This is a genomic window from Corynebacterium sp. MC3, from assembly GCF_900099485.1.
Taxonomy (GTDB): domain Bacteria; phylum Actinomycetota; class Actinomycetes; order Mycobacteriales; family Mycobacteriaceae; genus Corynebacterium; species Corynebacterium pseudogenitalium.
Window position 1 is genome coordinate 230,209 of sequence record NZ_LT622816.1, and the last position, 115,343, is coordinate 345,551.

Annotated in this window: 112 protein-coding genes and 7 tRNA genes (2 of these 119 only partly in view); 80 read left to right on the forward strand and 39 right to left on the reverse strand. The window is 55.5% G+C overall.

Translation table 11 applies throughout. The annotated features are described in order from the left end of the window. Both miaB and BQ4436_RS10000 read left to right on the forward strand, forming a co-directional pair. Positions 1-1,040, forward strand: the 3' portion of a protein-coding gene (gene miaB, locus BQ4436_RS09995) for a tRNA (N6-isopentenyl adenosine(37)-C2)-methylthiotransferase MiaB (RefSeq protein ID WP_070362327.1). 487 nt of this gene lie to the left of the window's left edge; only the last 1,040 of its 1,527 coding nucleotides appear in the window; its start codon lies beyond the left edge, outside the window; the stop codon is at positions 1,038-1,040. A 29-nt stretch (positions 1,041-1,069) separates the two neighbouring features. After that, a complete protein-coding gene (locus tag BQ4436_RS10000; RefSeq protein WP_070362328.1) occupies positions 1,070-1,648 on the forward strand; it encodes an Rv2732c family membrane protein in 579 nt (192 codons plus the stop codon). On the opposite strand, the gene BQ4436_RS10005 is transcribed toward BQ4436_RS10000, so the two are convergent. Then, complete coding sequence (locus tag BQ4436_RS10005; protein ID WP_240492804.1) at positions 1,645-2,697, reverse strand: GNAT family N-acetyltransferase; 1,053 nt, start codon at positions 2,695-2,697, stop codon at positions 1,645-1,647. The two genes, BQ4436_RS10000 and BQ4436_RS10005, sit on opposite strands and share 4 nt — an antisense overlap. Positions 2,698-2,708: 11 nt before the next feature. Beyond that, positions 2,709-4,088 (reverse strand): DUF349 domain-containing protein, encoded by a 1,380-nt coding sequence (locus tag BQ4436_RS10010; RefSeq protein WP_369822077.1) that lies wholly within the window; start codon positions 4,086-4,088, stop codon positions 2,709-2,711. 434 nt (positions 4,089-4,522) lie between these two features. On the opposite strand from BQ4436_RS10010, the gene BQ4436_RS12700 reads away from it, so the two are divergent. Continuing rightward, a complete protein-coding gene (locus tag BQ4436_RS12700; protein WP_320072698.1) occupies positions 4,523-4,846 on the forward strand; it encodes a hypothetical protein in 324 nt (107 codons plus the stop codon). Next, complete coding sequence (gene miaA, locus BQ4436_RS10020) at positions 4,843-5,757, forward strand: tRNA (adenosine(37)-N6)-dimethylallyltransferase MiaA (protein ID WP_240492805.1); 915 nt, start codon at positions 4,843-4,845, stop codon at positions 5,755-5,757. The genes BQ4436_RS12700 and miaA overlap by 4 nt, the downstream gene beginning before the upstream one ends. Here miaA and BQ4436_RS10025 read toward each other — a convergent pair whose 3' ends face one another. Continuing rightward, a complete protein-coding gene (locus tag BQ4436_RS10025) occupies positions 5,758-6,261 on the reverse strand; it encodes a hypothetical protein (protein ID WP_070976743.1) in 504 nt (167 codons plus the stop codon). 16 nt (positions 6,262-6,277) lie between these two features. Then, positions 6,278-7,042 (reverse strand): hypothetical protein, encoded by a 765-nt coding sequence (locus tag BQ4436_RS10030; protein WP_070976745.1) that lies wholly within the window; start codon positions 7,040-7,042, stop codon positions 6,278-6,280. A gap of 127 nt (positions 7,043-7,169) precedes the next feature. Here BQ4436_RS10030 and hflX point away from each other — a divergent pair, with 127 nt between their 5' ends. Further along, positions 7,170-8,687, forward strand: a complete 1,518-nt coding sequence (gene hflX, locus BQ4436_RS10035) for a GTPase HflX (RefSeq protein ID WP_070362333.1) — start codon at positions 7,170-7,172, stop codon at positions 8,685-8,687. A 19-nt stretch (positions 8,688-8,706) separates the two neighbouring features. On the opposite strand, the gene nagB is transcribed toward hflX, so the two are convergent. Continuing rightward, the gene (gene nagB, locus BQ4436_RS10040) at positions 8,707-9,468 is read right to left on the reverse strand and encodes a glucosamine-6-phosphate deaminase (RefSeq protein ID WP_070362334.1); all 762 of its coding nucleotides are present in this window, start codon (positions 9,466-9,468) and stop codon (positions 8,707-8,709) included. A 62-nt stretch (positions 9,469-9,530) separates the two neighbouring features. On the opposite strand from nagB, the gene BQ4436_RS10045 reads away from it, so the two are divergent. After that, positions 9,531-10,823 carry a uracil-xanthine permease family protein gene (locus tag BQ4436_RS10045; RefSeq protein WP_070976748.1) on the forward strand — a complete coding sequence of 431 codons (1,293 nt, stop codon included), beginning with the start codon at positions 9,531-9,533 and terminating at the stop codon, positions 10,821-10,823. A 58-nt stretch (positions 10,824-10,881) separates the two neighbouring features. Here BQ4436_RS10045 and BQ4436_RS10050 read toward each other — a convergent pair whose 3' ends face one another. The 5 genes from BQ4436_RS10050 to lexA all read right to left on the reverse strand — a co-directional run bounded on the left by BQ4436_RS10050 (position 10,882) and on the right by lexA (position 16,029). Continuing rightward, positions 10,882-11,151, reverse strand: a complete 270-nt coding sequence (locus BQ4436_RS10050) for an HPr family phosphocarrier protein (RefSeq protein ID WP_070363496.1) — start codon at positions 11,149-11,151, stop codon at positions 10,882-10,884. Positions 11,152-11,218: 67 nt separating this feature from the next. Continuing rightward, positions 11,219-13,273 (reverse strand): PTS fructose transporter subunit IIABC, encoded by a 2,055-nt coding sequence (locus BQ4436_RS10055; RefSeq protein ID WP_070976750.1) that lies wholly within the window; start codon positions 13,271-13,273, stop codon positions 11,219-11,221. A 22-nt stretch (positions 13,274-13,295) separates the two neighbouring features. Then, the gene (locus BQ4436_RS10060) at positions 13,296-14,264 is read right to left on the reverse strand and encodes a 1-phosphofructokinase family hexose kinase (RefSeq protein WP_070976753.1); all 969 of its coding nucleotides are present in this window, start codon (positions 14,262-14,264) and stop codon (positions 13,296-13,298) included. Positions 14,265-14,423: 159 nt separating this feature from the next. Continuing rightward, on the reverse strand, positions 14,424-15,209 hold the full coding sequence (locus BQ4436_RS10065; RefSeq protein ID WP_070976756.1) for a DeoR/GlpR family DNA-binding transcription regulator: 786 nt from the start codon (positions 15,207-15,209) through the stop codon (positions 14,424-14,426). 136 nt (positions 15,210-15,345) lie between these two features. After that, a complete protein-coding gene (gene lexA / locus BQ4436_RS10070; protein WP_070976759.1) occupies positions 15,346-16,029 on the reverse strand; it encodes a transcriptional repressor LexA in 684 nt (227 codons plus the stop codon). A gap of 203 nt (positions 16,030-16,232) precedes the next feature. Between lexA and BQ4436_RS12065 the strand changes: the two genes are divergently transcribed. After that, positions 16,233-16,625 carry a hypothetical protein gene (locus tag BQ4436_RS12065; RefSeq protein WP_143000867.1) on the forward strand — a complete coding sequence of 131 codons (393 nt, stop codon included), beginning with the start codon at positions 16,233-16,235 and terminating at the stop codon, positions 16,623-16,625. A 49-nt stretch (positions 16,626-16,674) separates the two neighbouring features. After that, positions 16,675-17,136 (forward strand): transcriptional regulator NrdR, encoded by a 462-nt coding sequence (gene nrdR, locus BQ4436_RS10080; RefSeq protein ID WP_070362341.1) that lies wholly within the window; start codon positions 16,675-16,677, stop codon positions 17,134-17,136. A 13-nt stretch (positions 17,137-17,149) separates the two neighbouring features. Here nrdR and hrpA read toward each other — a convergent pair whose 3' ends face one another. Next, positions 17,150-21,061 (reverse strand): ATP-dependent RNA helicase HrpA, encoded by a 3,912-nt coding sequence (gene hrpA, locus BQ4436_RS10085; protein WP_070976762.1) that lies wholly within the window; start codon positions 21,059-21,061, stop codon positions 17,150-17,152. Between the two features lie 15 nt (positions 21,062-21,076). Continuing rightward, positions 21,077-22,033: a hydrogen peroxide-inducible genes activator gene (locus BQ4436_RS10090; protein WP_070479000.1), complete on the reverse strand. Its 957-nt coding sequence runs from the start codon at positions 22,031-22,033 to the stop codon at positions 21,077-21,079. 136 nt (positions 22,034-22,169) lie between these two features. On the opposite strand from BQ4436_RS10090, the gene BQ4436_RS10095 reads away from it, so the two are divergent. Further along, on the forward strand, positions 22,170-22,766 hold the full coding sequence (locus BQ4436_RS10095; protein WP_070362343.1) for a peroxiredoxin: 597 nt from the start codon (positions 22,170-22,172) through the stop codon (positions 22,764-22,766). Positions 22,767-22,850: 84 nt separating this feature from the next. Then, positions 22,851-23,375 (forward strand): alkylhydroperoxidase, AhpD family, encoded by a 525-nt coding sequence (locus BQ4436_RS10100; RefSeq protein ID WP_070976764.1) that lies wholly within the window; start codon positions 22,851-22,853, stop codon positions 23,373-23,375. 35 nt (positions 23,376-23,410) lie between these two features. Here the strand turns inward: BQ4436_RS10100 and BQ4436_RS10105 are convergent, their stop codons facing one another. Then, positions 23,411-25,954: a DEAD/DEAH box helicase gene (locus BQ4436_RS10105; protein ID WP_070362345.1), complete on the reverse strand. Its 2,544-nt coding sequence runs from the start codon at positions 25,952-25,954 to the stop codon at positions 23,411-23,413. 36 nt (positions 25,955-25,990) lie between these two features. Then, positions 25,991-27,031, reverse strand: coding sequence for a PAC2 family protein (locus tag BQ4436_RS10110; RefSeq protein ID WP_083290923.1), 1,041 nt, complete (start codon positions 27,029-27,031; stop codon positions 25,991-25,993). Positions 27,032-27,167: 136 nt separating this feature from the next. On the opposite strand from BQ4436_RS10110, the gene BQ4436_RS10115 reads away from it, so the two are divergent. After that, positions 27,168-28,325 (forward strand): DUF4192 domain-containing protein, encoded by a 1,158-nt coding sequence (locus BQ4436_RS10115; protein ID WP_168156179.1) that lies wholly within the window; start codon positions 27,168-27,170, stop codon positions 28,323-28,325. A 13-nt stretch (positions 28,326-28,338) separates the two neighbouring features. On the opposite strand, the gene BQ4436_RS10120 is transcribed toward BQ4436_RS10115, so the two are convergent. The 5 genes from BQ4436_RS10120 to BQ4436_RS10140 form a co-directional block, all read right to left on the reverse strand. Beyond that, on the reverse strand, positions 28,339-29,025 hold the full coding sequence (locus tag BQ4436_RS10120; protein ID WP_070362348.1) for a metal-dependent transcriptional regulator: 687 nt from the start codon (positions 29,023-29,025) through the stop codon (positions 28,339-28,341). A 139-nt stretch (positions 29,026-29,164) separates the two neighbouring features. Continuing rightward, on the reverse strand, positions 29,165-30,160 hold the full coding sequence (locus tag BQ4436_RS10125; RefSeq protein ID WP_070478945.1) for a sigma-70 family RNA polymerase sigma factor: 996 nt from the start codon (positions 30,158-30,160) through the stop codon (positions 29,165-29,167). 92 nt (positions 30,161-30,252) lie between these two features. Then, the gene (gene dtd, locus BQ4436_RS10130) at positions 30,253-30,687 is read right to left on the reverse strand and encodes a D-aminoacyl-tRNA deacylase (RefSeq protein WP_070976766.1); all 435 of its coding nucleotides are present in this window, start codon (positions 30,685-30,687) and stop codon (positions 30,253-30,255) included. Positions 30,688-30,689: 2 nt separating this feature from the next. Continuing rightward, positions 30,690-32,243, reverse strand: a complete 1,554-nt coding sequence (locus BQ4436_RS10135) for a DUF7782 domain-containing protein (RefSeq protein WP_070478949.1) — start codon at positions 32,241-32,243, stop codon at positions 30,690-30,692. A gap of 4 nt (positions 32,244-32,247) precedes the next feature. Beyond that, positions 32,248-32,724, reverse strand: a complete 477-nt coding sequence (locus tag BQ4436_RS10140) for a DUF3099 domain-containing protein (RefSeq protein WP_070478951.1) — start codon at positions 32,722-32,724, stop codon at positions 32,248-32,250. Positions 32,725-32,775: 51 nt separating this feature from the next. Here BQ4436_RS10140 and BQ4436_RS10145 point away from each other — a divergent pair, with 51 nt between their 5' ends. Next, positions 32,776-33,030: a DUF3039 domain-containing protein gene (locus BQ4436_RS10145; protein ID WP_070363499.1), complete on the forward strand. Its 255-nt coding sequence runs from the start codon at positions 32,776-32,778 to the stop codon at positions 33,028-33,030. A gap of 65 nt (positions 33,031-33,095) precedes the next feature. Next, the gene (locus BQ4436_RS10150; RefSeq protein WP_070977174.1) at positions 33,096-34,808 is read left to right on the forward strand and encodes a DEAD/DEAH box helicase; all 1,713 of its coding nucleotides are present in this window, start codon (positions 33,096-33,098) and stop codon (positions 34,806-34,808) included. Between the two features lie 62 nt (positions 34,809-34,870). Here BQ4436_RS10150 and BQ4436_RS10155 read toward each other — a convergent pair whose 3' ends face one another. Both BQ4436_RS10155 and ppgK read right to left on the reverse strand, forming a co-directional pair. Further along, entirely contained in the window at positions 34,871-36,310 is a 1,440-nt protein-coding gene (locus BQ4436_RS10155; RefSeq protein WP_070976768.1) for an RNA polymerase sigma factor, read from the reverse strand. A gap of 210 nt (positions 36,311-36,520) precedes the next feature. Further along, positions 36,521-37,303, reverse strand: a complete 783-nt coding sequence (ppgK, locus tag BQ4436_RS10160; protein ID WP_070977177.1) for a polyphosphate--glucose phosphotransferase — start codon at positions 37,301-37,303, stop codon at positions 36,521-36,523. A gap of 292 nt (positions 37,304-37,595) precedes the next feature. Between ppgK and BQ4436_RS10165 the strand changes: the two genes are divergently transcribed. Further along, positions 37,596-37,889 (forward strand): DUF4193 domain-containing protein, encoded by a 294-nt coding sequence (locus tag BQ4436_RS10165; protein WP_070363501.1) that lies wholly within the window; start codon positions 37,596-37,598, stop codon positions 37,887-37,889. Positions 37,890-37,915: 26 nt separating this feature from the next. Here the strand turns inward: BQ4436_RS10165 and BQ4436_RS10170 are convergent, their stop codons facing one another. Next, a complete protein-coding gene (locus BQ4436_RS10170; RefSeq protein ID WP_070362354.1) occupies positions 37,916-38,422 on the reverse strand; it encodes a DUF3093 domain-containing protein in 507 nt (168 codons plus the stop codon). Positions 38,423-38,507: 85 nt separating this feature from the next. Between BQ4436_RS10170 and dut the strand changes: the two genes are divergently transcribed. The 4 genes from dut to dxs all read left to right on the forward strand — a co-directional run bounded on the left by dut (position 38,508) and on the right by dxs (position 43,189). After that, positions 38,508-38,978 (forward strand): dUTP diphosphatase, encoded by a 471-nt coding sequence (gene dut, locus BQ4436_RS10175; protein ID WP_070362355.1) that lies wholly within the window; start codon positions 38,508-38,510, stop codon positions 38,976-38,978. An 83-nt stretch (positions 38,979-39,061) separates the two neighbouring features. Continuing rightward, positions 39,062-39,925, forward strand: a complete 864-nt coding sequence (locus tag BQ4436_RS10180; RefSeq protein WP_070976771.1) for a DUF3710 domain-containing protein — start codon at positions 39,062-39,064, stop codon at positions 39,923-39,925. After that, positions 39,925-41,178 carry a class I SAM-dependent RNA methyltransferase gene (locus tag BQ4436_RS11765; RefSeq protein WP_083329540.1) on the forward strand — a complete coding sequence of 418 codons (1,254 nt, stop codon included), beginning with the start codon at positions 39,925-39,927 and terminating at the stop codon, positions 41,176-41,178. Before BQ4436_RS10180 ends, BQ4436_RS11765 begins: the two co-directional genes overlap by 1 nt. A gap of 73 nt (positions 41,179-41,251) precedes the next feature. Then, positions 41,252-43,189 (forward strand): 1-deoxy-D-xylulose-5-phosphate synthase, encoded by a 1,938-nt coding sequence (dxs, locus tag BQ4436_RS10185; protein WP_070976774.1) that lies wholly within the window; start codon positions 41,252-41,254, stop codon positions 43,187-43,189. 12 nt (positions 43,190-43,201) lie between these two features. Here dxs and BQ4436_RS10190 read toward each other — a convergent pair whose 3' ends face one another. Both BQ4436_RS10190 and BQ4436_RS10195 read right to left on the reverse strand, forming a co-directional pair. Beyond that, positions 43,202-44,398 (reverse strand): HRDC domain-containing protein, encoded by a 1,197-nt coding sequence (locus BQ4436_RS10190; protein ID WP_070478958.1) that lies wholly within the window; start codon positions 44,396-44,398, stop codon positions 43,202-43,204. 17 nt (positions 44,399-44,415) lie between these two features. Beyond that, positions 44,416-44,991 (reverse strand): DUF3000 domain-containing protein, encoded by a 576-nt coding sequence (locus BQ4436_RS10195; protein ID WP_070362359.1) that lies wholly within the window; start codon positions 44,989-44,991, stop codon positions 44,416-44,418. Positions 44,992-45,180: 189 nt separating this feature from the next. On the opposite strand from BQ4436_RS10195, the gene hemQ reads away from it, so the two are divergent. Next, positions 45,181-45,882 carry a hydrogen peroxide-dependent heme synthase gene (gene hemQ, locus BQ4436_RS10200; protein ID WP_070976777.1) on the forward strand — a complete coding sequence of 234 codons (702 nt, stop codon included), beginning with the start codon at positions 45,181-45,183 and terminating at the stop codon, positions 45,880-45,882. A gap of 55 nt (positions 45,883-45,937) precedes the next feature. On the opposite strand, the gene msrB is transcribed toward hemQ, so the two are convergent. The 3 genes from msrB to BQ4436_RS10215 are packed head-to-tail and all read right to left on the reverse strand — an operon-like array spanning position 45,938 to position 48,391. Next, on the reverse strand, positions 45,938-46,357 hold the full coding sequence (gene msrB / locus BQ4436_RS10205; RefSeq protein ID WP_070976779.1) for a peptide-methionine (R)-S-oxide reductase MsrB: 420 nt from the start codon (positions 46,355-46,357) through the stop codon (positions 45,938-45,940). Continuing rightward, the gene (locus BQ4436_RS10210) at positions 46,296-47,612 is read right to left on the reverse strand and encodes a glycosyltransferase family 87 protein (RefSeq protein WP_255366190.1); all 1,317 of its coding nucleotides are present in this window, start codon (positions 47,610-47,612) and stop codon (positions 46,296-46,298) included. Before BQ4436_RS10210 ends, msrB begins: the two co-directional genes overlap by 62 nt. A 23-nt stretch (positions 47,613-47,635) precedes the next feature. Then, complete coding sequence (locus tag BQ4436_RS10215; RefSeq protein WP_070479004.1) at positions 47,636-48,391, reverse strand: pyrimidine reductase family protein; 756 nt, start codon at positions 48,389-48,391, stop codon at positions 47,636-47,638. A 50-nt stretch (positions 48,392-48,441) separates the two neighbouring features. On the opposite strand from BQ4436_RS10215, the gene BQ4436_RS12070 reads away from it, so the two are divergent. The 3 genes from BQ4436_RS12070 to BQ4436_RS10230 are packed head-to-tail and all read left to right on the forward strand — an operon-like array spanning position 48,442 to position 50,702. Further along, a complete protein-coding gene (locus BQ4436_RS12070) occupies positions 48,442-49,431 on the forward strand; it encodes a hypothetical protein (RefSeq protein WP_143000868.1) in 990 nt (329 codons plus the stop codon). Then, a complete protein-coding gene (locus tag BQ4436_RS10225; protein WP_143000869.1) occupies positions 49,415-49,738 on the forward strand; it encodes a hypothetical protein in 324 nt (107 codons plus the stop codon). Before BQ4436_RS12070 ends, BQ4436_RS10225 begins: the two co-directional genes overlap by 17 nt. Beyond that, entirely contained in the window at positions 49,728-50,702 is a 975-nt protein-coding gene (locus BQ4436_RS10230) for an asparagine synthase-related protein (protein WP_070976789.1), read from the forward strand. Before BQ4436_RS10225 ends, BQ4436_RS10230 begins: the two co-directional genes overlap by 11 nt. Before the next feature lie 108 nt (positions 50,703-50,810). Here BQ4436_RS10230 and BQ4436_RS10235 read toward each other — a convergent pair. The 6 genes from BQ4436_RS10235 to BQ4436_RS10260 form a co-directional block, all read right to left on the reverse strand. Next, positions 50,811-50,886 (reverse strand) — tRNA-Gly (locus BQ4436_RS10235). A 32-nt stretch (positions 50,887-50,918) separates the two neighbouring features. Further along, positions 50,919-50,990, reverse strand: a tRNA-Val gene (locus tag BQ4436_RS10240). A 5-nt stretch (positions 50,991-50,995) separates the two neighbouring features. Further along, positions 50,996-51,069 (reverse strand) — tRNA-Cys (locus tag BQ4436_RS10245). Between the two features lie 29 nt (positions 51,070-51,098). Further along, a tRNA-Gly gene (locus tag BQ4436_RS10250) sits at positions 51,099-51,174 on the reverse strand. Between the two features lie 32 nt (positions 51,175-51,206). Then, a tRNA-Val gene (locus tag BQ4436_RS10255) sits at positions 51,207-51,278 on the reverse strand. Positions 51,279-51,296: 18 nt separating this feature from the next. Beyond that, positions 51,297-51,372, reverse strand: a tRNA-Gly gene (locus BQ4436_RS10260). Positions 51,373-51,583: 211 nt separating this feature from the next. On the opposite strand from BQ4436_RS10260, the gene BQ4436_RS10265 reads away from it, so the two are divergent. From BQ4436_RS10265 to BQ4436_RS10360, 20 genes are all read left to right on the forward strand, one after another. Further along, positions 51,584-51,655, forward strand: a tRNA-Val gene (locus tag BQ4436_RS10265). A 132-nt stretch (positions 51,656-51,787) separates the two neighbouring features. After that, positions 51,788-52,360, forward strand: coding sequence for a copper resistance CopC family protein (locus BQ4436_RS10270; RefSeq protein ID WP_070362364.1), 573 nt, complete (start codon positions 51,788-51,790; stop codon positions 52,358-52,360). A 42-nt stretch (positions 52,361-52,402) separates the two neighbouring features. Further along, on the forward strand, positions 52,403-53,032 hold the full coding sequence (locus BQ4436_RS10275) for a copper chaperone PCu(A)C (RefSeq protein WP_070362365.1): 630 nt from the start codon (positions 52,403-52,405) through the stop codon (positions 53,030-53,032). A 15-nt stretch (positions 53,033-53,047) separates the two neighbouring features. After that, positions 53,048-54,262 (forward strand): Dyp-type peroxidase, encoded by a 1,215-nt coding sequence (locus BQ4436_RS10280; protein WP_070477010.1) that lies wholly within the window; start codon positions 53,048-53,050, stop codon positions 54,260-54,262. A gap of 128 nt (positions 54,263-54,390) precedes the next feature. Beyond that, the gene (thrS, locus tag BQ4436_RS10285; protein ID WP_070362367.1) at positions 54,391-56,460 is read left to right on the forward strand and encodes a threonine--tRNA ligase; all 2,070 of its coding nucleotides are present in this window, start codon (positions 54,391-54,393) and stop codon (positions 56,458-56,460) included. 20 nt (positions 56,461-56,480) lie between these two features. Next, entirely contained in the window at positions 56,481-57,032 is a 552-nt protein-coding gene (locus BQ4436_RS10290; RefSeq protein ID WP_070362368.1) for an ATP adenylyltransferase, read from the forward strand. A 4-nt stretch (positions 57,033-57,036) separates the two neighbouring features. Continuing rightward, positions 57,037-57,690: a phosphatidylinositol phosphate synthase gene (pgsA, locus tag BQ4436_RS10295; protein ID WP_070362369.1), complete on the forward strand. Its 654-nt coding sequence runs from the start codon at positions 57,037-57,039 to the stop codon at positions 57,688-57,690. Positions 57,691-57,703: 13 nt separating this feature from the next. Then, entirely contained in the window at positions 57,704-58,594 is an 891-nt protein-coding gene (locus tag BQ4436_RS10300; RefSeq protein ID WP_070976791.1) for a phosphatidylinositol mannoside acyltransferase, read from the forward strand. A 7-nt stretch (positions 58,595-58,601) separates the two neighbouring features. After that, complete coding sequence (locus BQ4436_RS10305) at positions 58,602-59,699, forward strand: glycosyltransferase family 4 protein (protein WP_070976794.1); 1,098 nt, start codon at positions 58,602-58,604, stop codon at positions 59,697-59,699. Beyond that, on the forward strand, positions 59,696-60,148 hold the full coding sequence (locus BQ4436_RS10310; protein ID WP_070976797.1) for a hypothetical protein: 453 nt from the start codon (positions 59,696-59,698) through the stop codon (positions 60,146-60,148). The genes BQ4436_RS10305 and BQ4436_RS10310 overlap by 4 nt, the downstream gene beginning before the upstream one ends. 103 nt (positions 60,149-60,251) lie before the next feature. Further along, the gene (locus BQ4436_RS10315; protein WP_070362373.1) at positions 60,252-61,004 is read left to right on the forward strand and encodes a YebC/PmpR family DNA-binding transcriptional regulator; all 753 of its coding nucleotides are present in this window, start codon (positions 60,252-60,254) and stop codon (positions 61,002-61,004) included. A gap of 106 nt (positions 61,005-61,110) precedes the next feature. Beyond that, positions 61,111-61,641 carry a crossover junction endodeoxyribonuclease RuvC gene (gene ruvC / locus BQ4436_RS10320; RefSeq protein ID WP_070362374.1) on the forward strand — a complete coding sequence of 177 codons (531 nt, stop codon included), beginning with the start codon at positions 61,111-61,113 and terminating at the stop codon, positions 61,639-61,641. A 3-nt stretch (positions 61,642-61,644) separates the two neighbouring features. Further along, positions 61,645-62,256, forward strand: a complete 612-nt coding sequence (gene ruvA, locus BQ4436_RS10325) for a Holliday junction branch migration protein RuvA (protein ID WP_070477015.1) — start codon at positions 61,645-61,647, stop codon at positions 62,254-62,256. A 9-nt stretch (positions 62,257-62,265) separates the two neighbouring features. Then, a complete protein-coding gene (gene ruvB, locus BQ4436_RS10330; RefSeq protein ID WP_070977183.1) occupies positions 62,266-63,345 on the forward strand; it encodes a Holliday junction branch migration DNA helicase RuvB in 1,080 nt (359 codons plus the stop codon). A 24-nt stretch (positions 63,346-63,369) separates the two neighbouring features. Further along, on the forward strand, positions 63,370-63,678 hold the full coding sequence (gene yajC, locus BQ4436_RS10335; RefSeq protein WP_070362376.1) for a preprotein translocase subunit YajC: 309 nt from the start codon (positions 63,370-63,372) through the stop codon (positions 63,676-63,678). A 160-nt stretch (positions 63,679-63,838) separates the two neighbouring features. Further along, on the forward strand, positions 63,839-65,665 hold the full coding sequence (secD, locus tag BQ4436_RS10340; protein ID WP_083329542.1) for a protein translocase subunit SecD: 1,827 nt from the start codon (positions 63,839-63,841) through the stop codon (positions 65,663-65,665). Positions 65,666-65,667: 2 nt separating this feature from the next. Further along, complete coding sequence (secF, locus tag BQ4436_RS10345; RefSeq protein WP_070976801.1) at positions 65,668-66,840, forward strand: protein translocase subunit SecF; 1,173 nt, start codon at positions 65,668-65,670, stop codon at positions 66,838-66,840. A gap of 11 nt (positions 66,841-66,851) precedes the next feature. After that, complete coding sequence (locus BQ4436_RS10350) at positions 66,852-68,441, forward strand: ABC transporter substrate-binding protein (RefSeq protein ID WP_071572671.1); 1,590 nt, start codon at positions 66,852-66,854, stop codon at positions 68,439-68,441. 28 nt (positions 68,442-68,469) lie between these two features. After that, a complete protein-coding gene (locus BQ4436_RS10355; RefSeq protein ID WP_070477021.1) occupies positions 68,470-69,018 on the forward strand; it encodes an adenine phosphoribosyltransferase in 549 nt (182 codons plus the stop codon). 19 nt (positions 69,019-69,037) lie between these two features. After that, the gene (locus tag BQ4436_RS10360; protein ID WP_070976804.1) at positions 69,038-71,317 is read left to right on the forward strand and encodes a RelA/SpoT family protein; all 2,280 of its coding nucleotides are present in this window, start codon (positions 69,038-69,040) and stop codon (positions 71,315-71,317) included. 80 nt (positions 71,318-71,397) lie between these two features. On the opposite strand, the gene BQ4436_RS10365 is transcribed toward BQ4436_RS10360, so the two are convergent. Next, a complete protein-coding gene (locus BQ4436_RS10365; RefSeq protein ID WP_070976807.1) occupies positions 71,398-71,730 on the reverse strand; it encodes a hypothetical protein in 333 nt (110 codons plus the stop codon). A gap of 124 nt (positions 71,731-71,854) precedes the next feature. Next, positions 71,855-72,787: a peptidylprolyl isomerase gene (locus BQ4436_RS10370; protein ID WP_070976809.1), complete on the reverse strand. Its 933-nt coding sequence runs from the start codon at positions 72,785-72,787 to the stop codon at positions 71,855-71,857. 120 nt (positions 72,788-72,907) lie between these two features. Here BQ4436_RS10370 and tpx point away from each other — a divergent pair, with 120 nt between their 5' ends. Genes tpx through hisS form a run of 3 tightly spaced genes read left to right on the forward strand, consistent with a single transcriptional unit; the run spans position 72,908 to position 75,410 of the window. Next, entirely contained in the window at positions 72,908-73,405 is a 498-nt protein-coding gene (gene tpx, locus BQ4436_RS10375) for a thiol peroxidase (protein ID WP_070976812.1), read from the forward strand. 33 nt (positions 73,406-73,438) lie between these two features. Further along, on the forward strand, positions 73,439-74,077 hold the full coding sequence (locus tag BQ4436_RS10380; protein ID WP_070976814.1) for an MBL fold metallo-hydrolase: 639 nt from the start codon (positions 73,439-73,441) through the stop codon (positions 74,075-74,077). A gap of 43 nt (positions 74,078-74,120) precedes the next feature. Beyond that, positions 74,121-75,410 carry a histidine--tRNA ligase gene (hisS, locus tag BQ4436_RS10385; protein ID WP_070976817.1) on the forward strand — a complete coding sequence of 430 codons (1,290 nt, stop codon included), beginning with the start codon at positions 74,121-74,123 and terminating at the stop codon, positions 75,408-75,410. 6 nt (positions 75,411-75,416) lie between these two features. Here the strand turns inward: hisS and BQ4436_RS10390 are convergent, their stop codons facing one another. Next, positions 75,417-76,811, reverse strand: a complete 1,395-nt coding sequence (locus tag BQ4436_RS10390; protein ID WP_070976820.1) for an L-serine ammonia-lyase — start codon at positions 76,809-76,811, stop codon at positions 75,417-75,419. Positions 76,812-76,839: 28 nt separating this feature from the next. Further along, positions 76,840-77,742, reverse strand: a complete 903-nt coding sequence (locus BQ4436_RS10395) for a KPN_02809 family neutral zinc metallopeptidase (RefSeq protein WP_255366198.1) — start codon at positions 77,740-77,742, stop codon at positions 76,840-76,842. Positions 77,743-77,856: 114 nt separating this feature from the next. Here BQ4436_RS10395 and aspS point away from each other — a divergent pair, with 114 nt between their 5' ends. The 14 genes from aspS (at position 77,857) to nusB (ending at position 92,444) form a co-directional block, all read left to right on the forward strand. After that, positions 77,857-79,632 (forward strand): aspartate--tRNA ligase, encoded by a 1,776-nt coding sequence (gene aspS, locus BQ4436_RS10400; RefSeq protein WP_070977190.1) that lies wholly within the window; start codon positions 77,857-77,859, stop codon positions 79,630-79,632. A gap of 145 nt (positions 79,633-79,777) precedes the next feature. Beyond that, positions 79,778-81,148, forward strand: coding sequence for a replication-associated recombination protein A (locus tag BQ4436_RS10405; protein ID WP_070976822.1), 1,371 nt, complete (start codon positions 79,778-79,780; stop codon positions 81,146-81,148). 48 nt (positions 81,149-81,196) lie between these two features. Beyond that, entirely contained in the window at positions 81,197-83,863 is a 2,667-nt protein-coding gene (alaS, locus tag BQ4436_RS10410) for an alanine--tRNA ligase (protein ID WP_070976825.1), read from the forward strand. Between the two features lie 110 nt (positions 83,864-83,973). Next, the gene (gene ruvX, locus BQ4436_RS10415; protein WP_070976827.1) at positions 83,974-84,468 is read left to right on the forward strand and encodes a Holliday junction resolvase RuvX; all 495 of its coding nucleotides are present in this window, start codon (positions 83,974-83,976) and stop codon (positions 84,466-84,468) included. Further along, positions 84,465-85,631: an endolytic transglycosylase MltG gene (gene mltG, locus BQ4436_RS10420; RefSeq protein ID WP_070477037.1), complete on the forward strand. Its 1,167-nt coding sequence runs from the start codon at positions 84,465-84,467 to the stop codon at positions 85,629-85,631. The genes ruvX and mltG overlap by 4 nt, the downstream gene beginning before the upstream one ends. Continuing rightward, positions 85,631-86,452, forward strand: coding sequence for a shikimate dehydrogenase (locus BQ4436_RS10425; protein WP_070976829.1), 822 nt, complete (start codon positions 85,631-85,633; stop codon positions 86,450-86,452). Before mltG ends, BQ4436_RS10425 begins: the two co-directional genes overlap by 1 nt. Positions 86,453-86,455: 3 nt before the next feature. Next, positions 86,456-86,878 carry a prepilin peptidase gene (locus tag BQ4436_RS10430; RefSeq protein ID WP_083329543.1) on the forward strand — a complete coding sequence of 141 codons (423 nt, stop codon included), beginning with the start codon at positions 86,456-86,458 and terminating at the stop codon, positions 86,876-86,878. A gap of 22 nt (positions 86,879-86,900) precedes the next feature. Next, positions 86,901-88,112 (forward strand): chorismate synthase, encoded by a 1,212-nt coding sequence (gene aroC / locus BQ4436_RS10435; RefSeq protein WP_070976832.1) that lies wholly within the window; start codon positions 86,901-86,903, stop codon positions 88,110-88,112. 50 nt (positions 88,113-88,162) lie between these two features. Beyond that, positions 88,163-88,699 carry a shikimate kinase gene (locus BQ4436_RS10440; protein ID WP_070977196.1) on the forward strand — a complete coding sequence of 179 codons (537 nt, stop codon included), beginning with the start codon at positions 88,163-88,165 and terminating at the stop codon, positions 88,697-88,699. Positions 88,700-88,729: 30 nt separating this feature from the next. Further along, on the forward strand, positions 88,730-89,785 hold the full coding sequence (gene aroB / locus BQ4436_RS10445) for a 3-dehydroquinate synthase (protein WP_070976834.1): 1,056 nt from the start codon (positions 88,730-88,732) through the stop codon (positions 89,783-89,785). Positions 89,786-89,789: 4 nt separating this feature from the next. Then, positions 89,790-90,242 carry a type II 3-dehydroquinate dehydratase gene (gene aroQ / locus BQ4436_RS10450; protein WP_070976837.1) on the forward strand — a complete coding sequence of 151 codons (453 nt, stop codon included), beginning with the start codon at positions 89,790-89,792 and terminating at the stop codon, positions 90,240-90,242. After that, a complete protein-coding gene (locus BQ4436_RS10455) occupies positions 90,233-91,324 on the forward strand; it encodes an aminopeptidase P family protein (protein ID WP_070976839.1) in 1,092 nt (363 codons plus the stop codon). The genes aroQ and BQ4436_RS10455 overlap by 10 nt, the downstream gene beginning before the upstream one ends. A gap of 53 nt (positions 91,325-91,377) precedes the next feature. Further along, positions 91,378-91,941 (forward strand): elongation factor P, encoded by a 564-nt coding sequence (efp, locus tag BQ4436_RS10460; RefSeq protein WP_070362395.1) that lies wholly within the window; start codon positions 91,378-91,380, stop codon positions 91,939-91,941. Then, complete coding sequence (gene nusB, locus BQ4436_RS10465) at positions 91,941-92,444, forward strand: transcription antitermination factor NusB (protein WP_070362396.1); 504 nt, start codon at positions 91,941-91,943, stop codon at positions 92,442-92,444. The genes efp and nusB overlap by 1 nt, the downstream gene beginning before the upstream one ends. 58 nt (positions 92,445-92,502) lie before the next feature. Here the strand turns inward: nusB and BQ4436_RS10470 are convergent, their stop codons facing one another. After that, the gene (locus tag BQ4436_RS10470) at positions 92,503-92,952 is read right to left on the reverse strand and encodes a YbjN domain-containing protein (RefSeq protein WP_070362397.1); all 450 of its coding nucleotides are present in this window, start codon (positions 92,950-92,952) and stop codon (positions 92,503-92,505) included. Next, the gene (locus tag BQ4436_RS10475; RefSeq protein ID WP_070976844.1) at positions 92,942-93,412 is read right to left on the reverse strand and encodes a type III secretion system chaperone family protein; all 471 of its coding nucleotides are present in this window, start codon (positions 93,410-93,412) and stop codon (positions 92,942-92,944) included. The genes BQ4436_RS10470 and BQ4436_RS10475 overlap by 11 nt, the downstream gene beginning before the upstream one ends. Positions 93,413-93,641: 229 nt before the next feature. On the opposite strand from BQ4436_RS10475, the gene pyrR reads away from it, so the two are divergent. The 21 genes from pyrR to BQ4436_RS10580 all read left to right on the forward strand — a co-directional run. Continuing rightward, positions 93,642-94,211, forward strand: coding sequence for a bifunctional pyr operon transcriptional regulator/uracil phosphoribosyltransferase PyrR (pyrR, locus tag BQ4436_RS10480; protein ID WP_070362399.1), 570 nt, complete (start codon positions 93,642-93,644; stop codon positions 94,209-94,211). Further along, entirely contained in the window at positions 94,208-95,128 is a 921-nt protein-coding gene (locus BQ4436_RS10485; RefSeq protein ID WP_070362400.1) for an aspartate carbamoyltransferase catalytic subunit, read from the forward strand. The genes pyrR and BQ4436_RS10485 overlap by 4 nt, the downstream gene beginning before the upstream one ends. Positions 95,129-95,130: 2 nt before the next feature. Continuing rightward, on the forward strand, positions 95,131-96,411 hold the full coding sequence (locus tag BQ4436_RS10490; protein WP_070362401.1) for a dihydroorotase: 1,281 nt from the start codon (positions 95,131-95,133) through the stop codon (positions 96,409-96,411). Between the two features lie 14 nt (positions 96,412-96,425). Beyond that, on the forward strand, positions 96,426-97,571 hold the full coding sequence (carA, locus tag BQ4436_RS10495) for a glutamine-hydrolyzing carbamoyl-phosphate synthase small subunit (RefSeq protein ID WP_070477051.1): 1,146 nt from the start codon (positions 96,426-96,428) through the stop codon (positions 97,569-97,571). A 24-nt stretch (positions 97,572-97,595) separates the two neighbouring features. Continuing rightward, positions 97,596-100,946, forward strand: coding sequence for a carbamoyl-phosphate synthase large subunit (carB, locus tag BQ4436_RS10500; RefSeq protein WP_070976847.1), 3,351 nt, complete (start codon positions 97,596-97,598; stop codon positions 100,944-100,946). A 2-nt stretch (positions 100,947-100,948) separates the two neighbouring features. After that, positions 100,949-101,749, forward strand: coding sequence for an orotidine-5'-phosphate decarboxylase (gene pyrF, locus BQ4436_RS10505; protein WP_070976850.1), 801 nt, complete (start codon positions 100,949-100,951; stop codon positions 101,747-101,749). Positions 101,750-101,966: 217 nt separating this feature from the next. Beyond that, complete coding sequence (gene mihF / locus BQ4436_RS10510; protein WP_070363511.1) at positions 101,967-102,290, forward strand: integration host factor, actinobacterial type; 324 nt, start codon at positions 101,967-101,969, stop codon at positions 102,288-102,290. Positions 102,291-102,294: 4 nt separating this feature from the next. Continuing rightward, positions 102,295-102,888: a guanylate kinase gene (gene gmk / locus BQ4436_RS10515; RefSeq protein WP_070362405.1), complete on the forward strand. Its 594-nt coding sequence runs from the start codon at positions 102,295-102,297 to the stop codon at positions 102,886-102,888. 36 nt (positions 102,889-102,924) lie between these two features. Beyond that, entirely contained in the window at positions 102,925-103,227 is a 303-nt protein-coding gene (gene rpoZ, locus BQ4436_RS10520; protein ID WP_240492815.1) for a DNA-directed RNA polymerase subunit omega, read from the forward strand. Between the two features lie 85 nt (positions 103,228-103,312). Further along, positions 103,313-104,530 (forward strand): bifunctional phosphopantothenoylcysteine decarboxylase/phosphopantothenate--cysteine ligase CoaBC, encoded by a 1,218-nt coding sequence (gene coaBC, locus BQ4436_RS10525; protein WP_083329546.1) that lies wholly within the window; start codon positions 103,313-103,315, stop codon positions 104,528-104,530. A 122-nt stretch (positions 104,531-104,652) separates the two neighbouring features. Continuing rightward, positions 104,653-105,879: a methionine adenosyltransferase gene (metK, locus tag BQ4436_RS10530; protein ID WP_070362408.1), complete on the forward strand. Its 1,227-nt coding sequence runs from the start codon at positions 104,653-104,655 to the stop codon at positions 105,877-105,879. Positions 105,880-105,890: 11 nt separating this feature from the next. Continuing rightward, the gene (locus BQ4436_RS10535; RefSeq protein ID WP_070976855.1) at positions 105,891-107,900 is read left to right on the forward strand and encodes a primosomal protein N'; all 2,010 of its coding nucleotides are present in this window, start codon (positions 105,891-105,893) and stop codon (positions 107,898-107,900) included. Positions 107,901-107,942: 42 nt separating this feature from the next. After that, complete coding sequence (gene def, locus BQ4436_RS10540; RefSeq protein ID WP_070976858.1) at positions 107,943-108,443, forward strand: peptide deformylase; 501 nt, start codon at positions 107,943-107,945, stop codon at positions 108,441-108,443. Then, on the forward strand, positions 108,443-109,375 hold the full coding sequence (gene fmt, locus BQ4436_RS10545; protein WP_070362411.1) for a methionyl-tRNA formyltransferase: 933 nt from the start codon (positions 108,443-108,445) through the stop codon (positions 109,373-109,375). The genes def and fmt overlap by 1 nt, the downstream gene beginning before the upstream one ends. Then, positions 109,372-110,826, forward strand: coding sequence for an RsmB/NOP family class I SAM-dependent RNA methyltransferase (locus tag BQ4436_RS10550; protein ID WP_070362412.1), 1,455 nt, complete (start codon positions 109,372-109,374; stop codon positions 110,824-110,826). The genes fmt and BQ4436_RS10550 overlap by 4 nt, the downstream gene beginning before the upstream one ends. Positions 110,827-110,830: 4 nt before the next feature. Further along, the gene (gene rpe / locus BQ4436_RS10555) at positions 110,831-111,496 is read left to right on the forward strand and encodes a ribulose-phosphate 3-epimerase (RefSeq protein ID WP_070362413.1); all 666 of its coding nucleotides are present in this window, start codon (positions 110,831-110,833) and stop codon (positions 111,494-111,496) included. Then, on the forward strand, positions 111,496-112,458 hold the full coding sequence (gene ribD / locus BQ4436_RS10560) for a bifunctional diaminohydroxyphosphoribosylaminopyrimidine deaminase/5-amino-6-(5-phosphoribosylamino)uracil reductase RibD (RefSeq protein ID WP_143000882.1): 963 nt from the start codon (positions 111,496-111,498) through the stop codon (positions 112,456-112,458). The genes rpe and ribD overlap by 1 nt, the downstream gene beginning before the upstream one ends. Beyond that, positions 112,458-113,045, forward strand: coding sequence for a riboflavin synthase (locus BQ4436_RS10565; protein WP_070362415.1), 588 nt, complete (start codon positions 112,458-112,460; stop codon positions 113,043-113,045). Before ribD ends, BQ4436_RS10565 begins: the two co-directional genes overlap by 1 nt. An 11-nt stretch (positions 113,046-113,056) precedes the next feature. Next, positions 113,057-114,325, forward strand: a complete 1,269-nt coding sequence (locus BQ4436_RS10570; RefSeq protein WP_070977199.1) for a bifunctional 3,4-dihydroxy-2-butanone-4-phosphate synthase/GTP cyclohydrolase II — start codon at positions 113,057-113,059, stop codon at positions 114,323-114,325. Further along, positions 114,326-114,814, forward strand: a complete 489-nt coding sequence (gene ribH / locus BQ4436_RS10575; RefSeq protein WP_070362416.1) for a 6,7-dimethyl-8-ribityllumazine synthase — start codon at positions 114,326-114,328, stop codon at positions 114,812-114,814. A 45-nt stretch (positions 114,815-114,859) separates the two neighbouring features. Further along, a protein-coding gene (locus tag BQ4436_RS10580) for a PH domain-containing protein (RefSeq protein WP_070362417.1) crosses the window boundary here: on the forward strand, positions 114,860-115,343 show its 5' portion. The gene runs 50 nt beyond the window's last position; only the first 484 of its 534 coding nucleotides appear in the window; it begins with the start codon at positions 114,860-114,862; its stop codon lies off the right edge, out of view.

A 115,343-nucleotide genomic window follows, 5' to 3' on the forward strand; every position in this document is an offset into this window, starting at 1 on the left:
CATTCTGTATCGTTCCGAGTCTGCGTGGCAAAGAAGTTGATCGCCGTCCGGGCGATATCCTCGCCGAGGTACAGGCGCTCGTGGATCAAGGCGTCTTAGAAGTCACTTTGCTTGGCCAAAACGTCAATGCTTACGGTGTGCATTTCGTTGACGAGGAAATGGAGCGAGATAGGTCCGCGTTTTCAAAACTGCTACGAGCGTGTGGCGAGATCGAAGGCCTCGAGCGTGTTCGCTTCACCTCCCCGCACCCCGCAGAGTTTACATCTGACGTCATCGACGCAATGGCAGAAACCCCGAACGTTTGCCCGCAGCTACATATGCCGTTGCAGTCGGGGTCTGACAAAGTACTCAAGGACATGCGCCGTTCGTACCGATCCAAGAAGTTTTTAGGCATTTTGGATGAGGTCCGTGAGAAGCTTCCTGAGGCTTCGATCACCACCGATATCATTGTCGGATTCCCAGGCGAGACGGAAGAAGACTTCCAGGCAACGCTTGATGTAGTTGAGAAGGCACGATTCACGTCCGCCTATACATTCCAGTACTCACCGCGCCCTGGGACCCCGGCGGCTGAAATGGAAAACCAGGTTCCGAAAGCTGTGGTGCAGGAGCGGTTCGAACGACTGCTTGAACTCCAGGAACGAATCAGCCTGGAAGAGAATGAAAAGCTCATTGGATCTGTGCAAGAACTCCTTGTTCAGCAGGACGAAGGTCGAAAGCACGAGACGACTCACAGAATGTCAGGACGCGCTCGCGACGGCAGGCTCGTGCACTTTGCTGTCGATGAGGCCAATCGATCTGCCATCCGTCCGGGTGACATTGTTACCGCTCGTATCACCGAAGCAAAGTCATATTTTCTGATCGCGGATTCTGGTGTGCTTTCACACCGACGCACACTCGCGGGTGATCACGCTGAGGCAGGCGAGGTACCAACGACTGCACCTGTTGGGGTGGGACTTGGAATTCCTACGGTTGCACGTCCAGACATCGTTCCAGTGACTAACGTAAGCAACACTGGCTGCTGCACGACTCCTGAAGCGTAAACCACGCGACTACTGGAAGGGAGACTTCAATGAAAATGGAATTAGGATCCGCGCGCTGGGTACTCGGTATTGCAAGTATTGGGTGGCTTGTTGCGCTGTTTTTGCCCTTCGTTGGTGACATTCCCGGATGGCAGGTGCTCGCGGTGGGCGAAGGCGCCCGCAGTGCAGATACCAAGATCACGGAGTACGTATTTGTATGGCTAGGCTTCTTAGGCGTAGGCGTTTGCACGTCGCTAGTGACGGTTTCGCGACGTTTCGGAATGGCCACAGCCGCGTGGATGATTTCAACAGTTGCCCTGGTTAGCTCGTTGCTGGCAGTGTGGCTGCGGAAGTCGAGTACCGGTGTTGCAGGAACGTTTCAGCACGGGCCCGGGTTTTACCTAGAAGTTGTCGCGGTACTCCTGGTCGTGTTGACGTACATTCCGCTGTTCGTGCGAAAGACAGCGGTTGCCCCGGAACTGCTCCGGAATCAGCCAAGCGAAATCGACGCGGATATCGCGGATGCGCAATTGAATGCGACGCGGACTCATCAGGAGCAAGAAACGAACCCACTGCTTGTCGATGACCGACGAGCGAACGCGGCACGACGCCACAAAAGAAGCAACTAGCTATCGAGCTTTGGTACGCCCTTCTGCCAGGCCGTCGCCTGGCTTATCCCGGTTGGGGCATAGTGGTCGAGAATGTGGCTCGCACCCGGCTGCGGGTTGGGATAAGAAGCGTAGATCTGCTTCGTTTGTGGCCAAATCGAGAGCGCGGCTGATATCGCAGAAGCCAAGGCGCGCTTGCCTAAACCGAGTCCCCGGCTTGCCTCCCGTACGTACACCAGCCCGATTTCTGCAACAGAATCTGCGTCATTCTCGAATTTTGCTACCTCTGCAAGCCCGACCGGTTTCCCTGAGACATCACGGGCAATGGCGGTGATCTGGGAACCGCCGCGGTCCTTGAGACGTGCAGCAGCGTCCTGAAGACGGGACGCAGACCACTGGACAGGCTCGAGCGATAGTGAACCACGAGGGTATTTCGCTGCGGACTCCTGGAGAGTAGCTAAGAAGGAGGGCAGATCAGTAGGGTCGAATGCCATGTCTTCAATCACGTCGCACCTATCATTCTGGTCAGGCGCCACGATAGCGTCCGCGTTGATAATTGCCTGTCGCTCACAGTGCGCCGGCGTGTAGCCGTCAGCGCGAAGGAATGGGTGCTCCGGTGCCCCCAATGGCTCCGTGATCCAAATCTGACGGATGGGACGGTGCAACTCTGCAGAAAGCGCGTCAATCAGCGCGAGCGCACTTCGCCACACGTGCGCCGGCTGCTCCTCCCCGGGAAGAGGAGCGATGGAGGCGTCGATAGTGACGTTCGCTTCTAACACATCGACGTCCTCAAGTAGAGGAAGCGATATGAGCACCCAGCCTTCGACGTCGTACAGATCATCCTCAGTCAGCACTGGGTAACCGAACGCTCCAAGGGACCGTGGCGCTGGTTTGCTACACAGCGCGAAGAGAAGCGCTAACGATTCTTCGGATCCCTCCAGGCGTTTCGCGAGATGGGCTGCACTCACTCCGGAGTGCGCTTCTCCCGTAATGTCCTGGATAGCAAGCGTGACTGAGAATGCGTAGGAGGAGACTGCGGCGTGTGACGGGTCGGCACTCCCTACGATCAAGGGATATAGCACTACTGCTCGTCGACGGCCTTCGCTGCGACGTTGGCAAACTCCTGCCACTGCTCAGCCTGTTCACGGAGCTTCGCCGCCTTGGAGGAATTCCCGGCTGCCTCAGCTTCCTGAGCCTGCTGCAGGAAGTGATCAGCTTTCTCCTGGAACTGATTCACCCGCGCTTGTGCCTCAGGGTCTGCTTTGCGCCATCGTGATTCCTCTGCATCCGCTACGCGCTGTTCCAGCCGAGCAATCTTGTCTTCGTACGTACGGACCTTGTTGCGAGGCACAAATCCAATTTCGTCCCACTTCTCCTGGAGCTCACGCAGCTTGGCACGTGCCGCACCTAGACCCTTCTCTGGAGTGATGAGCGCATCGTACTCATCTATAAGTGCGTCCTTAGCTGCAGCATTTGCTTCAAATTCGCGGTCGCGCTCCGCGTTTACGGCGTTGCGGGCGGCGAAGAAGTGATCCTGAGCAGCGCGGAACTGTGCCCACAGCTCATCGTCGACGCCACGTGGGGCGCGTCCGGCTGCTTTCCACTCATCCATCAGAGAGCGGTAGGCACGGGCGGTGGCGTTCCAATCCGTTGAGTCCTGGATTGCCTGCGCGCGGGCGATGATATCCTCCTTGATACGACGAGCCGTTGCGCGATTCCTATCGAGCTCAGCGAAGTGAGCCCCACGACGGCGATTGAAGGCATCGCGTGCACGCGAGTAGCGCTTCCAGAGCGCGTCGTCGGTTGTGCGATCGATACCGCGGATCGTCTTCCATTCTTCGAGGATCGCTCGAATCCTGTCCCCGGCAGCCTTCCAGTCCGTAGACTTCTCGGCGATCTCCTCAGCCTCGGCCGCTAGACTTTCCTTTTTGGCAATTGCGTTAGCCCGTCGGGTCTGCTTGAGTTCCTTTGCTTCGTGTTCCGCAACCTCTGTTTTGCGCAGTAATTCTTCTAGGCGTGCCTCGAGCGCTGCGAAGTCGCCAATTGCGGCGACGTCTTTCAGCGAGTCTTTCAGCTCAGTCACGCTGCGATGCAGAGTGTGTGCGTCCTCTGGGTGTGCAGTGAGTCGCGCCTCCAGGACTTCAGTTTCGACGATGAGGTCGTCGAAACGCTGCCCGTAGTGGCGAAGTCCTTCCTCGGGAGACCCGGCCTGCCAAGATGCGATCTGACGCTCAACGCCGTCACGGGTGACAAAAACATTGCCGGCATCATCGACGCGCCCGAACTTCGACGGATCAGTGTTCGCTGATGACGACTGAGCATGCGCGAGTGGAACAACCCGCTGTGAAGGAACAGACTGTGCCGCACCTGGACGAGGTCCGGGCTTCGGCGTTTGCTTCGGCATGGCAGCCGGGTTCGGACGTCCAGCTGGTGGCTGTGGCTTTGGAGTCGAGGAAGTCATGAAACAGTCCTTTCACAAATAGCTGTGCCGCGCGTCACGGCGCCGAGATACATAATCGACGGCATTCTCGTCTTCATAACTCTAGCGTGTTGCAGACGAACATGCGTCATGTGTCATGGTTTCAACTCCGAGAAAACCCCACTATGGTGGGCGAGGTGAATGAAGCCCGTGCCTGCCTACTTGTCATGCCTGGTTCGCCAGCTCTCGTGCGAGAACTCGCACCTGCTGACGAACCGTCGCAGCGTTTGCTGAACTCAATTAGAGAGACAGCCGGAAAACTGACGAAAACTATTGACATTGTGTGCAGCCACGACAGGAGATGGGCAACGCACCTTGCTGGCTCGTTTGCTGCCTGGGGAGCACCACACGTCGAAGTAGGAGGTGGGCACGTATTAGGCGAACTTGTCGCCAGATACTGCCTTCACGGGGCTACGGTGCGTGAGAGTCGTGAGCACCTGTTGCCGTTAGATCCTTCAGTGCTCACAGTGTTGGTAGTCGATGGACCTGCAGGGCTGACAACTCGCGCCCCGCTAGCGTTAATCCCTGCGGCTGCTGATACGAACGACAAACTCCAGGCTTTGTTGTCAGGAAAGCAAAGCTCCCTGATCCGTGAGCAGGAAATGCGAGACGCAGGAGTACTGGAACCAGATATTTGGCTTGAGCTACAAACACTGCAGCCAACGAAGGCCACACTCGTAGACGTAGACGACACGTTGGGCGTTGGTCGGTATGTTGCTTACTGGGAGGTAGAGCAGTGAACAAGGAGATCGGACACCAACCAGTAGCAATCGTCGGCCCGACGGCTTCAGGTAAGTCCTCGCTGAGTCTCGCGCTTGCGCACGAACTCGATGGTGAGATTGTCAACGTTGACTCGATGCAGCTTTACCGCGGGATGGATATCGGCACTGCCAAATTACCTCTCGCGGAGCGACAAGGAATACCGCACCACCTGCTTGATATCTGGGAGGTTACGAAAACCGCCAGTGTCGCAGAGTATCAGCAACGAGCGGTGGAGACCGTTGAGGAGATCTCCAATCGAGGAAAGCTGCCGATTCTCGTTGGTGGGTCCATGCTGTACATGCAGTCACTTGTCGACGCTTGGCAGTTCCCGCCAACCGACCCCGAAGTCCGCGGGCGCTACGAGTCTCTATTGAAGGAAATCGGAATAGATCGCCTTCATGCGCAGCTAGCTGCAGTTGACCCTGTGGCGGCGTCGATAATTGAAGACCGTGACCCCCGGCGCACAGTGCGTGCACTCGAAGTCATTGAGCTTACTGGTAAGCCTTTTCAGGCATCTCAACCCCCCAAAAACGCCCCTACACGCTGGGGTACGCGCATGATTGGGCTGGAGACAACCCCAGAGTGGCTCAACCCGCGGATTGCGCAGCGTACTGATGCGATGTTCGAGCAGGGGCTCATCGATGAGATTCATCGGTTGGTGGGCCAGGGATTAGCGAAGGATTCGACTGCTGGCAGGGCTATCGGATACGCCCAAGGACTTGGAGTTATCGACGGCCACCTCACCATCGACGAAGCCTGCGAGGACACCAAACTGCGAACGCGGCGCTATGTGCGGCGTCAGAAATCCTGGTTTAGGCGCGACAAACGAATCACTTGGATTGACGCGGCGAACTATGACGTTGCGGAACTAGTAGCACAGCTTGGTTGATTACGACGGACCAATTTCTCGAGCAGCGTTACGGGCAGCCACCCAGGCGTCCTCAAGCTCGAGGGCGCGCTCGTCCGCAATTCGAATGAGTTTTTCAAGGTGGACGCGTTCCAAGTCCGGTGACTGCAAGTAGGTGTCAACGCGCGCGAGAAAGCGCTGTGCCGCACTGTACTTGAGATGAAATTCGCTGATTTCTGGTACAGAAAGATCGGTGTTCGCAAGCGCGGGAAAATGAAGCGTGCGGTCGGCCAACGCCTGCGTCGAGCTACCATGTTGCAAGTTATCAAATGCTTCAACGATGTCGCGGATGTCATCGCACGCAATCAGAAGCGACTCTACTTCCGGGTTAGGAATAAAACGCCTGCGGGTCAAAAGCGCCGTGACACCAATCAGCCCGGCGATGATGGCGCCAGGAGTCTTGAGGAGCAGCACAAGCAGCACCATGACGGCGAAGATCAGGGCGCCCCACAGTGCTATGGAAAGATCACGACGTGCTGGATCCATGAGTAGTGCCTAGTTCCTAGCAGCCGCCACCGCAACCGCAGGAGCCACCACAACCACCACATCCGCCACCTGTAGGCACCGGGATGGTACCGACCATGACGGCGTTGCCTGCGATGACTTGGTCGCGTTGGGGGAGATCGCCATCAGGTAAGCAAACGTCGAATGGAAACGCCCCGTCGACTGAAACATGAATGAAGCGGTCACCCGTCAACTCCGACGTGCGGTATTCAGCTTCCAGCACGCGTGCGGAAAAAGTGGCTTTTGCATCGGGGGAGGAGGCTGCCCCAGTTGCAATCGCTTCGGCTCCTGCAGAAATGACTGTGCCAACCGTGCTACCAGGGTGCTCCTCAAGATAAGCAGAGGTGGATTCGTACGTGCTCACATCGAGTGCAAGGGCGGTCACGCTGAGCTCTTGCCACTGGATTGTGGGCTCATCGACGATCAATGGCTCCTGCGCCAGGTTTAGCGTCAGAGATCCGATTGGATTCCCATGTGGATCCACAACCTCAGCAAGCGCAACCACATCGGTTGCCGGGGTGATGTGCGCGTTTGTGCGTGTGATGCCCTCAAAGCCGGCAAAGGTGGCGAAAGGCTCAACTGCCAAGATATTCAGCTGCGCACCAGAGTGGTCCTGGTATTGGACCATTTGGCCGCCACGTACCTCACCGATAACACCGAGGCGACCGGATGCGATTGCAGCTTCTACCGCGTCTTGCCACTTAGGAAAGCTCAGGCCGATCGCTGCCAGATCCTTGTTTTCAGTCAGAGGTTGTTGGTTCATAAATGTGAAGCCTAGTCGAATGCGCTCTGAGGTGAAGAAATGTGGTGGAAGAAAAATGGGTGGGCTACCGTTGAGCAAGGAAGAAAGCGAAAAAAGTTACGTATACCCACTATTTTTGAAAGCTTGCATGAATTCGAAATCAACCACTCCTGATTCGCATGAGGCGTTGCTGGATGAAGCGTTTCGCCATAACGCACAGACGCGCACCGAAACCTCGGGAACAGACCTATCGACGCCAACACAGGGCGCACTCGACCTAGAGGAACGAAACTCGTTTCGTCGCGTAAACACCACGACAGAGCTGCGCAACGAAGACCGGGAAGACATCTACGAAGTCGAGTACCGTAAACTGCGGCTCGAGCGCGTCATCCTTGTTGGAGCATGGACTGAAGGTTCCACTGCCGAAATGGAAGCAAACATGCGGGAATTGGCAGCACTGACCGAAACCGCAGGCGCTGAAGTTATTGACATGCTCTATCAAAAACGAGATAAGCCGGATCCAGGGACATACATTGGTTCCGGAAAGGTGAAAGAGCTGCGCGAGATTGTCGACGCCAGTGGAGTGGACACCGTCGTATTCGACGGTGAGCTATCCCCTGGTCAAATGGTGGCGCTAGAGGAAGCCCTCAACTCTAAAGTGATCGACCGAACGATGCTCATTCTGGATATCTTTGCTCAACACGCAAAGAGCAAGGAGGGCAAAGCACAAGTTAGCCTCGCGCAGATGGAGTATCTCTACACCCGTACCCGTGGTTGGGGCGGCAACCTTTCGCGCCAGGCCGGTGGTCGTGCGGGTTCGAATGGCGGCGTTGGTTTGCGCGGTCCTGGTGAAACCAGAATTGAGGCAGACCGGCGAAGGTTGCGCTCAGAGATGGCAAAGCTGCGTCATCAATTAGCAGACATGGAGACTGTTCGTCAGATTAAGCGCGCGAAGAGGCAGAGCTCGACGACACCCAAGATTGCGATTGCCGGATACACGAACGCAGGGAAGTCCTCACTCATTAACGCAATGACGGACGCCGGCGTGCTTGTGGAAGACGCATTGTTTGCAACGCTTGACCCATCCACGAGACGCGCAACGCTGGCCGATGGGCGAAACGTCGTTTTGACGGACACAGTTGGTTTCGTTCGGCACCTGCCGACCCAGTTGGTCGAGGCGTTTAAGTCGACGCTGGAGGAAGTGAGCAATGCAGACCTTTTGCTACACGTCGTTGATGGAGCAGACGAGTTCCCACTCAAGCAGATTGCTGCCGTGAGCGAGGTGCTGGCAGAGATCACGCGAGATAAAGATTCCGAATTGCCTCCGGAGATTGTGGTCGTCAACAAGATTGACTCCGCTGACCCTGTGGTTTTGGCAGAGTTACGCCACGTGTTTGACGCGACCGGTCGGGAAGCGGTGTTTGTCTCAGCGCTCACGGGTGAGGGTATTGCTGAACTCGAGGGAAAAATCGAGATGTTCCTGAACACGCTCGATGAGCATGTAGTCATGCTGATCCCCTACACCCGAGGAGATGTTGTCTCACTCGTCCATGAACACGGGACGATTCGCTCCGAAGAATATGAAACCGACGGCACCAGGATCGATGTCCGCTTGCCACGAGTTCTGGCGCGCCAGTATGACGAGTTTGTCCAGCAGGTCTACTAGAGACTGCTGGAGTGGTGAATTAACGCCAGTAGGCGTCGATCTCCTTGTAGAACTCCACATCGCCGAGGCCGGATGCTGCGGCTTCGTCGAGTAATATGCACACATCGTTGTGCATTTGCAGCGATGAGGCAGGGCAGAAAGAGCTCAAGGGCCCTTCGATCATTGCTTGGACAGCCTCGGCCTTCGCTGCACCGGTAGCGATGAGGAGGATCTTCTTCGCTTCCAAGATGGTGCCGATGCCCTGTGTCATTGCCTGGCGAGGCACTTCATCTTCTGACTCGAAGAAGCGTGCGTTGTCAGCAATGGTCCGCGGGCGTAGATCAATCAGTCGGGTCCGGGAACTCAGCGAGCTGGTCGGCTCGTTGAAAGCGATATGGCCGTTCGCGCCGATGCCGAGCAGCTGAATGTCGACACCACCGGCGTCTTTCATCATGGACTCATACGTCGCAGCCTCTTGCTCCGGATCGGCCGCTGAGCTGCTAAGCGAGTGCACGGCCGCGTCATCGATATCGATTGATGCCGTCAGCTCGCGTCGGATTGTGGACCAGTATGACTGCTCGTGGTGTTGATCGATTCCGTAGTATTCGTCGAGCAAGAATGCGTCACAGTCGGCGAAGCTGAGGCCTTCCTCGCGGTGCTTTCGGATTAGTGCCTGATACGTTGGACTCGGTGTCGAGCCAGTAGCAAGACCAAGCGTTGCACCTTGCTTGACGAATGGTTCAATCATGTTTGCAGCGAAATCGCCAATTTCGTCTGCCGTGCGGCGAATGAAAATCTCCATGCGTATTACGCTACTTTGCCCAATTCGCTTTCGGCAATTATCTAGCGACATAATATGAGCCTGTGAGTAAAACTATTGGATGGACCTTGCATGGCGACGGGCGCCGCGTTCTGCCCGGCGCGGTGGTCGCCCCTGATGAACGCCTTTCTTGGCCTCGAACAATTGGCATCGGCATGCAGCATGTCGTAGCAATGTTCGGAGCCACACTTCTCGTTCCAACGTTGACGGGATTCCCTGTAAACACAACGCTGCTGTTTTCAGGACTGGGAACCATCATCTTTTTGCTGATTACCCGTAATAAACTGCCTAGCTACCTTGGCTCGTCATTCGCTTTCATCGCGCCGCTGTCTGCGTCGTCCCAGTACGGAATCGGCTCTCAGTTGGGCGGGGTACTCATCACGGGTCTGACGTTGATTGCAGTTGGCTTTGTTGTTCAACTTGCAGGCAAGAAAGTTATCGACGCCGTCATGCCTCCCACGGTCACTGGTGCCATCGTCGCGTTGATCGGTTTCAATCTTGCGCCGACTGCCGTTTCTAATGTGGAAACTCAGCCCGGGGTCGCGTTTGTCACGCTCGGCACGATTGCTCTGCTGACTGTCGCTGCGAGGGGAATGCTGTCTCGTCTGAGCATTCTGATCGGCGTCATCGTCGGCTGGGTGTTTGCGGCGCTCACTGGCGGGTTATCGGATGATGCACTGGACACAATTGGCGCTAGTCCTTGGATCGGCTTGCCGCAGTTCCATACGCCAGAGTTCCACCTCTCAGCGGTTTTGGTGACGCTTCCTGTCATCGTCGTGCTGATCGCGGAGAATATTGGTCATGTCAAGGCAGTTTCTGAGATGACGCAACGCGACCTGGACCCATACCAAGGCAGGGCGTTGATCGGTGACGGTATCGCGACGACATTGGCTGGTGGCTTTGGCGGCTCTGGTACAACGACTTATGCGGAGAACATTGGCGTGATGGCTGCTACCAAGGTTTACTCGACGGCTGCGTATTGGGTCGCATCGTGTTTCGCGATCGTTTTGGCGTTCATCCCGAAGTTCGGCGCAGTCATCTTCACAATCCCAGCCGGTGTGCTGGGCGGAGCGTGCCTGGTTCTTTACGGCCTGATTGGAATGCTTGGTGTACGTATTTGGCAGGATAACAAGGTAGATTTCACGAACCCGGTGAACCTAACAGTTGCGGCTGTGGCACTCATTGTTGGTATCGGCAACCTGTCGTTCACTGTCGGTCAGGTGACGCTTGAGGGCATTGCCCTGGGGTCGGTCGGCATCATCGTGTTCTATCCTCTGTTGAAGTGGATTTACAACACAGTGGGTGAGGGGCAGTTCAACGCTGCATCTCGAAAATAGCTCGAACAAGCAAAAGCCCGAGCGCTCAGATGTAGCGCCCGGGCTTTTGTTGTGGGATTTACTCTTCGTCGAGGTTCTTCTCGATCAATGCGGCAATCTTTTCAACTGCCTCACTGTTGTCAGAGGTAACGGTGACCTCATCACCGAACTCGGCGCCCATTGCCATGATCATCAACGAGGAAGCAGCATCCGTCTCTTCCTCGTCCTCGTCACCGACAAGGGTCAGGATGACCTCGTCATCGTATTCACCGGCGGCGTCAGAAATAATGGTTGCTGGACGTGCGTGCAGTCCAACGGTGGATCCGACTTTAACTGTCTTTGAAGCCATGTGCTTCATCCTTTCTGCTTTGAAAGTATCTATCGAGTTTCTGTATTCAGTTTAGGGGCCTGTGTCCTTAGTTCGCCACCGCTGCAGGTTCTGCTTGGGCAGCGACCTTCTGGATCTCCTCGTTTGGCCAGAACTGCTTAGCGACGATGACCGCTACAGTTGCGACCGCCACGCCTGCAATGAGCGCGACGAACAGTCCCCACCAAGGCTCGTAGGCAAAGAGCACGAAGAGACCACCGTGTGGAGCCTGCACACCAACATTGAGTGCCATGCTGACCGCGCCAGCAGTGGCGCCACCGAGCATCATCGAAGGGATAACGCGGAACGGGTCAGCTGCAGCAAACGGGATTGCGCCCTCGCTGACAAACGACAGTCCGAGGAGCCATGCGGATTTGCCGTTCTCTTGCTCCGCCGGGGTAAACAATCCTTTGCGGAGGAACGTCGCGATTGACAGTGCGATCGGGGGAACCATGCCAGCAATCATTACAGCCGCCATAATTTGGAAGCTTGCCTCCGTTCCCGCAGACAGACCAGCGGTTCCGAAGAGGTACGCCGCCTTGTTGACTGGGCCACCTAGGTCAAAGCACATCATGAGCCCGATGATGACGCCGAGCAGGACCGCAGAGGATCCGCTCATCGACTCAAGCCAGCCCTGCAGTCCCAGCATGAGAGACTCAAGCGGACGCCCCAACAGTAAGAACATGATGAGGCCGATAGCAAGGGAAGTCAGCAGCGGGATGATGACCACTGGCATCAGGGACCCGAGCCAGCGCGGAACCTTCCATGTCTGGATCCAGTATGCGATCAAACCAGCCAGCAGACCTGTGACAAGGCCGCCGATAAAACCTGCGCCAACCATGACGGAGATAGCACCGCCGATAAATCCTGGCGCGATACCTGGACGTCCTGCAAGGCCATACCCGATGTAGCCGGAGAGCGCCGCAACAACGAAGCCCATGCCCATCTGGCCTGTCGCGAACATGACAGCACCGAGATACAGAAGCCAGCCGGAACGGCGGAACGTCATCATTTCACCGTCGACATCGATTGTATGTCCAGGCAGGTGGGTCGGGGAGAAGTTCGTGACGAGGGACTGCCAGCCATTCGCCATGTCGTATCCGCCGAAGAGGAAACCAAGCGCGAGGAGCAGGCCGCCTGCTGCAACGAAAGGCACCATGTACGACACACCGGTCATTACAGCTTGCTGGATCTTCTTTGGCCAGCTTTCACCAGAGGAAGCGGAGTCTTCTCGCTGCTCCGATCCCGCCGTGGTGACTCTTGGTGCATTCGGATCGTTTGCAGCGGCAATGGCCTCGTCGATCATCTTGTTTGGCTCGTTGATGCCACGCTTTACTGGACTATCAACGACCGGCTTGCCTGCAAAACGTGCTTTGTTACGCACAGCAACATCATGGGCGAAGATTACGGCGTCAGCACTGTCGATGTAGGCCTGATCCAGAGGATCGCCGCCGGAAGAACCTTGCGGCTCCACCTGAAACTCGACATCATCGCGAGCCTGCGCAGCTTGTGTCAGAGCGTCGGCTGCCATGTATGTGTGGGCAATGCCGGTCGCGCACGATGTAACAGCTGCAATCCTAAACTTTTTCACGCCATCGGTCTTGCCCGTCGCAGCGGGAGTAGGTGCTGCGGCAGTTTTCTTCTTAGGAGCAGCGTTGACGACGTCCAGCACCGCGTTGACGACCGTTTGCTCATCCTTTGCCTCGCGGAGCTGAGTTACGAAGTCGCCGCGTACCAAGGCACGTGCGAGCTTGGAAAGGATCTTCAAATGCGCCTTACCGCCGCCTTCAGGAGCAGCGATCAAAAATACAAGCTCTGCGTCTCCATCTGGCCCCGAGAAGTCAACGGGCCGCTGTAACCTGGCAAAAACCAACGTTGGGGTTTCGACTGCTTCGGTGCGGCAGTGGGGGATTGCAACACGGCCATTCACACCGGTGCCAGCTTTCTGCTCACGGGCGTAAGCTGCGTCGGCTAGCTTCAAGCTGTCGCTTGCTCGGCTTGCGTCCTGGGCTTGCTGCGCGAGGTGTTCGATGACCTCTCTTGGCGTCGACCCGTAGTCCACATCGAGACTAACGAGTTGTGGAGTGATGATGTTGTCACTCATGGTGGACTCCTGTTCTCTTAAATTATGAATCGATTTCTACGACTTGGGTTTGTTCCAAGTTGATGTCGTCAGGGCTTGGAATCCCGGTACCTGGTAGGCCTGCTGCAGCAGAGCCATAGGCGACCGCGGTTTGGAGGCACTGGTCCAACGGCAGGCGTTGAGTGCGAGCCATAACATATCCAGCAAGTGAGCTGTCGCCTGCTCCAACGGTAGATTTCACAACAGTCGGTGGGGGCGTTGCTGCCCAGGCAGAGTCTGCGGTGACCAGGCAAGCACCTGCGCCACCGAGGGTGACGAGAATTTCTTTAGCCCCTCGCTGAATCAAGCGTTTCGCTGCCTGAACAACCTCGGAGTAGTCTCCGGCTGAAGCGCTAGTCTCTAGTACATGCCCATCGGCTCCCACCAATTGCGCTAATTCAAAAGCGTTGGGTTTCAGGATATCGGGGGCTGCAGATTCAAGCTGATCTCCCAGCTTTACCAGGGGTTCGTCTGATGTGTCGACGGCCACCAGTACGTCTTCGGCGAGCCTCAATCGGATTTCTCGGGTCAACGTTGCGTAGAGATCCGCCGGGGCTCCACTTGGCAGCGACCCTGCCATGACGACGGCCTTACATTCGCTGCTATGCGAATCAAGCGCGTCGAGGAACCCCTGCTGGACATCAATGGTGTATTGAGGGCCAGGCTCATTGGTTTTGGTAGTCGTACCGTCGGATTCAGTAATCGCAGTATTGGTACGGATATTGCCCTCAACCGGGATGAAAACAAAAGGAAAACCGAGTCGGTTAGCAGCGAACTTGAAAGGGTCGCTTTCCCCGCAGGGAACTACAGCGAGTGCCGCTCTTCCAGCCTTCGCTACGGCGTGGGCCACGTTGACGCCTTTTCCGCCAGCTTCTCGCGTAGCGGTAATGGCACGGGCGACTTCGCCGCGACGCAACGTTGCTACAGAAAGCGTTGCATCTGTACTTGGATTCGGAGTGAACGTCAGAATCATGTGGCGCATCCTTAGAGTAATTGGTGCTCTGTGGGGTAGCGCCTACCGAAAGTCTGTTGTGCAGCTGCAGTATCGAAAAGCGCTACTAAAGCCATAATGCCCGATTATGTCCGTTAATGCAATAGAACGGGCACAATCGGGCATTTGATTCCTTTTGTTTCACTCTTCGGCAAGGACGACCTTGATTCCACGCTCCCGCAATTCGCTGACAAAGCTCTCTGGTGCGTCTGTGTCGGTAACAACGACGTCAATTGCGTCTAGCGGCGCAAAGCTAACTAGATAATCATTGCCGAGCTTCGTGGAGTCGCAGAGCACAACTACCTTGCGTGCATTGGTGACCATTGAAGATTTGACCGCAGCCTCTTGGGCGTCGGCGGTAGAGAGGCCGTGGTCAATAGTCAAGGCATTCGTGCCAATAAAAGCAACATCTGCACGCATAAGCGCGAGAGTGCGTAATGCCGTATCGCCTACAACAGCTTGGGTGATTGCACGGACTGTCCCCCCGAGGAGCTGAACGTCTGTAAGCCCGCAGGATGATAGGTCTAGCGCGATCGGGAGGGAGTTCGTAACTATAGACCAATGTTGTGTTTTTCCTGCTGCGGCAATAAGATCGGCCAGTCCATTGATGGTGGTGCCGGTGTCGAGAAAGATGCCAGCGCCAGGATCCTCTGGGAGAAACTGTGTCGCAGCGCGCGCGATCGCCGATTTGGCGGTCGGTGCCGACCGGAACCGGGCATCAAGAGAAAACTCTGTGGTGAGAAATGATTGGCTAGCGACGGCTCCGCCGTGAACGCGGTGGACAATTCCTTCATTATGGAGAATTGCCAAGTCCCGCCTGATGGTCTCGGCTGTTACATCAAACCGTTCGGCCAGCTCCGTAACATTCACGCGTCCTTCGACTGCGGTAAGTGACGCGATCTGCCTTCTTCTCTCTTCGGCGTACATACAACTCCTCCGTGGGGCAACCACGAATCAGCAGGGTTCAAAAATTAGGTTGCCCCTATTGTTGCAAAACCGTGCGCCCGAATGCTTTTACATGTGTTTGATAGCCCCCGGTTGGGGGCGAAATGGCGAAAAATGGCTACAGGGTCCGGAAAACAGAGACCACTTTGCCCATAATCTCGGCGTCGTTGCCTTGTATCGGAGAAAAGGCATCGTTATGAGGAATGAGCCATACTCCGGAAGAGTCCTTATGAAACTCCTTGACAGTTGCCTCCCCGTCAATTAGCGCTGCTACGAACTCGCCCTCTTCGGCAACATGTTGTGAGCGGATGACTACCCAGTCACCATTGAGAATGCCTGCATCGCGCATTGATTCTCCAACCACCTGAAGCATGAAGAGGTCGCCGCTATCGAGTAGTTCTTCCGGCAGGGGGTAGTAGTGTTCAATGTTTTCCTCTGCCAGGATCGGAGTTCCAGCGGCGATTTGGCCGAGGACAGGGATCATCCGTGCTGGAGAAGTTCCATCAATGTCCGCATCGTCTTTCGGTGTAACCGAACCTCCCATAGATTCTGGCAGGTGGCGGAGGTCTACGGCTCGTGGCTTGTTTGGGTCACGGCGAAGGAACCCTTTCTTTTCGAGCTCCTTCAGCTGGTAGGCGACAGAAGAAGTTGATTGGAGTCCTGCGGCGTCGCCGATCTCTCGAATGCTTGGTGGATAGCCACGTAATACGACGGCGTCGCGAATGACTTGAAGGATTCGCTTTTGTCTGTCTGAAAGTACGCTCATATCGAACTTTTCACTGGTTGTGTTCTTGCGTGCCATGGGTCCTCACATTGAGTCTCGATAGTGTCTTCTGTACAGAATATATCAAAGAGGGCAAATATGTTCGATAGTTGGGGGGTTGTGGGGATCTGATATGAGATGGTATAAATCGAACATAGAAGTTAAATCGAACAAATACGCTAAAAATGTTTCGCGTGAGATGAGAAACCTTCGAATTCGCGAAATGAAGTAAGGGGCATTTTATGAGCATCATTGACCAGGCGAAAATAATTTCTACTCGTGCTGATATGGCGGGAGCTCCACTTGCACCACGGTCTTCAATGCCAGCTGAAGTGTGGGATTTTGTACCCATGCGGGGTGATCGAGGGGGTGAGCCGTCACGCCACGAGCAGGTTATCAACCAGAACTTTCGTTGCCGCTGGGCGGCTGCAGATGCTCCCGAGCCAACCGTTTATTCTTCCGCCGAGCCTCAAGAGCAGCGAGCAAACGTTCTAATGGGAGCCCTTCTTGGGGTAACTATGTTCGTCGCTGTACTTATCTCGGGCGATTTCGGTAATAGCGAGTGGGACTCGGTGTCGCGGGACGATTCGAACGTTGCTCATAGCTATGAAGTCGCTTCTGCAGCGCAACGTTAACCCGCTAATGTAGGGGGTGATAACTGTTCTCCGAGAAAGTGGGGTGTAGATGTACTGTCCGTTTTGTCATCACGAACAATCGCGAGTTACAGATTCTCGTGTTGTAGACGGGGGCTCTGCTATCCGGCGGCGGCGAGAGTGCACATCGTGCGGGGGCCGATTCACAACGATCGAGAAGGCCGTGCTGACCGTTGTGAAGCGCAATGGAGTAACTGAACCGTTCGACAAGGAAAAGTTGATCGTTGGTGTTCGGCGTGCTTGTCAAGGCAGGAACGTTAGCGACGACGCATTGAAGCGGCTAGCGCAGCAAGTAGAGGAGACGGTTCGGGCCCAAGGAAGTTCTCAAGTTGCGGCAAATGACATTGGACTGGCGGTATTGGAACCGCTTCGCACACTGGACGAAGTTGCGTACCTGCGATTTGCCTCGGTGTACAAGTCTTTTGAAAGCGCCGAAGATTTTCAGTCGGAAATCCGCTTGATGAAACGACGCGAGCGAGAGGGACTGGAATAAAGTCCGAGGCTCACTAGCGAAGTTTATCGACCATTTTTTCAATACGACGCACGCTCACAGGCTTTTGGGTGCCAAGGTGTTGTGCAAACAAACTCACTCGCAGCTCCTGAATTCGCCACATCACGTCCTTGTATGCGCGTGTCTTCCTGCGTTGGGCAGGGAGCTGTTCCAATCGTCGCTCTAGGTAAGCCTTAGCATTTGCTACTTCAGCCTGCCGCTCTTCGTCACGTTCCGGTTCCGCTTCTAGATGCTCAAGCCGTATCTGGATTGCCTCTATGTAACGGGGGAGGTGCTGTAGGTGTTGCATGCCATGAACCGTGATAGCGTTCGCGGGCAGCATGAATGCTAGTTGCTCCCGAATATCGTCAATCGCAGGACCAGACCAATTCTTGAGCTCTTGCATCAAATCTGAGTATGCAGCGAGACCTGGCGCGATCGATACAATTGATCGTCGGACAGCTCCCGGAATAGTCGGTTTAATTTTCGCACATAGTGCGTCGAAATCAGCAGGTGACCTCACAGGGCCGCCGGCTTGAATCATCGCGTCGCGGATTGCTGCAACGCGAGCGTCTTCGACAAGGCCGGAAGCCCCGCCATGTGGATACCTATCAACAGCGACACGTTGCTGTAGTGGCAGTCCCTTCGTCATCTGAGTATCGGAAACCTCGATTGCCCGCAGCAGCAACGTGAGCGTTGCCGTCATCATTGATGCATCAGCACTCGCCCGGGTTGGATGCACAGCAACGCGAACGCCTTTGGGAGTCACCTCGAGCGCAGGATAGGCCTCGACTTTGTTGCCATCAATGGTTGTGGTCGTACTTTCGGGAATATCGCCGAGTGTGTCTTCGGTCCATACAGGAACTTCGGCAGTTTCAGAGTGGCGGCTTGCTTTCGCGACTGAAGAACGAATCTGTGTGGCCCGACGCTTCTTCAAAGCAAGGAGACTCTTGTCTGAGTCGACAATCTTCCCACGTTTATCAATGACTGCAAACGTTATGAGCAAGTGCGGTGGCAGCAGGTGCGTGCGGAAATCATGCCCGCTAATGCCGCTGGCACCCAATTCAGTGAGGGCCTGAGCCAGTGCTTCGGTAACCGACGTGCGTGGATCGAACGTCATACGCTCAAGTGCACGGTCAGCGAAGTCTGGAGCGGGGACGACGCCCTTGCGTAGTGGTTTCGGCAGTGAACGAATGAGTTCAGTCAGCAACTCTTTACGTAGCCCAGGTACAAGCCAGTCAAATCCGACTGATTCAACGCTGGCCAGTAGAGGCAGGGGAATTGCGATGGTAACGCCGTCGTAGGCGGTTCCAGGCTCGAATTTGTACGACACATCGAACCGCATCGACCCTTGTGACCATGACATTGGAAAGTCTTCTGCAGAGATAGTCTGGGCAGAATCGTCAACGAGTTTACTTGGATCAAAGTGAAGATATCCGGGATCGAGCTGCTGTTGCTTCTTCCACCAACTGTCAAAATTGTTCGCTGTTGTGACTGAATCCGGCAGTTTCACGTCGTAGAAATCGAATAGAGTGTCTTCGTCAACGACGATGCCCCTACGCCGTAGCTTTTCTTCAACTTCTGCGGCTTCGCTTAGCAACAAGCTGTTGTGTTCGAGAAACCTATGAGTCCTCGTCCAATCGCCGTCAATGAGTGCGTGACGAATAAACATCTCGCGCGCAGCCGTAGGATCAACGCGGTGGTAGGGGATAAGTCGGTCTCGCACGATAGGGATGCCGTACAATAACGATTTTTGATGGACCATTGCGCATGCGCGTTTCCGTGACCAGAACGGTTCTGAATAGACATGTTTCAGGAGTGATCCTGCCGCGTGCTCGATCCATGAGGATTCTACTTTTGCCACGTCTCTGGCCCAAAGCCGCGAGGTTTCTACAAGCTCGCTTGCCATCAAAAACTCTGGTGGGGTCTTGGCCAGCGATGACCCTGGGAAAATCAGGAAACGGGTACCACGAGCACCTTGGTATTCCTTGCTGTTTCCGTCGCGAGCACCGATATTCGAAAGTAAGCCAGTGAGCAATGCTCGATGAATCGAGTCAGCGTCACGTTTCGTTGTCATTGTCATTGCTTTGTCGACGTCCCAGCCCAGTCGACGTTCGACGTCGCGGAGCTGACGAACGAGGTCGTGCCATTCACGAATTCGCATATAGTGCAAATACTCACGCTTCATGCGCTTTCTGAACTGATTGCCTGAAAGCTCTTCACGGAGACCTCCGACGTAATCCCAGAGCTTGAGCGCTGAAAGAAAGTCGGATGTCTTGTCTTTGAAGCGTGCATGGGCTTGGTCTGCTTGTGCCTGAAATTCCAGGGGGCGTTCGCGCACGTCTTGAATCGACATATGGGCGACAACTGCGGTGACATCCTCCAACACCCGGTAGCGTTCGGCCTCGACGAGCATGCGAGCCATCTTGGGGTCGACTGGGATTTTCGCAAGCGTATGGCCAATTTTCGTGAGTTTTGGAAGTTCACCCTTTGGTATTGCTTTGATTGCACCGAGCTCGTACAAGAGCGTAAGGCCATCGCGAATAGCTTTGTCGTCTGGGGATTCCACGAATGGAAAGTGCCGCATGTCGCCGAGATTGAGAGAAATCATTTGCAGGATCACACTTGCCAAGTTGGTCCGCAATATTTCAGGGTCAGTAAATTCCGGGCGTGAATTAAAGTTCTCTTCCGAGTACAAGCGGATAGCGATACCGTCAGCAACACGTCCACAACGGCCCGAGCGCTGGTTTGCTGAGGCTTGGGATATTTCCTCAATCGGAAGACGCTGTACTTTAGTCCGCGTTGAATACCGTGAAATGCGAGCGAGGCCAGTGTCCACAACGTAGTGAATTCCCGGCACTGTGAGCGAAGTTTCGGCGATGTTCGTAGAGAGGACGATCCTACGCCCGCTATGTGGGGAGAAGACGCGGTGCTGTTCTGCGTTCGAAAGGCGTCCGAAAAGTGGCGCGACTTCAACATTCTTCCAATGCTGCTTTTCAATTGCTTCCATGCAGTCACGGATGTCACGTTCTGAGGCGAAAAAGCAGAGGATGTCACCGTCGCCTTCTGCCATCAACTCCTTGATGGCGTTGATAACACCGTCAATCATGTCAATATCAATTTCACGATCGCCGGCATTTTCGACGAGCGGACGGTAGCGCACCTCAACCGGGTAGGTACGACCTGAAACCTCAATAATCGGGGCGGGGTTGCCTTCTTCGTCACAGAAGTGCTGCGCGAAGCGTTCGACGTCAATGGTGGCGGACGTGATGATGACCTTCAGGTCGGGGCGTTTGGGGAGAAGCTCCTTGACGTATCCAAGCAAAAAGTCGATGTTCAGGGAACGCTCGTGCGCCTCATCGATAATGATGGTGTCGTACGCGTTGAGGAACCGATCACGCTGAATCTCCGTAAGGAGAATTCCGTCTGTCATGAGCTTCACTGAGGTAGTGGTGCTGACCTTGTCGTCGAAGCGAATGGCGTAGCCGACCGATTCTCCAATGCTCTGACCTAATTCGTCTGCTATGCGTTCAGCGACAGTTCTAGCAGCGAGACGGCGCGGCTGAGTATGCGCTATACGTCCTCGTCGACCGCGGCCGAGCTCGAGCAGCATCTTAGGAATCTGGGTGGTCTTGCCGGATCCAGTTTCACCAGCAATAACAGTCACTTGGTGGTTCGCGACAGCTTCTAAGATGTCATTCTTGCGTTGAGAAACCGGGAGTGCATCTGGGTACTCGATGTTCGGAATGAGTTCATCCCGCGCCCGAACTACGTGCAAGCTTCGGGCAATTGCCTCTTCAACTTTGTTAAGTTCCTTGCCGTTCTTGGCCTGTCGAATGCGACGGCGAAGACGTCGGACGTCGCGTAGTTCCACGTTGTCTAGTTGGCGGAAGAGTTCTTTCTTAGGTGTTTGTTCCTGGTTCTTCATAACTAGCGTCCCAGTTTAGCGGGACAGAATCGCATCACTGGTTTTCGCTACCTCTTTGTACGCCTTTCTACACAACGCTCCAAGTTCCTCAAACTCATGGATGCGGGAAGAAGAAGAGCGGTAGGCCAGTCCAATTGTACGCTTCGCGTCGACACTCTTCTGGAAGGTAGAAAGCCCCAAACCAGGACGTGTGCACTCAGCTGCAATAGCTGACTTGGGAACGAGGGTTGATCCAAGGCCAGCAACAACCAGCTGCATGATGGTAGTCAGTGACGCAGCCCGTGTATCTGATTGGCTTGAATTTGAGGGCGTGGTTTGAACGTTCTTGCAAAGATCAACTATTTGGTCGCGCAGGCAGTGGCCGTCGTCGAGAAGAAGCAAATCGAGTTCTTCCAGGACATCGAGGGTAAGGTTTTGGAGCCCAGACAACTTGTGTTTCTCATTCGTTACGACGATGAAGTCTTCGTCATAGAGTTCCAGTTCACTGACTCCAGGCGCGTGCGTAGGAAGGGCTAGCAGCGCCACATCGACGTTGCCGTCGCGCAATTTAGCGAGTAGGTGTTTGGTGGGCTCTTCGATGATTCGAGGAGTTAAATCGGGGAACTCGCTCTGAATCAGTTGTAAAAGGGTGGGCAGGATATACGGTGCGATGGTGGGGATGATGCCGATATTGAGAGGCCCGGAAAGGACCCCATGTGCACCGCGGGCATGTGCAACAAAAGCATCGGCTGCTTCAAGCGTTGCTTTCGCATAGGGGAGGAGCGCCTCCCCAGTTGGAGTGACGATGACCTTTCGGGTGGATCGCTCGATAAGTTGAATCCCTAAACCGGTCTCTAGCGCGACCAATGCCTGGGATAATGACGGTTGAGAAATGTTGAGCTTGCTCGCAGCAGTGCCGAAGTGCCTATTCTCGGCGATGGTCACAAACGTACGAAGTTGGGCCAAGGTTGGTTTATATTCTTTATTGTTCATTCTTATAACCATACGGCATTGCAATAGGTTTTGCTGTTGAAATTGCGCGACGTTTCTGGCACAATGTTTGTCAGAGTGCGAGCGATTGCATTCCAAGACCGTATATATACGACATCTCACATTCGGAGGTTAAGCTATGGCAATTCTGACTGTAGGCGAGCGTTTCCCTGAGTTCGATCTGGTAGCGCTGAAGGGTGGCGACCTTCATGAGGTCGACGCAACAAGCCCAGAGGACTACTTCGAGAATGTATCCCTGGAAAAGTACGAGGGTAAGTGGAAGGTCGTTTTCTTCTACCCGAAGGACTTTACGTTCGTCTGCCCAACCGAGATCGCAGCGTTCGGCAAGCTGAACGAAGAGTTCGAAGATCGCGATACGCAGGTCCTTGGTGGCTCCACTGACAATGAGTACTCCCACTTCAACTGGCGTGCAACGCACCCAGATCTGAAGACCGTTCCGTTCCCAATGTTTGCTGATGTCCGCCACGACTTGATCCGTGCACTGGGCGTTGAAAATGAGGCAGGCGTCGCTGATCGTGCAACGTTCATCATCGACCCAGACGGCGTCATCCAGTTCGTGTCTGTCACCCCGGATGCTGTTGGCCGTAACGTCGAAGAGGTCCTTCGCGTTTTGGATGCTCTCCAGTCCGAAGAGGTCTGCGCCTGTGACTGGCAGAAGAACGACCCAACGAAGAATATCGACAAGTTGGCTGTCGTTCAGGAATCCCTGAAGTAAATGAACTCCGAGTCCCCGTCACTAGTTCAATACTCAGTGACGGGGATTTATTAATAAACAATAGAGAGGAAAGAGAAAAGAGATATGTCGATCGATAACCTGCGCAGCGCTTTGCCTGAATATGCAAAAGACCAGAAGCTGAACCTTGGCTCCTTGACACGCTCTACAGAGCTGAACGAGCAGCAGCTGTGGGGCACTCTCGTTGCCTCCGCTGCAGCGACAAAGAACCCCACCGTGATCTCTGAGATTACGGACGAGGCCAAGGAGCACCTGTCCGAAGAGGCTCTCGATGCCGCTTTCGGCGCAGCAACTGTTATGGCAATGAACAACGTTGCCTACCGCGCAAAGGGCTGGCTCGGCGATGACTTTGCACAGGTAAAGTTTGGCCTTCGCATGAACATCATCTCGAAGCCTGGCGTCGAGAAGGCAGACTTTGAGCTGTGGTCGCTCGCAGTATCTGCTGTCAATGGCTGCGAGCATTGCGCTGTAGCACACTCCAACGTCGTGCGCGAAGAGGGCCTGACCAAGGAGCAGGTCTGGGAGGCAGTAAAGATTGCTGCTGTTATCCAGGCCATTGCGCAGACCGTAGTGGCAGAAGACGCACGCTAACTGTTACGTCTTCTGCACGATAGTCGGCTGAGGGACTACATCTGGACAACGTCCAAGTCCCTCAGCCGAACTTCTCCCGCCTCATCAGAGGCATCGAGATCGACGACGCCGTGGAATTGGAAGCTGCGGTCCCCGTCTGGATCTTTCACGATCTGTACGACTTCCCAGAGCCGCGAGCTTTCATCCTTAACTCGGAAATACTCTGGCCCGCGAGCATCTGCGTCTATCATGACATCGTCGTACTCGTCGAAGTAGTCGTCGAGAAGCGAGGGCCAGTCGGGCCGAACATCGGGGTCGAGATATTCAAGCATCGACTCCAGGGCTTCTTCCTTTTCGAACGCAAACAGTTCGACAAGCCTAAAGAAGTAGTTGCGAACCATGATTTTGAACGCCCTGCGGTTCGCTGTGAGCGCCGTAGGATCCTCAACACCGAATGCAAGCTCGCGGTCGAGAACGTCCTGGGAGATTGGGGCGTCGTCATCAGCTAGCGTCGCCCATTCGTCAATGAGCGACGAGTCCACCTGACGGATCAGTTCGCCTAGCCATACGATGATATCTTCGAGCTCTTCAGTCATGTATGCCTCGGGCACAGAGTGGGAGAGGGTGCGCCACGCATCGGTAAGGTAGCGGAGCACCACACCCTCAGAGCGGGATAGCCCGTAGGTTGCGATGAGATCCGAAAACGTCATCGCATGCTCGATCATGTCGCGTACCACCGACTTTGGCGAAAGCTGCCACTCTTTCGCCCACGGGTTACTGGAGCAGTAGGTTTCAAATGCATCTTCCAGTTCCTCCGCGAGCGGCTGAGGGTACGTCACATCTTCGATGAGTGCCATGCGCTCCGTGTAGTCGACGCCCTCTGCCTTGAGAGCTGCGATCTCCTCGCCGCGAGCTGCTGACTGCTGAGCTTGCAGCACCTGACGGGGGTCATCCAAGATTGCCTCAAACGCTGAGATTACATCCAACGAATACGTTGAAGACTCGGGGTCAAGCACCGTGAGAAATGCCAGCGCGAACGGGGAAAGCGGTTGGTTGAGCGCAAAGTCCCTGTCCAGCTCTCGCGTGAGAGTATAGGGGCGATACGCTGGAGAATCAGGAGTGCGTTCTACAATGTCAGCCTGGATGAGCCCGCGAAACAGATCGACTGCCGTAAGAATGTCACGGTTCTGCTTAGCGCGTGTGTCATGGTTGCTCCGAATCAAGTGCTTCATGTGCTCGTAGCCGTCACCCGGGCGAGCAATAACATTGAGCAACATGGAATTCGATACTTGGAACTGGCTAGTGAGTTCCTCCGGTTCTGCCGTTGTGAGGCGCTGGAAAGTTTTTTCGGACCAGGTAACTTCGCCATCACGAGCTGACTTCTTGTTGAGCTTCTTAAGCCGCTTCGGATCGTCGCCGACGCGACGCCGAAGCTTTGCATTCTCAATCTCGTGTTCTGGCGCTTCGACGACGACCGTGCCCTCGGTGTCGTACCCAGCTCGCCCCGCGCGGCCGGCGATTTGGTGAAACTCCCTCGATTTAAGGATGCGTTGTTTCGTCCCGTCATACTTTGCCAGGCCGGTAATCAGCACAGTACGAATTGGCACATTGATACCGACGCCGAGGGTGTCCGTTCCGCAGATCACCTTTAAAAGCCCTGTTTGAGATAGTTTTTCGACGAGCCGTCGATACTTCGGCAGCATTCCGGCATGGTGAATGCCAATGCCTTTTCGAAGTAACCTCGACAACGTTTTACCGAAGGTAGTCGTGAACCTAAAATTCCCGATCTCCTCGGCGATACGTTGCTTCTCCTCTGCGGTGATGATTTTCATACTGGTCAGTGCCTGCGCGCGCTCTGCTGCCTCGCGTTGTGAGAAGTGCACAACGTAGATCGGCGCTTTGTTATCCGCCAGTAGTTCTTCGATCGTCTCATGGACGGGGGAGAACACGTAACTGAAATCGAGTGGCACGGGACGCTCCGACCCACCAACATACGTGGTTGGGCGGCCAGTGCGCTCGGTGAGATCCTTTTCTATCCAGGCAGTTTCTCCAAGCGTGGCAGACATCAAAAGGAACTGGGCCTGGGGGAGTTCCAGTAGCGGCACCTGCCATGCCCATCCGCGGTCCGGCTCCGAATAGTAGTGAAACTCATCCATGATGACCTGCTGAATCTTCGCGTGCTCACCTTCTCGCAGCGCAATATTCGCGACGATTTCAGCGGTGGCTGCGATAATAGGGGCGCCGCTGTTCACTGTGGCATCACCGGTCATCATCCCTACGTTTTCTGCTCCGAAGATCTCACACAGTGCAAAGAACTTTTCGCTCACAAGCGCCTTAATTGGGGCAGTATAAAACGAGCGCTGCCCTCGAGCCATGGCAATGAAGTGCGCAGCGTTTGCCACCATCGACTTTCCCGAACCGGTTGGCGTCGCCAGGATCACATTATCCCCAGCAAGCAACGCAAGCGAAGCTTCTTCCTGAGCTTCATAAAGCGAGATTCCACGACTCTGTGTCCACGCAGTGAAAGAGTCCCAGACGGCCTCTTCAAAAAGGTCTGCTGGAACGTCGTCAAGGTCTGCCAAATACGTCGAAAGAGTCACGCCAACTACCGTAGCCGAGTTCGTCGCGAAAAGCCGCTACTCGTCTTCCTCATCGGTTGGCTGAGCTGGGTCAATATAGTAAAAATCCTGCAAAGCCTGACTGAGATCATCGCCAAAAGGCAGTCCCCGTTGTCCGTCGACAAGCGGACGACTCTGCTGGTCCTCGATCGCCGTGAGATAGTTCTCGAAGGCTTCGCTGATCTCATCGCCGGAAGGAACCTGTGCCTCACCGGGCATCTTTGCGTTGGGATTGTTCCTGCGGTACTCCTCAACTTCACGGTCGTAATGCTGTTCGAGAGCCGAGACGACTTGCGCGATCTCCTTTGACGCAGCCGTTTGCTCTGCTAATTGACGCTGAACACTTGTTATCTCTTGCTCGAGCGCGCGGAGTGGCAACTGAAGATTTGCTGTATCCTCGAGCGCCTGCATGAGCTGGAACGCCGCCATCGGGTAAGGAGAGTTTGCAATGTAATGAGGTACATGCGCAGTAAAACCAGCGACCTTTTCGCCTCGCTTATCTAGCTCTCGCTCGATCATGATGGAGGCAGCCCCGGGCACAGTAATAATTCCGTCGAAGAGATACTTGTCTTTCACCAAGCTCTCATCATTTCCGTGTGTGGAAACCACTACTGGGCGGGTATGGGGAGCGGCAACAGGGGCAGCGTAGAGGCACAGCGTTTGCTGAACTCCAAACTGCACTGCAAGGTCAGCCACAGACTTGCTAAATGCCTCCCAACGCAGATCAGGCTCTGGCCCGCTCAGCAGCAGAAACGGCATATCCTTTGTGTCGCGGACAACACGCAGCTCAATGCCGATCTCTTCGACGTCGGCCACCGTGTGATTCGCCAGGGTTACAGCAGGCCTGCGAGAGCGGTAGTCAATGAGTTCATCGTTATTGAAGGTGGCTAAAGTGCGGGTTTCCAACGCCGCGTTGAGATGATTCGATACCCCTTCAACCGCATGGCCCGCATCTGCGTAACCCTGTAACGCAACGACGAGCGTTGGCCCCTCAGGAGATTCGCCAAGACTCGAGGGAGACGGGTACTCAAGTTCATACATGCGATTATTCGTTGGCATGACCGCTCCTAGGATAATTTGAAAGGATCTAACTTTGTACTTACCCACAACGTCTGGGGTGAAGAAACATTCCTGCTGAAAATAAGGAATTCTAGCAAAGCGGGAACCGATGCTGTGTTGGCTACGTCTAAACTGTATGAAAATAAATGCAGCTAATTCATCACTTTTTGGACCATCAGATATCATCGCAGCCCTGCCCGGGGTTCTAGGGTTTTATCCTCAAGAATCGGTCGTGGTGCTCGGCATCATTCCGGACAGCGAAGGAACACGTGGGCTTCAACTTGGACCTGTAGTTCGCGTTGACCTCACGCGCCTTGAAGCATTCATAGAAAGCCTCAAGACCGACGTGACGCAATACCTACTGGGGGATGACGTCATCGCGTACCTTGCAGTCATTGTGAGCCGTATTCCGAACTCAGAGCTCGTCAAAGACGCAGTTGATCGCTTGCAGTTCCTCGAAGAAGAAACCGGTTTCAAAGTCGACCTGTGCTGGCATGTTTCCGAAATTGCGCAGGGTACCCCATATACATTGCTTTTTGGACCGCCATTGAATGCGGCCGAAGAATGCGATCGCGCGTCCTCCCTCATTGGTGGCTGTGTATCGTCAGTGATTTCCTCTCCATCGATGCGCCCATACGTTGAGCAGGGGATACTCCCAGAACTCGATAGACAAGACACGTTTAGCTATTTTGAGCCGGTCGATTCGGAGTCCGTCCAACTGGCGCAACAAATCCAGGCACAGACACGCAAAGACGGGTTGCAGCTACTGAAAGACTTGTGGGGCGGTAGCCACGCTGGGGAGGAGGAACACCCGGCAAAACTGGCGAAAGAAGAAATTGAAAGCATTATCGAGGTTCTGCTTTGCTTGCCCGAGACTTGCCTCATCGGCCAGCGCGATGCTAATCCAATCGGCGAAATCTCGAATGAAATGAGAATCGCGCTCGAAGGCTTGACGGCTCTGCTCACCCATGCTCTACTGCGGGATACACTTATCCCCACGATTATGCAGAACCCAAAGCGACTTGCTGCTCCACTACTATTCTTGTCGCGCCATGCTGTGGGGACAGTGCGGGCAAACGCGTTAGCGTTGTGGGCTGTGATCGCTGTGCGGTGCGAGATCGGGTCTTGGGCAGGGGTCGCACTACAGTGCGCGCTGCAAGAAATGCCGGACCACTCATTAAGCGACGTGCTCCTGCAGTTACTCGCGATCGGTCAATATGAGGGTCTCCTGCACGCAGTTGAAGAAGGCGGGGAAGCAGTCTGGATGGAGCTAGAGATGCTTGCAGGTTCCTAACAGCAGATCGGCTCTACTGAAGCTCAATGCGCACGGCATGCGCGAGGTCATCAGGAATGACGAAATCTTTTTGGCCAGGAAGTGATAGCTGTAGCCCCCCATCATCCGGAAGGCTCACTATGACTTTTTGGCCGACGATATCGCCTAGGCCTGCCAGCTCCGGCAAGCGCTCTGCTTCGAGCTGCAGAATCTCACTGATTTGGACCACTACAGCTTCGCGGCCCTCGGAGAGATCTAAGTCTGTTGCGCGAGTGCCAAGCTCAGGCTTAGCAACATTTGAACCGCCAATTTCATCCAACGCAGGGATGGGGTTGCCAAACGGAGATACCTGAGGGTGGTTGAGTACCTCGTATACGCGCTTTTCCACGGCTTCACTCATCACGTGTTCCCAGCGACATGCTTCGTCGTGCACTTGTTCAATATCCAACTTGAGGATGCTGGTGAGAAGGCACTCTGCGAGGCGGTGCTTACGCATCACCGCAGTCGCACGGGCGCGTCCCTCGTCGGTAAGGGAGAGCGAGCGATCTGTTTCAACAACAATCAGGCCGTCGCGCTCCATGCGGGCGACGGTCTGGGAAACTGTCGGGCCAGACTGCTCGAGCCGCTCTGCGATTCGTGCGCGGAGCGGCACAATGCCTTCCTCCTCAAGTTCGTAAACTGTACGTAAATACATTTCTGTTGTGTCTACGAGATCACGCACGTGGAACTCCCTTGCCTAAAAGTCGCTCTGAAGCGTTGAGGCTGCATCAACATTCAACGCAGTCCAAGAATCGACGCCTATTAACGATTGCTATGGTAACCCAAAAAACTATTAGTTGCGGAACGCTTCGTCGCGGTTGTTACATTGCGTAATCCCTAAGGCGCTCTGCCCGGTCACCTACGCGAAGCTTCGCCATGACCTCTCGTTCGATTTGGCGAACGCGCTCACGAGACAAGCCGAATTTACGCCCAATCTGGTCCAATGTGCGGGGAACACCGTCGGTCAGCCCATAGCGCATACGGATGACGTCCTGCTCGCGCTGCTCCAAACCGTTGATGACATCTTGGATGTCATCGTGACGGAGCACGGATACCACCGCGTCTTCGGCGTCTGTAGCTTCTGCATCTTCAATGAAGTCCCCCAGGGGGGCCTCTTCATCCGCTCCGACCGGCATGTCAAGACTCACGGGGTCTCGGGATTGACGCAGGAGGAGCTCAATCTTGTCCTCTTCGATGCCAGACTCCTCTGCCAACTCCTCATTCGTTGGTTCGCGGCCAAACGACTGGTACATCTCGCGGCGAATTCGGGAGAGTTTATTGACTTGTTCTACAAGATGCACAGGGAGACGGATAGTACGAGACTGGTCTGCCATGCCGCGAGTAATGGCCTGGCGAATCCACCACGTCGCGTACGTTGAGAATTTAAAGCCCTTGGCATAGTCAAATTTCTCCATCGCGCGGATCAGTCCGAGGTTGCCCTCTTGGATCAGATCGAGCAGTGGCATCCCGCGTCCTGTGTAGCGCTTTGCCAACGACACAACCAGACGAAGATTTGCCTCGAGGAGGTGGGCGCGAGCTTTCCGTCCTTGCTTCGCCAGAATTTTATAGTCACGTTTCTGGGCTCGGGTGAGCTTGCAGTCTGGATCATCAAGAAGCTGCTGGGCATAGAGTCCAACTTCGATCTGCTGGGCTAGTTCGACCTCTTCTTCTGCATCGAGCAGGGCAGTCTTGCCAATGCCATTGAGATACACGCGAACAAGGTCAGCCGATGGATTGTCGTTCGTTTGATTGCGACGACTACCGCGGTCAACTTTTTCTTCGTTGTCCGCTGTTAAGGTCTGACTCTTCGACGTCATTGAGCACTGCCTCCTTGGACGAGTGGAACAGGTAATCTTCTACACCCTCAACGATCTTGGACACATTTTTGTTCCCAATGATCAAAAGAGTGCTAGGCCTCGACAATCACCGTGAATGGGCCGTCGTTGATGCTCTGCACCTTCATATGGGCACCAAACTTTCCTTCAGCGACCGTGATGCCCCGGTCCCGGAGGTAGGCTGCGATTTTTTCAATGATGGGTGCTGCTTCATCTGCGGGGGCTGCGTCACTCCATGATGGCCTCCGTCCTTTTGCCGTGCGACCCATCAACGTGAACTGACTCACAAGCAAAACAGGGGCTTGTGCGTCCACTACAGACTTTTCGCCCTCCAGGATTCGCAGTTCCGCGATTTTGCGAGCAACCGTTTCCCAAGCGTCGTCGCTATCCTTACGTCCTGCTCCGACAAGGGCCAGAATTCCACCAGTCGCCTCGCAGTCGATTGCTCCGACGACTTCACCGTCGACGGTGACGCTCGCGTTCGTAACTCTTGTCAATACAGCCTTCATTCCTACTCCACCTCTGCAATTTCCGCCGGCAGCACGATGCCGTGGCGGATAAGATCCACAACAGCTGCAACCGTTTGGTTTTCCAATTCTTCAAGGGCCTGCTGGTCGTCGACACCTCGAGATGCTGCTAGGATGCCCACCACGTCACGCAGTGGCAAGCCGGCGGGATGCAATCCTGCAAGGACGGTTTTCAACGCCTCATCCAATGAATGAGAGAATCGTGGGCCATCCATTCGAGTAATGCGCAGCTCTTCGCGCGTGAAACCCAGCCCCTCTTCAGTATTTGGCACAGCGATGTCTTCGATCGCGACTGTGGGCCGGACCAGGAACGAACTATCTAAGAGTTCCTGGACGGATTTTTGCCGTAGCCACGCCTGCCGCAGATAGTATTCTTCGACCTCAGGCCCAAGCGGGTCCGTGAACGGGTGTGATAATTCTTCCGCAGTAATCTCGGAGGGCTGGTCGCCGATGTGTTGCATGAAAATCCAACCGAAACCAATAGCGTGAACACCCGCGGCTTGGAAGTAATCGAGCCACTGTTGTGTGCGGGCTATGCCGCTTTCAGTCCTGAGGTCGACTGATTCATCTTTCAGCCACGTGGCGACGTAGGTCTCGGGGTCAACCACTTCTCGTTGAAGCACCCATGCGCTGACTCCCTGCGAAGGGACCCAACTCGCAACTCGCGACTGCCACGCCTCACCATCAATATGGGCCCATGAGCCCAGCATGCACAGCATCCCACCTTCTGCGAGATATTCAGGTGCGTGCTCTGCCACGAGGTGACTTGCTTCATCCAGTGGCATGCCGGAGTCGCGGTAAACATGCCCTACCTCCGGAATGCCGACTACAAACGGCGGGTTGGCAACGATCCTGTCAAACTGCTCGCCCGCGACAGGCTCAAACCAAGATCCTTCGCGGAGCTGAACGTTAGTGATGCCATTCATCTCGAGCGTGGCCTGAGCCAACTCGATCGCTCGATGATGAATGTCAGTACCGACGATCTGATCGGCAAGGCCAGATTGTGCTACCGACAGCACCCCTGAACCGGTTCCAAGGTCCAAAACCGTTCCAGTCGGTGACTGCGGGATCGCGTGCAACAGGGATTTCGACGCCGCTCCGACTCCAAGTACGTGATCTTTGCCGGGAACGATTGCAGACGTAGAGGCGTCGAGATCTGCAACTATGAAGTGATGCTGTTGAGACAACAAATGAGGCCGGATGTCGTAAGCAACCTCGTAGCGTTGCTCTTTGGTCTGGTGAAAAACACCTGCACTGATGAGTTTCTCAGCAAGTGACGAGCCAAATAACGCCTCGAGCTCGTTTTTGGAAGTCGGGCGCCGCAACAACAAAGTGGATATGGCCGATCCGATAACGTCTTCTGAATGGCAGCGACGCAGGACGGATCCCACCTCGCCCCGGTAGAGAGCCTGGTATGCATTTGGTCCAAGATAACTTCCAATCGAAGATGTGGTGTAGGGGAGCGCGCGCAATCGTTCACCGAGCTCCCGCGCAAGTCCAGGGTGTAATCCAAATGCCGTAGATGATAAATCTGTCATGCTGCTACTCCGATTGGGATTCGTGATCGATAACGGTCGGCGTCGTATCTGTTGAAGCCTGGTTCGAGGATAGTTGTTGCCTCGACTGCTCCTCCAACGCGGCATAGGCACGACTCAGCGCAGGCTTGTAGACATTCTTTTCACGCGGATCACGCGACTCTCCTTTCGCGTTGCCCAACATCACTGCGACCCAGGGGAGCGGTACGGAAACAATAAAGAGCAACGTCGCAATCCACCAGTTACCGAGCCACCACGCAGATGCGATCGAAAGCAAAATGAAAGGGATCCGAAGTGCCTGCAACCAAAGGTATTGAGCCTCTCGGCTCTGCAGGTTTTGCTCCGGCGTCTGCTTCGCATCCGTAATGAGTGCACGGTGTCGTTTTGAGCGGAAATGACGAAAAAGGAAATGCTTATCGTCGTGGACTTCGACTTCCGCATCAATCGAGACGTACTCTTGTGCCTCGCCCTCTCTCTCATTCATAAATACACAGGTTAGCGCCTCGGCTTAAAAACTTTGCCAAAGTGGGGCATGATGGGAGTCGTGAATACGACGACGAAGACTCTTGAGCGCACAGACCTTCGGGAAGACACATCGTCAACAAATGATGATGGAACCCCCAAGTTTTTCCACTATGTGAAGAAGGATCAGATTTTCGATTCTGCGATTTCTGGAAAAGTCGTAGTCGCACTCTGTGGCAAGACATTTCCGGTGAAGAAGCAGGCGAAGCCTGGGTCGCCAGTATGTCCTGACTGCGAACGCATCTATAAGGGGTTGCGTCGGAAGTGACGGCTCCAGGTACGTCGGCCGGGCCTCAGCTGCGCGCATGGCAGCAAGAGGCCCTCGATTCGTTTATGCGCACCAAACCTCGAGACTTTCTCGCTGTAGCAACTCCTGGTGCGGGTAAGACGACGTTTGCACTGACACTAGCCAGCAAACTGCACGCATCGAAGGCAGTGCAGCGCATCATCGTCGTCGTACCAACAGAACACCTAAAACACCAGTGGTCCCAATCAGCAGCGAGGTTCGGCCTTTCGCTAGACCCAAACTTCACAAACTCATCTGCGGTAAACCCTGCCTATGACGGCATTGTCGTGACGTATGCGCAAATCGGTATGCACCCGTTCAAGCATCATGCGGTGGCCACTGCGAAGCGCAGTTTGGTGATTCTTGATGAGATTCACCATGCTGGTGACGCCAAAAGTTGGGGGGATGGAGTCTACGAGGCTTACAACGATGTCGAACACCGCTTAGCGTTGACAGGTACGCCGTTTCGCTCTGATGATTCCCAGATTCCGTTCGTCCGATACGTCGAAAACGGCGATGGGCACCTCGTTTCACAAGCGGACTACACCTATGGGTACTCCCACGCCTTGGCCGATGGCGTCGTCCGCCCAGTTGTATTCCTGGCATATTCCGGCGAGGCACAGTGGAAAGACTCCGCCGGGGAAGAGTATTCCGCAAGGCTTGGTGAGCCACTGAATGCCGAGCAGACCGCGCGTGCCTGGAAAACTGCCCTAGATCCGAAAGGGGACTGGATCAAGGCAGTCCTCCAGGCGGCACATACACGGCTGAAAAAACTTCGTACGAATATGCCGGATGCCGGAGGCCTCGTCATCGCTACGAACAAGACGACAGCACGCGCCTACGCCAAGATCCTCTCCAGCATTTCGAGCACGCCCGTCACGGTCGTGCTCTCAGACGAAGCCGGGGCATCCGACCGCATCGACGAATTCTCCGAGTCCACCGACGAATGGATGGTCGCAGTCAGAATGGTCTCTGAGGGAGTCGACGTTCCTCGCCTCGCTGTCGGCGTATATGCAACATCAGCATCGACACCACTGTTTTTCGCGCAGGCAATCGGACGATTCGTGCGCTCACGCATGCCAGGCGAATCCGCCTCCGTTTTTCTCCCGTCGGTCCCGGTTCTGCTCCGCCTCGCGGAAGAAATGGAGGTGTCACGCGACCACGTTTTGGGCAAACCACACCGAGAACCAGGGTGGTCCGACGAACTACTAGCCCAAGCAAACCAAGTTCAAAACGAACCAGACGACAACCCTTCGTACGAAGCCATCGGCGCATCAGCCGAGCTAGACTCTTTAATTTTCGACGGCTCCACCTACGGCACACCCACCGTCGCAGGATCCGCAGAGGAACAAGACTTCCTAGGCCTTCCAGGGCTGCTTGACGAAGAACAGGTCAAGACTCTGCTCCGCAAACGCCAAAGCGACCAACTAGATGCCCGAGAAGCAGAAGAAAAAGCGCGAAAGGCTGCCGAGCGCCAAGCACGCGAGCGTGCTGAAGTACTAGGAGAGCACTTGGCTCCCACTCAGCCGTCCAAGCAAACCTCCGTGCCGGGTAGCAGGGAGGAGGCATCAGTGGCGGCTGATGAGATTCCCCAGTTGAGAAAGGAACTCAACGCTCGTGTTTCAATCGTCGCTGGAAAGACGGGTCGCCCGCATGGTGCGATCCATACGGAAGCGCGTAAAGCGTGTGGTGGTCCACCGACCGCGCTGTGCAATGCGGAACAGCTGCGGGCGCGTATTGCGTACTTACGAGATTGGTAATACACGAAACCGGTAGGAGAGTGGACCTCCTACCGGTTATTGCTTACTACGTAGAAACGCATTTAATCGAGGTAATCGCGCAGCACCTGTGAACGCGACGGGTGGCGAAGCTTCGACATCGTCTTGGACTCGATCTGCCGGATGCGTTCGCGTGTCACACCGTACACCTGGCCGATTTCATCTAGCGTGCGAGGCATGCCATCGGTCAGGCCGAAGCGGAGCCGCACTACGCCGGCCTCACGCTCGGAAAGTGTGTGGAGGACATCCTGAAGTTGGTCCTGAAGAAGCGTAAAGGAAACAGCGTCGACTGCCACAACGGCTTCGGAGTCTTCGATGAAATCACCGAGTTGGCTGTCGCCTTCATCGCCGATCGTCTGATCCAATGAGATCGGCTCACGGGCGTACTGCTGGATCTCCAACACCTTCTCTTCGGTGATGTCCATCTCTTTTGCGAGTTCAAGCGGTGTAGGTTCGCGTCCAAGATCTTGTAGAAGCTCACGCTGGATACGGCCAAGCTTGTTGATGACCTCGACCATGTGTACCGGGATGCGAATGGTTCGAGCTTGGTCTGCCATGGCACGTGTAATTGCCTGGCGGATCCACCACGTTGCATAGGTGGAGAACTTGTAGCCCTTGGAATAGTCGAACTTTTCAACTGCACGGATGAGACCGAGGTTGCCCTCCTGGATGAGGTCCAAGAAGGCCATACCGCGACCGGTGTAGCGCTTTGCCAGCGAAACCACGAGTCGAAGGTTAGCTTCGAGCAGATGGTTCTTCGCCTTGCGACCGTCTCGGGCGACGGCGCGGAAGTCGCGCTTAACCGCAGGGGTAAGGCGTGCTTCCTTGTCTCCCTCCTCAGCTGCACGGGCCATCTCGTCGAGTCGGTGTTGCGCGTAGAGGCCAGCTTCAATGCGCTTCGCGAGAGAAACCTCCTGCTCAGCATCGAGCAGAGCAACCTTACCGATTTGCTTCAAATACGCACGGACAGAGTCCGCGGATGCGGTGAGCTGAGCGTCCTTGCGGGCTTGGCGAAGTGCAGCAGATTCTTCGATATCCCAGACAGAAGATCCGTCGTCTTCCTTGTCTTCTTTTTCCTCGTCGTCATCACCAAGATGCTCGTCGAATTCTTCGTCATCTTCTTCAGCCGTTAGCGGGTCGAAGTCCTGCTCCTGGTCAGAATCGTCGAGCGATTCGTCCGTTTCTTCCAGCGCGGAGTCGTCGCTGGTGACCTCATCAGTTGCGGGTGAAGCAGCCTTCTTTGCGGCGGTTTTCTTTACTGTCTTCTTCGCTTTCTTAGCTACCTTTGACGCCTTTTTCGCGGTTTTGCGTGCTGTTTTCTTCGCAGTCTTCTTGGCGGTCTTTTGGGCAGCCTTTTTGGCGGTTTTCTTGGCTGCTTTTTTGGTGGCTTTCTTGGCGGTCGTTGTGCCGTCGGTTACGCCGCCGGAAGTGCTCTCTGCCGCATCGTTGACGGAGTTTTTGCCTGAAGCTTCGCTGGCTACCACGTACGCCCTTTCGCCTTTGTGAACTGATTGATGCTTTTGCGGACACCGAGACTTCCTCCAACAATGGATGGAAAGGAAGTCACTCTGGTGAAAGCAGACCAGCAAACGCCGGTCTGCCTTCCTAGCGTACGCAAACTGTGCTGATTTTTCAGAACGCCTATCTTAACAGCATTGTCAAGCTGCTTTGTGTTAGACGCCGAGTCTCGCTAGTTACGGTGCGAGGTGCTCATTGGCCGCCATCGCTGCTCCGACAATGCCTGCTCGGTTGCGAAGAGTGGCCACGACGACAGGAGTGTCGACAGTCAATAGAGGGACCCATTTGTCAGATTTCCGCGAGATGCCACCACCGACGACGAAACACTCTGGATTAAACAGTCGCGCGTATTCGTGCAGCACCTTATCAACTCGCTTCGCCCACTTCTTGAAGCTCAGGTCTTCCCTCTGCTTTACAGCTGAGGAGGCGACGTGCTCTGCTTCCTTTTTATTGACGATTAAATGGCCAATTTCTGTGTTAGGGAAGAGGTGCCCATTAACCAGGAACGCTGATCCAATACCAGTGCCAAACGTGAGGAATATGACAGAACCGGTTCGGGCTCGTTCATTGCCAAAGGCAACTTCAGCAAGTCCCGCGGCGTCTGCGTCGTTTAATACAGTGACAGAGCGCTCAGGGAGATGCTGCTCAAAGAGCTCATGCACATCGGTGTCGATCCACGACGGGTCGATGTTGGCTGCGCTCTTTGCGATCTGATGCTGAATCACCGACGGCAGTGTTACTCCCACAGGGCCGTCCCATTCGTGGAGACGGACGATCTCTGCGACTGTTGATGCAACAGCTTCAGGTGTAGCTGGCTGAGGAGTTGCGATCTTGATCCTGTCGCCGACGAATTCTCCGGTTTTGAGGTTGACGATGGCGCCCTTGATTCCAGAACCGCCGACATCGACGCCCATACCATAGTGCTCTTGGGCACCATCAATTCCACTTGTTGTAGTCATAACATTGAGCATACAAAAGGTGTGCTCATTGCGCATGTAGGAAAATATTTAGGAGCGCGGTACCTAGAACGAGCGGGTTGACGTCGCTGTACTTTAATTAGCTATAAAGCCTTTGATGTGTAGGGAACCCGTGGGTATTGGCCTGCTGACCTTGTAATATGACATATAGCTTTGTGTGCTTTATTATTCGGCTCCAAACCAATAAAAAGGCTGAGGCTCATCTATAGGAAGCGTATCTCCTCAACGGGCCTAGGCATTGCTGAACTTGACTACTCCTGGAGGCACCACCACCATGGCGACCGATTACGATGCACCGCGTAAGCGCGCAGAAGACGAGCTTGAGACTGACTCCCTCGAGGGCTTGAAGGCTGCGGAGGTTGCGGGCAGCAGCATGGATGATGACGGTGAAATCGTTGAACCGTTTGAACCGCCACTTCAAGATCTGTCTGGTGAGGAACTGAACGTTGAGGTAAAGCCTCGCCAAGATAACGAATTCACTTGTGCGTCTTGCTATTTGGTTCAGAAAAAGAATCGGCTGGCTTACGAAACCGAAGACGGCCAGAAGATTTGCCTCGACTGCGAGTAGTAGCGAGCAACGCAGTCGCGCGATCCCTAGGCGGTCCGCTGCTCAGGCAAAAACATTCCGAGGATTTTCTCCGGTTCTTTCGCAGCAATTAGCCAGTAGGGGGTTGGGTCCTGAGGATCGTCCAAGACAAGCAGAATATGTTCTTTCACCCAACCATGCGATACCAAGAAAGCAGCTGGGTCTAATTGTCGTCCGAGAGCATTTCGCTTCGCTGATGCAGGGACAACCATAGATCTGCTGACAACGGTGTTGGGTAAGTTGGCGTCGTCAACGACGAGCCAACGAGTGCCGTCGCTGTCTTGCTCGACCGCAATTGTAGTTTTCGAAAGCCATGTCAAGAACCAAAAAACTAAACTTCCGATAACGAGCACGGGGATAATAAACCACCAAATATTGCGGTTGAGCGTAAGTTGTGCCCCGATGAGCAGCGTTAATGCTGCACCGATGATCCACCAGTACCAAGGCACCCATTGACGCTCCGTATATAAGACTTTGGAACCACTGGATGCCGGTGCGTTTTGGTTGCTATTCATACCCTCATCAACTCGTCAATTCGATGTACTCCCGAATACGTTACCCAATAACACTAGGCGAAATTATCTTAAGAATGCACACGCAATGGAATCCCGTAAGGTGTATGAAGTGACCTCTCTTGAACCAATTTCAGTAAAACGTCTTGATCCAGACATGCCGCTTCCTAAACGAGCGCATGAAGGTGACGCCGGGGCGGACCTTTACTCCTCGGAAACACGGACATTGGCTCCCGGCGAACGGGCGCTCATCGGCACCGGAATTGCTGTCGCGTTGCCCATGGGAACTGTCGGGCTCATTCATCCTCGTTCGGGACTCGCTGCCAAACACGGGATTTCTATTGTGAACACGCCAGGCACCATTGATGCCCAGTATCGAGGGGAGTTGAAGATTTGCCTTCTTAATACCGACCGTGAATGTTCGTTTACAGTTGAACGAGGAATGCGGATTGCTCAACTAGTGGTGCAAAAAGTCGAGTTGGTTGACTTCGTCGAAGTTTCCGAGCTTGACGATACCCAGCGTGGTGCCCAAGGATACGGATCAACGGGGCTCGCCTGAGGCCACATTGGGCCCGTACTAGAGTAATTCTCACCCGAAGAAACTTTTTGAAATACACAACTTCACTCGAAAGGTGATCACCCATGGCATGGTGGCCATTTGGCAAAAAAAAGAAAGACCAGCAGAAGGAAGACGCTGCCCCAGCTCAGACGGAGGCAGAGACCAACGACGATCTAGAGGTCGCAGCACCGGAGTCTCAGGCCACGCGGGTTGCAGCGGATACTGATCCATCCCAGACTCCATCAGCCACTGGTACTCTTGCCGATTACGATCCGATCAGTGGCTCTACCGGTCCGTTCGACGGCGATAATGTCGACATTGAGGACTTCGATTTTTCTGACTTCTCCCAGGTGAATCTCAACCTCGGATCAATGCAGATTCCGCTGCCAAAGGATTCGCAGGTGCAGGTTGAAATGGGCGCGAACGGCCCGAAGATGGTGCACATCGTCACCAGGTACGGTCGCATCACTCCGGTTGCTTTCGCTGCACCGCGTAACGGCGGCCTATGGGCCGAATCGGCAGAAGAAATTGCCGAGGGCATGAAGAACGAGGACATGCCTGTCGAGTTTGAAGAGGGCCCCTGGGGAACCGAAATCGTTGGTACTGGCGCTAACGGCGTGATCCGCATCATCGGTGTTGAGGCGCCTCGATGGCTGTACCGTGTCACGTTGGCCGCTCCGGCGGGAATGGAAGAACAGCTTGCTGAGCTCGGGCGGGAAGTCGTAGCACGCAGCTTTGTTTACCGCGGTCCGGACCCAATTTTGGCGGGTAACTCTTTGCCAGTCGTCCTGCCTGCGCAGTTGGCTCGGCAGGTGCAGCAGGCTGTACAGGAGCGGGCTGCGCAGGAGTCGCAGCAGCAGAGCCCACAGGCTGGAAACCCGAACGCCCTGAGTGACGCGCTGAAACAGATCATCGCACAAAACAACGAAGCGAATAAGAATAATTAATGAGTGCCCAACCATCGCTGACACCAGGCGACAGCATTCAAGTCACATTCCACGCCTTTGCTCACGGCGGTGAGGCTATTGCCCTTGCCAATGACGGACGAGTTGTCTTCGTGCAAGGCGCTCTAACTGGAGAAACAGCGACCGTCAAACTGCTGAAAGTGAAAAAGCGGTGGGCTCGCGGTGAACTGCTCGAGATACAACAAACTTCACCAGATCGAGTGAAGGTAGGATGTCCTGCTGCTGCGGCAGGTGCGGGCTGCTGCGACTTTGCGCATATGAGTGAATCTCTGCAGCGGGCCGCCAAAACAGAGGTACTTGTTGGACAGCTTGAAAAAATGGCACGTCCATCTGGTGTGCTTGATGGCATTGATCTCACCGCCATTTCGGTTCAGGCTTTAGCGCCTACGACCGGATGGCGGACGCGTATCCGACTCGGCACTGATGCGCAGGGGCGTGCCGGTTTCAGGAAAGCACGTTCCAATGACGTCGTCGCCGAGCGTTGTACTCAGGCGATGCCGGAACTGTTTGACGGGATTGTTGGCGATGGGGCACGACGATTTACTCCTGGGTCTGAGATAGTCGTCGTCATCGATTCTCTCGGGAACCGGCATGTCGTTGAAACGAGCAAAGTCCAACGCGGACGGCGCGTGGAACGAATAGACCGTACGGTTGAAGGCTCCGGCAACATCGTAGAAATGGTCGGAAACGATAGGTTTCAGTTTCCGGCGACTGCGTTTTGGCAGGCGCACCGTAGTGCACCGTCGGCATATGCAGATCTGGTGCGTGAGTGGTCCCTTGCGGGGAGGCCTTATCAGAACAATTCCGGTTGGGACCTCTATGGCGGAGTAGGGCTCTTTGTTCCATCCATGTCCGCGGCACTCGGTGGTGATCCGGTTGCAACCGTCGACTATTCGAAGTCCGCGATGGCGCATTCTCAGCCTGCACTTGCAAGCCTCGACGTCAACAAAGTCAACTCCCGGGTAGAAACAGGAATTCGATCCTTGCCCCCCGCGGGCCTGGTTGTGCTCGACCCTCCTCGAACTGGTGCTGGAGACAAAGTGATTCATGATATCGCAGCGGCGAGTCCGCAGCGAGTGATTCACATTGGGTGCGATCCGGCAACATTTGCTAGAGATTTAGCAAGTTGGGGAGCATGCGGATATCACGTAACTGAGATAAAAGTCATCGATGCATTTCCAGGAACGCATCACTTTGAAACGCTTGCATGCCTGGAGCCTCTGCGTCCTCATTAGGAATGGGGCGTGCGCCCCGCAAGGTGTAAACTAGCGTCAACTATTGCTTGTTCTAAAGGAGAAGTAGAGGACCGTGGGACTGATAGGTAAACTCAATTCGCCAGCGGATTTGAAGTCGTTGGCGCCTGGGGAATTATCAGATCTCGCTGATGAAGTACGCCAGTTTTTAATTGAGAAGGTGTCAGCAACGGGAGGTCACCTGGGGCCGAACCTCGGCGTTGTCGAGTTGACAATTGCACTGCATTACGTATTCGACTCGCCAACGGAACCGGTCGTTTTTGATACCTCTCACCAGTCGTACGTGCATAAAATTCTGACCGGGCGTGCTGGTCAGTTTGATTCCTTGCGTCAGAAAGACGGTCTTTCTGGCTATACCTCGCGCTCGGAGTCGGAACATGATTGGACTGAGTCATCGCACGCGAGTGCTTCGCTTTCAATTGCAGATGGCTTAGCGAAAGCCAAGTACATTCAGGGCAAGGGTGACGAAAATGTTGTCGCCGTCGTCGGTGACGGTGCACTGACAGGTGGGATGTGCTGGGAAGCGCTGAACAACATTGCAGCCGCAGAACGCAACGTAGTCATAGTCGTAAATGACAATGGTCGCTCGTATTCGCCAACTATTGGTGGTTTTGCGAACAACCTGACTCGCCTTCGTGATCAGCTCGCAGCTTTGCGCATGAAACCCGGCTACGACGACGTAATGGAATCCGGTAAGAAGACCCTCAAGTCGATGGGTTGGGTCGGAGAACGGACGTTTGAAGCGCTTCATGCGCTGAAAGAAGGAGTGAAGGCCCAGGTTATCCCAACAGAGATGTTCCCGGAGCTGGGGATGAAGTACGTTGGGCCAGTAGAAGGTCACGACCTCACGGCGTTGCTAAGCGCTTTCGAGTACGCGAAGACCTACGAGGGGCCCTTGATTGTGCATGTTGTGACTGAGAAAGGCCACGGCTTCGCCCCCGCAGTTAACAACATCGCCGACCAAATGCACTCCACTGGTGCGATTGACCCTGTTACAGGAGAAACTCTGAAGAAGTCCAAGCCAGGGTGGACATCAATTTTCACCGAGGAACTTCTCGACGCCGCTAGGACTCGACGTGACATTGTCGCAATCACGGCCGCTATGGCTGGGCCGACAGGCCTTGTACCGTTCGCAGAGGAATTTCCTGATAGATTTTTTGATGTCGGTATTGCGGAGCAGCATGCGATTGCCTCTGCCAGCGGGCTTGCTCTCGGGGGACTGCACCCCGTTGTCGCGGTCTACTCCACATTTTTGAACCGAGCTTTCGATCAGCTCCTGATGGACGCAGCACTTATCAAGCAGCCGTTGACTGTAGTGCTCGATAGAGCGGGCGTCACTGGTACGGACGGCGCAAGCCACAACGGCGTGTGGGATATGGCGCTGACGTCGATCGTCCCAAATATTCGTGTCGCGGCGCCTCGCGATCCGCAGCAGCTAAGGGAACTGTTTAGGGAAGCTTTGACTGTTAAGGACGGGCCAACTGTCGTCCGCTTCCCTAAGGGGAACGTCGGCGAGAACCGAGCAGCTATTAAGCGGCTGCCAGGTGGCGTCGATATTCTTCGAGAGCCATCATCGACTGCGCAAGATGATGAAAGTGACCAGACAGTTGATGTGTTGATTGTTGCAGTGGGAGTTTTTGCGGATTCGGCACTACGGGTCGCTGAACGATTGGAATCGGACAATGTTCGAGTTACCCTGGTAGATCCTCGTTGGGTTGTGCCTGTTTCCCCTGATATTCTCGAGCTTGCGGTTGGGTCCGACCTTGTCGTGGTGTATGAAGACGGGATCGTGCATGGAGGCGTTGGTTCAGCAATTGCAGAAGCGTTGTCCTACGCTGAAATCGACACACCGCTGCGGCATATTGCATTTCCTCAGGTGTTCCCAGAGCACGCTTCCCGGGAACAGATCTTTGAAGAATTCGGTATGGACGAGTCAGCTGCGACGAAAAAGATTCGCGAGTGGGTACGCGGCCTTGAGGACCGCGATCAATAAGGCACTCGCTGCCTAGCGGCGAGGTTCCGGCTGTTCCGCCACGAAAATAGGTGCTAGGAAGTCTATTTGCCATTCGCGCAGTCCCATCTGCTTGAGCAGGGGACGGGTGTATTCCATTGGCCAATCTAGACGTTCGTGGAAGGCGGTCCATATGGTCCGTTCGAGGACCTTGTTCGTCAAAATCAGCTCTTTGCGGATCTTAAGAGTCTCGGCGATTTCGGCGACCCGATTGTTTATGTTTTGTCGCGTACGTAGCGCCACTTTGTTGTGCCTTGTCCACTCCCAAATGCTTTTCCTAGTAGGTAAGCGAAGTTGTTCCCTCAGTGCGGTTTCAAATGGGGATAACAGCGCATCATGGATTGTCTCGAGCCAGAAGTATGGATAGGTGGTGAGCGCATGGGTTGCACCGTCAAACGCCAGCAATTCGTCAACGGTCGTTGGGCGGGACTGAGCCAGTGGTACCAGCATCTTGTTCGGAAGTACTAATCCCGGAGCTATGTCTTGGTCGTAGGCAAAACAATCGCGAGCATCCCAAAGCCACTTCGTCAAAGTGAGCTCGAGATCCGACAATTTGTCCGAAACCTGGGGTATATCGAGCCAAGAATGTTTCTTTACCCCCGGGTTTGAACGCGTAGCTACCAAATGAGCAAATTCTTGATTCGCGTATTCAAGTTTGCCTTGCATATCGAGGAGGTGTACTAAGGCCTGTTCAAGGTGGGGCAGGTAAATAACGTCCTGCGCTGCGTACTCGAGCATTGAGTCGGTCAGTGGTGTCTGTGACCAATCGGCATCGCCGTGCTGCTTGGGAAGTGAGACTTGGCAAAACTCCTTTACCAACACGCCAAGTTTGGTTGCTGGGTAGCCTGCAAATCGTGCTGCAAGTTCGGTATCGAAAATAGTGGACGGGCGTAATCCTAATTGCGCGAGACACGGTAGATCCTCTCTCGCCGCGTGTATTACCCACTCCTGATCATTGCAGACTGGTGCAAAGTACTGTTCGAACTCGTCTCGATAGTGCTCAGGGGCAATGAGGAACGTTCCCGCGTCTTTGCGGTAGATCTGTACGAGGAATGCTCGGTCATCGTAGCGGTACGCGCCGGCTCGTTCGGTATCGATACAAAAAGGACCAAGTCCTTCGGCTAATCGATCAGCTACCTCGGCAAACTGCGATGGATGATCGACAAAGGTGTAGGACAAATTCACTTCCATGCGTACACATACTAATGCTACGAAATGGTTCGCACACCTTCGGGTGGCAGACCCGCCACTAAACTGAGGACATTTGCAAACGCTTCCACATGTGATGACAGATCAATTCCTTCAGCTGTCCAAGATGCGCGCATCTCCAATTGGTACGCCCGCGGAGGGCCGCCAATCTCCCCGTAGCGGACGGAAGCTGTGGAGGTTACCGTACCTCCAAGGTTGGTAAACCCGGCCCCATTGCCATCGAGCGACTCGTTAAGCCACTGCCATGCCACATCGGGGAGAAGTGGATCCGCCGCGACAGCATCGTCCATATCTGCCTGGATATAGGCGACTAGTCGCATTGAACCCTCCCAGGCCTCTTCGGCGTCGGGGGAATGAAGCAGGATGAGGCGACCGAACGCGTCACCTTGGTCTGGCTTGGTCTGGATAACCTCAAGCCCAACGGCGTGGCTAAACGGTGCAGGCCGCTGAGGAGGCCGAATGGTACCGATGGAGATTTCTGGGCGCACTTGAGCCTTATGCATCGATTCGACCGCTGCGGTGAACTCCGCAGGAGTCGACGCGCTCTCGCTTGGGGAGGTGGTATCCGAGTTCATCACGCCAACCAAGCTAATGAGGATGCGGCTTTGAGGGGGCGAGGCGCGCCGTATATTGGTTGGCAAGATTCAGCGTTTGCAGCGAAGTGTACACTGAACTAGTACTTTCGTTTGATGTATGTTTTTATAGCGACGGTTGGTCGCCTTGGCATCCAACGTGTTTCCGTGAATCTCAGAAGGAGAGTTTAAATGGCGAAGCTTGAATACGAAAAGCTGAACGCAACCCAGCGCTACCTGCAGTACGCGGTATTTCGTGCGATCCCAGGTGCACTTGGTACCGAGCGCGACGAAGTTATCGCAGAAGCGGAAAAGTTCTTTGAGCAGCTCAAAGAGGAAGGGAAAGTTGTCGTACGTGGTATCTATGACAACACTGGTATTCGGGCTGACGCGGACTTCATGATCTGGTGGCATGCGGAGGAATTCGAGTACATCCAGGATGCACTCGCGCGATTCCGCCGTGACACCGCGTTCGGTCAGCTGTTGGAGGTTTCGTGGCTCGGTAATGGAATTCACCGCCCTGCGGAGTTCAACAAGTCGCATCTTCCGAGCTTCATCATGGGGGAGGATCCGAAGGACTGGATTACGGTGTACCCATTCGTTCGTTCATACGACTGGTACGTAATGGAGCCTGAGAAGCGTCGCAAGATCCTAATGGAGCATGGCATGGCAGCACGCGACTATGCAGACGTTCGTGCCAACACCGTCGAGGCCTTTGTCCTTGGCGACTATGAGTGGATGCTTTCGTTCGAGGCGGACACGCTGGAGCGTATTGAGTCACTTATGAAGACGATGCGCTACACAGAAGCGCGCCTTCACGTCCGAGAAGAAATCCCGTTCCAGACCGGTCGCCGCGTCGCAAGCATTGCTGACGTCATAAAGGTTCTGCCGTAGCTGGCATTGCGAAATCAAAAACTCCCTCAGCGCATCTCGGCGCTGGGGGAGTTCTTTAATCGTCCTTTCTTGGGGCATCAAACTTCAGAGAAATTGAATTGATGCAGTATCTCTGATCGGTTGGTGTGTTGAAACCCTCACCCTCGAATACATGCCCCAGGTGGGAATGGCATTGAGCGCAAAGCACCTCAGTTCTTACCATTCCGAGAGAGTAATCGGCTCGCTTGATGACGGCGGCTTCGCTATCAGGAGCGTAGAACGCTGGCCACCCGCAGTGGGCGTCGAACTTCGTTGTAGAGCGGAACAACTCTGCGCCGCATGCACGGCACACGTAGATGCCTTCTTCGAAATGGTCGGTGTACTCACCAACTCCAGGTGCTTCGGTGCCGGCTTGCCGAAGTACACGGAATTCCTCAGGGGCGAGGTGAGCTTTCCACTCTGCTTCCGTCATCTGCTGAAAACGATTCTCTGTCATGAGGGTCTCTTTCGCCTTTCTTTGTTGTGAACACTGTTGTGAGTACCCAGGTGGCCGTCGATACGATGAACACAGCCCAACCCAATGTGGGGAGGAATGTAGTAATCCAGTTCCCGATGAGAGGGTTTCGAAGTGTCGTCCATTGTAACGGTGCAAGGCAGAAAAATAGTCCGATCCAGGGGCCGCTGGTGTGCATTGGGCTTCGTGCTGAAAGTACAGTGAAAGCCGCCGGGAAGAGCATCATCGAGTAGTAAGCCTGGCCGAGGGACGAGAGCAAACATACACCCGCGAGTAACACCGTGGAGCTAAACGTGAGCCATAGGAGCTCGTCTGACCAGCGCCAGCGGGCAAGCCCTAGGACCGCTATAGCGACAGTGATGCCGAAAAAGACGAATAGTGCGTCGTAGAACTGCGCTGGAAGTCCAAAGTAAGTCGTGAAGCCGGCAAGCGATGAATTGGCATAGTCGCGGGTGATCTTTAGGTAGGGGACGACGACATCGATGTAATCGCGGGCGCCCGGTGTCATTGGCCATGCGACAACGTTGAAGAGCACGGGAACTAGGACACTCGGTACGACGCAACGCCAGCGGAGTTGCATGAGTGGCAACACCACCAAGGGGGCAAACATCGGCTTGACCAGTATGGCGAGGCCTAGGCAGACGCCGGCTAACACAAAGCGCCTGTGAGTATAGCTATAGAGGAATACGGTAAAGAGGAGCAGCAATACACCATTGATGTTCGAAAAGACGAGTGTGTTTACAACTGACTCGGTGCAGAAACTGAGCACGATGCTGATAGGTAGCAGCGGGTGGCTCAGCGGTTTTCCACTGAGCTTCGTGAGGATTCCAAGTGCCGCAAGAATGGCGGCGGTGTTTACTAAAACAAAGAGTGGACGGATCAGCGAGGCGTCGTCAAACAGGCCCAAAGGTGAGAGCAGTAGCGTAGCTCCAGGATTGTAAAGATAGTGCGGATCGACGTGGTGATACACCTCGTTGTAGACGGGGACGCGCTCGACAAAGCGACGGGTGGCAGCCCACACGGTGGTGAAGTCGTCGGTCTGGGAGCCGTGCCTTGCAAGAACGGCAACTCGGTGGATGGTGAGCAGAAGTGCCAGTGGCCAGGCAGCTGCGTTAGCGGCGGTTTGTAGCGTGCGCGTTGCCGCTGTGGTGTGCGAGCCATTCTGTGGGGCAGGAGCGGTCCAGATGTTGTTCAGGCGCTGCGCCCAGGCGGGGGGAGTGTCTTGTGCGTACGTCACTTGCATAACAGTACCGAATGCAGTTACCCCTCGTGGGAAGCAGCAGTGCCCCACAGACGGTAGCGCACGAACATCGTCGAGTCCTCGCTCACCCGCACGTCTTCGAGCTCGAGCGGGGTGGCATAGTCTCCACCTCCGCCGAAGAGGGGCTTTTCTACCTTGCCTTGCAACGTAGGGTCGATGGTCAGGTGCAAAATGTCACCGAGCCCAGCAGTCAGGAGCATGTCGTAGAGTCCAGGTCCGCCCTCGCAAACGATGCGGTTAAAGCCCTGGGCGTGCAGGGCATCGATAATTGAGCGTGCAGTGCCATCGCCAGTGGACAGAATGCGGCCGCCCGCGTGCAGGAGTGCTTCTCGACGCTCGGCGAGCTCCGGATCGTCGACGTGGTGCTCCGGAGCGAGGAAAAGCGGAGGCACCTCCGTGTCGTAAAACAACTGTGTGTCCACGTCAAACTCGAAGCTTTCGGTGATGATCGCAAGCGGTGGGACCTCCGCCTGCCCGCGGGACCGACGTTCGGCCTTGTCCTCGTCGGTGCACTTGACTCCGAAGTAGTTTTCCGCCCGCGCGGTGCCTCCACCGACTAAGACAGCGTCGGACCACACACGCAGCAGGTTGAGCAGCGCGGCATCGATGGCGTTGCCAAGGGAGCGGGAGGTGCCATCGAGAGAGGCCGCGCCGGAAAGTGTCATGACCGCAAGCAGACGCAGTTCCGGGACTGAAGCGGGCAGCACAGTGCCCAGCAATTCAGCTGGTTCGAAAGTGCGGCTCGCGTCTATCATGGCGTCAAGCGTACACATCTGACTGCCAGGATTTTAAAAGGAGACAGCACGTGCTCGATCGTTTTCCGCTCGTGGAAGAGGCGCAGCGGGTATGGATAGGTGGCGAGAACCCTGACCGGCTCTTCGCAGCGCTCTTTGACCCAGACGTGGCAGATGCCGATTGGAAACAGCAGGTCTGCGTACTTGCAGACGCGGTGTTCGGTGAGACCGTCTACCGTGAAATCGATGCGTTTGAAGCGATGTTCAACGCCGTGACCGACGCAACATGGAAGGCACGTGAGCGCTGCCTCGGTGAGCACAACGAGGAATGGCTTCGGCTGTTGCCGGAATGGGCAAGGCAGTCTCGCACTGCAGAGTTCGCGCTCATCCTTATCGAGCTGCAACTCCATCGCTTCAACTTCGACCACGATGGCATCCGGCGCGTACTCGATATGGCGAACGATGCGCCCCTGCGCTTCCACAACCTGTCGGTGACCGTCAACCTCAACCAGGTTTTTCTCACCTTCGCCAGGCTGCTCTCGGGTCGTAGGATTGACCCGCAGCACGTCTTCGACGCCGTGGGAGCCCCACCCAGCGACGGGAACGAGCATGCCGTTTCTCAGCTGGAACAAGTGCCACTGAAGCTCAAACATCTCATGCTCCACGGGTTGTGGCTCTACCCAGACACCGAGTATGGGGAGCAAATACTCGCCTTCTCTGAGGCAATCTTGCGCTATCACTCGCCAAACGACTACATCGCGCACTACCGGCGTGCCGAGGGATACCGCCGCATGGCAGCCATCGAAGCAGCACCACGCTCCGACGTGTTCTCGGGACACACGGTTCGTTCCCGGGACGACTTTTACGCCGAGGCACTTCACTCTGTGCAGATGGCCATTAAGAACCTACCCCGCGGATGCCACAGCGCTGCACGGGGAGTTCGTCTCCTACCGGATGATGATTGCCACCGAACGGCAGGTACAAAACTCCATTCAAGGACGTGTAGATGCAGAGCTTGCGTACGTCGGCGCCGAAGTAGAGCGGATGTCGGAGAGGATTGAAGCAGAGTCACGCAACAGTCTCTTACGGAGCATAGAGATTCTGTCTGTCTTCCTCGCTGTCATTGGGGTGCTGTCTTTCAACATCTCGCTCGCAGGGCTAGAACAGATTGGAACCTTTGAACGCTTCGGCCTGATCCTTACCGCCGGGGTCATCCTGGGCGCATTCTCCTGGATGGTGCACGTGGCGGTCTACCGCCATACGCACGCCGAACCGGTGGTGATGAAAACGCGACGGAAACAAATACGAGAGCTGCAGCAGCGAATTGCAGCGCTTGAGGAAAGGACGAAAATTGGCTGTGACGGATAAAGGCTGCGAATACGTCGCCGACGAGCGCAGCATCGAGCCAGGTACATACGAGATCACCGAATATGCGCCAGCTAAACACGCTGTCGTCGACTACCTGCGTGCACGCCTCACAGCGGTGCTCGGGCGCTGGCCGGGGCGCCCCACTCTCATGCTCTCCGGCGGCGTCGACTCGATCCTCATCGCCGCGGTGCTCGCCCAACTGCGTACCGACGTCCTCGCGGTGACGTTCAGCCAAGACTCCTCGCAACAGGCAGCGGAGGAGACCAAGGTGGCGAGTGAGGTGGCCCGCGCACTCGGCTTCGAGCATCACGTCGTCGCCCCACGCGGGGAAGCGCTGGAGACGCTGCTCAAGGAAACCATCGAGCGCCTCGACACCGTGGAACCTTGGGAAGTGCTCTCTGGGGCCATTTTGGTAGCCATCGACACGTACAGGCAGGAGTATCATGCCGACGGCGCACTCATCACAGGGGCAGGTGCGGACGCACTGTTTCTCGGCGGAAAAACCATCGATACAGCAGCCAACAATTACCTCCAACTTTGGGATGACCAGGTACGCCGAGGGATCAAGGCAAACTTCACCAGGCAACGTTTCATCCCGGACTTCTACGAGCGCCTCATCGCAGACCCCGAGCGCCACATTCAGGTTTGGCAGACACACGAGGCAGTCGACCTCGCACTGCGCATCCACCCACGAGTCATCCGTGGGGCCGACATCGCACAAGACAAGGCGCTCTTCCGTCGCATCGCTGCAGACATGGGAATCAGTCCGGAACTCGTGCAGACCACGAAAAACCCGATGCAAGTCTCATCAGGAGGCGTAGACGCCATTGTCACGCTCGTACGGGAACAGCTGACGCGCCGGGCGGGGGAGAAGACGTACTCCGACCCGATGAGGGAACCGTTGGAGTTTACGGTGGCTCGCATGTTCCTCGAACAGCTGAAAACCCAGGCGCGCGGTGAGTAGGAGGCCCCCGTCCCTAGATATATGTGGGCCAAGGCACACTGAAACCGCGGCGTCCAACCGATATGAGAAAACTCACGCCCTCGGGAATCCCGAGGGCGTGAGCCTATGTGGAGCGGATGACGAGACTCGAACTCGCGACCCTCACCTTGGCAAGGTGATGCGCTACCAACTGCGCTACATCCGCATGCACATTTTGAAAAGAGCTGTGCGGCTCTGTGCGCGATACTGGGATCGAACCAGTGACCCCTACCGTGTCGAGGTAGTGCTCTACCGCTGAGCTAATCGCGCGAGGTTGGAGGTGGATACGGGAATCGAACCCGTGTACACGGTTTTGCAGACCGTTGCCTAACCACTCGACCAATCCACCGTGAGTACCTCCGAAGTACTGAAAGTACTTGGAGCGGATGACGAGACTCGAACTCGCGACCCTCACCTTGGCAAGGTGATGCGCTACCAACTGCGCTACATCCGCATGCACATTTTGAAAAGAGCTGTGCGACTCTGTGCGCGATACTGGGATCGAACCAGTGACCCCTACCGTGTCGAGGTAGTGCTCTACCGCTGAGCTAATCGCGCAGAGTGTCTAAAGACACTTGGAGCGGATGACGAGACTCGAACTCGCGACCCTCACCTTGGCAAGGTGATGCGCTACCAACTGCGCTACATCCGCATGCTCTCCGGAAGTGGTACCTCCGTTGTGCGTGAACAAACATTATCTGTTAGCTCTTAGTTTTCCAAATCGCCAGCACAGGGCCAGTCTTGGCAGGTGCGTACGATGGTGAGGCGCTGGGTTGGCAGGGAAATTGCTGTTACTCGGTGAAAGTGTTGCTGTACTGCGGATTCGTTGAAGGAGTGGAGGGGGTGTAAAGTAGTTCGCGTTCGGTCCTATGGCTCAGTGGAAGAGCGTTCCGTTCACACCGGAAAGGTCGCTGGTTCGATCCCAGCTAGGACCACTGAATGCCCGCCTTGCGGGCATTTTCGCTTTCTATGGTCCGGCACTGGGCATGCTGGGGAACTAATCCGCCATTCGTTACGACTAATGTTGTACTGGTTTAAAGTCAGTTCATTTTGTAGGAGGGATCCGAATGTCCAAAGCAGGACAAAGGGTACAGCGAACGGCATGGGCTATATTGAGTGCCGTATGTGTAGCTTCTGCGTTGGCCGGATCAGCGGAGGCACATGATGCCGTTATTGGGGGAGATCCATCAAACGGGTCCGTGGTAGCCGAGTTTCCGAAAGAGCTGTCGTTGGAGTTCTCGGGTCAACCCCAGGAAGGCTTCAACACGTTCGCGCTGTCGCGGGTATCGGACAACGAGATCCTCTTTACTGGAGAGCCAGTGCTCGACGGACGATTTGTGTCCCTTGAACTTCCAGAGAAAGTTCGCGAATCTGGTGACAAAGTGCCAGGAGAGTACCGGATCGGATTTCAGATTGTCTCTTCAGACGGGCACGCCACTAAAGGGATGACAACGTTTACATATGCGCCGGAAGGTTCACAAGTTGTCGATGAAACTATGGAAGATTCCGTGCCAACCGGAGAAGTGAGCGGTTCTTCATCCAGTTCCTTTAGCTGGCTTTTTGTCGGCGGACTAATCCTGCTTCTTTTCGGTGCTGTAACGGCACTTTTACTGCGTCGCGGCTCCTTGAGCAAAGATTGAGCCAGTACATACACAAGTTTTTAGCAACGACTAAGGAGAAATATGAAAAACATTTGCACTGCAGCTATTTCGGCACTTGGTGTCGCCGCTCTTGCCCTGACGGCTTGCTCGCCATCGCAGGAAAACCCGTCGACATCTGCGCCAACCGCTGCAGAGACAACAACCGTGGAGTCCACTACGACTGCTGCTCCAGACAATGACAAGCTTCAGGGCGAAGGTGATATCCGCGTTGAGTCCGCGGCTATTCGTGCGAAAGCAGAAGCCGGTGCGGAAGGCGGAAAGTCCATGACCGGGTTCTTCGGTACGCTGCACAACACCTCTGACAAGGACATTCACATCGTTGGCTTCACTACGTCACTTGGCGACGCCACCTACGAGATCCACGAGGTGGTAGATGGAGTCATGCGCGAGAAAGAAGGCGGCATCGAGATCCCCGCCGGTGGGACATATGAGCTCAAGCCTGGCGGTGACCACTTCATGATCATGGGCTTCGACCCTGCAATTCCGGCAGGCGACGTGGTCGATGTAACGCTTGAGTTCGCCGACGGAACCGAGGAGCAGATTCCAGACGTAGCCGTTCGCTCTATGCTTCCGGGTGACGAAGACTATGGTGAGCACGGGGAGCTCCAGGGGCACCAACATGGGTCCATGGGTGAAGGCCACAACCACTAATTGAAGGAAAGTCGAATGCCTGTCAACCGTCGTCATTTTCTCGCCGGGACTCTGAGTGTTGCTGCCGCCGGGGCAGCCACAGCTTGCGCGGAAAGCCGCGATGCTGTGGTGAATGCTCAGCAAGAGCCTGCGATAGACCTTGCCACAGCAACGGTTCCGTTTGACGGCATACACCAGGCAGGCATTTCGACGCCTCAACAGTCCTCACTAAATCTGATTGGTTTCAATTTTAAAGATGGCGTCGATAAGCCTGCGATTGTTCGATTGATGCGACTGTGGACTGAGGATGCCCGTGCGTTGACAGCCGGCGAAAACCCGTTGGCAAGCCTGGAACCAGAGATGACGGAACACCCCGCAAACCTCACCATTACCGTGGGGTTGGGAGAGAAGTTTTTTGATATCGCCGCGCCTGAGAGCAAACCGTCGTGGCTCCACGACATTCCGGCGCTCTCGCGAGACGAGCTTTCACGGAACTGGGGCCAGACTGACGTGGTGTTGCAGATTTGCTCAGATGACCCACTGATGTGCGCATGGGCGATGCGTCATATGGTGCGAGCTGGCGTCGATTATGTAGCTACCGCGTGGGTGCAGCAAGGGTTCATGAATAACCCTGCTGTACACCGCGAAGGAACCACGCCACGGAATCTCTTTGGACAGATTGATGGCACGGTAAACCCTCACACTGATGAGGAATACGACGCCCAGGTGTGGGCAAAAGGCGCTGCAGAGTTTGAAGGTGGAACGTCGATGGTGGTTCGTCGAATAGCGATGAACCTTGACACCTGGGAAATGCTCGACCGGACATCCCGTGAAGAGGCCGTCGGGCGCAGGCTAGACAACGGAGCACCCCTTTCGGGCGGCGAAGAGTTCACTCCGGTAGATCTGGAAGCGCGGGACGAATATGGCCTGCCAAAGGTCGATAGAAACTCGCACGTTGCCAGGTCAATGGCGCCTGAAGGGCACCCAGAGCAGAAATTTAAACGGCGCCCTTATAACTACAATTTGCCGCCTGAGCCTGGGCAGGAACAGCTGTCCAACGCTGGCTTAGTGTTCATTGCATTTCAGGAAAACCCAGATACGCAATTCACTCCGGTCCTCAAAAGGCTCGATGAGGCTGACCGACTGAATGAATGGATCACGCACATTGGTTCGGCGGTGTACTGGATACCACCGGGCACGCAGGCGCAAGATGGTGCTCCGAGTTTCTGGGCCGAGTCACTACTCGCGTAGTGAACGCGGTATGATTTTTGCCATGTTTGCCGACCTCAATATTTAAAGGTTCCGGCGAGCTTGTACGAATCCAGCTGGGTGCGTCCAGGTATGACGTACCTCATTGAAGCGCAAAGGAGCGCACGAACATGACGAATAACGACCAAACCCACCTTGCAGCCCAGGCTTTCACGGTCCCGGCGAACACTCCTGCCGGGGTTGCGATGCGCGAATTGTCGCTGCCGAATAAGGGCCCGGAGGCGGTTGTCTGCGTGCAGTCTGAAGACGGGTCGTTGAAGGACCTGTCATTTACGCCGGATGTAGACACCACAGTAACTCCAGTCACCGCGAACACTGAGCTGGGTCGGTCCGTGATTCGCCACTCGTGTGCTCACGTGTTGGCGCAAGCAGTGCAGATTGAGTTTCCGGGGACGAAGTTAGGAATTGGGCCAGCCATTGAGGGTGGCTTCTACTACGACTTCGACGCGGCTGAACCGTTCACACCAGAAGACTTGAAGCTGCTCGAGCGCCGCATGAAGAAGATCATCAAGCAGGGCCAGAAGTTTGTTCGTGGAGTCTATCCGTCGGCTGAAGCGGCAGCAGAGGACCTAGCTGATGAGCCGTACAAGCTTGAACTCGTGCAGGACAAGGGAAACGTGGACCCTGACTCGGACGAAGCTACTGAAGTCGGTCACGGAGAGCTCACCCACTACGACAATGTGAATCCACGGACGAATGAAGTCGAGTGGCGCGATCTGTGCCGCGGGCCTCACGTGCCAACTACTAAGTACATTCCGGCGTTCGCACTGACACGTTCGTCAGCTGCGTACTGGCGTGGCAACCAGAATAACGCCGGGTTGCAGCGTATTTACGGCACCGCCTGGGAGTCGAAAGAAAAGCTCGATGAGCACATGTTGATGCTTGCAGAAGCAGAGAAGCGTGACCACCGTCGTCTTGGCAATGAGCTCGATCTTTTCTCCTTCCCGGAGGAAGTTGGGTCTGGTTTGCCAGTATTCCACCCGGATGGAGGAATTATCCGGATGGTGATGGAGGAACACTCCCGCCAGCGTCACCTCGAGGCAGGCTATTCATTCGTCAACACCCCACACTTGACGAAGGGTGAGCTTTTCGAAAAATCTGGCCACCTGGACTGGTACGCCGACGGCATGTACCCACCGATGCAGCTCGACGGCGAGACCGACGACGAAGGCAATGTGACCAAACAGGCAGTCGATTACTACGTCAAGCCTATGAACTGCCCTATGCACAACCTCATCTTCGATTCACGTGGACGCTCGTACCGTGAATTGCCGCTGCGACTATTCGAGTTTGGTACCGTGTACCGCTACGAGAAGTCCGGCGTGGTGCATGGCCTGACTCGTGCACGCGGTTTTACTCAGGACGATGCCCATATCTACTGCACCGAGGAACAGCTTGAAGACGAGCTGACGAGTGTGTTGGAGTTCATTATTTCTCTGCTCAGAGACTATGGGCTTGATGATTTCTACCTGGAGTTGTCCACCAAGGATCCCGAGAAGTACATCGGTGATGATGATATCTGGGAGCGTTCAACGAGCATCCTAGAATCAGTTGCTACCAAGTCTGGGCTCGAGCTTGTTCCGGACCCAGCAGGTGCAGCGTTCTACGGTCCAAAGATTTCCGTACAGGCTCGCGACGCCATCGGTCGTACCTGGCAGATGTCCACGGTTCAGCTCGACTTCAACCTGCCTGAGCGTTTCGATCTTGAGTACACATCCTCAGACGGAAGCAAGAAGCGACCAGTCATGATTCACCGTGCACTCTTTGGATCAATTGAGCGATTCTTCGGCGTGCTGCTTGAGCACTACGCCGGTGCATTCCCGGCTTGGCTGGCACCGCACCAGGTTGTAGGTATCCCCGTTGCTGACGATTTCGCTGGACACCTTGACGGCATCATCCAGCAGCTGCGGGCGCGCGGCATCCGAGCTGAGGTCGACCATTCCGATGACAGGATGCAGAAGAAGATTCGGACGCACACCACTCACAAGGTTCCGTTCATGCTGCTCGCTGGCGCGCGTGATGTAGAGGCAAACGCTGTAAGCTTCCGCTTCCTCGACGGCACCCAAATTAATGGAGTCGGCGTCGACGAGGCTGTCGAACTTATCACCAACTGGGTGGACGAAAAGTTCAACGAACAACCAACGAAAGAGCTGGTTGAACAGCGCCAGGCTGACCAGTAGAAGTAGAGAGGCGCTCAGAAATGTATGAGGACATTGGAGTTGGTACTCCAGACAGACTTCAGCGTCTTTGGGCGCCGTACCGTTCGAAGTACATCGCGTCAACGCCACGCGATGAGAAGGGGTCAAGTGATCCTTTCGTGCAGATTCCTTCGATGAGCGATGAAGAGGGGCTCATCGTGGCTCGAGGGGAGACCGTCTACGCGGTGCTGAACCTTTATCCGTATAACGCTGGGCATATTTTGGTCGTGCCGTACCGTAAGGTGGCGGAGATTGAAGCCCTGACTGCGGGGGAATCAGCCGAGCTTATGAGGTTCGTAACGCTCGCAGTGAAAACTCTCAAGGCGGTATCAGACCCCGAAGCGATAAACGTTGGCATGAATTTAGGCAGGGCCTCCGGAGGCTCTATCGGAGATCACCTACACGTGCATGTGGTCCCGAGGTGGGCAGGGGACTCAAATTTTATGACAGTCATCACTGGCACCAAGGTGCTTCCGCAGCTGCTGCGTGAAACGCGCCAACTATTAGCAGAGAGCTGGAAAGAAGTGGCGGCTCAACAGACTGGAGGGGAGTAGGCAGATGCTCAGTGTTCATGGACGAAAGCCTGCTGCTGTTGTCGTAGAACCGGTCGCCACTGCATTGCTTAAAGCTGGTCTAACACCGAATTGGACAACGCTTGGTGGAACAGCGCTCACTGTGTTGGTAGCCGTCGTGCTCATTCCAACTGACCATCTTGTTTTGGCAGCTATTCTGAGTGGTCTTTTCGCGGCTTTTGACATGGTGGATGGCACGATGGCCCGTCTCCGCGGGGGAGGGACTGCTTTCGGAGCTACGCTTGACGCAAGTTGTGACAGGATTACTGACGGAGCGCTCTTCGGTGCCATCGTGTTCTGGCTGGTGTACGTAGATCAAGCTTCTCCGGCGCATGTCGCAGTTTGCCTTGCGGTACTAGTACTCTCCCAGGTGATTAGTTACGTTAAGGCGCGCGCGGAGGCCGGGGGTATCAAGATTGTCGGCGGGCTGGTTGAGCGGCCTGAGCGTCTTCTCATCGCGCTTGTCGCGCTGGGATTGGAAGGCTTCGGTGTGCCGTACGCCATTGAATGCGGGCTTTGGCTGCTGTTTTTCGGCTCGATATATACGGTTGCGCAGCGACTCGTTATTGCAGCGAAGGATCCTGCATCAAAGCGGCAGATTGCCGCGCCAGCAGGAGCTAAAACGTTTGGGTCGCGCTAGGACCGAAGCGCGCATGCAAACGTTCAAGGATGAGTGCGTATATCGCAGCTACTGGATGGGGTGGAAGCTGCTATCAATGCTGCCTTACAGTATCGCCTACTGTCTGATGATGTTCGTTGCCGACATTTACTCTCGCAATGGCAAGTTACCGGAGCAACTTCGTAAGAATCTCTCGCGTGTGGTTGGACCTGAGAACGTCACGCGTTCGCTTGTGAAGAACTCGATGCGGTCATACATGCGGTATTGGCTCGAGGTCTTTTGCCTGCAGAAAGTAATCTCGAATGAACGGTTTCATGAGCAATTCTCTGCATCGATACAAGGGATTGAGCATCTGGAGTATGCGATTCAACAAGGCAAGGGCGTAGTGCTTGCGTTGCCGCACTCGGGGAACTGGGATCTTGCGGGTGCATGGCTTGCTCACCGATACGGGAGCTTTTCGACGGTCGCGGAGCGGGTAGAGCCCGAAGAGCTCTACGATGCGTTTTTGGAATTTCGACGTGGGTTAGGAATCCAGGTGATTCCTTCGCGTGGTGCGTCGAGACCTCCAATGCAACTCCTCGAGGAAGCTCTGTACAAACAAGGGATTGTCTGTTTGTTGGCAGATCGTGATCTCGGTGGGCACGGGGTGCCGGTAGCTTTTTTTGGAGAGCAGACGACAATGCCCGCCGGTCCGGCAGTATTAGCGGAGAAAACCGGTGCGACACTGCTCGCAGTACACAATGCCTTTGAGAGTTCAGGCAGCATGGATGGGTGGGTGACTAGCGTATCGCCGCCGATTGTTGCAGATTCCGTAGAAGGTAAAGTGGAAAAGCTTGCGGGCTGGTTTGAGCGCGGAATCAAAAAGCACCCACAAGACTGGCATGTGCTTCAGCCGTTTTGGATCGCAGACCGGAAGAAAAGGTAGCGAAGGGATGAAAATTGGTATCGTGTGCCCGTATTCTTTCGACGAACCAGGCGGGGTTCAAGCGCACATCCTTGACTTAGCTGCATCACTTTTGCGCCAAGGGCATGAAGTGAAAGTGCTCGGGCCTGCGCGTGATGACACGCCTCTTCCCGAGTTTGTAAAGAAAGGCGGGCGTTCGTTACCTATTCCGTATAACGGCTCTGTCGCGCGCCTGGCGTTCGGCCCTAAAGTTTTTACGACTACTCGCGAATTCCTGTGTGATGGCGACTTTGATGTATTGCACATCCATGAGCCCAATTCTCCTAGCTATTCGCTCGCAGCGCTTATGTTGGCTTCGGGGCCGATCGTCGCTACATACCACACGTCTACAACTGGGTCTCGCATTTTGCAGCTTGCACTGCCGTTCTTGCGGAAATATTTGGAAAAGATCCGCGGGGGTATCGCGGTAAGCGAGCTTGCTCGGAGGTGGCAGGTTGAACAGATCGGGGCCGATCCAATCGTTATCCCGAACGGAGTGGACACTCGGAAGTTCGTAGCCGCCCGGAAGCTAGCGCCGTTGAGCTCCGTCGGGCCTGTTCGAATCGCATTCTTGGGGCGTATCGACGAGCCAAGAAAGGGGCTAACGCTGCTTCTTGAAGCGTTCGATCACCTTGAAGGACGAGTCGAACTCACGGTGATCGGAAGCGGGGAGCCTCGGCAGATTCCAGGAGTGAACTTCGTCGGTCGCGTAAGCGAGGAGGAAAAGGCGAGATTGCTGGGGGCGTCGGATATATTTGTCGCTCCGAACACTGGGGGCGAATCGTTTGGCATCATTCTCGTGGAAGCGATGGCTGCGGGCTGCGCTGTTGTGGCCAGTGATCTAGAGGCCTTTTCGCTGGTATGTGATGCAGAATCACCTGACCCTGCCGGGATTCTTTTTCCTGTAGGTGATGTTGCCGAGTTGACAAAGGCGTTACAGGCTTTGATTGACGACGCTGCTTTGCGCCTGGAGATGGGCAGAAGAGGGCAACTGCGAGCCGCGCAGTATGACTGGTCGACAGTGACTGCTCAGATTATGGCTGTATACGAAGCAGTAAGTGTTGGTGAGAAGGTGACACTCGCATGACAACTATTGCCCTAGTGGTGTTCGCAGCGGTAATCACGTTGCTGTTTGCCTGGGCATATTTCACTGCGCAACGGCTACACCGCCTCCATATCCGTCTTGACCGTTCACGCGACGCACTTCAAGCTGCGCTCGACCAACGCTGTGCTGTCATTGCCGCACTGTATCCGGAAATGCGCGAGGAGTGCCGGATCATCGAATCATTGCGTTTGACTCCAGTTGACGTAGAGGAACGACTTCAGTCCGAACAAGAAATGCGGAAACACATCGAGAGGCAAGGGACGATGCTTCCCGCTGATATTGACGCTGCAGATACTCGTGTGGCAATTGCACTGCGGTTTTATAACGACGCTGTCAGGGATGTTCGTTCGCTACGGCTACGGCCCGCCGTAAGGCTTCTTCGATTGGGTGGGACCGCAGCCCTGCCAGCTTTCGCTTCGCTTTCCCTTTAGCGGCTGAACCTTGCTCGCGGTTCTGCAGCTCAACCTGTTCGGGCGTATAGTAGGTTGACGTTCAATTACCAATAGTCAACCGTTTTAAGCGAAGGGATACCGGATGTCTGGCCACTCAAAGTGGGCTACTACTAAACATAAGAAGGCCGCGAACGACGCAAAGCGTTCCAAGCTCTGGGCGAAACTGATCAAAGATATCGAGGTTGCAGCTCGCACTGGTGGCGGCGATCCAGCAGGCAACCCGACGCTTGATGACATGATCAAGAAGGCGAAGAAGGCGTCGGTCCCGAACGACAACATCGAACGTGCGCGTAAGCGTGGATCGGGCGAGGAAGCCGGCGGCTCTGACTGGGAGTCGGTGATGTACGAGGGGTACGGCCCGAACGGTGTCGCTCTGTTGATCGAGTGCCTGACGGATAACCGTAATCGAGCAGCGACTGAGGTTCGTACGGCAATGACCAGGAACGGCGGTAATCTTGGTGAAACCGGCTCTGTGGGCTACATGTTCAATCGCGTCGGTGTCGTCACGGTGGCGAAAGGGGAGCTCACCGAGGACGATGTGTTGATGGCGGTACTTGACGCTGGTGCAGAAGAAGTTAACGATCTTGGCGAAGAGTTTGAAGTTACCTGTCAGCCGACCGACCTTGCCGCAGTCCGCGAGGCGTTAGTGGAGGCCGGTATCGAGGTTGAGGGCTCTGAGCAGGACTTCCGTGCTGACGTGGAAGTTGAACTGGATGCATCTGCTGCTGAAAAGAATCTGAAGCTGATTGATGCCCTCGAAGACTCTGATGATGTACAGAATGTGTACTCGAACATGTCTATTCCTGACGAGATCGCAGCCGAGCTCGACTTGTAAGGCGTAGTCTGTTTTTCAACCACCATTCGTTGCGGCGAGTGGTGGTTCTTTTTCAGACTATGGTAGAACATATGTGCCAGTACAATATTCGGCGGAAGGAAGCGCGGTGAACCTCCAAGGTCTGAGGGTAATGGGCATAGATCCTGGTTTGACCCGATGCGGCCTTTCGGTAGTTCAAGCGGGGAGAGGGCGTCAGGTCATACCGATTGCCGTCGGTGTAGCGCGCACTCCTTCCGATGTGGAACTATCGGAGCGTTTATTGCGGATCTCGAAGTCGGTAAGCGACTGGATGGATGAGTATAAGCCCGACGTGGTTGCGATGGAGCGAATTTTCGAACGCAGTAACGTTTCCACCGTGATGCATACTGCCCACGCCGTCGGGGTAATGGTCCTCGCCGCTGCAGAGCGCGATATACCAGTGCACATGTATACGCCCTCAGAGGTAAAAAAGTCGGTTTCTGGTAATGGGCGTGCTGATAAGAAACAGATGACTACGATGATTACACGTATTCTTGGTCTGAGCGAGCCACCAAAGCCAGCAGATGCTGCAGACGCGTTGGCCATCGCTGTTTGCCATTGCTGGCGAGCCCCGTTGCTTGCCCGAGCTTCCGCTATTGAAAAACTGAGAAAGAACTAGTTCATGATTGATTCCCTCCACGGTGACGTCCTTTCGATTGGCCTCGATCATGCTGTTATTGGCTGCGGGGGCGTTGGGTATCGCTTTTTAGCGACGCCACCAACGCTCAGTCGCCTAACTCGTGGTGAGCATGCGGATGTAGTCACCAGTCTGGTGGTCCGCGATGACGGTATGACCTTGTATGGGTTCGCGGATGAGGACTCGCGGTCTATGTTTCACAAGCTTCAAACCGTGAGTGGGCTAGGGCCAAAGCTGGCGATGGCAGCACTGGCAGTCTTTGGGCCTGGGGAACTGGCCGAATTGATTTCCAGCGGTGATGCGAAGAAGATTCAAACAATTCCTGGCGTCGGTAAGAAGATGGCAGAACGAATCGTGTTGGAGCTGAAAGATAAGGTTGTCGGCTTGTTTGAAACGGGCAGCGAAGCGAGCCACGGAGCAACGGCTCCGGCTGCTTCAGACTCAGGCATCAGTGAGCAGATTGTAGAAGCACTGGTTGGGCTTGGATTCACCGAGCGTAGTGCACGGACTGTCGTCGAACCTCTCGTTGCGGAACAACCGGATACTGATCCATCGAATCTGTTGCGCGAAGCGCTGAAGACGCTATCGAAAAAGTAGGTGGGGTTCATGTCAGATGTTGAAAAAACCGTATTCCAGTTGCCGGATGATCTTTCACGTCCCGATGGGGCTCCCGTCAGCGTCAATGCGCATAGTGATGAACACGATATTGAGAGGTCTCTTCGTCCGAAGTCGCTTGATGAGTTCATCGGACAGCCGAAAGTGCGTGAGCAGCTCAGTCTTGTACTCGCGGGTGCTAGTCAACGCAGCGTCACACCGGACCACATCTTGCTTTCCGGTCCGCCAGGGCTAGGAAAGACAACGATGGCGATGATCATCGCGCAGGAACTCGGAACTTCCTTGCGGATGACCTCTGGCCCTGCGCTTGAACGTGCTGGTGACCTCGCTGCGATGCTTTCGAATCTTATGGAAGGCGATGTCCTCTTTATCGATGAGATTCACCGTATTGCACGGCCTGCGGAGGAAATGCTGTATATGGCAATGGAGGACTTCCGTATTGACGTCATTGTTGGAAAGGGGCCCGGGGCGACGTCAATTCCACTTGAGATTCCACCGTTCACCCTGGTCGGTGCAACGACTCGCGCTGGTATGCTCACTGGTCCGTTGCGGGATCGTTTCGGTTTTACGGCACAGATGGAGTTTTACGAGGTTACTGACTTGAGGCACGTGGTCGAACGTGCTGCGAAGATCTTGCAAGTTGAGATCGACAAGGACGCAGCAGTCGAAATCGCTTCACGTTCACGGGGAACTCCGCGTATTGCGAATAGATTGCTGCGACGTGTTCGTGATTGGGCAGATGTGCATGGCAGCGGACGAATCGATATTCAGGCGGCGCGTGCTGCGCTGGAGGTGTTTGACGTTGACGACCTCGGGCTTGATCGGCTCGACAGAGCGGTCCTGAATTCGCTCATTCGTGGCCACGGTGGGGGACCTGTTGGCGTCAATACACTGGCAATTGCTGTAGGGGAGGAACCGTCTACAGTCGAAGAAGTATGCGAGCCTTACCTGGTGCGAGCAGGATTGATGGCACGAACTGGTCGTGGCCGCGTTGCTACGGCGGCTGCCTGGCAGCACCTTGGAATTGATCCGCCACCGGATGCTCCAGGACAGGCACTCGTTTCAACATAATTGGGAGTATGTCAATATAGAGCTATGGAAATCATCCTTATTTTGCTCGTCCTATTGGTGTTCATGCTTCCGTCAATCTTGATGATGCGAAGCCAGAAGAAGCGTCAGCAACAGGTACAGGAGATGCAGTCCTCTATTCAGCCCGGTGACCATGTTGTGACGGTTTCTGGCCTTCATGGAGACGTTGTTGACGCAGATAACGCTACGCTTCGAATTGAAATTGCCCCTGGTGTTGTCGTCAAGATGGAGACCGCCGGAATTATGAAGCGAGAGGCGGTCGAGTCCGCGGTTCAGGAACCTACAGTAGACGATTCGGAACAACGTCCGGAATAGTCCATCTCAGCGTTACGGCAAATGCTGTCTAGCTGTCTTTACCGATATGACAGTTGATGACGTACGATAAATCGATGTGCACCACACCCCGCTTTACCCAAAGTTTCGGGCAAAGCGGGGTGTGGCAGTGAAATAACGTAGAAATAGAGGAGTTAGCTCGGTGTCCAAGAACACTCAGCGTTCCGGCGAGTTGAGATCAAAGCGGAAGTGGCCTGCGCGCGCGCTGGCGCTTTTTGCGCTCATCGTCATTGGCGTGTACTCATTAGTATTTTTCACGGGCGATAAGTCCGCAACCCCGAAGCTTGGTATCGACCTGCAGGGCGGTACTCGCGTGACCCTCGTTCCGCAGGGAGACGAGCCAACTCGCGATCAGCTCGACGAAGCGCGAAACATTCTTGAGAAGCGTGTGAACGGCATGGGTGTTTCCGGCGCGACTGTCGTCGTTGACGGCAATACCCTAGTGATCACTGCCGCGGGCGACGACACATCGGAAGTACGTAATATTGGGCAGACCTCGCAGCTGCTGTTCCGTCCGGTTATGCAACCGCCTGCACCTTCCGCGGATTCGATTGGTGAGGTCTTCGCAAAAACCGCGAACGATTGGATCCGGTATGGGGTTTTGACCGCGGATCAAGCCAAGGCGATTGGCGATCAGGTGAAGAAGCAGGTTGCCGAACAGGGGCAAACCGTTGAGATTCCTGCTATTGATGCGAAACCGTTGCCTGAGCCGAATGGCCCTGTGGAGTCCTCGGAGCGCAGGGCTGACCAAGCTGAGATGCTCAAGGCTACTCGTCAGTCTGAAGACCCTACCCAGCAATTCGTTGCTATGTCGATGCTGAGCGCGTTGTGTGCCGTGCAACCTACTGATCCATTGGCCGGGACCGATGACGAAGCAGCACCACTTGTAGCCTGTGACCCTTCATCTGGCCAGGTACTGCTCCTCGGCGAGGTGCCATTGCTCGCAGGCGTTACTGATACGGACGGCCCGCGTCTCACCGGTGAACAGATCGACACTGGTCGCTCGATCACTGGTGGATTCAACCCGCAGTCGAGCCAGATGGAGATCAACTTCGCTTTCAGCCAGGCAGGCGAGTTTAATGGCTCGTCTACCTGGGCGCAGCTGACGAGTGAGATGATCGGGCAGCAGATCGCGATCACACTGGACTCACAAATTATCTCCGCACCTGTCATTCAGGGCGCAACCCCAGTCGGTTCCGCAACCTCTATTACAGGCAACTTCACTCAGGAGGAAGCTGAGAGCCTCGCAAACAACCTGCGTTACGGTGCGCTGCCGCTTTCTTTCGCGGGTGAGAATGGCGAACCTGGTGGAACTGCGATGACAGTGCCGCCGTCACTTGGTCTGGCATCCTTGCAGGCTGGCTTCTATGCAGGCATTGTCGGTCTGATTTTGGTCGCAATTTTCGTGTTCTTCTACTACCGGCTCTATGGTCTTATTTCCCTGGCTACGCTTTTCTTTGCGGGTCTTCTCGTTTACGGCTCGCTAGTTCTGCTGGGGCGCTGGATCGGCTACTCGCTGGACCTCTCCGGCGTCGCCGGTTTGATCATTGGTATTGGTACTACTGCGGACTCCTTCGTTGTCATCTACGAACGCATCAAGGACGAAGTTCGTAAGGGCAAGACTTTCCGCTCTGCATCTGCCTCCGGCTGGGATCGAGCGAAAGATACAATTATTACCGGTAACATGGTGACCCTGATCGGCGCGGTCATTATTTACTTCCTTGCGGTTGGCGATGTGAAGGGCTTCGCATTCACGATGGGCCTTACGACCGTATTTGACCTGCTAGTGACGTTCTTGGTCACTGCTCCGCTCATGGTGTTCGCTTCCCGGTCCCGGTTCTGGTCGAAGCCAGCTGTCAACGGTATGACCAAAGTGTTTGCTGCAGCGCAGCATGACAAGGAAGTGAGCGAGGAAGCTCATCAAGGCGTGGCTGCAGAAGCCGCGTCGGAAAGTATTGAGGTGAAGTAGCAATGTCGTCATCGCAAATTGAAACCGTTGCTTCCGTCGTACCAACAGTCAAGGAGCCCGGCCGTTGGGAGCGTCTGTATACCGGCGATGCGGCGATCGATTTCGTCGGTCGCCGTAAGCTCTGGTACGGGATCACCATGGCACTGGTAGTTATCTCGCTGCTTGCGATGCTGGTCCGTGGATTCAACCTTGGTATCGACTTCGAAGGCGGTACCAAACTCTCGATGCCGGCCGACGATCTCGTTGCCGAAGAAGTCGAGGAGACATTTATCGACGCGACTGGCGTCACTCCTGAACTGACTCAGATTATTGGTGCCGGTGATGCCCGGACACTTGAGATTAATGCTGAGCATCTGAGCCAGGAACAAATCGACCAAGCGCGGCAGGCGATCTTTGAGAAGCATCACACCAAGAATGCTGAAGGGGAAGTGTCTGCCGACGCAATTGGTGATTCGACTGTTTCCGAATCGTGGGGTGACACCATCACGAAGCGGATGTTGATGGCGATGCTGGTCTTCCTCGTCGCTGCAGCCGTGTACGTGGCTGTCCGCCTGCAACGAGAGATGGCCATCGCGGCGATGGGTGCATTGATCATTGACGGCATACTGATCGTAGGGTTCTATGCCCTCTTCGGGCTGGAAATTACCCCAGCCATGATTATCGGTCTGCTTACCGTTTTGACCTTCTCCATTTATGACACCGTGATCGTCTTCGACAAGGTGAAGGAGAACACTAGTGGTGTATTGGACTCGCGTCGTTCTACCTATGCTGAAGAAGCGAACCTGGCAGTGAATCAAACGGTCATGCGCTCGATTTCTACTTCCGTCATTTCTGCACTCCCGATCGTCGCGCTGATGATTGTGGCAGTTTGGATGCTCGGTGTGGGTACACTCCGGGATCTCGCCTTGATCCAGCTGATCGGCGTCATCGAAGGTATCTTCTCCTCGCTATTCCTCGCGACTCCGCTGCTGGTAACGCTTATGGAGCGCAAGCGCGCTTACAAGGAACACAACGTTGAAGTAGAGAAATACCGCGCCGGTGAGATCGTCGACCACGACGATGAAGCCACTGTAAAGCCAAAGCGCACCGTTGATACACCGGTTCGTAGTGCTGTGGAAGGCAGCGATGGAGACGAATCGCCGGCAATGAGCACTTGGCGGCCGTCGACACGCTAGGTAAACCAAGTATGAGTAGCGTATTTTCACGCGCCGTTGCTGCTTTTTCTGTAGTGTTGCTCGCAACGGCGTGTTCCGACGGTGGTGCAGCGTCGAACTCTAATAGCGAAGAGTTTGGCTATCAGGTACAAGCACCACTGGTCACAGTGAACGCGGGTAGCGCTGAGGGGCACTCGACGCTGGCGCAAGAACTATCTGGTCGTTTGTACCCCGGAGTTTACGTTCCGGGGCCCAACGGACAAATGATCCCCAATACCGACTTGGTAGAGACGCAAGTGCTGCCCGGCGACAGGCGTCAGGTGATTTACACCATCTCCGATGCGGCAGTGTTCTCCGACAATACCCCAGTAACGTGTAATGACTACCTGTTGACGTTCACAGCTGGGAAGCTACCAGAGCTCTTCGATTCTTGGATGCCTCTTTTCGACGACGCTGATACATTGGCATGTCAACCCGGATCAAAAACTTTCACTCTCACAATGAAGGAGAACCGTGGCGCCCGTTGGCGCGATCTTTTTGAACCCGGAACAGTTTTGCCGTCACACGCAGTTGCAGCGCGTGTCGGAATGTCGGCGGAAGAGCTCGTCGATGCGCTTACTGCACGTGACCCAATGAGCCTTCGAAGCATCGCAGATATTTGGCGTTACGGTTTTGATCTGAAGCAGTACGATCCTGAACTTCAAGTATCGTTCGGACCGTACAAGATTGAGAGTGTTGGCAAAGAAGGCGAAGTAGTCCTCGTCGCTAATGATTCCTATTACGGTGATGCTCCAGCGCTGCAGAAGATCGTGGTCTGGCCGGGGAATGCAGATTCCGGTGAACTAGTTGCCTCCGGCGGATTGAAAATTGGCAACCTCGAAGAACCATCACCAGACTGGTACGACGTAAACGCAGAGAGAGAACCAGTTGATGTGACCAGCGTTGTTGGGGAACTCACTGACGCGTTGGTCATGGCCAAGTCAGGTCCCTGGGCAGAACCAGAACGGCGCAGGGCGCTTGCTCACTGTGTGAATCCGTCTGAAGTCGCACAAACTTCCTCGAAGATGTCGGGCCTAGAGGTTGCAGCTGCTCCAGTACAAGTAGTTGCGCATAGTGACCCGCTGGCGTCGAAAATTGAAAGTGTCGGTGAGACGGCAACTGAGTATGACGTCGAAAAGGCACGTGCAGCAAGTGGCAGTGTTCTACGGATCTCGACGCCGATGCGGTCGGCACGGATCTCCGCAATGATTCAGACGATCCGAGCACAGTGCGAACCGGCGGGTATTGAAGTTCTCGACCAGTCGGAGAATCTAGCGACGTTGGCCGAGTTGCCGGGCTATGCCATGGACGAACAAGGCCAGATCGTAGAGAAAGAGGGCACCGTCGATGCGCTTTTGATGCCAATCGATTCTCAAGTTGAGTACCCAGCTGCGAACAATCGGGTGCAGGAACTCGACGCATTGCGGAGTCAAGAGAATTGGCTTTGGCGGGAGATTCCGATTCTGCCACTTTCAGCACAGCCTCGCTCGTTCGCGATTGATCAGCGAGTTGAAAACGTTGTTATGTACACAGGCTTGTCGGGAATTGGCTGGAATATGGATCGATGGTCCGTTGATGAGTAAAGAAATAAAGCTATCCAAGGAGAAACCCATGGGCGATTCGAAGGACACGTTTGAAAGCGCAAAGGAAGCGCTTCGAGAAAAGATCCGTAAAGTACCAGATTTTCCCGAAAAGGGCGTGTTGTTTGAAGACCTCACACCGGTGCTTGCAGATGCGCATGCCTTGCGGGTTGTTATCAAAGAAATGGCGCGTGTATCTGAGAATCTTGGAGCAGACCTTGTTGGTGGCCTGGATGCCCGTGGTTTTCTCCTGGGCTCAGCTGTTGCATACGAAATGGGCGTAGGCATCCTCGCTATCCGTAAGAAGGGGAAGCTCCCTCCGCCGGTGATTACACAGGAATACAAAACCGAGTACAGCACTGCAGCTTTGGAAATCCCGGCGTCGGGAATTGACCTGGACGGGAAGAAGGTCGTTCTCGTTGACGATGTGCTTGCTACTGGCGGAACTCTTTCCGCAGCAACCGATTTAATCCAACGCGCAGGTGGTAGCGTTGTTGGTTACGTAGTAATGCTCGAGGTACAAGGACTGGACGGTAGAAGCCGCTTAGGAGATGTTCCCGTGGTAGTGCTCGACCAATAGGAGAGTTTGGAGGCGGACTGTGACTCAAGAGAAAGCACCGAAGAGGAATACACCCTCGATGCGAAGTGTGTCCGCAATACTTGCTCGTTCGCTCACTGGCGGTGCGCGGGTCCGTAGCAATCCGGTCCTGGACCCGCTGTTATCGATTCATCGACGGCACCATCCGAAGTGCGACGTCGCATTATTGAATCGTGCCTATGAGACGGCTGAGCAGCTTCACGATGGCGTGTTCCGGAAATCAGGCGACCCATATATTACGCACCCGCTTGCCGTAGCCACGATCTGTGGTGAAATTGGTATGGACACCACAACGTTGGTGGCAGCACTGTTGCATGACACCGTTGAGGACACTGACTACACCCTGGATGAACTTACGGCCGACTTCGGGCCTGAGGTGGCACGAATCGTCGATGGCGTAACGAAGTTAGACAAGGTTGCGCTTGGGGCGTCGGCAGAGGCAGAAACGATCCGGAAAATGATCGTTGCCATGGCGGAGGATCCCCGGGTACTTGTGATTAAAGTTGCGGATAGGCTCCACAACATGCGCACGATGCGCTTTCTTCCTCCTGAGAAGCAAGCGAAGAAGGCGCGCGAAACCCTTGATGTGATTGCACCGCTTGCACACCGCCTCGGGATGGCGACAGTGAAATGGGAGCTTGAAGATCTCGCGTTCGCGATCCTCTACCCGAAGAAATACGAAGAAATCGTGCGGTTAGTTGCTGACCGAGCGCCCTCGCGGGACAGAGCTCTTGCAGAGATTATTCGTGAGCTGCAAACCGAACTGAAGAAAAACGGGATCGACGCAGAGGTGATGGGGAGGCCGAAGCACTATTGGTCCATCTACCAAAAAATGGTTGTTCGAGGCCACGAGTTCGACGAAATCTTCGACCTCGTTGGCGTTCGCGTGCTCGTCGATAATCTCCACGACTGTTACGCAGCGGTCGGCGTCGTCCATGCTATGTATTCTGCAATGCCGGGCCGATTTAAGGACTATATTTCGAATCCGCGATTCGGTGTGTATCAGTCGCTGCACACGACGGTGATGACGAACAGCGGGCGAGCTCTCGAAGTACAGGTACGTACGCACGAGATGCACTACAACGCCGAGTTCGGTGTTGCAGCTCACTGGCGGTACAAAGAGACGAAAGGATCGCATAAGGGAGATCAGGCTGAAGTAGATCAGATGGCGTGGATGCGCCAACTGCTTGACTGGCAAAAGGAAGCTTCAGACCCAAATGAGTTTCTTGATTCACTGCGCTACGACCTGACAAGCAAGCAGATTTTCGTCTTCACGCCACACGGCGATGTTATCAACCTTCCTGCCGGTTCGACGCCTGTGGACTTTGCCTACGCGGTGCACACTGAGGTAGGCCACCGATGCGTGGGGGCAAAAGTTAACGGCAAACTGGTTGCTCTGGAGTCACAGCTGCAAAATGGTGACCGCGTCGAGGTTTTTACCTCGAAGGACCCAAATGCCGGGCCTTCTCGTGACTGGCAAGACTTTATTGTTTCACCGCGTGCGAAAACAAAGGTGCGTCAGTGGTTCGCGAAAGAACGGCGCGAGGAACACCTCGAAGTCGGACGCGATGCGCTGGCAGCGGAAGTACAGCGGAGCGGACTTCCACTTCACCGGCTATTTACGCCTGAGTCAATGCGTGATATTGCACGCAGACTGCGTTACTCCGATGTAGATGCCCTGTACACGGCTATCGGCGCTGGGAATGTTTCGTCCCGGCATGTTGCAAAAATGCTGGTCGACCAGTTTGGTGACGTCGAAGACGCCGCAGATCTTCTGGCGGATCGGACGCCCCATTCAAAGATCATCCGACCAGAACCCTCGGGCGATGGCCCTGTAGTCTTGGTGCAGGGCAGCCCGGATGTAATGGCCAAATTTGCCAACTGCTGCCAGCCGGTTCCTGGCGACGATATCTTCGGGTTCGTAACCCGCGGTGGAGGGGTTTCGGTGCACCGCACAGATTGCACCAACGCGAACAAGCTCAGGCAAGAGCCAGAGCGGTTGATCGAGGTTTCGTGGTCCGGCGCTGGCGGCTCTGCGGGTACCTCTATCGTGACCGTTCAGGTGGAAGCTCTTGACCGGCACGGCCTCCTCGCGGAACTCACGGGGGTAATGTCTGAACAAAAATTGGCGATTCTATCGCTTTCCTCACAAGCGAAGGAAGACCGTATTGCCACGATTCGATTCAGCTTCCAGGTTTCGGATACGAAGCAGCTCGCTTCTGTGATGAATCTGATCCGGAATGTTGAAGGGGTATTCGACGTCTACCGCGTCGGTGTATAGAAAAGTGGGGTAACCCGATCACGGGTTACCCCACTTGGGTGCGCTAGTGGGAGATGCCAGTGTGGCACCTAGCCAGCGGTCTACTTGCGCAGGTACTTGTCCAGGAATGCGAACAGGGTACCGAGCGCACCGATGACGGCGGTGAACACTGCGATCCAGTCACGGATTTCAGATGGGGACATGTCCTTGACGGAGGAGCCCTCGTCGCTCGACTGATCCTTAGGAGCCTGCTTCGTGGTGGACTTCTTGGAGGTGGTGTTCTTCACCGTCGGGGCCTTCTCAGTCTTGGTGTTCGAAGCTGGCTTGGCCGTGGTGGTTGGGGTGGTGCTTTCTGCAGCCTCAGCAGCAGCAACGCCAGAAGTTGCGACAGCTACAGCAGTGGCTGCTGCAAGAATACTTTTACGGAAGTTCATGAATTTTCCAATCTGACGGGATTGACAAATGTACGAGTGCAAACTCTAGTTGGCTATCAGACGTTTTGCAAGACTTTGAATAGACTGAAAACTGCTCCTGTGCAGCTGAGAGGCAACTGTGTAGTTACTTTACGGTTGCCGATTTGATGCGTACCTCTTCGGCTGGTGCGCCGTCTTGGCCGCCGCCTTCGACGCCCTTTTCAGCAATCTTGTCAAGGGTGTTCAAACCTTCTTCAGAGATTTGACCGAAGTAGGTGTACAGCGGAGGCAGCACTGAATCACCGTAGTTCAGGAAGAACTGGGACCCATTGGTATCCAAACCGGCGTTCGCCATAGCGATGGTGCCGCGCGCGTACTTCTGAGGGTTCTGCTGGAGCTCCATTTGTTTCATCTGCTCTGCTTCTTCTGGAGATATGCCTTCCGGGGCAGGCGTGTCCGAGAGAGCCTTGAGCGCTTCGTCAGTCGGGAACTCATTTGCGAACTGGAAGCCAGGACCACCGCTGCCTACGCCGGTTGGGTCACCGCACTGCAGTACTTTAAGGCCGTCGCCATCGGTGAGCCGGTGACAGACGGTATCGTTGAAGTAGCCAGCAGAGGCGAGGTGTTCGATCGCATTCACAGTGCACGGCGAGACAGAGCGGTCGAGCTCCATGCCAATCGGCCCTGCACTGGTGTCGAGCTCGACGTTGACGGTCCCTGTCGTAGAGACGTTGTCGGTCTTCGGCAGGTCTGCTTTCTTGTCACCCTGTGCTGTATCGGGGGTGTATTCACACGAGACTGAGGCGGGGAGTGCTTCGGCACGCTTCGTCGCGATTGCCTCGTAGTTGTTGGCGTCGAATTCGCTTGGGGCGGTGGTTTCTTCAGCCGAGCTTTGAGCTTCGTTGGTGCTGTCGCCGTCCTGGTTCGCTAGGAAGTAGATGCCGCCGCCTAGCGCCACGATTACAACTGCGGAAAGCGCCGCGATCGACCAGGGCTTTGAGTTCTGCTTTCGATCGCGTGAATTCAATTCACGCTCCAGATGTTTAAGGGCTTCTTGACCGCGCTCTTTATTGCTCACCGTAGTACCTCTATTCTGACTAGTTGACTGGGAAATATTAGCAGGTGTAACTGTACCTGTCGTATTTTGCTGTGTTTTTTGCGACTGCTCGCTTCCGATAGTTCATGTAGGGTCGTGGACATGGCAAAGGTATTTTTTCAAGGTAATGAATCGCAAACATCTGGATCTCTTCCTAAGGTAGGCGACGCCCTTCCTGACGCCGTGCTAGTCGCGGGCGATCTTTCTGAAAAGAAGTTGTCCGAGTACGAGGGGAAGCGCCTGGTCCTTAACGTTTTTCCATCACTAGACACTGACGTGTGTGCAAAGTCTGTGCGAGCGTTTAATGAGCTCGCGGGATCTGCAGAAAACACTGCAGTGCTTTGTATCTCCAAGGACTTGCCATTTGCTCAGCAGCGTTTCTGCGCGGCAGAGGGCATCGAGAATGTGGAGGCGCTCTCTGCATTCCGCTCTGATTTCGGCACGGCGTTCGGCCTCACGCTTGACGGAACGCCGCTCAAGGAATTGCTTGCACGCGCGGTCATTGTGACCGACGCCGATCATCGCGTGGTGCACGTCGAGCTGGTCGAGGAGATCACCAACGAGCCCGACTACTCGGCTGCTGAACAGGCCCTTTCCTAATCGGAGAGGTTTAGGTAGACAGCGAGGTAGGCATTGCGAATCTTAGGTTTTACGTCGGGACCGTTTCAGACGAACTGCTACGTCATCATCGATGATTCTGCGAAGCTAGCCTGCCTCGTCGATGCCGGCATGGGAACGCATCAGGTCGTTTCTGCGTTTCTCAAGGAAGAGGGGCTGCAACTTGTGGCCATCTTTCTTACCCACGGCCATATTGACCATACGAGAGATGTTGCGAGGTACCAGGTTCCCGTATTTATCCACGCAGCGGACGCGTTCATGCTTGATCATGGACGCGGCCTTCCTACCTCAACACTCGAGCTTTTCGACGCCGCTTCGATGGAGACCGTATCGGACCTCCGCACGTTTGACGCAGATGGGCCACTTGAAATCGCCAGTTTTAGGGTTGATGTAACTCATACTCCAGGCCATTCTCCCGGCAGTGTCCTCTATCAGATGGGCGACGTCATGTTTTCAGGCGACGTGCTGTTCGCGGGGTCCGTCGGCCGGACTGACTTGCCACACTCCGATCCAGGGGCAATGAAAACCTCTTTGTGTGGACCGGTTTGGGCGATTCCTGACGAGACAACGTTGTTGCCTGGACACGGACCCGGTACAACCATGGCGCACGAACGAACCACGAACCCGTTTCTCCTTGAGGCTCGTAATCAGTAGCCATGGCTGCGGTAGCGACTGAGAACAGCTAGACTCAGTCCCCGTGAGTGATACGAAGAAACCCCAAAAAGAAAAGTTCAAGGCACTGAGCGTTCCAAAGGGAGTGCAGGAGTACGTGCCCCCGGCGTCGTCGAAGTTCCTTTATGTCCGCGATGAGTTCGTGCGACAGGCGCATGTTGCGGGTTTCCAACACATCGAGCTTCCGGTTTTCGAAGACACAACTCTTTTCGCCCGTGGTGTCGGTGAATCTACCGATGTTGTGTCGAAGGAAATGTACACGTTTGCCGACCGTGGCGGGCGTTCTGTGACCTTGCGTCCAGAGGGGACTGCAGGCGTCATGCGTGCAGTGATCCAACACAACCTTGACAGGGGTTATCTGCCGGTGAAACTGAACTACGCCGGTCCGTTTTTCAGATACGAGCGTCCGCAAGCTGGCAGGTACCGCCAGCTGCAGCAAGTTGGTGTCGAGGCAATTGGCGTCGACGACCCCTTGCTTGATGCGGAGATTATCGCACTTGCAGATCGTTGCTACCGGAGCGTTGGGTTGAAAGGCTTTCGCCTCGAGCTGACAAGCCTTGGCGATCACACCTGCAGGCCCGCATACCGGGAAAAGCTCCAAGCTTTCCTCAAGAAGCTCCCGTTAGACGAGGAGACGCAGCACCGCGTGGAAATCAATCCGCTTCGTGTTCTGGACGACAAGCGTCCGGAGGTACAGGAGCTTCTAGCCGATGCGCCGTTGATGCTGGACCACCTCTCAGATGCGTCTCGCGAGCACTTCGAGACTGTTACCGGGACGCTGAAGGATATGGGGGTTCCGTTTGTGATTAACCCGCGGATGGTGCGAGGCCTTGACTACTACACAAAGACTACTTTCGAGTTTGTGCACGATGGTCTTGGGGCTCAGTCGGGAATTGGCGGAGGTGGACGTTACGATGGCTTGATGGCGCAGATCGGTGGCCAAGATCTGTCAGGCATCGGATTCGGGCTTGGCGTTGATAGGACAGTGCTCGCGTTGGAGGCTGAGGAGGTGGCGCTCCCGAATCTGGATCGTCGCGTCGAGGTGTTCGGCGTAGCAATCGGTGAGGAGGCTCGCCGCAAGATGAGCTCGCTTATCGACGAGCTCCGTGCCGCAGGAATTTCAGCTGACATGGCGTACGGTGGTCGCGGTTTGAAAGGCGCAATGAAAGGCGCTGACCGGGCGGGTGCGCGCTTTGCTCTCGTGCTCGGGGACCAGGAGCTGGCGAACGGGGAAGTGGCGGTCAAGAATCTGGAGAGCCACGAACAAGTTGCCGTTCCGCTTCAGGCTACGGCCATTATTCAGGCAGTGAGCTAGCCTGATTTAGCACTCAGTGATGTTGACCGGGAGGCCAAGCTGTACAGCGAGGCCTCCCATTGACGTCTCTTTGTACTTGCTCATCATGTCGTGGCCTGTCGCTGCCATCGTTTCTACTACATCATCGAGCGTGACTTTATTGGTTCCATCACCAAGCTTGGCTAGGCGGGCCGCGTTGATTGATTTCACCGCTCCGATGGCATTTCGTTCTATGCAAGGAATCTGCACAAGGCCAGCCACTGGATCACATGTGAGTCCGAGGTTGTGCTCGAGGCCAATCTCGGCAGCGTTCTCTATCTGCTGCGGAGTGCCGCCCAGAATTGCGCACATACCGGCTGCGGCCATGGACGATGCGGACCCTACCTCGCCCTGACACCCAACTTCGGCACCGGAAATGGAGGCGTTCGTCTTAATGATGGCGCCGATCGCTCCAGCGGTCAGCAGGAACTGATGCGCAGCATCCCGGTCGAAGTCGTCGGTAAAATCCCGGCAGTAGTGCATGACGGCCGGGATAATCCCCGCCGCACCATTCGTCGGGGCGGTCACGATGCGCCCGTGCGCGGCGTTTTCCTCATTGACAGCGAGAGCGTACAAGTTGACCCATTCCATCGCGTCAAGGCCGCGAGATGCGGAGGCCTCGTATTCGGCCGTCAATAAGCGATGTAGCCGAGGAGCGCGGCGACGAACTGATAGTCCACCTGGAAGCTCACCTTCCGTTTTTAGGCCGTGGGCGACGCACTCTTGCATGGTGTCCCAGACCGCGTCGAGGTGAGCATCCAGGACGTCCTTGCCGTGTATCGCTTCTTCGTTCGCACGCATGAGTTCTGCGATAGATAGCTGATGAGTTTCGCACTGGCGCATTAGGGACGCACCATCGGAAAATGGGTAGGGGACGTTAACCGCATCGCGTACGGTGGCGACGCCCGCCTGGTCGCGGTTTGCTTCCATCTGCGTGCGGTCGAGGATAAAACCACCGCCAACGGAGTAGTACTCTTTACGGGAAGCGATGCGCACGCCCTCGGTGTTCCACGCATCGAAAATCAGGCAGTTTGGGTGCTTAGCGACGGGCACCGGGTTCATCGCGACTTCATAGTCGAGTTCACGCTCTGGACCTTGGATGTGCCCTCGTTCTGGAATGAGCTCACCAGGAAGCGGCCGGGTGTCCGCAGAAGTAGTAAGTGGGGTATAACCGACAAGTCCCAGTAGCACAGCTCGGTCGGTTCCGTGGCCCACACCCGTTGCCGCCAAGGAGCCTCGCAGCTCAACCTTGACTGCGGCGGGCGCTTCACTCAAATCCTCGATAAATGCAAGCGCGGCACGCATAGGGCCCACCGTATGAGAAGACGATGGGCCGATTCCGATGCTGAACAAATCAACGACGCTGACTGCATTGTGTGACATGCGCGCGATGTTACATCACCAGAAAGATTTAGCTGTTGTAGACGCCACGGTTGAGAGTGTCGCAGGCGGACATTTTGCCGGTCCTGTACCCGGACATAAACGCAGTCTTTCGCTGCTCAGAAGAACCATGTGTCCAGGTATCAGGGTTGACGTCGCCGCCCGAGCGGCGTTGGATGTTGTCGTCTCCGATAGCCTGTGCGGTCTCAATTGCAGCCAGGACGTCGTCTTCAGTAAGCGGCTCAAGCAACGCGTTGTCACCCTTGTCCGCGTAATGTGCCCAGATACCCGCGTAGCAGTCGGCCTGCATTTCGATGGCTACGGCAGCAGAATGCTCACCAGGATCGTTATAGTTGCTGAGACCGAGGGTGCCCTCAATCTGCTGCACGTGGTGTCCAAACTCGTGAGCCGTCACATACATTTGCGTGAACGGGGCGTCGTTCCCGCCGAGTGCATTGAGCTGCTCAAAAAACGTGGTGTCAAAGTACGCTGTTTGGTCGGCGGGGCAATAGAAAGGACCGGTAGCTGAGGAAGCGTACCCGCAGCCAGTCTGCGTCGCGTCCCGGAACAAGGTGAGGCCTGGTTCGGTGTAGTCAAGGCCAGCTTGCTCTGGCAAAAGCGTTTTCCAAACACCGTTGACGGATACGCCGGCTGCCTCGACCCGGCAGTCGTCGTATTTGTTTGCAGCGTTGTCCTCGTTGCAATGCTCCAAGGAGTAGCTCGAATCCGGCTCTGTGCCGGATGGAGATTGCTCGATGAGATCAGCCGGATTTCCGCCCAGTGCAATAAAGAGGACTATGAGTACAAGTCCACCAATACCACCGCCTGCGGCGATTGGGACGCCACGCCGCCCACCTGAACCAGTCTTCGCGTAGCCACTTCCGCGCTGATAGTTGCTGTTAAACGTCATGGGACAAGCATGCCATAGACACAGGCGTTTATGGGGAATTGGTACGGTCTTCGGACCCGTCCCTTCGCATGCGAGACAAAGGGGGTACACTTTCAACAGTTAATGTTGTACCTCACGTGGAAGGACGTGGAACAGACTGTGCTGCGCACTCATCTCGCGGGCGAGCTCCGCAAAGACCTTGAAGGACAAACCGTCACGCTGGCAGGTTGGGTAGGCCGTAGGCGCGACCACGGTGGCGTTATTTTTATCGACTTGCGTGACCGCTCTGGCTACGCGCAGGTGGTTTTTAGGGATTCGGAAGTCGCTGAAGCTGCGCACGATTTGCGTAGCGAGTACTGCATTCAGGTAACTGGTGTTGTTGAACCACGCCCAGAGGGCTCGGCTAACCCGAACCTGGCGTCGGGTGAGATCGAGGTCAACGTTTCTGAGCTGAAGGTGCTCAACAAGGCTGCTGCGCTGCCGTTCCAGATTGAGGACGCCTCCTCGAACGAGGTAGGCGAAGAGACTCGCTTGAAGTACCGCTACCTTGACCTTCGTCGCGAGCGACAGGCCGCAGCACTTCGCCTCCGCGCAGCGGCGAATCGCGCAGCACGTAAGGTGTTGGATGCGAATGATTTCACGGAAATTGAAACGCCAACGTTGACCCGTTCTACCCCTGAAGGTGCGCGTGATTTCCTGGTGCCGGCCCGTTTGCGCCCTGGTACCTGGTACGCATTGCCGCAGTCGCCACAGCTGTTCAAACAGCTTTTGATGGTCAGCGGCATGGAACGCTACTACCAGATCGCGCGCTGCTACCGCGACGAAGACTTCCGTGCGGACCGTCAGCCGGAGTTCACACAGCTCGATATCGAGGCCAGCTTTATCGACCAGGACGACATCATCGCTCTCGCGGAGCAGATCGTTGTTGAGTTGTGGAAGCTGATCGGCTACGAGGTCTCTACTCCGATCCCGCGCATGACATACAAAGACGCGATGGAGAAGTACGGCTCGGACAAGCCGGACCTTCGTTTCGATATTCAGCTGGTGGACTGCACTGAGTTTTTCAAGGACACGACCTTCCGCGTCTTCCAGAATGACTACGTCGGTGCCGTTGTCATGGATGGTGGCGCTTCGCAGCCCCGCCGTCAGCTTGATGCCTGGCAAGATTGGGCAAAGCAGCGTGGCGCGAAGGGCCTGGCGTACATCTTGGTGCAGGAGGACGGCGAGCTCGGTGGTCCTGTTGCGAAGAACATCACCGAGGAAGAGAAGGCCGGCATTGCAGCACACGTTGGTGCGAAGCCTGGCGACTGCATCTTCTTCGCAGCAGGTGACGCGAAGAGTGCACGTGCATTGCTCGGCGCAGCGCGAGGGGAAATCGCTCGCAAGCTTGGCCTGATTAAGGAAGGCGATTGGGCGTTTACTTGGGTGGTTGATGCTCCTATGTTCGAGCCGTCCGCTGACGCGACAGCCTCCGGAGACGTTGCGCTTGGCCACTCGAAGTGGACCGCTGTGCACCACGCGTTTACCTCGCCGAAGCCAGAATTCAAGGCAGACTTCGAGAAGAACCCAGGCGAAGCTCTGGCATACGCATACGACATTGTCTGCAACGGCAACGAAATCGGTGGCGGATCCATTCGTATTCACGAGAGAGACGTCCAGCAGCGTGTCTTCGAAGTCATGGGCATCACCGAGGAAGAAGCCAAGGAGAAGTTTGGCTTCCTGCTTGAGGCATTTGCTTACGGTGCGCCACCGCACGGCGGCATCGCATTCGGCTGGGACCGCATTGTGTCCTTGCTTGGCGGGTTTGACTCCATTCGTGACGTCATTGCCTTCCCGAAGTCCGGCGGCGGCGTAGACCCACTGACGGATGCGCCTGCGCCTATTCCAGACGAGCAGCGTAAAGAGACTGGCGTTGATTTTAAGCCGAAGAAGTAGCGTCGACATTGCGCACGGATGAGCCGGCGCAATGAAACAAACGCGTGCCGGAGCGTCGGCAACCGTGTAGGTTGTTGGGGCTCCGGCTTTTCTCACAGGTGGTCGGCCTGCCGGGACTGAGCGGTAGTTTTTGAGGAGAGTAAACATGTCGCAGGGTGATCTATTCGGTAACTCCTTACCGACTAGTGGCCAGCAGACTGCCAATGATGGTGGCGCACAACGTGGCTCAGACTTTTTTGCAGCAGGTCACGGTGCACCCCTCGCTGCCCGAATGCGCCCTCAGAGTTTGGATGAAGTTGCTGGGCAGCAACACCTTCTTTCCGAGGGCAAACCTCTACGCCGACTTGTAGAAGGATCGGGTGCAGCCTCAGTGATACTTTACGGTCCACCCGGTACTGGTAAAACAACCATCGCTTCGTTGATCGCTAAAACAATGGGGCAAAACTTCGTTGGTCTTTCTGCACTGTCTTCAGGGGTGAAGGAGATCCGCGCGGTCATCGATACAGCGCGTAGAGATTTGATCTCGGGTGAGAGCACGGTCCTGTTTATTGACGAGGTTCATCGGTTTTCTAAGACTCAGCAGGATGCGCTGTTAGCTGCCGTCGAGAATCGCACGGTGTTGCTTGTAGCGGCTACGACGGAGAATCCCTCATTTAGCGTGGTAGCCCCGCTGCTTTCACGCTCGTTGCTTCTGAAACTTGAATCCTTATCGGCTGAAGACCTCGGCGTGGTGATTGATCGAGCGATACAAGACGAACGTGGGCTCGCGGGTTCCGTGAAGCTTGCCGACGATGCGCGAGCACAACTCATAGCCTTGGCGGGTGGAGATGCACGCCGCAGTTTGACGTACTTGGAGGCAGCTGCAGCATCAGTCGAACCGGGGGAGACAATCACTCTTGATGTCGTGAGGGAAAGCGTGAACCGTGCGGTGGTGCGTTACGACCGGGACGGCGACCAGCACTACGACGTAGTTTCCGCATTCATCAAGTCGATTCGAGGGTCAGATGTCGACGCAGCGTTGCACTATTTGGCACGGATGATTGAAGCTGGTGAGGATCCTCGCTTTATAGCGCGCAGGCTGGTCATTCATGCTTCGGAGGACATTGGTATGGCCGATCCATCAGCGTTGCAAACTGCAGTTGCCGCAGCGCAGGCGGTACAGCTGATCGGGATGCCTGAGGGTCGACTGACACTTGCACAAGCGACGATTCATTTGGCTACCGCGCCAAAATCGCCAGCAGTGATTCAGGCGATTACGCGCGCCCAGGAGGACGTGCGCGCGGGAAAGATCGGCCCGGTTCCAGCGCATTTACGGGACGGGCATTATGAGGGCGCGAAAGCGATGGGCAATGCAGTCGGTTATGTCTACCCGCATGATGACCCGAAGGGAGTAGTACAACAACAGTACATTCCCGACGGCTTAGAGGATGCGGTCTACTACACACCAACGGACCACGGTGACGAGCGAAGAATTTCCGGGTTCTTGGGTAGGCTGCGTAGGTTAGTACGTGGTTGAGGGGTAGAGTAGTTCGAGATTGATTCGAACTTGAAAGGAAACTACTCCGTGCAAACCCATGAGATTCGTGAGCGCTTTACGCAGCACTTCGTTCGTGCAGGACATACATCAGTTCCGAGCGCATCGCTTATCTTGGACGATCCGACACTGCTGTTCGTGAATGCGGGCATGGTTCCGTTCAAGCCGTATTTTCTTGGCCAACAGAACCCTCCCTTTGAACATGGGAAAGCGACTTCGATTCAAAAGTGCGTGAGAACGCTTGATATTGAAGAAGTAGGTATCACGACTCGCCACAATACGTTTTTCCAGATGGCCGGCAACTTCTCCTTCGGCCAGTATTTCAAGGAAGGCGCGATTACTCACGCATGGGAGCTGCTGACGGGCAGCGTAGAGGATGGCGGTTACGGCCTCGACCCAGAGCGGCTGTGGGTGACGGTGTATCTGGATGACGACGAGGCTGCTTCGATTTGGGAAAACAAGATCGGGGTAGATCCGTCGCATATCCAGCGAATGGGCATGGAGGACAACTTCTGGTCCATGGGTATTCCTGGGCCATGTGGTCCGTGCTCGGAGATCTACTATGACCGTGGCCCTGAATACGGTAAAGAGGGCGGGCCAATCGCTGACGATAACCGCTACATGGAGATCTGGAACTTGGTCTTCATGGAGTCGATTCGCGGTGAGGGCGACAAGAAGGGCAACTTTGAGCTCGTCGGAGAGTTGCCAAAGAAGAACATCGATACCGGGCTAGGCATCGAACGCGTTGCCTGCCTGCTGCAGGGCGTCGACAATGTGTATGAAACAGATCTGCTCCGGCCGGTTATTGACGCGGCAGTTGAGCTTACCGGCACTAAGTACGACGCAGGAGTGCACGAAGATGATGTAAGGTTCCGCGTGATTGCGGACCACTCGCGTACAGGCATGATGATCATTCTCGACGGTGTTACGCCGTCGAACGAGGGGCGCGGTTACATTCTGCGCCGCTTGCTGCGCCGAATTGTTCGCTCTGCACGTCTTCTAGGCGCAACTGGGAACGTGCTTGAGGTCTTCATGAACACCATTATGGATACAATGACGCCGTCGTTCCCGGAGATCGCGAAGAACCGGGAACGTATCCTGCGGGTTGCTTTGGCTGAAGAGCGTGCCTTCTTGAAGACCCTCGAATCCGGTACACACCGATTCGACGAAACAGTCGAGCAACTGCGTGCATCCGGAGCGAAGACTCTGCCTGGCCAGCAGGCATTCGAACTCCACGACACGTACGGTTTCCCAATTGACTTGACGTTGGAGATGGCGCATGAGGCCGGACTTGACGTCGATATGGACGCATTTAACTCCGCCATGCAGGAGCAGCGAGCTCGGGCGAAGGCTGACAATAAAGCGAAGAAGCACCGTAACGTTGATGAATCGCTCTATCGGGAGTGGGTGGACAACCACCCGACCGAGTTTGTGGGCTATTCAGAACTTGAGCATGATGCCCGAGTCCTCGGTCTCGTCCGCGACGGTGACAAGGTGAACGAGGCTGCGGAAGGCGATGAGGTCGAGGTTATTCTCGACGTCACTCCGATGTACGCCGAAGCCGGTGGCCAGATGGCCGACCGCGGTCTGATTCGCGTTGGCGATACGATGTTGCAAGTTCACGACGTGCAGAAGATCGGCAAGAAACTGTGGGTGCACAAGGCAACCGTGGAACATGGCGGCATTGGCCTCGGCGATCAGGTACAAGCTGAAGTTGATGAGAAGTGGCGTCATGGGGCGCGACAGGCGCATACCGCTACCCACCTCATTCACGCTGCGCTACGTCAGGTGCTCGGCCCAACCGCTGTCCAGGCTGGTTCGATGAACAAGCCTGGCTACCTGCGTTTCGACTTCAACTACACCGAACAGCTGACTGATGCTCAGCTCCAGGAGATTGCAACCATTACGAACCAGGCGGTGGACGCAGACTTCGCGGTTAACACCATCGAAACTTCGCTATCAAAGGCGAAGGAAATGGGCGCGATGGCGCTATTCGGCGAGAACTACGGTGACCAGGTGCGGGTGGTAGAGATCGGCGGGCCGTTCTCTATTGAGCTGTGCGGTGGTACACACGTTGAGCACTCGTCACAGATTGGACCTGTTGCTGTGCTCGGCGAGTCTTCTGTTGGCTCTGGCGCACGCCGTATCGAGGCGTACTCCGGCATGGACTCCTTCCAGTACTTTTCGAAAGAAGCTGCACTGGCCTCGGGGCTCGCTGCCGAGCTCAAGACTCCAACAGGCCAGCTGCCGGAGCGCATTGCGCAGCTCACAGAGCGGCTCCGAGCTGCTGAAAAAGAGATTGAGAATTTGCACCGTCAGCAGTTGCTGTCGAAGACTGGCGAGTTCTTGGACCGCGCAGAGACCATTGGTGCGTACAAGGTGATTGCTGCGAAGCTGCCCGACGGTATCGAAGCTGGCGATGTTCGCACCTTGGCGAACGACCTTCGCGGAAAGCTGGAAGGTGAGGCCGCGGTCATTGCGCTGGCCTCTGATAACGGCGGCAAGGTGCCGTTCGTGTTTGCAGCTACCAGTGCGGCGGTAGAGAGCGGGATCAAGGCTGGCGAACTTGTGAAGTCCTTCGGTGAATACGTCAACGGGCGCGGTGGCGGCAAGCCGAACCTTGCTCAGGGCTCCGGCTCTTCCGCTGATGGTATCGATGCCGGCTTCAAGGCAATCCGCGACGTACTTGGTGCCTAAGCCCCGTAAGCACGGATCAATAGTGCGACACGCCGTATTTGGATATCCGTTGTCCCAAAAAACCAGTAGGTTTTAAGGGAAGGCACAGAGTAAACGGTTGGAGTGATGGTATGACGGTGCAGCCCGATCGCCCCGGGGTTCAAGATCCCGGGCCGGGACGTCGCCTCGGAATTGACGTCGGTACAGTTCGTCTCGGTGTCGCATCGTCAGACCGTGATGCAAAGCTAGCGACTCCACTTGAGACTGTTGCCCGTGTTACAGGATTTAAAGATCGCGACGGAGCAGATATCGATAGAATCATCGACATCATCGACGAGTACAAGATCGTTGAAGTTGTTGTTGGTCTGCCACGCGATTTAAAAGGTCACGGCTCACGTAGCGTCAAACACGCGAAAGAGATCGCGTTCCGGATTAGGCGACGATCTGGGCTTCCCGTAAGAATGGCTGATGAACGTCTAACAACTGTTGCTGCAGCTCACGCCTTGCGTGCGAGCGGCGTGAACGAGCGCGCTGGTCGTAGTGTGATTGATCAAGCTGCGGCGGTTGAGATTTTGCAATCCTGGCTGGACGGCCGAACGAATTACTTCAAGGAGAATCAATCGTGACGACCCCAACAACCTCGAAACGACGTACACGGGGCACGGCGGTGCTCGTAACGTCGATCTTGCTGATCATTGGATTGATTGCCTGGATCGCGGTGATGCGTAACGGCACGAACGCCGATTTTAACGGTACCGGTAATGGTGAGGAACAAGTCGTCGAGATCCCCGAGGGCTCGAACATTTCGTCGCTGGGTCCTGAGCTTGAAGAACGTGGCATTGTTGCTTCGAACGGAGCGTTCCAGACTGCAGCTGCGAATAATGCGGACTCGGACAACATTCAGCCTGGATTTTACCGCTTGGAAGGTGAGATGAGTGCGGACAGTGCCGTGGCTGCGCTGCTCGACCCATCTAAGCGCGTAACGCCACTACAGGTTTATGGGGGTGCAACGCTCATGGATGTCAACGTCGTTGGTGGGCAACGGCGTCTTGGTATCTTGTCCATGATTCAGCAAGTTTCTTGTGGTGAAGAAGTCAAACCTGGTTGCGTTACTGTTGAAGAGCTGCACCACGTTGCGGCCGATGCGGATCCGGCGAGCCTCGGCGTTCCAGAGTGGGCACTCGAGGTAGTGAACGCTCGAGCGGGAGACGCGAAACGTCTTGAAGGACTTATTGCTCCGGGTGAGTACATCGTGGATCCAGGGGCGTCTGCCGAGGCCGTGCTCACTGATTTGATTACGCGATCTGCAAAGCAGTATGAAGCGACAGACATAGTCACGAGGGCAAAGTCAGTTGGATTGACTCCGTACGAACTCGTCGTAGCTGCATCTCTGGTTGAGCGTGAGGCTCCTGCCGGAGAGTTCGATAAGGTGGCTCGAGTTATCCTGAACCGTCTCAAAGAGCCTATGCGTCTCGAGTTTGACTCGACCGTCAACTATGGGTTGCCCTCTGTTGAGGTTGCGACGTCACGTGAGGACCGTGAGCGGGTCACTCCTTGGAACACGTACGCGATGGATGGACTACCGCAAACGCCGATTGCATCACCATCGATGGAAGCAATTGAGGCGATGGAGCGGCCTGCAGAAGGTGATTGGCTGTTCTTTGTGACCATCGATAAGGATGGCACGACAGTCTTTAACCGCACTTTTGATAAGCATTTGGAGGATACGCAGCGCGCGTATGACTCTGGCATTCTCGATTCTCAGCGCGAAGGAAATCGGGAGCAGTAATGTACCAAGCAGCCGTCCTCGGTTCCCCGATTAAGCATTCACTCTCACCGGTCTTGCACCACGCTGGGTATAAGGCTCTGGGGCTCGATGATTGGCGTTACACAAGGATTGAGTGCGTCGAAGCAGACCTTCCCAGGGTCGTGCTTGAGGCGGACGAGAGTTTCCAAGGGTTTTCAGTTACGATGCCCGGCAAGTTTGCTGCGTTAAAGGTCGCGGATCGGGCAACCGATCGGGCAATTGCGATCGGGTCCGCGAACACCCTGGTCCGCACACACCAGGGGTGGCGGGCGGATAACACTGACTGCGAAGGAGTGCTGTACGCGCTTCGCCGTTTGCTTGGCGGAGCAGATATCCAACGAGCGGTCGTGATCGGCGCCGGCGGTACTTCTCGGGCTGTGATTTGGGCCCTTCGGGAACGAGGGGTTGAGGAAATTACTGTTATCAATCGTTCAGATAGGAGCGGCGAGCTTCGAGGACTGACGGAAGGCATTAGGTGCAACTTCGTATCTTTTGACAGTGATCTTTTCAAAGTAACGGCTGCTGCTGACGTGGTTGTTTCGACTGTCCCCGCAGATACGCTGCGGCCCTATGTTCAGCAGCTGGCTCACGCCCCGTTGCTCGACGTCATATATGATCCGTGGCCGACTCCGCTGGTATCCCAATCTGCTGCGAACGGTTACAAAGCAGTCGGGGGGCTGACGATGCTAGCGGGGCAGGCGTTCTCACAGTTCGAACAGTTCACGGGACGCAATGCGCCGCGTGAAGAAATGGAAACGGCGCTCGTGGAGCATTGGAACGCGCTAGAGCAGCAAAGTCACTAGAAGATGGCGGGGGGAGTTGTTTGGGGCGCGGTCGCTCTGGGGTTGGCCTGGTCGATAGTGACATGCTGGTACGACCTGAAATACGCGCGGTTGCCTAATTGGCTCACGCTGCCACTGTGCGTTGTGGCTGTCATTGCCGTCGCGTTCGAGCCCTTCTTATCTGTGGGTATGCTTTGGCCTGCTACCTATTTGCTGTTTGGACAGGGCATTGGTGGCGGTGACATCAAACTCGCGCTTCCACTGGGCGTTGCTTCAGCAGCGGCTGGGGGATTCATCGGTGTTATTGCGGCGTTGTTTATAAGCAGCTTCTGCACGGTATGTTTCGCGTTACTCGTGAGGTCTCGCCGTGTTCCACATGGCCCGTCGATGGTGTTGGCGAGTTGGGCAGTAATTGGAATCTATGCCGGAAACTGCATCTTCTCATGAGAAGTGTGACAGAATAGCCATCATGTTTCGCTGGACCACTGCCGGAGAATCCCACGGCCAAGCCCTGATAGCACTTGTTGAGGATATGCCTGCTGGCGTGCCAATTACTGAGCAGGAGATCGCACATCAGCTCGCTCGTCGCCGTCTCGGGTATGGACGCGGCGCGCGGATGAAGTTTGAGCAAGACAAGCTGGAGCTGCTCGCTGGAGTTGTGCACGGCACCACGATTGGTAGTCCGATCGCGATTCAGATCGGCAATACCGAGTGGCCAAAGTGGACGACGATTATGTCTCCGCATCCGTTGGATACTTCGAATGAAGATGTGCAGAAGGCCATGTCGTCTGGGCGTGGTGCAAAGTTGACTCGTCCGCGACCAGGGCATGCGGATCTTCCAGGCATGATCAAATACGGATTCGATTCGGCACGACCTGTGCTTGAGCGTTCGTCAGCACGTGAAACGGCTGCGCGAGTCGCCGCAGGAGCGGTTGCGCGTGCGCTTTTGCGTGAGGCCCTGGGCGTTGAGGTGTTTTCGCACGTGGTTTCAATTGGGGACTCAGTGCCTGATCGTGACGTGTTGCCTTCGTTTGCTGACATTGATGCTATCGACGCCTCTCCGGTACGTGCCGCGAGCAAGGAAGCAGAAGCCTCGATGGTTGCGTGTATCGAATCCGCAAAGAAAGCAGGGGACACCTTGGGTGGAGTCGTCGCGGTAATTGTCGACGGCCTCCCTATCGGCCTGGGCTCCCACATCTCTGGGGAAGCACGCCTCGACGCTCAGCTTGCGGGCGCCTTGATGAGCATTCAATCCGTGAAGGGCGTCGAAATCGGAGATGGTTTTGAGACTGCTACGCGCAGAGGGTCGCAAGCGCACGACGAGATTACGTTGAAAGATGGCCGGGTTCAGCGGCTGTCTAACCGAGCCGGTGGCCTTGAGGGTGGTATGACCAACGGTGAGCAGCTTCGTGTGCGAGCTGCCTTCAAGCCGATTTCTACGGTGCCTCGCGCGCTGCAATCTATCGATATGGCTACCGGAGCGGAGGCCACAGGTATTCACCAGCGATCCGATATCTGTGCTGTCCCAGCGGGAGGCGTGGTTGCAGAGGCGATGGTGGCACTTGTGCTTGCGGAAGCGACATTGAAAAAGTTCGGTGGGGACAGTCTCGACGAGTTGAGGCGTAATATTGCGTCGTATCAGCAATACGTTGCGCAGCGCTTCCGTTTTGATGGGGAGTAGTCCGCAAAGAAAGGATGACTGTGAACGCAGATACAGGTTCCCGACCAGCCATAGACGAGGTTCTAGGGTCGTGCGAGTCCGGTATTCCAAAAGTCGTGCTTGTTGGCCCTCCAGGCGCTGGGAAGACGACGATTGGGCGTCGATTAGGGAGGGCATTGAACCTTCAGTTCGTGGATTCTGATTCGATAATCGAACAAGCTGAAGGTAAACCGTGCGGTGAAGTCTATGCATCGTTGGGGGAGGATGCGTTTCGTGATCTTGAGCACGAGGTTGTGAAGCAGGTATTAGGGAGCAAGGGCGTTGTGAGCCTAGGCGGTGGCGCTGTGGTTCGGCCTGAGACGAGAGCTCTGTTAGAAAACCACCTTGTCGTGTGGGTTGACGTCGGGGTGAAAGAGGGCACTCGACGGACTGCAGGAGACGGGACTCGTCCAGTGTTGGCAGCAGAAGACCCTGAAGCGCGTTACCAGGCGTTGCTTACTGAACGTGAGCCCTTCTACCGCGAGGTTGCTGACTACCGCGTTCGCACTGACGATCGTCCGCCACAGCGCATCGTTGCTGAAGTGTTAGGCGTCATCGATAGCGAATAGAACGATTCCTAGAGAGAAGAAAGGCGAGTCATGGCCGTAGTGGATGTTTGTGGGCCCCAGCCGTATCAGGTCTTCATCGACCACGACACAACTATGAAGGTCGGTATTCGCGTGCAGGAGCTTGGGGCGAGGAAGGCCCTGATCGTGCATCAACCTCCGCTAGCTGCCGTTGCACGAAGTATCGCGCAAGACTTAGAAAACAACAACATTGAACCCCACCTGGCGGCCGTCCCTGATGCGGAGGACGGCAAGAGCATTGCGGTTGCGAGTGAACTTTGGGATGTTCTTGGGCGTGCCGGTTTCTCGAGGCAGGACGCCGTGGTCACTGTGGGCGGCGGTGCAGCAACTGATATGGGTGGATTTATCGCTGCTACTTGGATGCGTGGCATTGACGTCGTGCATGTCCCAACTACATTGCTCGCAATGGTGGACGCCGCAGTAGGCGGGAAGACTGGGATGAACACAGCGGAAGGTAAGAACCTGGTCGGTGCATTTCATGAGCCGAAGGGCGTCTTCATCGACTTGGAACGCCTGTACACCCTTCCAGAAGAAGAGATCGTGTCTGGCTCTGCAGAGTTGATCAAGACGGGTTTTATCGCTGACCAAAAGATTTTGGATCTATTCCAGGAGGGTGCCTCTCGTCACTGGCCTGAGCTTATCGAGCGCTCTGTCGCTGTCAAAGCAGGCGTTGTCTCCGAGGACCTCAAAGAGTCGGGACTCCGTGAAATCTTGAACTATGGGCACACGCTTGGTCATGCAATCGAGCGTCGTGAGCAGTACCGTTGGCGGCACGGAAATGCTGTTGCTGTGGGAATGATGTTCGTTGCGTACCTTGCGCTGCAGCGAGGACTTATCGACGAATCGGTTGTTTCGCTACACCGTACGATCCTTGAAGCGGCTGGGTTGCCAACGCGCTACGAGCATGGCGTGTTCGATGAGCTCTATGAGGGAATGACCCGCGATAAGAAGAATAAGAACGGGCACATTCGGTTCGTGGTACTCGATGGTATCGGTTCTTGTACACGAATCGAAGACGCCACCAAAGAAGAGATGCGTGCTGCTTACGAAGCCATGATGGGGGACTAGCGCGATGATGATCCTTGTTCTCAACGGACCAAACTTGGATAGACTCGGCAAGCGGCAGCCCGAAATCTATGGCGCCGAAACCTTGGAGACACTCACACAGCGGCTGCAGAGCAAGGCTACAGCGGCAGGCGTGGATGTTGAGGTTCGTCAGTCCAACCACGAGGGCGACTTGATCGATTGGGTGCACGAGGCGGCTGACAGTAAATGGCCTGTCATCATTAATCCGGGCGGTTTTACGCATACATCAGTGGCGCTGCGCGATGCTGTTGTTGAGTTGGGAGACGGTCCGGGGTTTGTGGAGGTGCACATTTCGAATATTTTCTCGCGTGAGGCCTTCCGACATCATTCGTATTTGTCGCCGTTAGCGCGTGGCGTAATTGCCGGTCTTGGTCTGGAAGGTTACGAGCTTGCAATGCAAGTATTTATCAACGACTTGAAGGAGTCCCAATGGGTTTAGCAGATACTCGATTTGAAAACCGGCGCCGTAAGCTGGCGTCTCTTTTAGCTGGTCACCGGATCGACGACATGTTAGTAACCCATTTGACGCATGTCCGTTACTTGTCTGGATTCTCTGGTTCCAATGGTGCGCTATTGATCTCCAAAGACCGCTCAGCTCGTATCACAACAGACGGGCGATACGCGACGCAGGTCGCAGACGAAGTTCCTGATATCGAGGCAACTATCACTCGAAAAGTCGCCACCGAACTGCTGAGCGTAGTTGTGGAGGGCCACCGCGTTGGGTACGAAGCAGACTATGTCAGTGCATCGCAGCTTGAGGCTCTGAAGCAGGCTTGTCCTGAAGGGGTGACGTTGGTGCCTGTCGCGCAACAAATCGAGGGAATTCGGTTAGTGAAAGATGAACTGGAGCTTCAACGCTTGGCTGAGGCCGCGGAGCTGGCATCGACAGCGCTTCGCGAACTAGTTGACGCCGGTGAGCTCGCAGCAGGACAGTCAGAGCGCCAAGTCGCTGCCAACTTGGAATACCGGATGCGATTGCTTGGCGCTGATCGCCCGAGCTTTGACACGATTGTCGCGTCGGGTTTGAATTCGGCTAAGCCGCACCATGGTGCCTCTGACCGCGTGATCGAAGACGGTGACTTTGTCACGATTGATTTCGGAATGTACCGTGCAGGGTTCAACTCCGACATGACAAGAACATTTGCGGTGGGGGAACCTTCTGCGTTTCTCCGCGAAATCTACGAGGTTACTCGTGAATCCCAGCAAGCAGGTGTCGAGGCGGCTGTTGCAGGTGCGAAGTTAGTCGACGTAGACAAAGCATGTAGAAGCATCATTGAAGACGCGGGCTACGGCGAATACTTCGTGCACTCGACGGGTCACGGTATCGGGTTGGATGTGCACGAGGGACCATACGCGGCGCTGACTGGCACTGGAGAGCTAGAACCATCGATGACCTTGACCATCGAACCGGGTATTTACGTTCCTGGGAAGGGAGGTGTCCGAATTGAGGACACCCTGATTATCACCAGCGGTGCACCACGTATTATCACCCAGTTCCCCAAGGAACTCATCGTGCTGTAGCATAATTGTGATTGCGAGAGCACATCTATTGTTAGAAAGAAGGAAGGCTTCAAGTGGCAACTACTGCTGATTTTAAAAACGGTTTGGTTCTGTTGGTAGATGGGAAACTCCAGCAGATTGTTGAGTTCCAGCATGTGAAGCCCGGTAAAGGCCCAGCTTTCGTTCGTACTAAGTTGAAGGATGTTGTCTCCGGCAAAACCGTGGACAAGACCTGGAACGCTGGCGTTAAGGTTGACACGGCAACGGTTGACCGCCGTGACATGACCTACCTGTACAACGACGGAACCAACTACGTGGTCATGGACGACAAGACCTTTGAGCAGTTCGAGCTTCCAGAAGAGAAGTTCGGTGATGCCGCAAAGTTCCTGCTGGAAAACATGCATGTCCAGGTCTCGTTCTACGAGGGCGACGCACTGTTTGCAGAACTACCGATCTCGGTCGATCTCAAGGTCGAGCACACCGAGCCGGGTCTGCAGGGCGATCGCTCCACCGGTGGCACCAAGCCTGCAACCCTGGAGACCGGCGCCGAAATTCAGGTCCCACTGTTTCTTGAGACCGGTAATGTAGTGAAGGTTGATACGCGTACTGGTGAATACCTTTCGCGTGTGAACAACTAATGGAGAATTTCAAACGCCATGGCGCACGATACCGTGCGCGTCGTAGAGCCGTCGATATCCTCTTTGAAGCCGAAGCTAGAGACATCGACCCGGTTGCTATTGTCGAAGACCGAGAGACGCTGTCTCAGAACCCGCTGAATCAAATTGCCCCGGTGGCTCCGTATACCCGGACCATCGTGGAGGGCGTGGCCCTTCAGCTCGATGATATTGACGACGCAATCGAGAAGTTTCTCAGCAGCGATTGGGAGTTGGATCGAATCCCCGCAGTGGATCGGCAGATCTTGCGCGTAGGTATCTGGGAGATCCTGTTCAACGCAGAGGTTGATGCCCCAATCACGATCTCGAATGCGGCTGAATTAGCTACGCAATACTCAGGTGCGAAAGCGGCACCGTATATCCACGCGGTGCTCGACGGAGTAATTCAATCGCAATCTGAAAATGCTCCAATGTCTCAGACTCACGCAGAAGAACCTGCTGACGGTCAGGAGGGCGAGGAAGCTTAACGAGTTTTCCGCTGTAAAAAAGTGGGAGGCAACGAATCAACGCGTTGCCTCCCACTTTTTAGTTTCCGCGTTGGGCGGCTTCAGCGATCGTTTCTGATAGCACTTTCATCATATTTTGTGCATAGAGCACCTGGTCGACACTACGGCGGAGAGCACTCGAAAGTTGTTCATCGGTCATGCCCGCGGCAACGTGTATCTCGCTTTCAGAACGGACAACTAGTGTCTCCCCTCTGTTTGCCACAACCGCGCGGCAACCGAGCAGCGAAGAGTTCGTCTGGTTCGCGGCGAGATAGAGTGAGGGATCTGTGGAGTCGGAAGGAACGTCTGTTTCGGCATCGGCGCGGACGATCAACACGGTGTCCAGGAGTACAAACAAGACATGGAAATCATTCAGGTTTGCATGCGCGACGCGCCCTGTCGGATCATCGGACAGTTCGATGCCGTGACCCCGCATTTGTTCAATGATGCGTTCGATCGTTACCTGGGGGGTAGAAGTACTAGTGCTCAACGTGGGGATCCTTCCAGTTCACTAACGTAGGAAATGACGTTTCCAGAAAATCAAAAGCCTGCAGTGTTGATTCGATCGATGTGACTATAAATGCGCCCAATTGATCTGGTGTTAACCCGTTTGTGACGTCTGTCGTACGGATTGCGCTCACCGCCAGTGATGGTGCATCGCTTCCTGTTTCGTTTTCGAAGAAACGCAAGGTTGGCGCAAAGTGGGTTTGGTTATGTTCGTTCATTGCCAAGAGCAAGTGTGAAGCCATTTCTTGTGGCACAGCACCGCGCCAAATGGATTCGAAAACCAGATAACTATCATCCAAAGCGCACACAGTCGCGCAGTTGACGAATCCGCTTCGCAAAATATTTTCTTCAATGCGGTACTCAAGGTCCTCATTTTCAAAAATGGCTGCAACATCTGCAAGCGAAACCGGACTGGGCTGTTCAGGGATTTGTTGCGTCGTCATTGTTCCAACCCTACCAATCATTCGTCGGCCAACTACCTATGCGGAATCCTCAGAAAACTTGGCGGGTACACCTGTATAGGGGAAGCGAGCAATCTAGTAAAGAGAATTATTGACTGATATAGCGAGACGCCTTTGTGAAGGTGCTAAAATTCTGACCAGTCTCAGCATAGACAAATACCAATTTCGACATCCTTTAAATTCCGCACAGCGAGGCGGGGAAGGAGGTTCGATGAGTGACAAGCAACGCGTGACGTCTGCGCTATTAAATGAGCGTGACGTTGAGCGAACAATTGCACGCATCGCGCACCAGATCATTGAAAAGAATGCGCTTGATTCGGAGTCTTCAGACACTCCAGTCCTATTGGGTATTCCTTCGGGGGGAGTGCCACTAGCAGAGCGGATCGCGGATGCGATTCAGTCTTTTACCGGGATCACCGTCCCCGTAGGCAGCCTGGATATTACGCTGTACCGAGACGATCTCCGAGACAAGCCTCATAGGGCGCTAATGCCGACGAACATTCCGGTTGAGATCAATAACGCAACCATAATCCTCGTAGATGATGTTTTGTTTTCCGGTCGGACCATCCGCGCGGCACTCGATTCGTTGCGAGATCTTGGTCGACCACGCACTATTCAGCTTGCAGTCCTAGTTGATCGTGGACACCGCCAACTACCAATTCGCGCCGACTACGTTGGCAAGAACATTCCAACCGCCATTGCTGAAGATGTCACGGTGTCTCTGACCCCAATTGATGACATCGATGCGGTGACGCTGACCAAGGAGGTCACCACCGAATGAAGCACCTGATTTCGATCGACGATCTCAGCGTTAACGACATTCACCTCATCATGGATGAGGCAGATCGGTTCCGAGAAACCCTCGAGGGTCGCGAGATTAAAAAGCTCCCAACGCTGCGTGGACGTACGATCTTCACGCTGTTTTACGAGAATTCAACGCGCACGCGCTCCTCATTCGAGACTGCAGGTAAGTGGATGAGCGCTGACGTCATCAATATTTCTGCGTCCTCTTCTTCCGTGAAGAAGGGCGAGTCGCTGAAGGATACGGCCTCGACGATCGCTGCAGTCGGCGCTGACGCCATTGTCGTTCGCCACCCATCGTCTGGTGCAGCGAAACTCATTGCTGACTGGGTTCCTAATGTATCTGTTGTCAATGCGGGCGATGGCCAGAACCAGCACCCGACGCAGGCGCTCCTTGATGCGGTAACAATGCGTCAGAAGATTGGTGAAATCGCCGGCAAGAAAATCATCATTGTCGGCGATATTTTGCATTCAAGGGTCGCACGCTCCAACGTGCAACTGCTGTCGAAGCTTGGCGCGGATGTCGTACTCGTTGCACCACCAACCCTGTTGCCAGTTGGGGCGGAGTACTGGCCATGCCGTATCAGTTACGACTTTGATGCCGAGATTCCAGACGCGGACGTTGTAATGATGCTGCGCGTTCAGGCAGAGCGTATGCATGGCGGGTTTTTCCCATCGCACCGCGAGTACGCCACGCTGTTCGGACTCAGCAAACAGCGAGCACAGCAAATGAAACCCGGCGCCATCATCATGCACCCGGGCCCAATGCTGCGCGGTATGGAAATCAACTTTGATGTTGCAGACCGCGAAAATACTGCTGTACTGCAGCAGGTCTCAAATGGTGTTTATACGCGAATGGCTGTGCTGTTCGCTTTGTTGGCTGGAGAGGATAGCTAGAAATGTCAGTAATTGCATTGACAAACGTTCGGCCATACGGCGAATCCACCGTAAACGTCCTGATCAAAGATGGGCAGATTGCTTCGGTAGGGGAAGACGTCGATACCTCGAAGGCTGACGAAGTACTAGATGGTCAGGGTTGGGTGCTGCTGCCTGGCCTGGTGGACATGCACGTCCACCTCCGTGAGCCGGGCCGGGAAGATACGGAAACCATCGCCACAGGTTCCGACGCAGCTGCGAAGGGCGGTTTTACAGCCGTGTTTACGATGGCTAATACGCGGCCGGTGATTGACCAGCCATTCCTTGCTGAAGCGGTGTGGAACAAGGGGCAAAGCTACGGTAAGTGCGACGTGTACCCGGTTGGATCTATCACGCAAGGGCTTGAGGGCAAGCAGCTCACCGAGATGGGATTGATGTCGAAGTCCCATGTTCGTATGTTCTCGGACGACGGAAAATGCGTAAACGATCCACAAATCATGCGGCGCGCAATTGAATATGCGAAAGCATATGATGTGCTGCTCGCACAACACGCCGAGGATCACCGTCTGACTGAAGACGCCAGCGCTCACGAAGGGCCAATGGCTGCGAAGCTGGGCCTTCGTGGATGGCCGCGCGTAGCTGAAGAATCGATTGTCGCCAGGGACATGATCATGTCGCGCGATTACGGCGGACGTCTCCACGTCTGCCACGCTTCGACGGAAGGAACTGTTCAGCTCTTGCGCCTGGCGAAGCAGCATTCCTCAAAGATTACGGCGGAGGTTACACCGCACCATCTGCTGTTGACAGATGAGAAGCTGGAGACGTTTAACGGAAACTTCCGGGTAAACCCGCCGCTGCGTGAGCACAGAGACACAATTGCGCTTCGTGACGCTTTGCTGAACGGGATTATTGACGTAGTTGCGACGGACCATGCCCCGCACGGTTCGGAAGAAAAGTGTGTGGAGTTTGAACACGCGAAGCCAGGCATGCTGGGGCTCGAGACATCGCTGGCAATCATCGCGCGTGTCTTCGTTGAAGCGGGGTTGGCGGACTGGCGGTTCGTCGCAAAGGTAATGAGTGAGAGACCAGCTGAGATTTTGAGGCTGGAGGACCAGGGGAGACCGATTACTGCTGGCGAACCAGCAAACCTCACCTTGGTCGACCCGAATTCGCCGTGGACGGTAGAGCCGGAAGAGTTGGCGTCGAAAGCCTCGAACACACCATACGAGGGAATGCAGTTCAATGCGCAGGTCAAAATGACGATGCTGCGTGGAGCTATTACGTACCAAGCTGATAACGAGTAAAGGAACTAAACAATATGGTTAATGAACGTATCCCAGCGCTTCTCGTGCTTGGCGACGGAAAGGTTTTTCGAGGCTTCTCATTTGGGGCGAAGAAGCAGGTCTTCGGAGAGGCAGTGTTTAGCACCGCGATGACGGGCTACCAGGAAACGATGACTGACCCGTCCTACCACAAGCAGATCGTGACCCTTACAGCCCCACAGATCGGCAACACCGGTTGGAACGACGAAGACAATGAGTCCCACGACAACAAGATCTGGGCTGCTGGCCTTGTGATCCGCGATCTTTCCACCGTGCACTCGAGCTGGCGCGCAAAGCGCAGCCTTGCAGAACAGATGGAAAACGAAGGTATCCCGGGCATCTACGGGGTGGACACTCGTACTCTGGTGCGTCATCTCCGCAATCACGGCTCTATTGCGGCAGGAATTTTCGTCAGTGAAGACACCGAGCGTCCAGTCGATGAGCTAGTGAAGCTGGTGAACGAGCAGCCTGCGATGGCTGGGGCAGACCTCAGCGAAGAGGTCTCGACGAAGCAGCCGTACACTATCCCCGCTGAAGGCGAGAAGCGTTACACCGTCGTCGCCTACGATATGGGTATTAAGACTGCTACGCCTATGCAGTTTGCACAACGGGGCATTGAGACCGTCGTGGTGCCGGCAAATACTCAGCTAAAGGATATTGAACAGTACCGACCGGATGGTGTGTTCGTCTCGAACGGTCCAGGAGACCCATCCACCGCAGACGAAATGGTGGCGATTGTTCGCGATATTATCGCTGCTGAGATTCCGTTCTTCGGGATCTGCTTCGGTAACCAAATCTTAGGTCGTGCGCTTGGCCTCGAGACATACAAGCTGCGCTACGGCCACCGGGGAGTCAACGTTCCGGTGAAGAACCTGCGCACGGGAAAGATTGATATCACGAGCCAAAATCACGGTTTTGCCCTCCGCGGCAAGGAAGGCGACACATTCGAGACAGATTTCGGCCCGGCGTCCATCACACATGTCTGCCTGAACGATGGCACCGTCGAAGGCGTGGCATTGGACAACAACATGGCGTACTCCGTGCAGTATCACCCCGAATCAGCCGCCGGACCGCACGATGCGAACCCGCTGTTTGACCAGTTCATCTCGTTGATGGACTCGAAGAGCCCGAACAACCAGTAACCAGCATTAGAGGAGATTCACACAATGAAGCGCGAAGATATCAACCATGTGATGGTTATTGGCTCCGGGCCAATCGTTATTGGCCAGGCGTGCGAGTTTGACTACTCGGGGACGCAGGCTTGTCGCGTCCTGAAGGAAGAAGGGCTACGAGTCACGCTCATTAACTCGAACCCGGCAACGATCATGACAGACCCGGAGTTTGCGGATCACACCTATGTTGAGCCGATTGACCCAAGCTACATCGACATGATCTTGGCCCGTGAAGCAGAGCAGGGGCATCCAGTCGATGCGATTCTGCCAACGCTCGGCGGCCAAACTGCCTTGAACGCAGCGATCCAACTTGAGCGCCAGGGCATCCTGGCAAAGCATAACGTGGAGCTTATTGGCGCAAACATCGATGCAATTGAGCGCGGTGAGGATCGGCAGAAGTTCAAGGACATCGTCGAGAAGATCGGCGGTGAATCTGCCCGCTCCCGCGTGTGCTACTCGATGGATGAAGTCCACGAGACTGTCCAGGAGCTTGGGCTTCCGGTCGTTGTCCGTCCTTCCTTCACCATGGGCGGTCTTGGCTCTGGTCTCGCGTTCACCATGGAGGACCTTGACCGCATCGCAGGTGGAGGACTTGACGCCTCCCCGGAGGCAAATGTGCTGATCGAGGAGTCTATTCTCGGCTGGAAAGAGTTCGAGCTTGAGCTTGTCCGCGACCGCAATGACAACGTCATAGTGGTCGCCTCAATCGAGAACGTTGATGCGCTTGGTGTCCACACAGGTGACTCTGTCACCGTCGCGCCGGCTATGACGCTGACGGATAGGGAGTTTCAGACCATGCGTGATCAGGGTATCGCCATTATCCGCGAAGTGGGCGTCGATACGGGTGGCTGCAATATTCAGTTCGCGGTGAACCCAACTGACGGGCGCATCATCACAATTGAGATGAACCCACGTGTCTCTCGCTCTTCGGCTCTTGCGTCGAAGGCGACGGGCTTCCCGATTGCAAAGATCGCCTCCAAGCTGGCTATTGGCTACACGCTGGATGAGATTCAAAACGACATCACCGGGGTGACCCCAGCCGCGTTTGAGCCGACGCTCGACTACGTCATCGTCAAGATGCCTCGCTTTACGTTCGAGAAGTTCCCTGGATCAGACGAGACGTTGGGCACCTCGATGAAGGCTGTTGGCGAAGCAATGGGCATTGGGCGCAACTACATCCAAGGCTTGAATAAGGTCATGCGGTCAATGGAAGAGAAGCCGAACGGTTTCTGGACGAAGCCGGATAGCTACTTTGCTGAAGGCCGTGAGAATGATGTGGATGCTGTCCTCCAGGATCTGCGCATCCCGACCGATAAGCGCATGTACGATGTTGAACTCGCGCTGCGCTTGGGCGCGAGCATCGAGCAGGTCTACGAGGCCAGCGGGATTGACCCCTGGTTCCTCGCCGAGCTTGCGGCGCTCGTAGAGTTCCGCCAGCAGCTTATCGACGCCCCCGTCCTCGACGCTGACCTGCTCCGTGAAGCGAAAGTTTTCGGGCTCTCTGATGCACAGATTGCCGCGCTTCGCCCTGAGCTAGCCGGCGAAGATGGCGTACGATCACTCCGGTGGTCTCTTGGTGTCCACCCTGTATACAAGACCGTTGATACTTGCGCGGGTGAGTTCGAAGCGCAGACGCCGTATCATTACTCCGCGTACGAATGGGATCCGGAGGCAGAGTCTGAGGTCGCCTCCTCCGATAAGGAGAAGGTGCTGATCCTGGGCTCAGGCCCGAATCGCATCGGTCAAGGCATCGAGTTTGACTACTCGTGCGTCCACGCCGCGCTGGAGCTCTCGCGGGTTGGCTACGAGACAGTGATGATCAACTGCAACCCGGAGACCGTTTCCACTGACTACGACACGGCTGACAGGCTCTACTTCGAGCCTCTGACCTTCGAAGATGTCATGGAGATCTATCGCGCTGAGTCTCTGTCTGGCACGGTTGCAGGGGTTATCGTGCAGTTGGGTGGTCAGACGCCACTCGGGCTCGCGCAGCGACTCGCTGACGCCGGGGTACCGGTAGTCGGAACTACCCCCGAGGCCATCGATTCCGCGGAAGACCGCGGCGAGTTTGGCAAGGTGCTCGACGCTGCCAAACTGCCTGCGCCAGCGTACGGTACCGCCGTTTCTTTCGAAGAGGCACGTCGAGTAGCAAATGAGATTGGATACCCCGTCCTTGTTCGTCCTTCCTACGTGCTGGGCGGCCGAGGCATGGAGATTGTCTACGACGAGCAAAGCCTTGAAGACTACATCAATCGCGCAACCGAACTCTCGCCGGATCACCCTGTGCTTGTTGACCGCTTCCTGGATTCCGCAATTGAGATCGACGTCGACGTGCTGTCGGATGGTAAGGACGTCTACCTCGGTGGCGTCATGGAACACATCGAGGAAGCCGGCATCCACTCCGGCGATTCGGCTTGTGCACTGCCTCCGATGACCATTGGGCCAGAGGACATTGAAAAGGTGCGTCGTTCTGCAGAGGCGTTGGCGCACGGTATCGGTGTTACTGGTCTGATGAACGTACAGTTCGCGTTGAAAGACGACATCCTCTACGTCATTGAAGCCAACCCGCGTGCGTCGCGAACCGTTCCTTTCGTGTCGAAGGCGACCGGCGTACACCTAGCCAAGGCGGCTGCTCGTGTGATGATGGGTGCGACCATCGCAGAGCTGAAGGCCGAAGAGATGATCCCGAGTGACTACGACGGTGGCTCGCTGCCACTTGATCACCCAATCGCCGTGAAAGAGGCCGTGTTGCCGTTCAACCGCTTCCGTCGGCCGGACGGAGCGATGCTCGACACCATCCTTGGTCCAGAGATGAAGTCGACTGGCGAAGTGATGGGCTTAGCGCCGTCGTTCGGAGTTGCCTACGCGAAGGCTGAGGCAGCAGCCTTTGGCGCACTTCCGACGGAAGGCACAGTATTCGTTTCTGTCGCTAACCGTGACAAGAGAACCCTGATTTTCCCAATTCAGCGCCTTTCCACAATGGGATTCAAGATTCTGGCTACAGGCGGCACAGCCCAAATGCTGCGAAGGAATGGGATCCCTTGCGAGATCGTATTGAAGGCCTCAGACGTCCGAAACGGGGCGGAAGGCAAATCGATCGTCGACTGCATTAACGATGGTGAGATTGACCTGATTCTGAACACGCCCGCAGGATCTTCAGGTGCACGCCACGACGGATACGATATCCGCGCCGCAGCCGTTGCACACGGCGTACCACTCATGACGACAGTTCAGGGCGTTACCGCCGCGGTCCAAGGTATCGAAGCGCTTCGTGACAATGAAATCGCTGTCATGAGCCTTCAGGAACTTGAGTCCGAAACTCGGACTGAGAACGGAGATAAGTAGCCGTGTCCTTTGCGCTCGACTTGCACAGTGCTTCCCGTGAACACGGGCAGCTGTGTGTGGGCATCGACCCGCATGCACAGATCCTTGAGCAGTGGGGTCTCCCAGATACCGTAGATGGCCTTGCCGCGTTTTCCGATGCCTGTGTTGAGGCGTTTGCCGGCCATGCAGCTGTGGTCAAGCCACAGGTCGCGTTCTATGAACGATTTGGATCCGCAGGCTTCCGCGTCCTAGAGCGACTCATTCAACGCTTCCGGGAGTCACGAACGCTTGTGATAGCAGATGCGAAGCGAGGGGATATCGGTTCGACAATGCAAGGGTATGCCGACGCTTGGCTTCGACCGGGATCGCCCCTAGAAGTGGATGCCCTCACGCTGACTCCGTTTCTTGGCGTTGGTTCCCTTGCCCCTGCAATCAACACTGCCTTCGAGTATGGGAAAGGAGTATTTGTTATGGCTGCTAACTCGAACCCGGAGGCGCAGGAGTTCCAATCTCAACAGATAGACGGTGTAACAATCGCGCAGCAGATGGTTGATGCCTGTGAGGCGCTGAATAGCACGCACCGTTCAGATGTGGGGATTGTGGTGGGGGCGACGCTCTCATACGCGCTTGATCTTTCGAGGTTTACTGGGCCAGTCCTTATGCCAGGCGTTGGCGCACAAGGGGCTAGCTTTAACGACGTTCGTGAGATCGCGGGGAAGAGAGTTGGGCAGTTTTATCCCAATATGTCACGTGGGATTCTTACTGCTGGTCCGGACCCAGATGAACTGCGAAAACGTGCTGTTGACCAGGCGAATTGGCAATAGGGACAGCTCGTATTTACCAGATTGCATAATTGCTGGTAGTTTAGTTGCGTCGATGCGTTGACGTGGCTAAACGCCATGCAATACATCATGAAGAAAACTTCCTAGTGCTACACTGGCTCGGAGCCGCTTGCTTAGTCCGGTACTATCGGGGCTGGTAAATCGCGGTCCGGTGCCAAAGCACTGGAGCAATAGAACTACTATCTACATGGAGGAAATCGTGGCACTTCCACAGTTGACCGATGAGCAGCGCAAGGCAGCACTTGAGAAGGCAGCAGAAGCGCGTAAGCAGCGTGCAGAGCTGAAGGCTTCGCTGAAGCGCGGCGACACGAACCTCGCTGAGGTTTTGGAGAAGGCAGCTACCGATGAAATCATCGGTAAGACCAAGGTCTCTGCGCTCCTGGAGGCTCTGCCAAAGGTTGGCAAGGTGAAGGCCCGCGAGATCATGGAAGAGCTTGAGATTGCACAGACGCGTCGTCTGCGCGGTCTGGGTGACCGTCAGCGCCGTGCCCTGCTTGAGCGCTTTGGTTTCTCCGAGGACTAATCCAGTGTCGACTCCCACTTCACGCGGTAATCTCGTAGTTCTGGCCGGCCCGTCAGCGGTAGGGAAGTCAACCGTTGTGCAGCGCTTGCGCACAGAAGTTCCTGAACTGTACTTCTCTGTCTCAATGACAACGCGCGCACCTCGGCCGGGCGAACAGGACGGCAAGGATTACTTCTTTGTTACGCCCGATGAGTTCCAACAGAAGATTGATTCGGGCGAGATGCTTGAGTGGGCAGATATCCATGGAGGGCTCCAGCGCTCCGGTACTCCAGCTTCTCCAGTGCGCGAGGCGTTGGAGGCTGGTCGGCCAGTCCTCGTCGAAGTCGACTTGGTTGGAGCTCGAAACATCAAAGGCTTGATGCCAGAGGCGGCCACCGTTTTCTTGGCCCCGCCGTCGTGGGAAATTCTTGTAGAGCGACTCACTGGCAGGGGCACGGAGACGCAAGAGGTGATCGAGCGTCGTCTGGAAACTGCCCGCAACGAGATTGCGGCGCAGGACGAATTCGACAACGTCGTGGTCAATGACAACATCGATGACGCTGTCGCTGCTATAGTGGACCTTCTTGTGGGGTCTGACGGCCGAGACACTGACAATTAATTGAAGTACAACGAGAAGTAGGTTGAATTGAGCACGATCAACAGCGATCTGTTGCAAGATGGCTCTGCGGGCGACGCGGAAGAAAAAGCATACGACACCCCTGATGGTATTACCGCACCCCCGATTGATGAGCTACTGACGAAGGTTTCGTCGAAGTACGCCTTGGTAATCTTTGCGGCCAAGCGCGCCCGCCAAATCAACAGCTACTACCAGAACTCAGACGAGGGCGTTTTTGAGTTCATCGGGCCATTGGTGACGCCGGAGCCGGGTGAGAAGCCGCTTTCGATCGCGCTTCGTGAGATCAACTCGAGTTTGCTCGAGCACGAAGAGGGCATGTAACTCCCCGCACCCTCATATCACACACTTGCCCCGCAGTGGCTCCCTAATGGAAGCGGCTGCGGGGTTTTGCGTACACTCTTTTGCTATGAACGAAGTGAGCAAGGTAGTCGTTGGCGTTTCGGGCGGTATCGCAGCGTACAAAGCCTGTCAGATTGTTCGCGGATTTCGCGAGCAAGGGGTTGACGTACGGGTTATTCCGACAGAAAACGCCTTGAAGTTTGTAGGTGCGGCCACTTTTGAGGCGCTGTCTGGCGCTCCGGTAGACACTGATGTTTTTTCGCGCGTTGATGAGGTGCAGCACGTACGAATCGGGCAGGATGCGGACGTCATTGTGGTGGCCCCAGCTACTGCAGACTTTCTGGCGCGCGTGGCTGGTGGGCGCGCTGATGATCTCTTAACTTCCACACTGCTCATGGCAACGTGTCCCGTCGTGCTCGCTCCGGCAATGCATACTGAGATGTGGAACAATCGCGCTACGCAACACAACGTGTCGGTCCTTCGCTCTCGGGGGTACACCGTACTGGAGCCAGCGCATGGGCGGCTGACGGGCAAGGACAGTGGGGCGGGTCGGCTTCTCGACCCCTCGCAGATTGTCAAGCTGACAGAGACCGTGGCTGCTACCAGGCCAATTGAGCAAACGCTCAAGGGCAAAAGAGTGTTGATCAGTGCCGGAGGCACTCGGGAGCCACTCGATCCTGTCCGATTCTTGGGGAATCATTCCTCCGGCAAGCAAGGTTTTGCTCTGGCAGAGATTGCAGCACAAAGAGGTGCCCATGTTGATATCGTCGCGGGTGCCATTGACCACTTGAGCATCCCCGCTGGTGCTGAGATACATCGTGTCACTACTGCTCTCCAGATGAATGAGGCGATGCGCAGCCTTGCTCCACAAGCCGACATCATCGTTATGGCTGCTGCTGTAGCTGATATGAGGCCACGGCATGTGGCGCAGAAGAAACTGAAGAAAGATGGTAACAGTCAAGAGCTTTCTCAGGTGGACCTGGTTGCAAACCCCGATATTTTGCAGGGACTTGGTGAGATGAGGAAAGAGGGGCTTACCTCTGCGACGATTGTTGGGTTCGCTGCGGAGACCGATAACGAACTTGAGAACGCCCGGCGCAAGCTGCAGCGCAAGGGAGTGGACGGTCTGATGGTGAATTCGGTGGCGCAGGGAGCTGTCTTTGGGCAGGCACACAATCAGGGGTGGTTCCTTGATAGTTCGGGTCGGGAACAGGCGATTCCGCATGGTACAAAGCTGGAAGTTGCAGTGCACCTGCTGGATAAGGTTGAGTCACTCCACATGTAGAAATGACGTTTGAATTATTAGACCGAGTGGTCTACTCTAAGGTGCATTGCATCAACGGTTGGCGATGGTACGTCTTCGCTGGCCATTCTCTGTAGGAACGAAAGAGCAAAAGGAAGACCGCTTTGTCTACACGTGATACTGGTACGTACTACCGTTTATTCACCAGTGAATCGGTGACTGAAGGTCACCCCGACAAGATCTGCGACGCAATTTCGGACGCAATTTTGGACGACATGCTCAAGCAGGATCCGTCCTCGCGTGTCGCTGTAGAAACCTTAGTGACGACCGGTCAGGTGCACGTGGTGGGTGAGGTGCAAACCGAAGCTTACTCAAACATCGCCAAGATTGTCCGCGACAAGTTGGTCGGAATCGGGTTTTCCTCGTCGGAGGTGGGCTTTGATGGCCGTACATGTGGAGTGAACATCGCCATCGGCGATCAGTCTGCTGAAATTTCGGACGGCGTTAGTTTTTCTCAGGAGTCGCGCGAGAACGACACCATCGAAGCGCTCAACCAAACAGGTGCTGGTGATCAGGGGCTGATGTTTGGTTACGCTACGAATGAAACCGAAGAGTACATGCCGCTACCAATTGCGCTTGCGCACCGACTTGCGCGACGCTTGACCGAGGTGAGAAAGATGGGCACCGTCGTGGGCTTGCGCCCGGACGGTAAGACTCAGGTGACGTTCGCTTACGACGGCGACACCCCAGTGGCACTGGATACCGTGGTTATTTCCACGCAACACGACCCGGACTTCGTCGGAGAGGAACTCGAGAACGCGCTCCGTACCCATGTGCTCGAGTGGGTAATCGCTGACGCTGGGTTAGAGGAGTTCTACACGGATGACACCAAGCTGCTGATTAATCCCTCGGGTTCGTTTGTGCTTGGGGGCCCGATGGGAGACGCCGGGTTGACTGGGCGAAAGATCATCGTAGACACATATGGTGGCATGGCACGGCACGGCGGTGGTGCGTTTTCCGGCAAGGATCCATCAAAGGTTGACCGCTCTGCTGCGTACGCAACTCGTTGGGTTGCCAAGAATATTTGTGCAGCTGGTTTAGCAGACCGCGTCGAGGTGCAGGTAGCGTACGCGATTGGGCGAGCAACCCCGGTTGGCCTCTACGTTGAGACGTTTGGTACCGCAGCTGAAGGACAGACGAACGAGTCAATTCAGCAGGCTGTGGAGAAGGTCTTTGACCTTCGTCCGGCCGCAATCATCAAAGAACTTGACTTGCTTCGCCCAATTTATGCCCAAACGGCTGCGTACGGTCACTTTGGACGCACGGATGTCGACTTGCCGTGGGAGCGTTTGGACAAGGTAGATGACCTGCGCGCTGCAGCAGGGGTATAAGGCACGGCTGAATGTCGAAGCAGCCCGCAACCTTCCTTCCTGTCGCCAAGGTGCTACCCCAGCTTGGGTTGGCACATCTAGACCGCACCTTTGACTACTACGTAGCTGAGGAGCAGTCAGAAGATGCGCAGCCGGGAACGCGGGTGCGGGTGCGGTTCGCTGGTCGACTTGTTGATGGGTTGATTCTTGGCCGGACGGAGGCCCCTGAGCATGTAGGTAACTTGCGGTTCCTCGAGCGCGTGATTTCACCGGAGGTCGTCGCTCCAATCCAGTTACGCCAGCTTGTCGACGCACTCGCTGAGCGCTATGCCGGCGTCAGGTCTGATATCTATCGCTCAGCGATCCCTCCTCGGCATAAGAAAGCTGAAGAGACAGACACTTCTACACCTTGGGCGGAGCTTGGTGCGGCCACCGAGCCAGATCTTTCGGGATGGAGTACATATCAATACGGTGAATCATTCGTCGATGCTGTGCTTGCCAGAAAGCTAGTGCGAGCAGCGTGGCAGGTTGTACCAGGTGCTCCGTGGGCAGGTCCTGTTGCTGCTTTGGCTGCAAAAGTCGCGCTTGACGGTGGCGGGGCACTCATCGTCGTACCGGACCAGCGAGATGTAGATAGCCTCGAAGCACAGTTGAAGAAGGTCGTGGGGCCTCGGCAGGTAAGCACGCTCACTTCTGCACAGGGTCCGCAGGCAAGGTATTCACGATATCTTTCGGCATTGCATGGGCAGGCCCGAATCGTGGTGGGGACTCGCTCCGCTGCGTTTGCGCCGGTACAGGATCTTCGACTGCTTGTGCTCATGGATGATGGCAACGACAATCTTGTTGACCCGCGTGAGCCGTATGTGCATGCTCGCGAGGTCTTGACGACGCGCTCCGCGCTTGAGCACGTCCCTTTAATCATCGGTGGTGTCGCAAGAACTGCAGAAACCCAAATGCTGGTCGAATCGGGTTGGATGCATGGGTTGGAGGCGTCGAAAGGCACGATTCGAGAGCGGATGCCGCGGATCTATGCAGCGGGGGATTCCGACATCGCACTAGAACGTGACCCACGTGCAAGGCAAGCAAGGCTTCCTTCTGCGGCGTTCCAAGCAGCAAAGCGGGCTCTTGAGCGTAATCGCCCGGTGCTGTTTCAGGTGCCTCGTGCTGGATACATTCGTGCGCTGGCTTGCGGTGGTTGCCGCACTCCGTCGCGGTGTCGTGCGTGCAATGGACCGCTCGAGTTGCCACAAAGTGGGGATGCCTCCGCACCAACCTGCCGGTGGTGTGGCCGCATAGATCCGTCTTATAGTTGTGTTGCATGTGGTTCGCGAAAGCTGCGCGCAGTGGTATTGGGCACAGACCGGACGGCAGAGGAGCTTGGCCGAGCATTTCCTCATGTTCGTGTGCGGAACTCCTCGGGCGAGAAGGTACTCGCTGAGGTTGAGCCTCAGGCACAGCTTGTTGTAGCCACGCCCGGCGCGGAACCCGTAGTGGAAGGCGGGTACGGAGCAGCGGTGCTGATGGATGCGTGGGCGCTGCTGCAACGTCCAGACTTGCGAGCAGCTGAAGAGACATATTCGAGATGGATAGCGGCTGCAGCGCTGGTTGAGCCCCATGAACGCGGCGGGGAGGTCGTCGTGACCGCTGATCCGGGAATTGCGGTTGTGCAGTTCTTCCTGCGCTGGGATCCGTCCGGCTATGCGGCGCTTGAGCTTGGACATCGAAGAGAGGTTTCGTTTCCGCCAGCTGCTCACGTAGCAGTGGTGGACGCACCACGTGTCGCTTTGGAAGATTTTTTCGCACATACGACGCTTCCTTTAGCTGCTGAGTTATTGGGGCCTGTCGACTTACCGAGCGGGGTCTCATTACCTGGCACTTGGGACGAGCAGCAGTTCGGCCCTGCGCAGCGCATGCTGGTGAGGTGCGCAGTGCAAGAACGGAATGAGCTAGGTCGTGCTTTACGGGCTGGAGTGATCAGTAGAGCGACGCGCAAGCAGGATTTACCGCTGCGGGTGCAGGTTGACCCTCTGCATATTGGATAGTGTTGCGCCCGTGGAGCCGAGAGGTGGGTAGACTATCGATCCATGACAGTTCGCAGGCTTCGATTGCTCGGGGATCCTGTGCTCAATGAAGTAGCTCAAGAGGTTACTGAGTTTGGCGCTCGGATTCGCACGCTGGTCAATGACATGTTCGACACAATGGATAACGCAGGTGGTGTTGGCTTGGCTGCAAATCAGATTGGCCACAGCCAGAGGGTGTTCGTCTTCGATTGCCAGGGGCTTCGGGGACACATTGTGAACCCGTCGTGGTCGCCGCTTTCTGGGGATAGTCAGCTGGGTACTGAAGGGTGTCTGTCCATTCCCGGTGTTAGGGCCGATGTGGAGCGATATCGCTCCGTAGTCTGTAACGGTGTCGACGCAGAGGGACATCCGTTGTCGATCCTGGGAACAGGACTCCTCGCGCGGTGCATTCAGCACGAGACTGACCACCTTGACGGCGTTGTGTTCTTGGAGCGTCTGTCTGCGGAAGAAAAGAAACAAGCTATATCACAAGTTCGAACATCAACGTGGTGGAAGGAACGGTAATGCGTATTGTGTTTGCTGGGACGCCAGAACCTGCAGTCGTGGCGCTGGAGGCGTTGCTTCATTCAGAGCATGAAGTAGTTGCGGTGCTCACGCGCCCTGACGCGCCGAAGGGGAGGGGGCGGACGCTTCACCCGTCGCCCGTTAAGAAAGTTGCGCTTGAGCATGGCATTGAAGTACTTGAGCCGAAGACATTGCGTGGTAATGCAGAAATCGTCGAACGTCTACGTGCGATTGCTCCAGATGCGATTCCCGTCGTAGCGTACGGCAACCTTGTTCCGCCTGAGCTGCTCGACTTGCCTCAGCACGGGTGGGTGAACCTCCACTTCTCGCTTTTGCCTGAGCTCCGGGGAGCGGCTCCAGTCCAGGCTGCAATCTTGTCGGGATTGACGACGACCGGTGCCACGACATTCCGCATCGATGAGGGACTCGATACAGGTCCAGTTCTGGCTACGTTTGAGGAAGCGATTTTGCCTACCGATACCGCGGACGATCTCTTGACCAGGCTTGCGTACAAGGGTGCTGACTTGCTTGTTGCCACGATGGATGGTCTCGCCAGTGGCAGCATAGTACCGGAACCCCAGCCCGTGGATGGCACATATGCCCCGAAAATTCAGAGCAAGGATGCTCGGATTCAGTGGGATTGTGACGCCGAAGTAGTTGATCGTACGATCCGCGCATACACGCCAGGACCTGGTGCGTGGACAATGCTCGGTGAGCAGCGTGTCAAAATCGGGCCGGTGTCGATTGGTGACTCGGATACGCTTGGCGCGGGCGAAGTGGCCGTCGAAAAGAATCGGGTGCGAGTTGGGACTGGGACAGTCGATGTGATCTTGCAAGAGATACAACCGCCTGGGAAGAAGCGTATGGCTGCAGATGCGTGGGGGCGCGGGCTCGCAACCGAGACTATTGAGGCAGGGGTGAAGTTTGTATGAGCGGAGGGTTCCGATCCCGGTCTGCGGGGCGTCGTAAGCCTGCCGCGGTAAGCAAGAAGACGGCGAAGGTTGCGCAAAAGCGAACCAACCAGCAAGCGCCAAAGGTTGATATTGGTGACCCTGCTCGTGAGGCAGCGTGGTCGACGCTGATGCGCGTCGACATAGACGGGGCGTTCGCGAACTTGGTCTTGCCAGGAATACTCCGTGAACACAAGGTGCGCGGCAAGGATGCTGCATTTGCCACGGAGCTGACGTATGGAGCACTGCGATCGCTCGGAGTGATTGATGCAGTTCTTCAGGAGTGCTCGAGCCGCGCTATTGCTGATCTCGATGCTGAGGTACGCGCAGCTCTGCGATTAGGCGCTTACCAGTTGCTGTACACCAGAGTCGGGCAGCATGCCGCGGTTGATACTTCTGTGCGCTTGGTTATCGGCGCTGGGAAACAGGGCGCGAAAGGTTTTGTTAATGCGGTGCTGCGAACGATGAGTCGGCAACCCTCGAAGCACTGGATAGACACCTGCAAGCCCAATGAGCCACTGGAGCGCATCGCGTTCGAGCACGCGCATCCTGTTTGGATTGCTCGTTCTTTTGCAACGGCGTTAGGGGTTGAAGCAGATGATCCGGAGCTGGCCGAGGCCCTCGAAGCTGACTCGGAGCGTCCCATCGTGCATCTTGTCGCACGGCCCGGCGAGATCTCCGCGGAGGAGTTGGCACTCATCACTGGTGGCGACATTGGCAAGTACTCCCCGTATGCCGTGTATTTGCCTGAGGGGAACCCAGGTGAGCTGCAGCCGGTACGTGATGGTTTCGCAGCGGTACAAGACGAAGGCTCTCAGTTGATAGCACGGGCACTTGTCCAAGCGACCGTCGCTGACGACCAGGGACGCTGGTTGGACCTCTGCGCAGGCCCGGGTGGCAAGGCTGCATTCATCGGTTCCTTGGCGGCAATTGATGGTGCACGCGTTGATGCAGTCGAGGTTGCGCCTCACCGTGCGGAGCTTGTGCAGAAGGCGACGAAAGGTTTGCCGGTCAGTGTTCGCACAGGGGACGCGACAACCATTGAGCTCGAGTCTGGATACGACCGAGTGCTTGTCGACGCCCCCTGTTCCGGCCTCGGATCGTTGAGGCGTCGGCCTGAAGCACGCTGGACGAAGCACGAGTCAGATATCGCTTCGCTCACCCAGCTACAGCTCAAGCTGCTCAACACAGCCATTACTGCGACAAAACCTGGTGGCGTAATCGTGTACTCGACATGTTCGCCAGATATTCGGGAGACCAGAGGCATCGTTGACGCTGTGCTGGCCACAGGCGAAGTCGAGGAGTGCGACGCACAGCAACTTGTTGCGCCAATGGAAAACGTCGGTCCACATCGTAGTGTGCAGATGTGGCCACACCGCCACGGAACTGACGCAATGTTCTTCGCAGTTCTTCGCAAGAAAACACTAGGGTAGAGGCATGATTTATATTGCGCCGTCCATCCTCGCCGCGAACTATGCAGCTCTCGGCGAAGATGTTGAGAAAGTTCCGAACGCCGACATGCTCCACGTAGACATCATGGACGGTCATTTTGTGCCGAACCTTTCTTTTGGTCCGGATGTGACCAAAGCAGTCAACGGGGTGACCGACCAGTTTCTCGACATGCACCTCATGATCGAGGAACCTGAGCAGTGGTTCGAGACCTATGCCAACGCTGGTGGTGATCGAATGATTTTCCACGTCGAGGCAACGAATGACCACGTCGCTGCTGCGAAGCAGTGCCGTGAATTAGGCGTGCAGGCGGGATTTGCTATTAAACCGGGCACACCAATCGAGCCATACCTCGACGATCTTGAGCATTTCGAGGAAGTGCTCGTGATGAGTGTGGAGCCCGGTTTTGGCGGACAGAAGTTCATGCCGGAAGTGCTCTCGAAGGTGTTTACCCTGCGTGACCACATTCGCGCTGCTGGCTTGTCCACGGTAATTGGGATCGATGGTGGCATCGCCAACTCCACAATTGCTCAGGCGGCCGAGGCCGGTGTGGACGCCTTCGTGGCTGGATCCGCAGTATTCGGCGCAGATAATCCCGCTGAAGCAGTAGATACGCTGCGTCGGATGGCAAAGGAAGCGGCTGGCGTCGCGTGATCGAAGCAGCTATCGCAGCAGGGGATGCAGTCCGCGGGACTACGAGTCCCAATCCACCAGTTGGATGTGCGTTGTATAGCCCAGACGGAGTTCTAGTCGCTACCGGTGCGACGGCCCCCGTCGGCGGGCCACATGCGGAGGTTCAAGCACTTCGTAAGGCAGGAGCTCGTGCAGAAGGCGCTACAGCCGTTGTCACGTTGGAGCCGTGTAACCACACTGGACGAACTGGCCCGTGCACAGAGGCACTGATTTCTGCGGGTGTTGCCAAGGTTGTGTATCTCACGGCTGACCCGAATCCTCTCGCTACAGGCGGTGCTCAGCGGCTTGAAGCCGCGGGTATCGACGTCCGCTTCGAGCCTTACCGCGTTGAAGCCCTTCAGCCTTGGATTTCCTCCATACGCCACAATCGGGTCAGCGTGACCGCGAAGTTTGCGATGACGTTGGATGGGTTCACCGCAGCGATTGACGGCTCCAGCAAGTGGATTACCGGACCTGAGGCGCGCCAGTTCGTGCACCGTGACCGCGCTCAACGCGACGCCATCATCGTTGGGACCGGAACCGCGATCACTGACAATCCTTCGCTCACCGCGCGTAGACCGGATGGAAGCCTGTATCCGCACCAGCCTCGCCGCGTTGTAATCGGCACGAGAGAAGTGCCCGAAGGAAACTTACGCGAGCTAGGCTTTTTGCAGTATCCGACCCCTGAGGCAGCATGCGCAGAACTTTGGGAACTTGGCTGCCGTGACGTACTTGTTGAGGGTGGAGCGAATCTCCTCAGCAGCTTCTTTACCCGCGGTGTTGTCGACCGGGTGCAAGCATATATTGCGCCAAAACTGCTAGGCCAAGGTCGCTCGGTGCTGGACGCTGCACTGGCGCGTACGATAGGCGACGCATTCGAATTTAAGATCTGCGACGTGCACCAACTTGGCGAGGACGTATTGATAGAAATGGAGACTGCATAGTGTTTACAGGACTGGTTGAGGAAGTTGGTTCGGTGGCGTCAATCGAGCCACTCGACGACGCAGTTCGGATCCGTATCGGCGCAGAGACCGTACTTGCAGGAGTGGAACTTGGAGACTCGATTGCTGTCGACGGGGTGTGTCTCACAGTAGTTGAGGCCACAGAAAATTCTTTTACTGCAGACGTCATGCTTGAAACTTTGCGTCGTTCCCGTATCGGTGAATACAAGGAAGCAACCCTGGTCAATCTTGAGCGCGCACTAGCAGTGGGAGACCGACTTGGTGGTCACATTGTGCAGGGGCACGTCGATGCAGTGGCGACACTTCAACATCGCTCGCCTGGTGAGCACTGGGACGTACTGCGGTTTTCGCTCCCTGAAAAAGTACGAAAGTACGTGGTGGAAAAGGGCTCTATCACGATCAGCGGGATCTCGTTGACCGTCTCTGCAGTAGGAGATGGTTGGTTTGAAGTCTCGCTCATCCCTGCGACCCTACAGGCGACGACCGCAGGTTCATGGAAATCAGGCGATTCGGTCAACATCGAAGTCGATATCATTGCCAAATACGTTGAGAACATGGTGAGGCACTAACATTGGGTTCCATGAATGCTCCTCAGGACTCCGTTGGACGTAATTCGCAGCTAGACACCGTCGAAGATGCAGTAGCAGCTATTGCTCGCGGTGAAGCAGTCGTTGTTGTTGACAACGAGGATAGGGAGAACGAGGGGGATCTTATTTTTGCCGCCGAGTTCGCCACCCCGGAACTCGTAGCGTTTATGGTGCGCTACACCTCCGGATACATTTGCGTCCCGCTCGAGGACGAGCGTGCGGATGAGCTCCAACTGCCGCCCATGGTTGCTCATAATGAGGACGCCCGCGGCACCGCGTACACGGTCACTGTCGATGCAGCGACAGGATCGACAGGTATTTCCGCAACATCGAGAGCTGAGACTATTCGACGCCTCGTCGATACGAAGTATGGGCCGCATGACTTCACTCGTCCGGGCCATATCGTGCCTCTGCGCGCACGCAAGGGAGGGGTGCTCACGCGGGATGGACATACCGAGGCCTCAATCGATCTCGCGCGCTTGGCAGGACTTACTCCGTGCGGTGTGTTGTGCGAAATCGTGTCCGAGGAGGATCCGACGGATATGGCGCGGTTTGATGAACTGCGCAAGTTCAGCGACCGGCACGGTCTCAAGATGATCTCCATCGAGCAGCTTATTGCTTATCGACGCCGCCATGAGATGACAGTCGAGCGCACTGTCGAAACCAAGTTGCCGACCGAGTTCGGTACGTTTGCCGCGTACGGTTATCGCAATCGCATCGATGGTTCCGAGCACATCGCATTGGTAGTCGGGGACGTCGCGAACTGTGACGATGTACTTGTGCGGGTTCACTCCGAGTGCTTGACGGGGGATGCCTTTGCGTCGAAGCGGTGCGACTGTGGTCCGCAGCTCCACGAGTCGATGCGTCGGATTCAAGAAAAGGGTTGTGGTGTGCTCGTGTATGTTCGCGGGCACGAAGGTCGCGGTATCGGTCTCCTCGCCAAGCTCGAGGCCTATCGCCTGCAAGACCAGGGCCTTGACACCGTTGATGCCAACCTTGAGCAGGGGCTGCCCGTCGATGCCCGCGAGTATTCGGTTGCCGGACAGATTTTGAAAGACCTTGGTATCATTTCGTTTACACTGTTATCCAATAATCCGGAAAAGGTGGAAGCGCTCAGCGGCTTCGGTCCGATCGTGAAAGAGCGGGCTCGAATCGAAATTGTGCCTACTCACGAGAACATCCGGTATTTACGAACCAAGCAGTTGCGCATGGGGCATGATCTCCCGTTGGCTGCTTCGTGGACTGAGCAGGAGGACGATTAGATGGCAAGTGTCGGTGCACCTGATGCGCAGACGATAAGTGGCGAGGGCTATACAGTCGCCATTGTTTCGACACTGTGGAACCAGAAAATCGTGGAGCGACTCCGGGACCGGGCGATCTCGACTGCCCGAGAAATGGGTGCTAAGTATGCGGAATTTACCGTCGCTGGCGCGTTAGAATTGCCGGTTGTGGTGCAGGCCTGTGCTCAGCGTTACGACGCTGTCGTAGCGCTAGGGTGCGTAATTCGAGGTGAGACGGCGCACTTTGAGTACGTTTGTGACTCGGTGACCGCAGGGTTGACCCGCATCGCACTCGACGAATCAACGCCCGTCGGAAACGGAGTACTCACCGTCGAAGAAGAAGACCAGGCCTACGAGCGTGCTGGTGGAGAGGACGCGAAGGAAGACAAGGGCGCGGAAGCCGTGCAGGCAGCAATCGGTGCCCTCATCGAGCTTGAAAAAGTCCGAGCGACCCCGAAGAAACATTCATAACTGAAAGAACGTAGCGTGTGCTACGGCAGCGAGGAGTAAAGAGTAGTGAGCGAAGAACAGTCGGTTGCACGCAAGATTGATGAAGCGGAGCTTGCATACCTCAACGCACTAGACCCACACGCTTCGATCTCGACTAAGCCGTGGGAGCTGACGATTCGGTCCCCATTTCTGAAGAAAGTCGCAGCTGTATGCATTCTTGTGCTGATGGCCGTGCACATCTTCATGGCCGCCGTCGTTGACGTGGAATTTTCGGGCCTCACAATTACGTGGCTCGACAAGTTTGCTTTCGTTGGAGTCGGTATCATCCTCTCGATTCTGACCTGGCTCGTGTTGACGCGGCCGTGCGTCCAGGTCAATGAGGATGGTGTCGAGGTAGCCAACATTATCGGGACGCGATTTTACCCCTGGCTAGTTATCTATGGGCTTTCGTTCCCAAAGGGCGCCCGAATGGCCAGGCTAGAGCTTCCGGACTTTGAATACGTTCCACTGTGGGCGATTCAGGCTGCAGATAAAGAGCTAGCGTTGCATG

Bases quoted from the DNA above. Each gene is read 5' to 3' on its own strand.
- BQ4436_RS10000 (WP_070362328.1), top strand. From the start codon at position 1,070: ATGAAAATGGAATTAGGATCCGCGCGCTGGGTACTCGGTATTGCAAGT.
- BQ4436_RS10010 (WP_369822077.1), bottom strand. From the start codon at position 4,088: ATGACTTCCTCGACTCCAAAGCCACAGCCACCAGCTGGACGTCCGAAC.
- BQ4436_RS10025 (WP_070976743.1), bottom strand. From the start codon at position 6,261: ATGGATCCAGCACGTCGTGATCTTTCCATAGCACTGTGGGGCGCCCTG.
- BQ4436_RS10030 (WP_070976745.1), bottom strand. From the start codon at position 7,042: ATGAACCAACAACCTCTGACTGAAAACAAGGATCTGGCAGCGATCGGC.
- hflX (WP_070362333.1), top strand. From the start codon at position 7,170: ATGAATTCGAAATCAACCACTCCTGATTCGCATGAGGCGTTGCTGGAT.
- nagB (WP_070362334.1), bottom strand. From the start codon at position 9,468: ATGGAGATTTTCATTCGCCGCACGGCAGACGAAATTGGCGATTTCGCT.
- BQ4436_RS10050 (WP_070363496.1), bottom strand. From the start codon at position 11,151: ATGGCTTCAAAGACAGTTAAAGTCGGATCCACCGTTGGACTGCACGCA.
- BQ4436_RS10055 (WP_070976750.1), bottom strand. From the start codon at position 13,273: ATGAGTGACAACATCATCACTCCACAACTCGTTAGTCTCGATGTGGAC.
- BQ4436_RS10060 (WP_070976753.1), bottom strand. From the start codon at position 14,264: ATGATTCTGACGTTCACTCCGAATCCAAGTACAGATGCAACGCTTTCT.
- BQ4436_RS10065 (WP_070976756.1), bottom strand. From the start codon at position 15,209: ATGTACGCCGAAGAGAGAAGAAGGCAGATCGCGTCACTTACCGCAGTC.
- lexA (WP_070976759.1), bottom strand. From the start codon at position 16,029: ATGGCACGCAAGAACACAACCAGTGAAAAGTTCGATATGAGCGTACTT.
- BQ4436_RS12065 (WP_143000867.1), top strand. From the start codon at position 16,233: ATGAGCATCATTGACCAGGCGAAAATAATTTCTACTCGTGCTGATATG.
- nrdR (WP_070362341.1), top strand. From the start codon at position 16,675: ATGTACTGTCCGTTTTGTCATCACGAACAATCGCGAGTTACAGATTCT.
- hrpA (WP_070976762.1), bottom strand. From the start codon at position 21,061: ATGAAGAACCAGGAACAAACACCTAAGAAAGAACTCTTCCGCCAACTA.
- BQ4436_RS10090 (WP_070479000.1), bottom strand. From the start codon at position 22,033: ATGAACAATAAAGAATATAAACCAACCTTGGCCCAACTTCGTACGTTT.
- BQ4436_RS10095 (WP_070362343.1), top strand. From the start codon at position 22,170: ATGGCAATTCTGACTGTAGGCGAGCGTTTCCCTGAGTTCGATCTGGTA.
- BQ4436_RS10100 (WP_070976764.1), top strand. From the start codon at position 22,851: ATGTCGATCGATAACCTGCGCAGCGCTTTGCCTGAATATGCAAAAGAC.
- BQ4436_RS10110 (WP_083290923.1), bottom strand. From the start codon at position 27,031: ATGCCAACGAATAATCGCATGTATGAACTTGAGTACCCGTCTCCCTCG.
- BQ4436_RS10115 (WP_168156179.1), top strand. From the start codon at position 27,168: ATGAAAATAAATGCAGCTAATTCATCACTTTTTGGACCATCAGATATC.
- BQ4436_RS10125 (WP_070478945.1), bottom strand. From the start codon at position 30,160: ATGACGTCGAAGAGTCAGACCTTAACAGCGGACAACGAAGAAAAAGTT.
- dtd (WP_070976766.1), bottom strand. From the start codon at position 30,687: ATGAAGGCTGTATTGACAAGAGTTACGAACGCGAGCGTCACCGTCGAC.
- BQ4436_RS10135 (WP_070478949.1), bottom strand. From the start codon at position 32,243: ATGACAGATTTATCATCTACGGCATTTGGATTACACCCTGGACTTGCG.
- BQ4436_RS10140 (WP_070478951.1), bottom strand. From the start codon at position 32,724: ATGAATGAGAGAGAGGGCGAGGCACAAGAGTACGTCTCGATTGATGCG.
- BQ4436_RS10145 (WP_070363499.1), top strand. From the start codon at position 32,776: ATGGGAGTCGTGAATACGACGACGAAGACTCTTGAGCGCACAGACCTT.
- BQ4436_RS10150 (WP_070977174.1), top strand. From the start codon at position 33,096: ATGCGCACCAAACCTCGAGACTTTCTCGCTGTAGCAACTCCTGGTGCG.
- ppgK (WP_070977177.1), bottom strand. From the start codon at position 37,303: ATGACTACAACAAGTGGAATTGATGGTGCCCAAGAGCACTATGGTATG.
- BQ4436_RS10165 (WP_070363501.1), top strand. From the start codon at position 37,596: ATGGCGACCGATTACGATGCACCGCGTAAGCGCGCAGAAGACGAGCTT.
- BQ4436_RS10170 (WP_070362354.1), bottom strand. From the start codon at position 38,422: ATGAATAGCAACCAAAACGCACCGGCATCCAGTGGTTCCAAAGTCTTA.
- dut (WP_070362355.1), top strand. From the start codon at position 38,508: ATGGAATCCCGTAAGGTGTATGAAGTGACCTCTCTTGAACCAATTTCA.
- BQ4436_RS10180 (WP_070976771.1), top strand. From the start codon at position 39,062: ATGGCATGGTGGCCATTTGGCAAAAAAAAGAAAGACCAGCAGAAGGAA.
- BQ4436_RS11765 (WP_083329540.1), top strand. From the start codon at position 39,925: ATGAGTGCCCAACCATCGCTGACACCAGGCGACAGCATTCAAGTCACA.
- BQ4436_RS10190 (WP_070478958.1), bottom strand. From the start codon at position 44,398: ATGGAAGTGAATTTGTCCTACACCTTTGTCGATCATCCATCGCAGTTT.
- BQ4436_RS10195 (WP_070362359.1), bottom strand. From the start codon at position 44,991: ATGAACTCGGATACCACCTCCCCAAGCGAGAGCGCGTCGACTCCTGCG.
- hemQ (WP_070976777.1), top strand. From the start codon at position 45,181: ATGGCGAAGCTTGAATACGAAAAGCTGAACGCAACCCAGCGCTACCTG.
- msrB (WP_070976779.1), bottom strand. From the start codon at position 46,357: ATGACAGAGAATCGTTTTCAGCAGATGACGGAAGCAGAGTGGAAAGCT.
- BQ4436_RS10215 (WP_070479004.1), bottom strand. From the start codon at position 48,391: ATGATAGACGCGAGCCGCACTTTCGAACCAGCTGAATTGCTGGGCACT.
- BQ4436_RS10225 (WP_143000869.1), top strand. From the start codon at position 49,415: ATGTCGGAGAGGATTGAAGCAGAGTCACGCAACAGTCTCTTACGGAGC.
- BQ4436_RS10270 (WP_070362364.1), top strand. From the start codon at position 51,788: ATGTCCAAAGCAGGACAAAGGGTACAGCGAACGGCATGGGCTATATTG.
- BQ4436_RS10275 (WP_070362365.1), top strand. From the start codon at position 52,403: ATGAAAAACATTTGCACTGCAGCTATTTCGGCACTTGGTGTCGCCGCT.
- BQ4436_RS10280 (WP_070477010.1), top strand. From the start codon at position 53,048: ATGCCTGTCAACCGTCGTCATTTTCTCGCCGGGACTCTGAGTGTTGCT.
- thrS (WP_070362367.1), top strand. From the start codon at position 54,391: ATGACGAATAACGACCAAACCCACCTTGCAGCCCAGGCTTTCACGGTC.
- BQ4436_RS10290 (WP_070362368.1), top strand. From the start codon at position 56,481: ATGTATGAGGACATTGGAGTTGGTACTCCAGACAGACTTCAGCGTCTT.
- pgsA (WP_070362369.1), top strand. From the start codon at position 57,037: ATGCTCAGTGTTCATGGACGAAAGCCTGCTGCTGTTGTCGTAGAACCG.
- BQ4436_RS10300 (WP_070976791.1), top strand. From the start codon at position 57,704: ATGCAAACGTTCAAGGATGAGTGCGTATATCGCAGCTACTGGATGGGG.
- BQ4436_RS10305 (WP_070976794.1), top strand. From the start codon at position 58,602: ATGAAAATTGGTATCGTGTGCCCGTATTCTTTCGACGAACCAGGCGGG.
- BQ4436_RS10310 (WP_070976797.1), top strand. From the start codon at position 59,696: ATGACAACTATTGCCCTAGTGGTGTTCGCAGCGGTAATCACGTTGCTG.
- BQ4436_RS10315 (WP_070362373.1), top strand. From the start codon at position 60,252: ATGTCTGGCCACTCAAAGTGGGCTACTACTAAACATAAGAAGGCCGCG.
- ruvA (WP_070477015.1), top strand. From the start codon at position 61,645: ATGATTGATTCCCTCCACGGTGACGTCCTTTCGATTGGCCTCGATCAT.
- ruvB (WP_070977183.1), top strand. From the start codon at position 62,266: ATGTCAGATGTTGAAAAAACCGTATTCCAGTTGCCGGATGATCTTTCA.
- yajC (WP_070362376.1), top strand. From the start codon at position 63,370: ATGGAAATCATCCTTATTTTGCTCGTCCTATTGGTGTTCATGCTTCCG.
- secF (WP_070976801.1), top strand. From the start codon at position 65,668: ATGTCGTCATCGCAAATTGAAACCGTTGCTTCCGTCGTACCAACAGTC.
- BQ4436_RS10350 (WP_071572671.1), top strand. From the start codon at position 66,852: ATGAGTAGCGTATTTTCACGCGCCGTTGCTGCTTTTTCTGTAGTGTTG.
- BQ4436_RS10355 (WP_070477021.1), top strand. From the start codon at position 68,470: ATGGGCGATTCGAAGGACACGTTTGAAAGCGCAAAGGAAGCGCTTCGA.
- BQ4436_RS10365 (WP_070976807.1), bottom strand. From the start codon at position 71,730: ATGAACTTCCGTAAAAGTATTCTTGCAGCAGCCACTGCTGTAGCTGTC.
- tpx (WP_070976812.1), top strand. From the start codon at position 72,908: ATGGCAAAGGTATTTTTTCAAGGTAATGAATCGCAAACATCTGGATCT.
- BQ4436_RS10390 (WP_070976820.1), bottom strand. From the start codon at position 76,811: ATGTCACACAATGCAGTCAGCGTCGTTGATTTGTTCAGCATCGGAATC.
- BQ4436_RS10405 (WP_070976822.1), top strand. From the start codon at position 79,778: ATGTCGCAGGGTGATCTATTCGGTAACTCCTTACCGACTAGTGGCCAG.
- ruvX (WP_070976827.1), top strand. From the start codon at position 83,974: ATGACGGTGCAGCCCGATCGCCCCGGGGTTCAAGATCCCGGGCCGGGA.
- BQ4436_RS10425 (WP_070976829.1), top strand. From the start codon at position 85,631: ATGTACCAAGCAGCCGTCCTCGGTTCCCCGATTAAGCATTCACTCTCA.
- BQ4436_RS10430 (WP_083329543.1), top strand. From the start codon at position 86,456: ATGGCGGGGGGAGTTGTTTGGGGCGCGGTCGCTCTGGGGTTGGCCTGG.
- aroC (WP_070976832.1), top strand. From the start codon at position 86,901: ATGTTTCGCTGGACCACTGCCGGAGAATCCCACGGCCAAGCCCTGATA.
- aroB (WP_070976834.1), top strand. From the start codon at position 88,730: ATGGCCGTAGTGGATGTTTGTGGGCCCCAGCCGTATCAGGTCTTCATC.
- aroQ (WP_070976837.1), top strand. From the start codon at position 89,790: ATGATGATCCTTGTTCTCAACGGACCAAACTTGGATAGACTCGGCAAG.
- BQ4436_RS10455 (WP_070976839.1), top strand. From the start codon at position 90,233: ATGGGTTTAGCAGATACTCGATTTGAAAACCGGCGCCGTAAGCTGGCG.
- nusB (WP_070362396.1), top strand. From the start codon at position 91,941: ATGGAGAATTTCAAACGCCATGGCGCACGATACCGTGCGCGTCGTAGA.
- BQ4436_RS10475 (WP_070976844.1), bottom strand. From the start codon at position 93,412: ATGACGACGCAACAAATCCCTGAACAGCCCAGTCCGGTTTCGCTTGCA.
- pyrR (WP_070362399.1), top strand. From the start codon at position 93,642: ATGAGTGACAAGCAACGCGTGACGTCTGCGCTATTAAATGAGCGTGAC.
- BQ4436_RS10485 (WP_070362400.1), top strand. From the start codon at position 94,208: ATGAAGCACCTGATTTCGATCGACGATCTCAGCGTTAACGACATTCAC.
- BQ4436_RS10490 (WP_070362401.1), top strand. From the start codon at position 95,131: ATGTCAGTAATTGCATTGACAAACGTTCGGCCATACGGCGAATCCACC.
- carA (WP_070477051.1), top strand. From the start codon at position 96,426: ATGGTTAATGAACGTATCCCAGCGCTTCTCGTGCTTGGCGACGGAAAG.
- carB (WP_070976847.1), top strand. From the start codon at position 97,596: ATGAAGCGCGAAGATATCAACCATGTGATGGTTATTGGCTCCGGGCCA.
- coaBC (WP_083329546.1), top strand. From the start codon at position 103,313: ATGAACGAAGTGAGCAAGGTAGTCGTTGGCGTTTCGGGCGGTATCGCA.
- BQ4436_RS10535 (WP_070976855.1), top strand. From the start codon at position 105,891: ATGTCGAAGCAGCCCGCAACCTTCCTTCCTGTCGCCAAGGTGCTACCC.
- def (WP_070976858.1), top strand. From the start codon at position 107,943: ATGACAGTTCGCAGGCTTCGATTGCTCGGGGATCCTGTGCTCAATGAA.
- fmt (WP_070362411.1), top strand. From the start codon at position 108,443: ATGCGTATTGTGTTTGCTGGGACGCCAGAACCTGCAGTCGTGGCGCTG.
- BQ4436_RS10550 (WP_070362412.1), top strand. From the start codon at position 109,372: ATGAGCGGAGGGTTCCGATCCCGGTCTGCGGGGCGTCGTAAGCCTGCC.
- rpe (WP_070362413.1), top strand. From the start codon at position 110,831: ATGATTTATATTGCGCCGTCCATCCTCGCCGCGAACTATGCAGCTCTC.
- BQ4436_RS10570 (WP_070977199.1), top strand. From the start codon at position 113,057: ATGAATGCTCCTCAGGACTCCGTTGGACGTAATTCGCAGCTAGACACC.
- ribH (WP_070362416.1), top strand. From the start codon at position 114,326: ATGGCAAGTGTCGGTGCACCTGATGCGCAGACGATAAGTGGCGAGGGC.